Genomic DNA, 81,598 nt, shown 5'->3' on the forward strand with positions numbered 1-81,598 from the left:
GCCGAACAACTGGAACTGCTGCCGCTACTTGCACGTGCGGTGGGGTCGACGGTGCAAGACCGGCCTGGCTTCGGCTACGCACTTGCGGAACGACTCCGTGTTTACGGGGCGCACGACCTCGCACACGAGATCGAAGAACACGCGGCTCGGTCCGCGAAGGACAAGGAGTTGAGTCCATGACAACAACGGAACCCCTGCGGGCTGGTGACACCGTGCACGTGCTCGCCGCGGCGACTATCTGCTTCGAGGGTGGCCTGTTCGGTCGAAGCGAAGTAGTAGGCCGTGGCGCGACGCTGGTCTTGACGAGCACGATGCTCGAACAGAACGAAGATCGGCGGACCGGTCGGAGCGTCTTCGATCTGGCCACCGACCCTGAGGAGCAGGAGCGCCGCTGGGGCAAGGTCCTCTACGCTCCCGGTCCCTGGCCGGACAACGAACCGACCTGGCGCTACGGGGACCAGGCGTGGGCTGAAGGTCGCGCGAACGCGATCGCAGCGGCATGGGACCTTCGAGACGAGCAAGCACGGACCGATGCACTTGCGGCAGCCCGCGCTACGTTCGGTCCCGCACTGACAAGCAAGACCACGACGGTGCTCCGGACAGGCTGAACCCAGACTTCCGCGGCCCTTCCTTCTCCTTGGAAGCCGCGGAACGTGAGTACGCGGGATGCGCCCTCCTGGCGTCGTGCTCACAGCAGGCTGCCCCTGACGAACTGTGTTGTCAGGGGCAGCTCTGTGTCTGCGTGCTCCCGCTTCGTGCTAGATGATCTGCGCGAAGCGATCAATCAAGAACTCGAACTGAGTCTCGCCCGTCTCATCTCGGGTCTCCACGAGTCGTCGCAGGTCGGCATCGTCAAGCGGTAGAACGTATCCTCGACCGTCCAACGCCGTGTCCCGGCAGCGGCGGATCACGTTGTCCTTGTCGTCCGCGAAGCCTCTGTAGCAGAGCAGGCCGACTTTCCCACGTTCCTCCGAGAAGCGCCCAGTGAGTTGATCGAACTCGGGGTTCGACAGTGGCCCCGTGTAGTTCTTGCACTCAACAACCACAAAACTCGATGGGACATGCTTGATTTCTCGTACCCAGTGGAAGAAGCCCGACTGAGCCTGGTTGACGTATCGGATGTCGATGCGCTTCCGGCCCTCGTGGATCTCGGACTCTCGCCGAGGCGAGGTCAAGGCCGGGAAGAACAAGGCGTTGAGCAGGTTCTGGATGGCCCAGTGGTAGTCGTCCGCCCCCTCTCGCCCAGGAGGGACTTCTTCGACGGATCGAAGTAGGCCCGGCCAGTCCGGCAGCGGAGTGTTGGTTGCTCGGGCAAGGTCCTCGTGCGAAGGCGGCTCGGTCTTTTTCTGGGCAGCCTTCCGGTACGACGCAAGGACTTCGGGGCTCTGCGCCGTGACCTCGGTGTTCCAGGGCTTCGCTGAGTCATCTCCCCGACGCTTCTCGCGATCTTGCCGGATCGACTTCTTCGTGACGTACAGGTCTCCTGGCTTACCTCGCTTCGAGGCTCGCTGCCTGACCAACGGCGAGTTCGGAGTGTCCAACTCTCGCCGCTGGAGGTACGGCAGCACGAAGTGCTGCAGGTACTCACCCGGGTCGAAGGTGTTGGTCTTGCGGACAACGGCCTTGGGGATGAGCAGGAGCTTTCCACTAGGCATGGGGAGGTCGACATGATCCGCGCGCCACTCATGACTATGGCGATCCCACATCTGCCCTGAGTCCACCCCTGGGATGAGTTCGATCTCGTAGCGTTGGCACATCTCCTGCGTGAACTCGATGAGTGGCCGGCGGACGATGTTGATCGTCATGTCAGAGAGGCGGTCGTGGCCGATATTTTCGATGAACAGGACGGACTCCTCAAGCTCATCCGCCAGGCCGTCAGCGATCGCGGGACTACTCGTGAACGCGTCGATGAGAGTTCGCGCAAGCCCGTCGCTGACACCGCTCCCCCGTGATCGCCCTCGCGACAGCCCTAAGTGCGCTTCGTTCGGCTCAGACAAACTGGAGAGCAGATACATGGCGTGGCCGTGGTCACCCGTTCGCACGGCGCGCGCTACCTGACTGTAGAAGTCCTGCAGTAGTGCAGTCGCCTCACGCGCCCAGTCGGTTTCCACGAAGCGGAAGGCATACGGATCGACAAATACCTTGGTGTCTGTCGCGAGGTCAACGTCTAGGAAGTCCAGCACCGGCTGAGTCACCCCAAGCCCGTAGTGCTCCGAAACTCTCATCGCTCTGCGCCCCGTGCGTTCATGAGGAGAACTTACGTGCCAGCGAGAAGCTGTTTCAGTAGTGACACACCGTCATACGAGTCTCTCAAACGATCGTCTTCGGACAGACCAAGGAAGACCCCCAGTGCCCCCCTGATGGCCGTCCGAAACCCGTGTACGCAATCTATGTAAACATAGGACCGTTTGCGTTACACTCGGGACATGACGAACCAGCGTGTCGGCTACGGCCGGGTTAGCACGACCGACCAGAACCCTGACGCCCAGTCCGACGCGCTTCTGAAGGCTCGGGCAGATGCGCTCTTCATCGATCGCTTCACAGGCACGAAGTCCTCCCGTCCGGAGTGGGATCGGGCGAAGGCACATCTACGCGCAGGAGACACGCTCGTGGTCACGCGCCTCGACCGGCTCGGGAGGTCGACGAAGGATCTGCTAGAGATCTCGGACTGGCTGCGGGTCCAAGGTGTCGACCTCGTGGTCACAGAACAGCCGATCGACACGACGACAGCAGAAGGCCGGTTGTTCTTCAGCATCGTGGCCGCAGTTGCCGAGTTCGAGCACGAACTGATCGTCGCGCGAACACGGGACGGCCTTGCCGCCGCTCGCGCCCGTGGGCGTAAGGGCGGCCGCAAGAAGAAGGTGTCCGGAGCCAACGCCGGCCACATGTTGCGCCGGTACGAGGACGGCGAGACCGTTACGAGCATCGCCGCTTCGTTCAACGTGACGCGGCCGACTGTCTACCGCGCGTTGGAGGGGGCACGAACAAGCCGAACTTCCCTCGAAGATGCCTGACCTACAGTCATGCTGGTGATCGGCGCAGCACGAAGGTGCGGACCCGCCCTGGTGCGCCGTAGCTTCAGGGGCAGATACCCAGAGGTCGTTCGCGCATGAGGCGCAGCGCGGCTGCGACTGCCCCTTCCGCCTCTCGGATGTGCCCTTGGCTGAAACGAACTTGCTGCGTTCCGTCCAGATTTGACGGAAGGACCACGCCCTCCTCCAGGACGATGATCGCACTTCCCCATCCGAGAGCGCCTTGCACAAAGCCAAGCTCGTGGACGACGTTCTGCCTTCCGTGCCATGACCCATCAGCCATCTCGTCCGACCGGGTGAACACGAGCACCCCGGCTGAGGAGGCCGCGATCATCCCGCGAACAACCTCGCTGATCGTTTGACCAACACGAGGCGAGCGCTCGAACGCCTCCACGTCGAACCCGTGATGGTCTCGCAAGGAGTCCCGCAAGTCCTTCCACTGAGCATCCCCTCCATGGCCAAGGAAGACCCGGAACGGGAGCGGTTCGATCGGTTGGAGCGGTTGCTGCCACGGCTCCGCGCTCGTCTGGAGCGCTTCTTCTATCTCCTCGATGGAGAGGGAGCTGGGTAGACGGTCGTCCGAAAAACTGGGCTCCAGGGCGATTGAGGTCGCCCAAGGCGTGAACTCGACCTTCAGCGACTGAACGTCCGACTCCCAGGCAGAAAACTCAACCGTGACCGACTCCACATCCGCTTCGGCGAGGACGTCGAACACCCGACGCTCATGGGCGCTCGTGCTCCCGCCAGTTCGAGTTCGCCCGCTCCGCGTGATGGAGGCGAGTCCAGTATCAACAAGGTAGGAGTGATCAGTGCTTGATCTGAACCGTTCCCACTTCGCGTCGTAGCCGTCCCACCAAAGCCGGTCCGCCTTCGTCTTCGCTTGGCTGAGCAGGATCGAGCCCTGCTTGATCCGTTCACCCGCATGCCTCGCCAGCACGTTGACGACCGCTTGAACAGTCTCAGCAGTAGGCCGCAGCCCAGCCAGTTGCGATGATTCCAAGATCACTCCTCTTCATTGACCAACGTAGACAAGGCGACCCCGGGAGCGATACTCGACACCCCGACGCATCTACTTGACATTCTGGGCGAGGAAACGCCACCGCGTCGGTCGCGTCCCCGGAGCCGACTCGGCGAGCAACGCCCCCTGCCGCGCCACGTTGTGGAGCAGCTGCGCATTCCCCACCGGGTAGAGCTGGTCGATGCCACCGGCCAGGACGGCGACCGTGGGCGTCCCGGCGGCGACGGCGACACGGTGCGCCACCGCGTCGATGCCGTAGGCACCCCCACTCACGATGAGGCATCCCGCGTCCGCCGCCGTCGAGGTGATCTCCGCCGCGGCCTCGGCACCGGCCACCGTGTTCGCCCGGGACCCCACGACCCCCAACGCCGGCATCCCGTCGCCGAGGCGTGCACCCGTGCTGCGCGTCCAGAGGACCACCGGGGCGTGCGGCCCGAGGTCGTCCATCGCGGGCGGCCACCCGTCGCTCTCGGGGACCAGCAGTCCGGCTCCGACCGCGCCGGCCGCCGCGAGCACGTCGCCCACCTCGACGGCGGCCAATCGGGGCCGCCACCGTTCCACCGCGGTCTGCAGCACGCCGAGCAGCACCGCTGGGTCCTCGGCACCCGGCACCTCGGCGTCGACGCAGCATCCCAGCAACGAATCGAAGTCTCCGTCGGCGGCGAGCAGCACCGCACCGAGCGCGCGCTCGGGGCCGAGGCCGTTGAGGAGCTCTCCGGCGACTGAGTCCCCCGGTTCGACGATGGCCGACCACGCGACCCGCGCCGCGGCCTGCACCGGGTCCACCGCGGCACCGCTCGGCCCGAGCAGGCGCGCCACCGTGTCGAGGAGCTCCGTGCCCGCCGGCATCACAGCGCGCTCCGCAGGGCCAAGGCGCCGCGGACGTGCGCACCCGTGGGCCGCTCCACCGCGTCGAGGTCGGCGAGCGTCCACGCCAGTCGCATCACACGGTCCCACCCGCGCATCGTCAGGGTCCCGAGGTCGAGTGCTCGGTCGAGGTCAGCCGTCGACCCGGGTTCGATGCGCCCCTCGGCTCGGAGCCACGTCCCGGTGACCTCGGCATTGCGCGTCCATCCTGTGCCGTGCAGTCGCTCCGCCATGCGGGCTCGTGCTGCCGCGACCGCCGCACGCGCGACCGCCGTCGTCGGGGTGCTGCCGTCCGCGTCCCGCATCCGACCCGTCGTCACCCGGGGCACCAGCACCCGGATGTCCATCCGGTCGAGCAGCGGCCCGGACATGCGGCCGAGGTACCGGCGGACGGTGCTCGGCGAGCACTCGCACGGCTGCCCGTGCGCACCACCGGCGTTGCCGCACGGACAGGGGTTCGCCGCCAGGACGACCTGGCAGCGTGCGGGGAACTCGGCCGCTCCCGCCGCACGGTGGATCGTGATCCGCCCAGACTCGAGCGGTTGCCGGAGCGCGTCGAGCACGGCCCGCGGGAACTCCGGTGCCTCGTCGAGGAACAGGATGCCCCCGGTGGCGCGCGACACGGCTCCGGGGCGCAGGACCCCGGATCCGCCGCCGATGAGCGAGACCGCCGACGCCGAGTGGTGCGGGGCTTCCCACGGTGGCTTCGTGCTCCACGACGCGGGGCCCAGCCCGGCGACGGACCGGACGGCGGCGACCTCGAGCGCGGTCTCGTCGTCGAGGTCGGGCAGCAACCCGGGCAGCCTCTCGGCGAGCATGGTCTTGCCCGCGCCCGGTGGCCCGAGCAGCAGTGCGTGGTGTCCCCCGGCCGCCGCGGCGATGAGCGCTCGGACGCCGACCGGGTTCCCCACGACGTCCGACAGCTCGGCCACGGGACGCGGCACGGCCGTGACCGGGACCGGCAGCACCGGGTCGACCTCGACCGTCGGCAGGAGCGCCCCGGCGTCGATCGCCGCCGCCCGCAACGAGTCCACGCCCCGGATCCGGACCCCGCCGACCACACGGGCCTCGGTCAGGTTGCCGACGGGCAGCACGACGCGGTCCACACCGGCGTCGCGCGCGGCGATCAACATCGGGATCACGCCGGGGACCGGACGCACTCGCCCGTCGAGGCCGAGCTCGCCGATGTAGACGATGCGCTCCGAGACGTCAGGCGCGAGACCGGCACCGGCGAGCACGGCCATCGCGATGGCGAGGTCGAACCCCGAACCGCGTTTCGGGATCGCCGCCGGGGTCAGGTTCACGGTGATCCGGCGGGCGGGCAGCGGGCACCCCGCGTTCGCCGCCGCGGATCGCACACGTTCCCGTGCCTCACCCAGCGAGGTGTCGGGCAGACCGATGATGCTGAACGCCGGGAGCTGACTGGTCAGGTGCGCTTCGACCTCGATCCGCCGACCGGTGACCCCGAGCAGCGCGACCGCGGCAGCGCGCCCGATGCCCGTCACAGGACACCAGCCAGGTGCTCGACGACCGTGCGGGGCCCGTCGACGTGGACCGCGACGACGTCCACCCGGACCGCGCGCGCCGAGACCTCGGGATGCGCGTCGAACCACTCGGGCACGAGTCGCCGCATCCGGGTGAGCTTCGCCGCCGTGATCGCCTCGAACGGGTGACCGGTGGCGGCACCGGAACGGGTCTTCACCTCGATGAAGGCGAGCGTGCAGGAATCCCACGCGACGATGTCGATCTCACCGCGCGCACATCGCCAGTTCCGCTCGAGCACGCGGAATCCCCGGGCTTCGAGCCAGGCCACCGCTCGCTCTTCACCGAATCGTCCGAGTCGGCCGTTCCGGAGCGACCGCCCCGGTGCTCGTTGCACGTCTTGTTCCATGTCGTTGCCTCCACGACAACGATCTCCGGAACGCACACATCGATCGGCGGACTCGGAGAGTCTGTGGAATCAGTGCGGACGAATTGCCCCTGTGGAGGAAAGAAGAAGGACCCGGGCGATCGAGATCACCCGGGTCCTGCTGCGACGAGCGTCAGTGCGCTGCTGCGTAGGCTTCCTGCACCTGCGTCGAGATGCGCCCGCGGGAGGAGACCTCGTACCCGTTCTCCTTGGCCCACTCGCGGATCTTGCCGAGTTCTTCGGAGTTGCCGCGCTTCGGGGCGGACTTCGGCGCGGAACCGCCGCCGGTGCGACGACCGGAGACCTTGCGCGCTGCGGCGATGTAGTCGGAGATCGCCTCGCGGAACTTGTCGACGTTGTCGTTCGACAGGTCGATCTCGTACGACGAGCCGTCGAACGCGAATTCGACCGTCCGGCCTTCACCGGTGGTGATGGGGGAATCGTCGAGGTCGTCGACGAGCTGGACGGTGACCTTCTGTGCCATGGGGTGCTCCTGTTCGTGGGGCGGTTATTTCCCCATCAGAATAGCGCGCACAATTCCCCGGCGGTCCGGATCAGCGGCGATTCACCGAGAAAGAAGCAGGAGAAAGGAAATTGACGATCACTCGTCGAGTGCGAGTTCCTTCGGCAGTTCGAGTTCGCGCGTCGTGAGTTCCTCGACATTCACGTCCTTGAACGTGAGTACCCGGACACCCTTCACGAACCGGTCGGAACGGTAGACGTCCCAGACCCAGACGTCGTTCATCGTCAGTTCGAAGTAGAAGTCGTGCTCCGTGTCACGGCGCACGAGTTCGACCTCGTTCGCCAAGTAGAAACGGCGCTCCGTCTCGACCACGTAGCGGAACTGCGACACCACGTCGCGGTACTCGCGGTACAGGGCCAGCTCGACCTCGCGGTCGTAGTCGTCGAATTCGTCCTCATCCATTGCGCCCACAGTCTACGGCGACGGAGGCCCGTGCGGACGACGGGCTCAACCGGCGAGGGCGTCGAGTTCGTCGAACCCGTCCAGCGCGACGCTCGAGGCCTGGTGCAGCCACGACTTCCGGTGCAGCGCGTGCGCCCCGATCGCCCGGATCGCGTCGTAGTGCGCCGTCGACCCGTAGCCCTTGTTCGACACCCACCCGTAGTGCGGAGCCTCGTCGTGCGCGGAGATCATGAGCGCGTCACGAGCGACCTTGGCCACCACCGACGCCGCGGCCACCGAGGCGCAGTCGCGGTCGGCCTTGACCCGGACGACGACCTCGAGCGGATCAGCGGCCGGACGGAGCGACGTGGGCAGGGCGCGGCTCAACCAGTCGAACGAGCCGTCGAGCACCACCACCGCGCCGTCGAGGGACACCCCGTCGGCGACCAGGGAGCCGAGCGCCTGCGCACCGGCTGCACCGAGAGCGGGCACGATGCCCTGCTGGTCGACGAAGTCCGCCGAGGCCATGCCGACCGCCGTGCGCGCCCAGCGCTGCACGACGGGCACGAGGTCGGTCCGGCGCGCCTCCGACAGCAGCTTCGAGTCCGCGAGCCCCTGGGGCACACGACCGATGTCGAGCGTCACCGCGGCCACACCGACGCCGACCGGACCGGCGATGGCTCCACGGCCGACCTCGTCCATGCCGATGACCGTCACGCGGCCCTCGGCGAGCAGACGTTTCTCGACCCGGAGCGACGGACGGACGGCGGTCACTCGTCGCGCTCCTCCACGCCGGCGAACACCTCGGGGTGGTCGTCGAGCCACGTCCAGCGGCTCGCCGGCCACGAGATGACGAACGCGCGACCCGTGACGTCGGACATCGGGACGAAGCCCCTCGACGGGGTGTCGCCGTTGTACCGGGAGTCCTTCGAGTCGTTCCGGTTGTCGCCCATCACCCAGATGGTGCCCTTCGGCACGGTGACCGAGAAGTCGGTCGCCGAGGCCGGGGCGCCGGCGGGGAGCTTCAGGTACGGCTCCTTGATCGGCACACCGTTCACCGACATCTGCCCGAGGTCGTTGCAGCAGGACACCTTGTCACCGGGCAGACCGATGACGCGCTTGATCAGGTGGTCGTCGCTGTCACCGGTGCCGAGACCGACCTGGGTCAGTGCCCAGTCGATGGCCTTCGCGGGCTGGGTGTCCGGCGTGACGCTCGGCACCTCGGACCCGGTGAGCCAACCGCCCGGGTCCTTGAAGACGACGACGTCTCCCCGCTTCAGTGCCACGGCGCCGGGGACGAGCTCGTTCACGATGACGCGGTCGTTGATCTGGAGCGTGTTCTCCATCGACGCCGACGGGATGTAGAACGACCGGATCAGGAACGTCTTCACCAGGAACGACACGAGCAGTGCCGCGATGAAGATGATGACGAGGTCGCGGAGGAATGTGAGGACACCGTTCCGTTGCTTCTCGGCACGTGGCCTGCGCCCGGAATCCTCTGTCGTGTCCGTCATTTCCGCTCTCGTTCGAACCACTGACTCCCCGCAAATGGGAAGAGCCCCCCGTCGATGCACAACCGTACATGGACGAGGGGCTCGCAGCGGCGTCCGGCTCGCGGACGTTCACTGTGAAGGCGATCAGGCGTCGCGCTTCTCCTTGATCTTGCGGCGGGCCGCCTTGCCGCGGAGCTCGCGCAGGTAGTAGAGCTTCGCACGACGGACGTCACCCTTGGTGACGATCTCGATGTGGTCGATGATCGGCGAGTGCACCGGGAACCAGCGCTCGACGCCGACCTGGAAGCTCACCTTGCGGACCTTGAAGGTCTCGCCGATGCCGTGGCCCTGCCGGCCGATGACGACTCCCTGGAAGACCTGGATACGCGAGCGCGTGCCTTCGATGATGTTGACGTGCACCTTGATGGTGTCGCCGGGACGGAAGTCCGGGACGTCGGTACGCAGCGATGCTGCGTCGACGTTGTCGAGGAGCTGGCTCATGGTGGGTTTCACTCTCTGCGGACGCGCACGGGTCGCCGCGGATCGAAGGTTCGGAAAGTGGTGGTGCGTGCCCGGTGTCGGCGACTCCCCCGTGGCAGAGTCCAGCCAGGGCACAGCGTTCAATACTGCCACAGAGAGCGCGGGAGACAAAACGACGAGGATGGACCCATGATCGAACTCCGCACCCCCGCCGAGCTGGACGGACTCCGCGTCGCCGGCCGGTTCGTGGCCGACGTCCTCGACGAACTGCTCGAGACCGTCGACGTCGGCGTCAACCTGCTCGACCTCGACCGTGTCGCGGCCCGGATGATCGCCGAACGCGGGGCGGAGAGCTGCTACGTCGACTACCACCCGTCGTTCGGCATGTCGCCGTTCGGCAAGAACCTCTGCACCTCGGTCAACGACGCCGCCCTGCACGGCCTGCCGCACGACCACATCCTGCAGGACGGCGACCTGGTGAGCCTGGACTTCGCCGCGAGCGTGGACGGCTGGGTCGCGGACTCCGCCGTCAGCATCCAGGTCGGCACACCGCGCGACGAGGACCAGGCACTGATCGCCACGGTCGAACGAGCACTGGCCGCCGGCATCGCCCAGGCGGCTCCCGGCAACAAGCTCGGCGACGTCTCGCACGCCATCGGTCACGTGGCGCACCAGGCCGGTCACGACGTGAACCTGCAGTTCGGCGGGCACGGCGTCGGTCGCACGATGCACGGGGACCCGCACGTGCCGAACGACGGCCGCCCGGGTCGCGGCCTGAAGCTCCGGCCGGGTCTGGTCGTCGCGATCGAGCCGTGGCTCATGCAGACAACCGACGAGCTCTACCAGGACGACGACGGCTGGACGCTGCGCAGCGTCGACGGCTCGCGTGCCGCGCACGTCGAGCACACGGTCGCGGTCACCGAGGCCGGCCCCGAGGTCCTGACCCTGCGTCGCGCCCAGCGCGACCAGTAGCGAGCCTGGAGGCGCGGCACCAGCTGGCACCGCGCCTCCAGTCCGTCACGCGTCGTCCTCCACCCCACGGAAGCGACAGATCTCGCGGCCCGCGGACCGTCACAACAGCGAAAGCGACAGATCTCCGCGGATGTTCCGCGGAGATCTGTCGCTTTCGCGAGACGGGTGACGCTACGCGTCGGGCAGCAGGTCCGGACGGACGCGCCGCGTCCGCTCCAGCTGCTGCTCGTGCCGCCAGGCACCGACGCGGGCGTGGTGCCCGCTGAGCAGGACGTCGGGGACGTCGAGGCCGCGCCACGACGCGGGCTTGGTGTACGAGGGGTACTCGAGCAGGCCGTCCTCGTGGGACTCCTCGACCAGCGACTCGGGGTTGCCGACGACGCCGGGGACGAGTCGTCCGACGGCCTCGATCATCGCCATCGCAGCGACCTCGCCGCCGTTCAGCACGTAGTCGCCGAGCGAGAGCTCGACGACGGTGGCGCGCGACGACGCCCACTCGAAGACGCGGGCGTCGATGCCCTCGTACCGCCCGCAGGCGAACACGAGGTGCTCCGACGTCGACGCGAGCGACCGCGCGATCGACTGCGTGAAGGGCGTGCCGGCCGGCGTCGGGACCACCAGGGTCGACGAGCCGTCGGGCCGGAAGAGCGCTTCGAGCGCCTGTGCCCACGGCTCCGGCTTCATCACCATGCCGGCGCCACCGCCGTACGGGGTGTCGTCGACGGTGCGGTGCCGGTCGGTGGTCCACGACCGCAGGTCGTGCACGTGCAGGTCGAGGAGACCGCCGGAGCGGGCCTTGCCCAGCAGGGACACGTCGAGCACGGAGAAGAACTCCGGGAAGATCGTGACGATGTCGATCCGCACTGGGACTAGTCCGTGACCGTCTCGGGGCGCGAGGTGTCCTCGGGGTCCTCGAACAGGCCCTGCGGGGGCGTGACCGTGACGGTGCCGGCCGCGATGTCGACCGCCGGCACGATGGCCGAGACGAACGGCACGAGGACCTCGCCGCGGGACGGCGTGTCGATCGCGAGCAGGTCCTGTGCGGGCATGTGGTCCACACGGGCGACCGTGCCGACCTCGACGCCGTCACGCAGGACCTTGAGCCCGACGAGCTGGTGGTCGTACCAGGCGTCGTCCTCACCGGTCTCGGCGTCGGCGTCCTGCTCGACCCAGAGGATGATGCGCGCCAGGGACTCGGCCGCGGTGCGGTCGTCGATCCCGGCGAAGAACGCGACGGGGTGACCGTTGTACCAGCGGAGTTCATCCAGCTCGAGGGTCTTGCCCGACCACGGTGAGTCGTCGGGGACCTGGAGCGTGAAGGTGGCGCCCGGGGTGAACCGACGATCCGGGTCGTCGGTGTAGAGCTCGAGCTTGATGCCGCCCTTGAGCCCGTGCGCCTTCGTGATTCGACCCACCCGGAGCTGGGTCGTCTCCCTAGGAATCGGTGTCCACCACGTCGACCCGCACGCGCTTGCCGTCGGCCAGGGCCGTGACGAGCGTGCGGAGCGCCTTGGCGGTGCGCCCGGCGCGACCGATCACGCGGCCGAGGTCCTCGGGGTGCACGCGCACCTCGAGGACCTCGCCGCGTGGGGAGGTGGAGCTGGCGACGCGCACGTCGTCAGGGTGATCGACGATCCCCTTGACGAGGTGCGTCAGCGCGGATTCGAGCAAGGACTACGCCTCGGTCGTCTCGTCGGCGGTCTCGGCGTCGTCGGCCTTGGCGGCGGGAGCCGTCTTCTCCGACTTCGGCTTGAGCACGGCCTTCTTCGAGGAGTCGACCTGGAAGGCCGGCTTCGGCTCGGCGACCTTGACCTTGGACTCGGTGTCCTTCTCGCCCTTGAACTTGGCCCAGTCGCCGGTCAGCTTGAGGAGGGCCGCGACCTGCTCGGTCGGCTGCGCGCCGACGCCGAGCCAGTAGAGCGCACGCTCGGACTCGATCTTGATGACCGAGGGCTCCTCGGTCGGGTGGTACTGACCGATCTCCTCGAGGACACGACCATCGCGCTTGGTGCGCGAGTCGGCGACGACGATGCGGTAGTAGGGCGCACGGATCTTACCGAGACGCTTCAGACGGATCTTGACAGCCACAATTGCTCCTGTTTGCTTTCGTTGTGGTTGAACTGGAACCGCGGGCGTGGGGGCACACACGGCGAAAGCTCGAGAGAGATCGCTCACAGCTGGATAGAGGGTCGAGCTGCGGCGATTCGACCGTTCATTCTTGCAGATTCCCGGCCGTGATGCGAGCCGACTCGCTACGGCGCGAGGCGCCGCACTGCTTCGAGGGCCTCGGACGTCGCCCGGACCGCGTCCACGCTCCGTGCGTCACGCGCGCCGCCGACGACGGCGTACGGCACGCCTGCGGCCTGGAGGCCCGTCACGAGTCCGTCAGGCGCGTCGCCCTCGGCGTCGGTCGCGCGCTCCTGCCCGGCGCAGACCACGACGGTGTCCGCCGGGACGCCGACCTCGTCCCCGTGCTCGTCGCGGATCCAGAGCACCCCGGGTTCGATGCGCAGGTACTCCTGCACGCCGCCGACCATCCGCACCCCGGCATCCCGCAGCCGACCGATCGCGACCCAGCGCGAGGTGATGCCGATCCCCTGGCCGAACTTGCCCGAACGCCGGAGCACCGTCACCTGCGACCCCGCTCGGGTGGTGCGCCGTGCCGCGGGGAGGCGCTGCGGCACGTCGCCGACGAGCTCCTCGGACACGTCGAGGTCCCACCGGGCCGCGAACTCGGCGGCCCGGACGACCTCGTCGGGCGACTCGGTCAGGAACGCCGCGGTGTCCACGCCGATGCCGCCGCCGCCGATGATCGCGACGGTGCCCTCGGGTACGCCGTTCCGCAGGGCCTGCTCGTAGGACAGCACGTGCGGCAGGTCGCTGCCGGGGACGTCGATGCTCCGCGGGACCACCCCGGCCGCGAGCACGACGGCGTCACTGTCGACGAGGTCCGGAGCCGTGGCCGGGCGTCCGAGGTGGATCGTGGCGCCCCGCTCCGCGAGTTCGGCATGGGCGGACCGCACCGTGGCGGCGTAGTCCTCCTTGCCCGGGACGAGTGCGGCGAGACCGAACTGGCCGCCGAGGCGGTCGGACGCCTCCCAGACGGTGACGTCGTGGCCCCGGCGTGCGGCGTCCACCGCGGCGGCGAGCCCGGCCGGTCCGCCACCGACGACGTCGACGTGCTTCGGGTCGGTGGTCGGGCGGGCGGGGAAGGCCACCTCGCGGGCGGCACGGGGGTTCACCAGGCAGGACACCGGTGCGCCGATGATCGAACGGTCGAGGCACGCCTGGTTGCAGCCGATGCAGGTGTTCACCAGGGCGAACCCGCCCGCGAGCGAGCGCGACACGATGGCGGGGTCGGCGAGGAACGGCCGGGCGAGGGCGACGGCGTCGATGATCCCATCGGCGAGGACAACCTCGCCGTCGCGCAGGTCCGTCATCCGGTTCGAGGCGATCACGCGGACGTCCGGGTACGGGGACGCGCGCACCACCGCGGCGATTCGTGTCGCGTACGCCAGCCAGGCCCCGTGCGGAACCGAGGCCTGCACGGTCGGGGTCCGGGACTCGTGCCAGCCGATGCCGACCGAGATGCCGTCGAGTCCGAGCGGCAGCAGGTCGTGCACGAGCGCGTCGACCTCGTCCTCGGTCGACGAGCCGGGCATCAGGTCGGCGCCGGACAGCCGGATGGTCACGGCGAGCTCGGGCACCGCGGCGCGCACGGCCCGGACGACCTCGATCGCGAAGCGCCGACGCCGTTCCGCGTCACCGCCCCACTCGTCGTCGCGCAGGTTCGTCAGCGGTGACTGGAACTGGTTGATCAGGTACCCCTCGGACGCCATGATCTCGACGCCGTCGAACCCGATCGCGCGGGCGGTGCGGGCCGCGGCGGCGAAGTCCTCGATGGTCCGCTCGACCTCACCCGACGTCAGCGCGGTCGGCACCACACCGCGGGCGGCCGCCCACGGCAGGGCCGAGGGCGCCACGACGCGCTGCGGGTCACCGTGCCGGTCGACCATGCCCGACGCGAGCGCGTACCGCCCGGCGTGGAACAGCTGCGCGAGGATCGTCCCGCCCTCGTCGTGCACGGCGTCGACCGCCACCCGGAACCGCTCGTCGGCTCCCCCGACGTCGAACACCGCGAAGTCGGGACCGCCACGGGCCTCGTCGTTCACCGCGATGCCGCCGGTGATGATGCACGCCGCCCCGCCGGCCGCCCGTTCGCGGTAGAAGGTGGCCATGCCGGCTCCACCGTCGTCGTGCACCTCGAGCCCGGTGTGCATCGACCCCATCACCACGCGGTTCGCCAGGTGCAGGGGGCCGAGGGTCCAGGGTGACGCGACGGTCCGGAGGGACTCCGGCACGACGGGGGCGGAAGCGACGCTGCTCATGCGCCTATTCTGCGGTGTCCGCGGCCGGAGCGTCGGCCGGCAGCACCGCGTCGCGGAGGGGCGACGTCGTGTCCGACCAGTACGGCGGGGCGATGACCGTCAGCCCGCCGTCGACCGAGAGCACCTGCCCGGTGATGTACCCGGCCTTGTCCGACAGCAGGAAGTCGACGGCGTCGGCCATGTCGTCGGCCGTCCCAGGGCGCTGCAGCGGGAGCTTCTCGAGGACGGTGTCCATCGGCGCCTGCCCGGGGACCTTCGTGTAGAAGTACTCGAGCGAGTCGGTGTCGATGAGGCCGCCGTTCACCGCGTTGACCGTGATCTGACGCGGACCGAACTCCACCGCCATGTACTTCATGTACGCCTCGCTCATGGCCTTGGCGGCACCGAGTGCGGCATAGGTCGGGAATGCCCGGAGTGATCCGTACGAGGTCACGACGACGATGCGGCCACCCCGGTCCATGAGTTCCGCGGCGCGCTGGGCGCCGAGCACGAACGAGCGGGCGTTCGTGGCGTAGCTGCGGTCGAGGTGGTGCAGCTTGAGGTCGGCGACGGGCTTGAACGCGCTGGCGGCGGCGTTCGCCACGAACATGTCGAGGCGTCCGTAGGTGTCGCGCACCAGGTCGAACAGGGCGTCGATCGACTCCGGCTGCTCGATGTCGACCTGCGCCGTGATGCCGTCGCCGCCTGCCGCCCTGACGTCGGCCAGGGACTCCTCGGCCAGGTCGGCGTTGCCCTTGTACGTCACCACGACGGTGACGCCGCGCTGGCCGAGCTTCTGCGCGAGCAGGCGGCCGATGCCGCGCGAAGCGCCGGTGATCAGTGCGATGGGCGAGCTGAGCGCGATGGGTGCGTTGGTGCTGTCGGTCACTGCGGTCCTTTGCGTGCGTGGGGACGGACGGGAGGCGCGGGGCGGGCCCGCCACGGGCCTCCAGTCCGGTGGTTGGTCGCGGTCTAGAACCCGGCCTTGCCGGTCACGACGGCGCGGCCGACGACCAGCTTCTGGATCTCGTTGGTGCCCTCTTCGAAGCGCTGCGCGCGTGCGTCGCGGTAGACGCGCTCGATGGCGTTGCGCTTCCAGTAGCCCTGCCCGCCGTGCACCTGCAGGGCCTTGTCGGTGACGCGCGCGAGCATGTCGACGGCGACCATCTTCGAGGCGCTGGACAGGGTGCCGGCGTCGGGGCGGTCGTCCTCGTAGGCGCGGGCGGCCTCGAGCACCAGGGCGCGTGCTGCGGCGATGTCGGCGTAGTTCTCGGCCAGGTAGAACTGGATCGCCTGTCGGCTGGAGAGCTGCTTGCCGAAGGTCTCACGCTTGTTCGCGTACTCGACGGCGAGCTCGTTCGCCCGCTCGGCCAGGCCGACGGCGCTCATCGCGACGGACACGCGACTCGGCAGCAGGAAGCCGCCGAGCGCGACCTCGAGGCCCTGGCCCTCGGCGCCGAGCAGTGCGCTCGCCGGCACGGGCACGTCGGTGAAGCGCAGGATCGCGTGGTCGGTGCCGCGGATGCCCATGGTGTCGGAGTCGTCGATCACCTCGGCACCCGGCAGCCCGCTGTTCGGCATGAGGAACGCGACCGTGCCGTCCTGGCCGCTCGTCCCCTCGAGGCGGGCGGCGATGAGCCAGTAGTCGGCCTTGACGCCGAAGGTGATGAGGTGCTTCTCGCCGTTCATCACGTAGGTGTCGCCCTCGCGCCGGACGGTCGTGCGGATGTCCGCTCCGGTGCCCGCGGTGGCCTCGGTCAGGGTGAACGCGACGAGCTTGTCGCCGGCGACGCTCGGCTTGACGACCTGTTCGGTCTGCTCCGGCGTCGCGTAGGGGGCCATCGCGCGCCAGGTGCCGTTGATGACGTGCACGAGCATGCGGATGGAGGCGTGCGAGCGGGAGACGACCTCCATGATCTCGAGGTAGCGCGAGAACGGGATCGCCCGTCCGCCGAGCTCCGTCGGGGCGGCGAGGCTGAGCCACCCGTTCTCCTTGAGCTCCTGGAACAGCTCGGGAGCGACCCGGCCGGTGCGCTCGATCTCGTCCGCCCACGCCTCGCCGGGGCCGCGGACCCACTCGGTGACCTCGGCCTTGAGCTGCTGGAAGGCGGCTTCGTCGAAGCCCGTGCTCGTCTGCTCGACGATCGTCATCGTGTCTCGTTCTCCTTCGTCGCGACGAGCGCGGCCGCCTGCTCGCGCAGGATGTTCTTCTGGACCTTGCCGACCGCGTTGCGCGGCAGCTCGGTGGTGTACTCGAGTCGCTCCGGCCAGTAGTACTTGCTCACGCCGGCCGTGTCGAGGTACTGCTGCATCCCGGCGAAGTCGAGCGGCTCCTCCGCGCGGGCGTTCACGACCCAGGCGCAGGCACGCTCACCGAGCCGCTCGTCCGGCATCGCGACGATCGCGACGTCCGTGACCAGCGGGTGCTGGTACAGCAGGTTCTCGATCTCGACGACGGGGATCTTCTCGCCGCCGCGGTTGATGACGTCCTTCACGCGCCCGGTGATCGACAGGAAGCCCTTCTCGTCGACCTTCGCCAGGTCGCCGGTCCGGTACCAGCCGTCCGCGGTGAACACGTCGTCGGTCAGGTCCGGGCGGTCCAGGTAGCCCGCGAACATCGTCGGCGAGTGCAGCTCGAAGTTGCCCTCGGTCCCGGCGGGCAGCTCGATCCCCGCGTCGTCGACGATGCGGATCGCGATGCCCGGCAGCGCCCGGCCGTCGTGACCGTACGCGTCGGCGGGGTCGTCGCTCGGGCTGGACAGGGCCCCGAGACACGTCTCGCTCGTCCCGAAGGCGCCCAGGATGGCACTGCCGAGCACCGTGCTCGCCCGCTGAGCCAGTGCACGGGGCACCGCGGCGCCCGTCGGCACGAAGATCCGGAGCGACTCGGGCTGTGGAGCACCGGCCTCGACCAGGTCGACGAGGTCGGTCAGGAACGGTGTCGCGCACTGCACGAAGGACGCCCGGGCGACGCCGAACGCCTGCTCGAGTGCGACGCGGCCGTCCCACACCGGCTGGATGACCTGCGGGGCACCGAGCCGGAACGCCAGCAGCATGCCGTACAGGAACCCGGTCTGGTGCGCGAGCGGCGACGGGATGTAGATGCGGTCGGCGCTGGTCAGCCCGGACTGCGCCATGTGCATGGCGGTCGCCAGCCCGAGCGTGCGGTGCGGGTGCTGCACGCCCTTCGGCTCCCCCGTGGTGCCGGAGGTGAAGAGCAGCTGGCACACGTCGTCCGGGCCGGGAGCGTGCGACGCGATCTCGTCGACGTCGACGTGCACGGCGGCGAGGGCGTTCTCGAAGTAGCGCCAGTGCCAGTCGCTCGCCACGACCCGTTCCAGGGCGTCGGCGGGCAGCGGCGGCTGGTTCGTCGGGGTGTCCCCCTGCCCGCGGGCCTCGGCGCGGAGCACGATGACGTGCTCGAGCGACAGGCGGCGGTCCTGCGCGGCGGCCTCGTCGATGACGTCGAGGAGTTCGAGCGCGGGACGGCGCTTCCGGAACACGTTCGGCAGGAAGACCACGCGGGCCTTCGAACGCGCCAGCGTCATCGTGGTCTCCCGGGGGCCGAACACCGGCATGATCGGGGTCGCGACGGCGCCGATCTGGATCGCACCGAGGGCGATCGACACGAACTCGCGCCAGTTCGGCAGCTGCATCGCGACGGATTCACCCGTGCGCACGCCGAGTTCGAGCAGCAGGGCGGAGACCCGGTCGGCCTCGTCCTGCAGCTCCTTCCACGTGGTGTTCACGGGCGTCGCACCGCCGACCTCGATCACGGCGAGGCCGTCGGGGTCGGTCTGCGACAGGGCGCGGACCCGCTCGCTCAGGACGAGGGGGTCGGCGTCGACGCCGGCGAGCTCGGGCACGGCGACGGCGGGCTGCGGGGCGGTGGCCTGCGGAGCGGCGGGCTGCGCGGCGGGCTGCGGGGCGGTGGGCTGCGGAGCGGCGGGCTGCGCGGCGGGCTGCGGGGCGGTGGGCTGCGCGAGCGGCAGCTCTGTTGGCTCGGGCGCCGCAGACGTCTCGAGGGGCGTGCCCAGGTGCGTGCGGACCCCGTCGGCCTCGGCGGCGTCGATCCGGTCGTCCCGCGCGACCTGGGCTGCGAGCCGGTCGCCGACGGACATGTCGAGCCCGACGGAGTTCATCGCCTCGAGGAACGTCGGGTAGGAGATCCGGTAGGCACGCGGGTAGGTCAGGCCGGACACCCCGTCGGCACTCGACGCCGCGACCGCGAGGGACATCAGCACGCGGTGGTCGTTGAACGAGGACATCGGCGCACCGTGCAACCCGGCCGCACCGACACCGGTGACCCGCAGCTCGTCCGCACCCTGCTCGGCACGGCCGCCCATCCGGTTCAGCTGGAGCATCGCCGCGACCCGGTCGGACTCCTTCAGCCGGATGTGCGCCACGTTCCACAGTCGGCTCGTGCCCTCGGCGAAGGTCGCCATCGTCGACAGCACCGGCAGCAGGTCCGGGATCGGACGGCAGTCGACGTCGAGCGGCCGGAGCGGCGACCCGTCGTGCTCGATCCGGACGAAGCCGGTCTCCTCGTCGATCCGCATCGGGACACCCATCGCGGTCGCGAGGTCCAGGAACTCGCTCTCCGGGTGGTCGGTCTCGGCCGTCGTCGTGGCCGTCATGCCCCGCAGCAGCACGTTCGACTCGCGGGTGCCGGCCGCCGCGATGCCGAACGCTGCGGAGCCGATGTCGGGCGGGATGACGTAGTCGTGCGGGGTGGCCTGCTGGCCCGCCGGGATCCGGTACTCGAGCCAGTCGTCGGAGACCTCGACCGTCAGGCCGAACTGCCGCATCATCCGCACGGTGAGCTCGACGTAGGGCTGCTCGTTGAGCCGCCCGCCGGTGATGTGGATCCGGGTCTCGTGCTCGGCGAACGGCGCCACGAGCAGCAGCCCGGACACCCACTGCGACAGCGTGCCGGCGATCGTCACGTCACCGCCGCGCGGACGCTTCGGCTGCACGGTGACGGGCGGGCAGTCGTTCGTCGCCTCGAGCTCCACCCCCATCTGCGTCAGCGAGGTGAGCAGCGCCTTGATCGGCCGGCGCTGGAAGTACTTCATGCCCGACAGGGTCATCGGGCGGTCGGCCAGCGAGGCGAGCCCGGTCATGAAGTAGAGCGTGGTGCCCGAGGACCCCATGTTGAGCAGTCCGTCGGCACCGCGCGAGCCGTGGTCCACGACGTCGGTCGCCTGGTACCGGCCGCCCAGCCCGGTCACGTGGTACGCGTCCCCGCGACGCTTGACGTCGACGCCGAGGGCGCGGAGCGTGCCCACGGTCCACTCCACCTGTCGCGTCGCGCTCACCCCGGAGACGACACTCGTCCCCTTCGCGAGCGACGCGAGCACCAGCGCGCGGTGCGCGTGGTACTTCGAGACCGGGATGTCGAGTTCTCCGACGAGCGGGGCGTTCGTCCCGCGCACCACCAACTGCATGCGTACCTCTTCCCTGTAGGAACATTTCAACGGTACGCCCACAGTGGAACTAGTTGCAGGACGATCCGCACGATCGGGACAACGCTTCGTTGTGCGTGTCCGACAAGGACCCGGGCAGGATGGACGGCATGGACATCCGCTTCACCGAGTCCCGCCCGTCGACCATCGGCGTCGAGTGGGAACTCCCCCTGGTCGACCGGTCGACCGGCGACCTCGCTCCCCGCGCCCCCGCCGTCATCGCCGCCGTGCACGAGCGGCTCGGCGACCACGACCGCGTCACCGAGGAGCTGCTGACCAACACGGTCGAGGTCGTCTCGAGCGTCCACGACCGCGTGGGGGCTGCGACGAGCGAGCTGTCCGGCATCATCGGCGAGGTCATCGACGCCGCCGAACCGCTCGACGCCCAGGTGATGTGCTCGGGCACGCACCCGTTCGCGGTGTGGGACCAGCAGGAGATCACCCCGGACAGCGAGCACTACACGACCCTCATCGACCGCACCCGCTGGTGGGGACGCCAGATGCTCATCTGGGGCGTGCACGTGCACGTCGGCATCGACGACCGCGACAAGGCGGTCCCGATCATGAACGCGATGCTCGCCTACGTCCCGCACCTGCAGGCGTTCACCGCGTCGAGCCCGTTCTGGGGCGGCACCGACACCGGGTACGCCTCGAACCGCGCCCTCATGTTCCAGCAGCTCCCGACCGGCGGGCTCCCGCCGCAGCTCGGTGCCTGGGCGAACTTCGAAGAGGTCGTCGGCGACCTCACGCACACCGGCGTCATCGACGGCGTGAAGGACCTGCGCTGGGACATCCGCCCGTCGCCGGGTTGGGGCACCCTGGAGAACCGGGTCTCCGACGGCATCTCGACCCTGCACGAGGTCGGCGCCGTCACCGCACTCGTGCAGTGCCTGGTCACCGCCTGCTCGGACCGGCTCGACGCCGGTGAGACCCTGCCCACCATGCAGCCGTGGTTCATCCGCGAGAACAAGTGGCGCGCGGCCCGCTACGGCATGGAGGCCGAGATCATCACGAACGTCGCCGGCGACGAGCGGCTCGTGACCGACGAGGTGCACGACCTGGTGCAGCGGCTCGACCCGATCGCCGAACGGCTCGGCTGCCAGGACGAACTGCACCACCTCGACACGATGATCGAGCGCGGTGCCTCGTACCAGCGGCAGCTGCAGGTCGCGCAGGAGAACGGCGGCGACCTGCGCGAGGTCGTCCGCCACCTCGTGACGGAGTTCCGCGAAGCGCTCTAGCCGCGACCGAACCGAATCGGGCGTACCTGGTCGAATCGGGCGTACCTGGTCGAATCGGGCGTACCTGGTCGAATCGGGCGTACCTGGTCGAATCGGGCGTACCTGGTCGTTTCTCCCGACCAGGGACGCCCGATTCCACTTTCCATCGCGCGTGCGATGGGAAGGAACGTCGCGGCGCGACCACGAACGGACGGGAGGCCCGGTGCCAGCTGGCACCGGGCCTCCCGTCCTGGGGGCATCGGCAGTCCACGGCGAACGCTACAGTTCCCCTGTGGCGGGGGAGGCAGCACAGCGCGGACCGGCGACGGTGATCCGTGCCGGCGCGCTCGTCGACGCCGGTCGACCGGAACAGGCACTCGCCGAGGTCAGGGCGGCCGAACACGACGAAGGCGAATCGATCGCCGGACAGCGCGTGCGTGCCCTGGCGCTGCTCGCGCTCGACCAGCCGGACGCGGCGTGCGAAGCTGCTCGACGAGCGGTCGCTCTCGCGCCGGGTGACAGCACCTCCCTCCGTGTGCTGTCGACCGCCCTGCTCCGCTCTGGGGACCGGATCGGAGCCGTCGAGGCCGCCCGTCGTTCGGTCGCCGCGGACCCGGGATCGTGGCAGGCGCACGCTGCGCGAGTCGATGCCCTCTGGCTCGGCGAGCAGAACCGCTTGGAGGCGATGCGGGCGAGCTTCGAGGCCGTCCGCTTGGCTCCCACCGAACCGTTCGTGCACCGCCAGCACGGCGACCTCCTGCTCGCCGTCGGACGGCAACGGGAAGCGCAGGACGCGTACCGCCGGGGGCTCGCGCTCGCTCCGGAGGACCGAGGGGCACGGCACAACCTGGCGGTGGCACGGCTGCGGCACGGCCACGAGAGCGAGTCCGCGCTGGCCTTCGCGGGCATCCTGTCGACGAACCCGACGGACGCCACAGCACTGCGGAACCTCATGATCGGCGTCGTCAACCCACTCGCCCGCATCAGGGTGGCCCTCGGCGGCGCGGCAGTGATCACCGCCCTCGGCTTCCTGGCGACGATCGACAGCGGGGATCCGGGGATGGAGCGCTGGGCGACCACCTTCCCGCCGGTGACCGCCCTCGCCGTGATCGCCTTCATCGCCCTCCGGTTCACCTCCGAGGCACGGCCTCGCCTCGCCTTCCTCGTCTCGGTCGCTCGACGAGCGGTACCGGGTTGGGGACTCGTGACGCTGGTCCTCGGTGGAGCAACCGCGATCTCGGCGACCGGGCTGTTCCTCCCACCGGTCGCCGCGCTCGTCGCGCAGGGTCTCGTGTTCGTCGGGGTCGTCATCGCGTCCGTCCTGATGAAGCGCATCCTGCGCGCCTTCCCGAGGACCCGCCCAGCGGTGCACGAGGACGACGATGACGACGGGTGACGAGCTCGCCCTCGCGACCGAACTGCGCCTGGCCTGACGCCGCGTCGCGCGACACCACCGAACCGACCGCTCCGAGAGGACTCCCGATGAACGACGACCCGGTCCACGACGACCCGGTGATCGGCGCGCTCCGACGCGCGGTCGACAGCGCACCCCACGACGTCGCACTGCGTGTCCACCTCGGTCGTCTGCTCCTCGAAGCCGGACGTCCGGCTGAGGCGACCGCCGAAGCGGCAGCCGCACTCGCCATCGCGCCGACCGACGCCGCGGCGGGCGCGCTCATGCTGGCGGTGCTGCGCCCGGGTGCCGCCACGGCACTCCCCGCGGACGCGCCGACCGACGCTCCCGCCGCTGGTGCGCCGTCCGACTTCGACTGGCACGCCGCGGAACAGCAGGTCGAGCACATCGTCGAACCGTCCTTCGTCGAGGACTCGGCTCCCGACCCGGACCTGCCGTCGGCGTTCTCGGTCGAGCCGTCGGAGGTCCGGTTTGCGGACGTGGGCGGGATGGAGGCCGTCAAGCAGCGGCTCACCGTCGCGTTCCTCGCCCCGCTCGCGAACCCCGAGCTCCGGGCGTTGTACGGCAAGAGCCTCCGCGGCGGTCTGCTGCTGTACGGCCCTCCGGGGTGCGGGAAGACGTTCATCGCCCGGGCTGTCGCCGGCGAGCTCGGCGCACGCTTCATGAGCGTCTCCATCACCGACGTCCTCGACCCCTACCTCGGCGCGAGCGAGCAGAACATCAGGGCGGTCTTCGAGGCCGCACGCGCCGCGGCTCCATGCGTGGTGTTCTTCGACGAGGTCGACGCGCTCGGCCAGCGACGGAGCCAGACCCGCAGCTCGCACGTGCGCGGGATGGTGAACCAGCTGCTCACCGAACTCGACGGCGTCGACGGCGGGAACGAGGGCGTGTTCGTGCTGGCTGCGACGAACCAGCCGTGGGACGTCGACCCCGCGCTCCGTCGTCCGGGTCGGCTGGACCGGACGGTGCTCGTCCTGCCGCCGGACGTCCCGGCACGCGAAGCGATCTTCCGCGGGCACCTCCGCGACCGACCGGTCGAGGGCATCGACGCCGCAGCGCTCGCCAAGCGGACCGAGGGCTTCTCCGGTGCGGACATCGCCTACGTGTGCGAGGTCGCCGCCGAGCACGCACTCATGGACAGCATCACGACGGGCACTGCACGGCTCATCGGGATGCCGGATCTGCTCGCCGCCCTGGGTGAGGTCCGGCCCTCCACGAGCGCCTGGCTCGAGACGGCGCGGAGCGTCGTCCTGTTCGGCGAGGACGACGGGACGTACGCCGACCTGCGGGCGTACCTCAAGAAGTCCAAGCGCTGAGTGACGGACGGGAGGCCCGGTGCCAGCTGGCACCGGGCCTCCTGTCCGTCAGGTGGTCGGGATCGCGAGTCGCGACTAGCGACCCAGGAACTTCTGCAGCGACGCGAGCTCTTCCTCGGTCGGTGCCTTGCCGCCCTTGGCGCCGCCGAGGCCGAGGCCGGACCCCTGCGGGGCCTGCTGCGGCGCAGCCGCCGCGCCGGCAGCCAAGGCCGCGCGCTTGGCGGGGTTGCCCACCTTCGACTTCTTCTTGCCGCCCTGCTGCTGCTTCTTGCCGCCGTGCATGCCCGGGATCGGACCCATGCCCGGCATCTGCGGCACGCCACCGCGGGCGACGGTCTTCATCATCTTGGCGGCCTGCTCGAAGCGGTTGACCAGCGCGTTGACCTCGGTGACCGTCGATCCGGCACCGCGCGCGATGCGCAGACGGCGCGAACCGTTCAGGAGCTTCGGGAGCTCGCGCTCCTGGGGCGTCATCGACTGGATGATCGCCTCGGTGCGGACGATCTCGCGCTCGTCGAAGTTGTCGAGCGCCTCGCGCATGCCCTTGGCTCCGGGGAGCATGCCGAGCATGCCCTTGATGGAGCCGGCCTTGCGGAGCTGCTGCATCTGCTGCAGGAAGTCGTTCAGCGTGAAGTTGTCGGTTGCGATCTTGTCCGCGACCTTGCGCGCCTCTTCCTCGTCGAAGGCGCCCTGCGCCTGCTCGATGAGGGACAGGATGTCGCCGAGGTCGAGGATGCGGCTCGCCATGCGGTCCGGGTGGAACGGCTCGAAGTCGTCGAGCGACTCACCCGTCGACGCGAACATGATCGGGCGGCCGGTCACACTGGCCACCGACAGGGCGGCACCACCGCGTGCGTCACCGTCGAGCTTGGAGAGCACGACACCGGTGAAGTCGACGCCTTCCTGGAAGGCACGGGCCGTGTTGACGGCGTCCTGACCGATCATCGCGTCGATGACGAACAGGACCTCGTCCGGGTCGACGGCCTTGCGGATGTTCGCGGCCTGCTTCATCAGCTCGGCGTCGACACCGAGTCGACCGGCGGTGTCGACGATGACGGTGTCGTACTGCTGGTCGATCGCGGCCTTGATGGCGTTCTTGGCGACCTTGACCGGGTCGCCGACACCGTTGCCGGGCTCGGGCGCGAAGACGTGCACGCCGGCCTGCTCGCCGACGACCTGCAGCTGCTGCACGGCGTTCGGACGCTGGAGGTCCGCCGCGACGAGCATCGGGGTGTGGCCGTCCTTCTTGAGCCACTTGCCGAGCTTGCCCGCGAGGGTGGTCTTACCGGCACCCTGCAGACCCGCGAGCATGATGACCGTCGGCGGCTTCTTCGCGAACTCGAGCCGTCGCTGCTGCCCGCCCAGGATGCCGACGAGTTCCTCGTTGACGATCTGGACGACCTGCTGCGCCGGGTTGAGCGCGCGGTTGACCTCGTCGGAGAGGGCACGCTCGCGCACCGATGCGGTGAACGCCTTGACGACCTCGAGCGCGACGTCGGCGTCGAGGAGCGCCCGCCGGATCTCGCGGACGGTGCCGTCGACGTCGGACGGAGTCAGCCGACCCTTGCTCCGCAGATTGCGGAAGGTCTCGGTCAGCCGATCGGAGAGTGAACCGAATTGCGCCATGATCCGTCGATTCTACAAGGCTCCCGCCGACGACACCGGCCCGTTCACCGCAGGAGGACACCCTCGGTCAGCTCGAGCGGCGCCCCGAGCCCCACGTCGATGACCACCGGCGCACTCGACGGGCTCCGGTCACCGGTCGGGAACCAGCGCCGGTCGGGCGACACCAGGATCACGAGGCCGTCCACGTCGCCGACCGCCGCGAACGACTCCCCCGGCGGGTTGGCGTACGGCTCGAGACCGGCGCGTCGCAGGGCCTCGACGGCGCCGAGGACGTCGGGAACAGGGACGCCGACCTCGCTGACGGAGACGAGCGGGACGACGGCGCCGGTGCCGGTGCCGGAACCGTCGCCGGCGCGCCGGGCGCCCGACTCGAGGTCCCGCCGCTCGATGAGCTCGAGGAGCTGCTCGTCGGGCCCCTCGAAGTAGACCGACCGCGAGTTCCAGTTCGGCGGCCCCTCGAACTCGTCCTGGTCGTCCGTACCGAGCACCATCGTCAGCCCGGCGATCCAGGCCTTGCCCGCGTCGAACGTCCCCGTGGGGATCGTGATCGCCAGGTGCAGGGCTCCGGTCATCTCCGGCAGTTCGCGGAACACGAGGAGCGACGACCCCACCACGACGCGCACCGTGGCGTCGACGATCTCGACCGGACACCCCAGTCGTTCGTAGAAGCGGGCGGTGTCGGCGAGCGAGCGGGTGGCGAGCTGTACCTGTCGGATGTCCATGTCCTCATCGGACCATCTCAACCATTGTTGAGGTCAAGCACCTGGTTGTTGGACGCCGTCCAGAAACTGTCGTACGCTCGCCGCATGCCGGAACTCGAGATCGTCCGCCACCACGGCCTGCTCGACTACGCGGACGGCCTGGCCCTGCAGCGGGACCTGCACGCCGACGTCGTCGCCGGCCGCTCCCCCGGGGCCCTCGTCCTCTGCGAGCACCCGTCCGTGTACACCGCCGGACGCCGCACCGAACCGTCCGACCTGCCGACGAACGGCGCCCCGGTCATCGACACCGACCGTGGCGGACGCATCACCTGGCACGGGCCGGGGCAACTGGTCGCCTACCCGATCGTCGGGCTCGCCGAACCCCTCGACGTCGTCGCCTGGGTGCGCGACCTGGAGCAGGTCGTCATCGACGCCGCGGCCGCAGTCGGGGTGCACGCCGAACGGGTCGCGGGTCGCAGCGGCGCCTGGGTGCCGGGCACGGACGCGTCCCCCGCCGCCAAGGTCGGCGCGATCGGCCTGCACGTCGCCGAGGGCGTGACGAGCCACGGCATCGCGATCAACTGCGACAACGCCCTCGACGCCTACGCCGCGATCGTCCCGTGCGGCATCGCGGACGCCGGGGTCACGACGCTGAGCGCCGCGGCGGCGCACGTGGGGCTCGCTCCCGTGACCGTCGACGACCTCGCACCCCTGGTCGCGCACGGCGTCCAACAGGCCGTCGACGGCATGCACAGCGGCCACCGGATCAGCACGACGACCCCCAGCACCAGCACGAGCACCAGTACTGCGCCCGCCCGACAGGAGACCCTCGTATGACCCTCGCCCCCGAAGGCCGCCGCATGCTCCGGGTCGAGGCCCGGAACGCCGAGACCCCGATCGAGACGAAGCCCGCGTGGATCAAGACCCGTGCCACGCAGGGCCCGGAGTTCCGCGAGCTGTCGAGCCTGGTGCGCGACAAGCAGCTGCACACCGTCTGCCAGGAGGCCGGCTGCCCGAACATCTTCGAGTGCTGGGAAGACCGCGAGGCCACCTTCCTGATCGGCGGCTCGCAGTGCACCCGTCGCTGCGACTTCTGCCAGATCGACACCGGCAAGCCGGAACCGCTCGACCGCGACGAGCCCCGCCGGGTCGCGGACTCCGTGGCGGAGATGGGGCTGCGGTACGCGACCGTGACCGGCGTCGCCCGCGACGACCTGCCCGACGGCGGCTCCTGGCTCTACGCCGAGACCATCCGGGCGATCCACGAACACTCCCCCGGCACCGGCGTCGAGATCCTGGTGCCGGACTTCAACGGGCGACCGGACCAGCTCGGCCCGGTGTTCGACGCCCGTCCCGAGGTCTTCGCCCACAACGTCGAGACCGTCCCGCGGATCTTCAAGCGGATCCGGCCGGCGTTCACGTTCGAACGCTCCCTGGACGTCATCACCCAGGGCCGCGACGCCGGACTCGTCACGAAGTCGAACCTGATCCTCGGCATGGGCGAAGAGCGCATCGAGATCGAGGACGCCCTGCAGCGCCTGTTCGACGCGGGCACGGACATCATCACGCTGACGCAGTACCTCCGCCCGTCGCCCCGGCACCTGCCGGTCGCGCGCTGGGTCAAGCCGGAGGAGTTCGTCGAGCTCCGCCAGGTCGCCGAGCAGATGGGCTTCGCCGGAGTGCTCGCCGGACCGCTGGTCCGGTCGTCGTACCGGGCGGGCCGGCTCTGGGCGCGGGCGACGGTGGCCCGCGGCGGCTCGGTTCCCGAGCACCTGGCCCACCTGCTCGACGCGACCCCTGGTCGCCAGGCCGTCTGACGCTCCGGACGACACCCGGACAGACGGGAGGCGCGGTGCCAGCTGGCACCGCGCCTCCTGTCCGTCAGGTGGTGACGACTACTTCGCGTCGGCCTCGACCGACTCCTTCGGCTGGCCGGTCGGGGTGAGCCCGCGCTCCTGCCGGCGCTTCGAGACCACCAGCGACGCAGTGGTGGCGACGGCGATCGTCAGCGCGATGAAGCCCAGCGAGAACCAGATCGGGATCTCCGGCGCCCACTCGATGTGCTCGCCACCGTTGATGAAGGGCAGCTCGTTGACGTGCATGGCGTGGAAGACGAGCTTCACACCGATGAACGCCAGGATGACGGCCAGGCCCTGACCCAGGTAGATGAGGCGCTCGAGCAGGCCGGCGATCAGGAAGTACAGCTGCCGGAGGCCGAGCAGCGAGAACGCGTTCGCGGTGAACACGATGAAGGCGTCCTGCGTCAGCCCGAAGATCGCGGGGATCGAGTCGAGCGCGAAGAGCACGTCGGTCAGGCCGATGGCGACCATGACGAGCAGCATCGGGGTGAACAGCCGCTTGCCGTCGACGCGGGTGGTCAGGCGGTCGCCGTCGTAGTGGTCCGAGGTCGGGATGATGCGCTTGAGGATCCGGATGAGCCGGGATTCACCCTCGCTGCCGTGGTCGTTGCCGCTGCGGGCCTGCGACCAGGCGAGCCAGAACAGCAGCGCACCGAACAGGTAGAAGACCCACGAGAAGTTCTCGATGATCGTGACGCCGAGGGCGATGAAGACGCCGCGGGCGACGAGCGCGATCGCGACGCCGACCAGCAGGACCTTCTGCTGGAACTCCTTCGGCACGGCGAAGCTCGACATGATGATGAGGAAGACGAAGAGGTTGTCGACCGACAACGCCTTCTCGGTCAGCCAGCCGGCGAAGTACTCGCCACCGGCCTGTCCGCCGCCGAACACCAGGATCCCGATGCCGAACAGGATCGCCAGCCCGATGTAGAAGGCCGACCAGAACGCGGATTCGCGGATGTGGGGCACGTGCGGCGTGCGGACGTGCGAGTAGAAGTCGAACACCAGCAGCGCGAGGATGCCGGCGATCGTGATGAGCCAGACGAAGAGTGGGACGTCCACGGTTTCCTTCAGGTAGGGCGTGCCGCTGCTGTGCGGGTACGCCGAGGCCTGAAGGTCTCTTCCGTCGCTCGGCACCGGAACCGGTGTCGCACGACCGGCGCCCCGGGGCCGGATCGTTCCGGACCGTACTGACGGGGTCACCGAGAGGGAATACTCCCCTTCGTGATCCCGAGCATACCGGGCACAGCGGACATGTGCCGCGCTCTAAGCTGGGAGCATGGCGAGTTCTTGGTCACTGTCCACACGGCTGCGCGGCCTCTTCCAGCGCAAGACGATCGACGAGACCACGTGGGAGGACCTCGAGACCGCCCTCATCGGCGCCGACTTCGGGCCCGACATCTCCGAGGAGATCATCGAGGACCTGCACGCCCGCGTCGACCGGTACGGCACGACCGACCCCGCCGACCTGCAGCGCATGCTCCGCGAGGTCCTCGAGGAACGGCTCTCCAAGCTCGACACCACCCTGAAGCTCAGCGCGCGGCCCGCCGTGGTGCTCGTCGTCGGGGTGAACGGCGTCGGCAAGACCACGACGATCGGCAAGTTCGCCAAGTTCCTGAAGACGTACGACCGCACGGTCCTCGTCGGCGCGGCGGACACGTTCCGCGCCGCGGCGGTCGAGCAGGTCGCCACCTGGGCCCAGCGCGCCGGGGTCGACGTCGTCCGTCCGTCGCAGCCCGGGCAGGACCCGGCGTCGGTGGCGTACCAGACCGTTGAGAAGGCGATCCGCGACCAGACCGAGATCGTCGTCATCGACACCGCCGGGCGCCTGCACACCAAGGCCGGCCTGATGGACGAACTCACCAAGATCAAGCGCGTGGTCGAGAAGCAGACCGAGATCAGCGAGGTCCTGCTCGTCCTCGACGCGACGACGGGCCAGAACGGCCTCGCACAGGCCCAGGCCTTCATCGAGGGCGCCGGTGTGACCGGCCTCGTCATCACGAAGCTCGACGGCTCGGCCAAGGCCGGGTTCGTGCTGAGCGTGCAGGAGAAGACCGGCATCCCGATCAAGCTCATCGGGCAGGGCGAGGGCATCAACGACCTCACGGGCTTCACCCCGCACGTGTTCGTGCAGAACCTCGTCGGCTGAGCGAACGCGATCTCGTCGGCTGAGCGAACGCGTCGGCACGCCGAGGAGTAGCGTCCCTGACGGTCCGGGCATCTGCTCGGTCTCGTTCCAGGGATAGGAGACCCTCATGCCCGCACTGCTGATCATCGCGATCATCGTCGGCCTCGTCCTGCTCTTCAGCGGCATCTTCGTCGGTGCGCTGAAGTTCCTGCTCTGGGTGGGCATCGTGCTCATCCTGCTGGCGGTCATCGGCTGGCTGCTCCGGACGATCCGCGGTCGCGCGTAGCGACCCGGCGTCCTGTCCGGACGCACCTGACAGAACGGGAGGCGCGGTGCCAGCTGGCACCGCGCCTCCCGTCTGTCGTGGTCGCGACCAGGGCGCCTAGGCGACCGCGTCCGCCGGCTCGCGCTTCTGCACCCGCTGCCCGACGACCGCGGAGACGCCGTCCTGCCGCATCGACACCCCGTACAGGGCGTCGGCGATCTCCATCGTCCGCTTCTGGTGCGTGATGACGATGAGCTGGGACGACTCGCGGAGCCGCTCGAACACGGTCAGCAGGCGGCCGAGGTTGGCGTCGTCGAGTGCCGCCTCGACCTCGTCCATGATGTAGAACGGCGACGGCCGAGCGGTGAAGATCGCGACGAGGAGCGCCACCGCCGCCAGGGACCGCTCGCCGCCGGACAGCAGGGTCAGGCGGTCGATCTTCTTGCCGGCGGGCTTCACCTGCACGTCGATCCCGGTGCCGAGCAGGTCGGTCGGGTCGGTCAGGTTGATCGACCCCGAGCCGCCCGGGAACAGGATCGGGAAGATGACGTCGAACGCTTCCTTCGTGTCGTTGAACGCGGACTCGAAGATCGTCTGCATCTTCGTGTCGAGCTCGTCGATGATCGTCAGCAGGTCCGTCCGGGTCTTCTGCAGGTCCTCGAGCTGCTCGGCGAGGAACGCGTGCCGCTGCTCGAGCGCCTGGAACTCCTCGAGCGCGAGCGGGTTCACCTTGCCGAGCTGTCCGAGGTCGCGCTCGGCGGCCTTGAGTCGGCGCTCCTGCTCGGCACGGACGTAGGGCACGGTCTCGACGTCGGCCGGGTCGACCTCGTCGGACGTGTCGAACTCGGGCAGGGCCGGGCCGCCGGGCAGCGTGGACTCGGCGTTGACGAGGGCCAGGTCGTCGGTGCTCGTCTCGGCGTCTTCGTCTGCATGCGCGTCCGTGTCGGTGTCCGCGCGGTCCGGCTCGGTCACGCCCGCGGCTTCGGCCGCGGCAGCCGCCGCTGCGCGCTCCGCCTCGCGGTGCTTCCGCGCGCGCACCCGCGGGTCCACGAGCACGTCGACCGGCACGGGGACGTGCGGCCCGTACTCGGCCACCAGCACTGCTTCCGTCAGCCCGAGCTCGCTCTGCGCCCGGTCGAGGACGCCTGACACGTGCAGCTTCTTCTCGTAGATCTCCATCTCGAGCGAGTGCACGCCGTCGGTGATCGTCTGCAGGCGGTCGCGGAGTTCGCGCTCCTCGTTGCGGATCGTCTGCAGCTCGGTGTTGCGCTTCGACCGCTCGGCTTCCTCCGTCGCCAGCTGCACCCGCGCTTCGGCCAGCGAACGGTCGACCGCACCGAGCACCCCGGGCAGGTCGGCGAGCACGGCTTCCGCGGTCCGGATCTGGCCGCGTCGGATGACGGCGAGCCGGGCGGCCTCCTCGGCGGCGGCGCGCTCCGCCTCGAGCTGGCGTTCGAGCTGGTCGGCGCGGTTCCGTTCGGCGCGCACCCGCTCGCGCACGGTCTCGACCTGGATCCGCTGCTCGACCTCGGCCGCACGTGCGGCTTCGAGCGCGTCCTGCAGCGCGGGACGCTCAGACGCGTCGACCACGGGACGCTCCTGCTCGGTGAAGGCCCGGTGCGCCGACTCGGCCTCGGCCAGCACCGCCTCGGCGGTCTCGACGGCGCCGTCGGTCTCGGCCAGCGCGGCACGCAGCCGTTCGACCTCGGCCGCGGCGTTCTCCGCCTTCGCCCGCGTCGACGCACTCGTGCGGTCGTACTCGGCCTTCGCCCGCGTGTACGCGCGGGAAGCTGCGTCGGCCTCGTCCGCACTGCGGCGTGCGTCCTCGACGGCACTGCGTGCGGCCTGGAGGCCCGTGGCCGCGTCCTCGGCGTCGGTCGCGATCGCGTCGCGGCGCGTCACGGCGTCGTCGCGCTCCGCGACGAGCTCGATGCGCGAGGTCACGCGCTCCCCGCCGCCGGTCACGCGGACCGCACGGACGAGGTCGCCGGACCGCATGACCACCGTGGCGTGCGGGGCGGCCGTGAGCACCGCCTCCAGGTCGAGGTCGTCGGTCTCCGCGACCAGCGTGTCCCGCAGGATCGACGCGAGCGCCGGCGGTCCCTGCACCAGGTCCGTGGCACGGCGGACGCCGGTCGGCAGGGTCTCGGGCAGGGCGGTGGTGACGGCTGCGGCATCCGCGACGACGACGTCGATCCGGCCGAGGTCAGCAGCGCGGGCGTGGTCGACGGCGTCGAGCGCTGCACCGCGGTCGTCCGCGAGGACGGCGTCGGCGAGTCCCTCGAGCGCGGTGGCGATCGCGGCCTCGAACCCGGGCGAGACCGTCAGGCTGTCGGCCAGGCGACCGACGATGCCCGCGCGACCGGCGTCGATCACGGCCTGCGAACCGTCGCGGACCTCGATCGACATGCCGAGTGCGGCGACCCGGGCGTCGAGGGCGTCCCGCTCGCGTTCGAGGGTGTGGAGGCGGTCGCGCTGCTCGTCGCGCGTGGTCTGGGCCCGTTCGAGCTCGGCGCGCGCCTGCTCCAGGGTCTGCGCGAGCGCGGACTCGTCGACGCCCTCGGACGGGTCGACACCGAGTTCGGCGAGGGCCGCCGCGGCACGCTCGGCACGCTCCCCGGCCTCGGCCAGAGCCCGCTCCCGCCGCTCGCGGTCGGCGACGGCGGAACCGCGCTTCGACCGGGCGACGTCGACGGCGCTGGCGAGCCGCTGCGCCTCGAGGTCGTGCTGCGAGACCCGGGCTGACTGGGCGGCGATGCGTTCGTCGAGGGCGTCCAGCGCGGCGCGTGCGTCCTGCACCGCGCGGGCGGTCGTCGCCGAGCCGCCCTGCATCTCGTCGGCGCGGGCGGCGAGACGGTCGGCCTCGGCACGGACCCCGGCGACCTGCTCCTGGGTGACGGTGGGCCCCTGCTGCGGGGCGTCGGCCTGCTGCGCGAGGAACATCAGGCGCTGGTTCGCCAGGCTCGACAGGCCGCGGAGGCGCTCCTGCACGCTCTCGAGCCGGTGCACCACGGTGCGGGCGCGGTCGACGTCGTCGCCGACCATGCTCTGCTCGACGTGCTGCTGGCGCACCCGGGTCTGGTCGAGCCGCTCGGTCAGGACGATGCGCTCGGACTTGCGGCCCGCCTCGACCTCCTGGTGGTCGTGCAGCTCGCGGCGCAGGCGCACCACGTCGTCGGCCAGGATTCGGGCCTTGGCGTCGCGGAAGACCGCGGCGACCGACTGGGCCTTGCGCGCGACCTCGGCCTGGCGCCCGAGGGGCTTCAGCTGCCGCCGGATCTCACCGGCCAGGTCGGACAGGCGGGTCAGGTTCGTCTGCATCGCGTCGAGCTTGCGGAGGGTCTTCTCCTTGCGGCGACGGTGCTTCAGGATCCCCGCGGCCTCCTCGATGAAGCCGCGGCGGTCCTCCGGGGTGGCGTGCAGCACCTTGTCGAGCTGCCCCTGCCCGACGATGACGTGCATCTCACGGCCGAGGCCGGTGTCGCTCAGCAGCTCCTGCACGTCGAGCAGGCGGCAGTTCTCGCCGTTGATGGCGTACTCGCTGCCACCGTTGCGGAACAGCGTGCGCGCGATCGTCACCTCGGAGTACTCGATCGGCAGCAGGCCGTCGCTGTTGTCGATGGTCAGCAGCACCTGGGCCCGACCGAGCGGGCCGCGGGTCGAGGTGCCGGCGAAGATGACGTCCTCCATCTTGCCGCCGCGCAGGGTCTTCGCCCCCTGCTCCCCCATCACCCAGGCCAGGGCGTCCACCACGTTCGACTTGCCGGAGCCGTTCGGGCCGACGATGCACGTCACGCCCGGCTCGAACGCGAACGTCGTCGGCTGCGCGAAGGACTTGAACCCCTTGATGGTCAGGCTCTTCAAGTACATGCGGTCTCCGGATGCTCTGGTTGGCGTCAGGCTAACGCGTGCGGGCGCGGGGACGGGGTTGGCACACGGGGCAGATGTGGCTCGACCGGTTCATGAAGGCCTCGCGCACGATCGTCGTGCCGCAGCGTGGACACGGCTTCCCATGCTGCCCGTAGACGTTCAGGCGCTGCGAGAAGTACCCGGACTGCCCGTTGACGTTGACGTACTGGGCGTCGAAGCTCGTGCCGCCGTCCTCGAGCGCCCGGCGCAGGATGGCACGGACCTCGTCGAGCAGCCGACGCAGGTCGGCACGGGTGAGGCGGTCGGCGGCGCGGTCGTAGTGCAGCTTCGCGGCCCAGAGCGACTCGTCGGCGTAGATGTTGCCGATGCCGCTCACGACGCCCTGGTCGAGCAGCACCCGCTTGATGCCGCTCGAACGCTTCCGCGCCATCGCGGTGAACCGGTCGTCGTCGAACGCGGGGTCGAGCGGGTCACGGGCGATGTGCGACACCTGCCCGGGCACCCAGCGGCGCCACACGGCATCAGGGTCGATCGCGTCGACCTGCCCGCCGAACCCGGCGGGAGCACCGTCGATCGTCGGCACCATCGCGTCGATCGCCATCGAGCCGAACGTGCGCTGGTCGACGAACTCGAGTTCCACCGGGGGCTCCGCCGCACCCGAGCGGTCGGTGCCCGCGGGCTGCACGTCGATGAGGATGCGCCGGTGCTTGGCCGCCGGTCGACCACGGCCGAGCAGGATCTGCCCGCTCATGCCGAGGTGGGCGACGAGTGCCTCGGGGCGGTCCCCGTCGCGCTCGGGCTGCAGCGGCATCCAGAGGAACTTGCCCCGGCGGACGGCAGCGGCGATCGTGCGACCGGTCAGTCGGTCGGCGAAGTCCTCGGCGGGGCCGTCGTGCCGGGTGAGGGCACGGTCGTCGACCACGTCGACGTGCAGGACCCGCGCGCCGCTGACGGCGGGTTCGAGGCCGGCGCGGACGACCTCGACCTCGGGGAGTTCGGGCACGCGGTCAGGCCGCTCGGCCGGACAACCGGGTCCAGGCGTCGAGCGCAGCGGCCATCTCGGCGGCCTTCTTGCTCGACCCGGTGCCGGTGGCGATGTCCTCGCCCTGCAGGACGACCGTCGCCATGAAGGTCTTGTCGTGGTCCGGGCCGGTCTCGGTGACGCGGTACGCCGGGTTGCCGAGCGAGCGGCTCGAGGCGAGCTCCTGCAGGCTCGTCTTCGGGTCCATCGCGGCGCCGAAGCGGTCCGGGTCGATCATGAGCGGTTCGACCAGGCGGAGCACGAGCTCGGTCGCCGGGTCGGGACCGGCCGACAGGTACGTCGCGCCGATGACGGCTTCGACGGTGTCGGCCAGGATCGACGACTTGTCTCGGCCGCCGGTCTGTTCCTCGCCCTTGCCGAGGCGCAGGTAGCGGCCGAGCCCGATCATCCGGGCGATCTCGGCCAGCGCCACGGTCGACACCAGGCTCGCTCGACGCTTGGCGAGGTCACCCTCGTCGAGGTCGGGGAACGACCGGTAGAGCTTCACGGTCACGGCCTGGCCGAGGATCGAGTCCCCGAGGAACTCGAGGCGCTCGTTGTGCTTGATGCCCCCGTGCTCGTAGGCGTAGGAGCGGTGCGTCAGGGCGAGCTGGAGCAGCTCGAGGTCGATGTCGGCCCCGAGGATGCCCTGCAGACGAACGACGTCCGGCCCCGCGGGGCGAGACCCCGCAGCGCCGGACGTTGTCGTCATGCGTTCGGTCCGATCAGACGTCGGCGACCTTGCGGCCCTTGTACTCCATGTACAGGGGCGTGCCGGCCGAGTCCTCGACGACCTTCGCGCGGTGCGGGAGGCTGTAGGTGACCTGACCGTTCTCGATCGTCTTCACGAGCTGGATCGGCGTGGCCTTCCACTGCGAACGACGGGCGTGCGTGTTCGCACGGGACTGCTTGCGCTTGGGAACGGCCATGGTGAATCTCTTTCGGTTGGTCGGTGGTCGGTACGGGGGCTGGCGGTGTCGGGACCTACTCGGTCTCGGCCCGCTCCTCGCCCTCGGTGGTCTTCGGTGCGGTGGTGTCACCGTCGGTGCTGTCGTCGAGCTCGATCGCGCTGAGCGCTGCCCAGCGAGGATCCAGCACCTGACGAGCGGGCTGCTCGCCGAGGTCGGCCAGACGCTCGCCCGTCACCGGGTCGAGTCCTGGGCAGTCCGGTCGGCAGACCGGCTGGAACGGCAGCGACAGCACCACCGCATCTCGAACGACCTGTTCGGTGTCCACGTGGTCATCGCGAACGAAGAAGTCGAAATCCTCCGAGGCATCATACGCGAACAGCTCGGCGAAATCGACCTCGATCGGTTCGCTGATGTCGATGAGGCAGCGCGAGCACTCCCCCGTGGCGTCGGCCGAAGCGTGTCCGGACACGAGGACGCCCTCGTGCAGGCCCTCGAGTTTGACGTCGATGTGCAGTTCGGCACCCTGTCGGACGCCGATCAGACCGGCCCCCATCGCGTCGGGCACCTCGATGTCGAGCGAGTGCTCGCGCATCTCACCCGGCCGGTGCGCGAGGTCGCGCACGCGCAGGGCGTAGGGGCTGTTCACGGGGGAAGACACGATCGACAAGCCTAGCGCGATCGGGGCCGAGAGTCGAGGTGGCGACAGGCGTGTCCGGACGCGGTGGGCGCAGTGTGCGTGCTGGGCGGGCTGGCCGGACTGGGCGGGCGCGCTCAGCGGGCGTGCTCAGCGAGCGTGCTCAGCGGGAGGCGAGCGCGTCGGCGACCGTCTTCGGCACGTAGGGCGTGACGTCACCGCCGAGGGACGACACCTGGCGGATCAGCGAGCTCGACACGTGCGCCCGCGACGCCTCGGGCAGCAGGAACACCGTCTCGACGTCGGCCAGGTGGCGGTTCATGATGGCCATCGGAGTCTCGTACGCGACGTCCTCGCCGGACCGCACGCCCTTCACCAGGACCTTCGCCCCGACCTGCCGGCAGTAGTCGACCAGCAGCCCGGACGTCCACTCGCCGACCGTGACCGTCGCCGGCGCGCCGACCTCGACCAGCGAGTCCTTGATGAGCCGAACCCGGTCGACCGCCTCGAACATGGCCGGCTTCTTGTCGGGGTTGTGCACCACGAGGACGTGCACCTCGTCGAAGAGCCCGGCCGCGCGGCCGATGACGTCGAGGTGCCCGAGGGTGACGGGGTCGAAGGAACCGGGGACCACCGCGATCTGCGCCATGGCAGCGACGATACCGCGCGGGCCGTCGGGCTCCGGGTCAGTTCTTGCCGAGGAACGCCGCGTCGGACTCGTCGAGACGCCGGGCGAGGGCGTCACGGAGGGCCGGGGACCCCTCGAGCTCGGGATCGGGTTCGAGCACGCGCTCCGCTTCTCCGCGCGCGTCGACGATGAGGTCGGCGTGCTCGACCACCCGGAGCAGGTTGAGCGAGGACCGCCCACCGGACTGCCGTTCACCCAGGACGTCGCCCTCGCGCCGGAGCTCGAGGTCGACCCGGGCGAGCTCGAACCCGTCGTCCGAGGCGGCCACGGCGTCCACGCGCTCGCGCGAGGTCGTCTCGAGCTCGGCCGTGGTGACGAGCAGGCAGACACCGGCCCACTGCCCGCGGCCGATGCGACCGCGCAGCTGGTGGAGCTGCGAGACACCGAACCGGTCGGCGTCGAGGACCGCCATCATCGCCGCGTTCGGGACGTCGACGCCGACCTCGATCACGGTCGTGGCCACGACGACGTCGAGGTCACCGGCGGCGAAGGACGTCATCACGCGGTCCTTCTCGTCGGCGGTCATCCGGCCGTGCAGGACCGCGATCGAGCGCCCTTCGAGCACGGGCATGGTGCGCATCCGCTCGGCGGTGGCGAGCACGGTCGCCGGGGCACGCTTCGGGGCGTCGTCCTCGCCCTCGACCGGCTCCGGCTCGCCGTCGTCCTCGGTGTGGGCGTCGTCGATGGCCGGGCAGACGACGAACGCCTGGCGACCCTTGGCCAGTTCTTCGGCCATGCGGGACCAGATCCGGGGTTCCCACCCGGGGTGCTCCGCCAGCGGGACCGTGAAGGTCTCGACGCCGGCGCGCCCCGACGGCATGCCCGTGATGGTCGAGACGTCGAGGTCGCCGAACACCGTCATGGCGACGGTGCGTGGGATCGGCGTGGCCGTGAGCACGAGCACGTGCGGCGGGGTCGTGCCCTTGGTGCGGAGGGCCTCGCGCTGCTCGACGCCGAAGCGGTGCTGCTCGTCGACCACCACGAGCCCCAGCTCGGCGAAGTCCACCCGGTCGCCCAGGAGCGCGTGGGTGCCGACGACCAGCCGTGAGCTGCCCGACGCGGCGGCGAGCAGGGCACGGCGCCGTTCGTCGGTGGACTGCGACCCGGTCAGGATCACCGGTCGGAGCTCGGCGGCCAGGTCCGGCCCGAGGAACTTCACGATGGAGCGCAGGTGCTGGGCCGCCAGCACCTCGGTCGGGGCGATGAGCGCGGACTGGCCGCCGGACTCGGCCACCGTGAGCATCGCCCGGATCGCCACGAGGGTCTTGCCCGACCCGACCTCGCCCTGGATCAGCCGGTGCATTGGCCAGGTGCGGGCGAGGTCCTGGTCGATGTCGGCACCGACGGCCCGCTGGTCGTCCGTCAACGTGAAGGGCAGGGTGGCGTCGAAGCGCTCGAGGATGCCACCGGGGGTGGCCACGCGCGGGGTCGCCGCGGTGCGACGGGCCGCGATCCGACGCTGCACCAGGGCGGTCTGCAGCACGAACGCCTCGCGGTAGCGCAGGGCGTCCTGCGCGCGCTTGAAGTCCGCGACCTTCTCGGGGCGGTGCAGCAGCTCGAGGGCACGGCGGAACGGCGCGAGGTCGAGCCGGGACCGCGCGGACGCCGGCACCGGGTCGGGCAGGTCCGGCAGGGTGTCGAGGACGATCCCGATGGACTTCGCGATCTGCCACGAGGTGAGCGAGGCCGTCGCCGGGTAGATCGGGATCGGCTGGCGCGACCACCGGATCGCTTCGTCGGAGCCGGGCTCCGCCGTGGCGCGGGGGTCGTCGGGGTCGAACAGCTCGTAGTCGGGGTGGGCGAGCTGCCGGGCACCCCGGTAGTCGCTGACCTTGCCGGAGAAGATGCCCCGGGCGCCGGGGACGAGGTCCTTCGTGCGCCACCCCTGGTTGAAGAACGTGAGGGTGAGCAGGCCCTTGCCGTCGCCGATCTTCGCTTCGAGGATCGAGCCGCGGCGCGCGCGCATGGTGCGTTCACGGACGTCGACGACCTCGGCCACGATGGTGACGGGTTCGCCGATCGCGAGCGAGTCGAGGGCGGTCAGTGCCCCACGCTCGGCGTAGCGCCGGGGCGCGTGCTCGAGGAACTCCCCCACCGTGCGGTAGCCGAAGGCCTTCTCGATCGCGGTCGCCGTCCGACCGCCGAGCACGTTCGCGAGCCGCGCGTCGAGCGGCGCCGGACCGAGGTCGGGCGCGGCCGGCGCAGCGGGGGTTCCGGAGGTGACCACGCTCCAACGGTACCGGGCACGACCGACCCCACCCGTGCCTCCCGAGCGGCCTGTGGAGAACGCCGGACCGGACCCGTCGGGCCGATACTGTGGCTGCATGACCCGCATCATCGCCGGCGCCGCCGGCTCCCTGACGCTCCGGGTGCCGAAGTCCGGCACCCGCCCGACGAGCGACCGCGTGCGCGAGGCGCTGTTCTCGTCGCTCGAGGCACGGGGGCTCGTCGAGGCCACGTCGGTGGCCGACCTGTACGCGGGAACGGGCGCGCTCGGGCTCGAGGCGGCGTCCCGCGGTGCGGCCGAGGTCGTCCTGGTCGACCGGGCGTCCGCCGCCGCGCAGGCCTGCCGGGCGAACGCGAAGGCCGTGCAGCAGCGGGTGCCGGGCGTCCGGATCGACGTGCAGCCGCAACCGGTGCTCGGGTACCTGCGCGGGACCGTCCGCACCTTCGACCTGGTGTTCATCGACCCGCCCTACGACGTCACGGAGCACGAGCTCGCCGAGGTGCTCGAGGCCCTGGCGCCGAAGCTGACGCCGGATGCCGTCGTCGTGGTGGAGCGGAGCAAGCGCTCCCCCGAGCCCACCTGGCCGGCGGGGCTCGCGCCGTTCAGCAAGCGCAGCTACGGCGAGACCGTCGCGTGGGAGGCCGTCGCCGCCGGCTGAGGCGCTCTGCGCTTGTGCACGCGCTCCGCGACAGTGCACCTGTCGAACGACGCGTGTTGTGTCGCCACACGGTCGTGCCCCCGACCGGGTCGGGTCAGCCGGCGGCGCCGTCCCAGTCCGCGTAGGGGTCCCAGCCGGTCGTCGGCACCGCGGCACCGGCGCGCAGCACGTCCGCGTCGCCGCGCTCCCGCACGACACCGATGCGCCGGAAGCCCCCGGGCAGAGCCGTGCCTGCCGGGAACGTGGCGAGCAGTCCGTGGTCCTCGCCACCGTGCAGCGCAACCTCGTCGAGGTCGGCGGCGGCATCGAGTTCGAGCGTCACCCGGCTGGCACGGGCGAGCCGACCGGCGTCGATCGCCAGGCCGTCGGACAGGTCGAGCATCGCGGTGGCCCCGGCCCCGGCCGCGAGCGGCCCGTCGGCGATCGGGGGCAACGGGCGGCGCTGGCGGCCGACGTCGGGGTCGTCGTCCGCACCGCTCGCAACCGTCGCGGCGCGGTCCGGCTCGCCCCGGCCGTCGACGCCCTCGCGGAACAGCCGGGACAGCCCACGGGCGGCACGTCCGAGCTCGCCGGACACCGCGAGCACGTCACCGACGCTCGCGCCCGACCGGAGCACGGGCGCGCGGCCCAGCAGGTCACCGAAGGCGGTGACGGCCACCGTGAACGTCGCCGAGGTGGACAGGTCTCCCCCGACGACCCCGCACCCCGGCGCGAGTGCATCGACGGCGAGCCGGAAGCCGTCGGCGATGCCCTCGAGGACGGCCACGGGGGTGTCCTGCGGTGCGGCGAGGGCGATCACGAGGCCGCTCGGTACAGCACCCATCGCGGCGACGTCGGAGAGGTTCGTGGCGGCCGCCTTCCAGCCGATGTCCGTCGGCGACGACCACGCCCACCGGAAGTCCGGACCGTGCACCATCATGTCCGTCGTCACGACGAAGCGGCCGTCGGGGGCGGCCACGACCGCGCAGTCGTCACCGGGGCCGAGGATCGGCGTGCCCACGGGCAGACGGCTCGTGATCCGGCCGAGGACGACGAGTTCGCCGAGCTCCCCCACCGTCGGTCCGGCCCAGGCGTCGTCCGTCGCATCCACACGAGAACGGTAGCCTGGACGGCGATGGACACCGCGCGCCGCACCCCTCGGACCCTCGCGATCGTGGGGGCCGTGATCACCCTCGCCGCCGGGCTGACCGGGTGCACGAACGCCGTGTCGATGTCCGCCGCCCCGTCGGCGAACGCAGCGGCGTGCGCGGCCGTGCAGGTCCGACTGCCCGCGATCGTGGACTCGAAGTTCGACCTGCGGAACACGAACGCGCAGGCCACGGCGGCCTGGGGTGACCCCGAGGTGGCGATCTACCACTGCGGTGTCGCCGTCCCCACCGTGTCCGACCTGCCGTGCTTCTCGCAGGGCGGCGTCGACTGGATCCGCGACGACCGCGGCGACCAGGTCGTCTACACGACGTTCGGTCGGTCACCGGCCGTGCAGGTCGTGGTCGACTCGACGCAGACCACGTCATCGGTCGTGCAGGAGCTCTCCGACGCCGTGTCGTCACTGCCCAAGGACGGGCACAAGTGCCTCGACCCCGCCGACGTGCAGGGCTGACCGAACTGGTCAGCGGACGGCGGCTCGACCCAGCTCGATGAGCTCCGTGATCAGCTCGCCGTAGGACACGCCCGACGCCGCCCAGCAGCGCGGGTACATCGACAGCGGCGTGAAGCCCGGCATCGTGTTGACCTCGTTCACGACGAAGCCGTCGTCGGTCAGGAAGCAGTCGACACGGGCCAGCCCGGACCCACCGATGGCCTCGAACGCGCGGGCACCGATGGAGCGGATCTCGTCGGTCTCGTCGTCGGTCAGCGGTGCCGGGCAGAGCAGCGACTCGTCGCCGCCCAGGTACTTCGACGCGAAGTCGTAGAAGCCGTCCTCGGCCACCACGATCTCGCCCGGCAGGCTCGTGCGCGGCACACCGTCACGGCCCTCGAGCACGGCGACCTCGACCTCGCGGCCGATCACACGGGGCTCGACGATCACCTTGGAATCGTGCTCGAACGCCAGGTCCATGGCGGCACCCAGCTGCGAGGGCTCGTCGACGCGCGAGACGCCCATGCTCGACCCGGCGCGGGCCGGCTTGACGAACAGCGGCCAGCCGTGCGCGGCGATCGTCTCGGCGACGTCCACGGGGTCGGCCGCCCACTGCCGGCGGAGCACCGTGGTCCACGGTGCGACCCGCAGCCCAGCGTGCTCGAGCACGGCCTTCGCGACGTGCTTGTCCATCGCCAGTGCGCTCGCGAGCACGCCGTCGCCGACGTACGGCAGCCCGGCGATCTCGAGCAGGCCCTGGATCGTGCCGTCCTCGCCGAAGGGACCGTGCAGGATCGGGAACACCACGTCGACCGGGATCGCGGTGACGGTGCCGTCGGGGTGGGACACGACGAGTTCGTTGGTGGCCGGCGAGGTCGGGAACGCGATCCGCGTGCCGTTGTCGGGAACGGTCGGCAGCGCGCCGTCGCGGATGGTCCACTGCGCCGGGTCGTCCGACTGCAGCGTGAAGGCACCGTCCTGGGTGATCCCGATCGGCACGAGGTCGTACTCGGCCCGGTCGACGACGTCCATGATGCCGCCGGCGGTCACGCAGCTGATCTCGTGCTCGCTCGAGCGACCTCCGAAGAGCACGGCGACGGTGGTCCTGGGCATGGGGGTTCCCTCGGGGATCGTGGGCACGGGAGTCCCTTCGTGACTCGGTGCGGGACCGGTCACTCGCCCTGCGGCTCGTCGGTCTCGGTGAGGTGCGGCGCGATGTTGCGCGGATCGAGCCTACCGGCGAGGACCTCGCCGACCTGGCTGACGATGGGCATGTCGACGCCGTTCGCCGCGGCCAGCTCGAGGATCGGGGCGACCGAGGCCAGCCCCTCCGCCGTCTGGTTCATCTGGCGGACGACCTCGTCGAACCGGTAGCCCTGGCCGAGCAACCGCCCGGCGGTGTTGTTCCGCGACAGCGGTGACTGGCACGTGGCGATGAGGTCGCCGAGGCCCGCGAGCCCGGACAGCGTGGACGACTGCGCGCCGAGCGACACCGCGAAGTCGGTCATCTCGGCGAGGCCGCGCGTGATGATCGAGGCCTTGGTGTTCTCGCCGTAGCCGACCCCGTCGACAATGCCGATCGCGACGGCGATGAGGTTCTTCAGCACGCCGCCGAACTCGGTGCCGATGACGTCGGTGTTGATGAACGACCGGAAGTACGGGTTCGTCGCGACGGCGGCGACGTCGGTGGCGGTCTCCAGCGACGACGACGACACCACGGCGGCGGTCGGCTGCCGACGGGCGATCTCGAGCGCCAGGTTCGGGCCGCTGGCCACCGCGATGCGGTCCTGGTCGATGCCGAGGCCCTGCAGCAGGACCTCGCTCATCCGCAGTCCCGTGCTCTTCTCGACGCCCTTCATCAGGCTGACGACCGGCACGTCGGCCGGCAGCAGCTCGCGGATCGCGGCGAGGTTGGAGCGCAAGGTCTGCGAGGGCACCGAGACGTACACCTGCGAGGCGCCGTCGAGCACGCGCTCGAGCGACGTCGAGGCGGTCAGGGTGCGGGGCAGGTTGATGCCGGGCAGGTAGTCCGAGTTGCGCTTGGTCTCGGTGATCTCGCGGGCGACCTCGGGGCGTCGGGCCCACACCACGGTGGAGGCACCACCCTCGGCCAGCACCTTCGCGAACGTGGTGCCCCAGCTGCCGGCACCGATCACGGCCACCCGGGGCTTGTCGGTCGACTGCATGACCACCCGGATCGCGGCGGTGTCGAAGGCCCCCGGAGCCGCGGCGGCGGGGTCGGGTCGGTCGTCGTGGGGTCGGAGGTCACTCAAACCGGCCGGTCTCCTTCTGGTTGTTCGCCGCCGGGTCCCAGCGGGTCGCGGGTGCCCGTTCGCCACGAAGCACCTCGAGCAGCGCGGTGATCTCGCGCATGACGAGTTCGGTGGCCTCGCCGAGCATCTGCTGGTCGATCTGCCGACCGCGGTACGCCGACAGGTCGACCGGATCACCGATGATCACGTCGACGCGGGACGGCGGGAACAGCCGGAGCTTCTTGCCGTACCGCGCCATGATGTTCTGCGTGCCCCAGTGGGCCATCGGGATGAGCGGCACGTCGTTCTCGAGCGCGATCCGCACCGCGCCCGTCTTGCCGCGCATCGGCCACAGGTCGGGGTCGCGGGTGAGCGTGCCCTCGGGGTAGACGATGATCGCCCCGCCCTGCTCGACCAGGGACCGGCCCCCGCCGAGGGGGTCGCTCAGGCGCGTCCGGCCGGAGCGTTCGACCGGGATCTGCCCCATGCCGGACATGAGCTTGCCGACCACGGGGACCTTGAACAGCGACGCCTTCGCGAGGAACCGCGGCGCCCGCTTCGAGATGTACACGGCGGTGCCGACGACCAGGGGGTCGATGTTCGTGAAGTGGTTCGGTGCGAGCACGAAAGCGCCCTCCGCCGGCAGGCGGTTCGGGCCGTGCCAGTGGTAGCGCGCCGAGAACCGGAACGTCGGGATGACGATCGAGGCGACGATCCGGAACGCGGTGTTCAGCTCGCCTCGGCGCCACCGGCGCCCACGCACGGGGAGGCCGGTCGTGACCTGCGCGTCGGAGCCGCCACGGGCCTCCAGACCGTCGCCTTTTCCTTCTGCCGGCACTGTGCCTACCCAGCGAAGTCGAAGTCGGCGCCGAGCTTGCGCAGCTTCGGGATGAAGTGCTCGTAGCCGCGGCTGATGATGCCGACGTTGGTGATGTGCGACTCGCCGTCGGCGGTCAGCGCCGCGATGAGGTGGCTGAACCCGCCGCGCAGGTCGGGGACGCGGACGTTGGCGGCGTGCAGCTTCGTCGGACCGGTGATGACGGCGGCCTGCTCGAACGGGCGGCGGGCGACACGGCGGTCGTGGCCGGGCAGCCCCTCCTTGTGCACGACGATGTCGGCACCCATCTCGTTCAGCGCGTCGGTGAAGCCGAAGCGGTTCTCGTAGACGGTCTCGTGCACGATGCTCTGGCCGTCGGCCTGGGTCAGCGCGACGACGAGCGGCTGCTGCCAGTCCGTCATGAAGCCGGGGTGCACGTCGGTCTCGATGACGACGGGCTTGAGGGTGTCCAGCTCGCGGTAGAACCGGATGCCGTCCTCCTGGATGTCGAACCCGCCGCCGACCTTGCGGAAGACGTTGAGGAACGTCATGAGCTCCTGCTGGTTCGCGCCCTCGACGAAGATGTCGCCGTTGGTGGCGAGCGCGGCGGAGGCCCAGCTCGCGGCCTCGTTGCGGTCGTTGATCGCGCGGTGCGTGTAGCCGCGGAGCGACTCGACGCCCTCGATGAAGATGACGCGGTTCGGCTCGACCGAGACGATGGCGCCCATCTTCTGCAGGATCGCGATGAGGTCCATGATCTCGGGCTCGATCGCGGCGTTCCGCAGCTCCGTGACGCCCTTGGCGAGGGTCGCCGAGAGCAGGACCTGCTCTGTGGCGCCGACGCTCGGGTACGGCAGCTCGATCGAGGCGCCCTTCAGGCCGTCCGGGGCCGTCAGGTGGATGCCGTTGACCTGCTTGTCGACGACCGCACCCATGGCACGGAGGGCGTCGAGGTGGAAGTCGATCGGACGGTCGCCGATGCGGCAGCCGCCGAGGTCGGGGATGAACGCCTCGCCGAGCTTGTGCAGCAGCGGACCGCAGAACAGGATCGGGATGCGGCTCGACCCGGCGTGCGCGTCGATCTCGGCGAAGTGCGCCGACTCGACCCGCGACGGGTCGAGGATGAGTTCGCCTCGTGCAGGATCGGTGATGCGCACGCCGTGCACCTCGAGCAGCCCGCGGACCACCTTGACGTCGGAGATGTCCGGCACGTCACGGAGGATCGACGGGGTGTCACCGAGCAGCGACGCCACCATGGCCTTGGTCGCGAGGTTCTTCGCCCCACGGACCTCGATGCGCCCCACGAGCGGCTTGCCCCCGCGGATGACGATCTCGTCCGACTTGAGGCCCACGCGCGCCCCTGCGGCCGCTGCGTCCTGTACGAGAGAGTTCACTACTTCACCGGCAATGTCTTCGGCCGCCAACTGGAGCGGCGGGATTCGAACTCCGTGATCGAGGTCTCGTCACGGAGGGTGAGCCCGATGTCGTCGAGCCCTTCCATCAACCGCCAACGAGTGTAAGCGTCGATCTCGAAGGGGACGTCCACATCCCCCAGCGACACGCGCTGCGTCTCGAGGTCGACCGTCGCTTCGATGCCCGGGTTCGCCTCGATGACGGCCCACAGCCGCTCGACCTCCGGTTCGGTCACGATCGCGGTGACCAGGCCCTGCTTGCCGGCGTTGCCCCGGAAGATGTCCGCGAACCGGGGCGAGATCACGACCGAGAAGCCGAAGTCACGGAGCGCCCAGACGGCGTGCTCGCGGGACGACCCGGTGCCGAAGTCGGGGCCGGCGATCAGGACGCGGGCGCCCTGGTAGCGCTCCTGGTTCAGGACGAAGTCGGGGTCCTGACGCCATCCGGAGAACAGGGCGTCCTCGAAGCCGGTCTTCGTCACGCGCTTCAGGTAGACCGCGGGGATGATCTGGTCGGTGTCGACGTTGGACCGCTTGAGCGGCGCGGCGATGCCGGTGACGGTGGTGATCTTGTCCATCAGAAGGTCCCCTCGGTGGCGGTGGCGGACGTCGCCGCCGCGATCTCGTCGTCGGTCTCCAGGTCCCACGGGCTGGACAGCGTGCCGCGCACCGCGGTGGCCGCGGCGACGAGCGGCGACACCAGGTGTGTGCGGCCGCCCTTGCCCTGGCGGCCCTCGAAGTTGCGGTTCGAGGTGCTCGCGCAGCGCTCCCCCGGAGCCAGCTGGTCCGGGTTCATGCCGAGGCACATCGAGCAGCCGGCGAACCGCCACTCGGCGCCGAACTCCTTCATGACGACGTCGAGCCCCTCAGCCTCGGCCTCGAGCCGGACGCGCGCGGAGCCCGGAACCACCATGACCCGAACACCCGGCGCCTTCTGCCGGCCCTTGATGATCGACGCGAAGGCCCGCAGGTCCTCGATGCGCGAGTTCGTGCAGGACCCCATGAACACCGCGTCGACGGCGATGTCCTTCATCGGGGTGCCGGCGGTGATGTCCATGTACTCCAGGGCGCGGCGTGCGGCGGCCTGGTCGTTCGGGTCGCTGTAGGCGGCCGGGTCCGGCACGCTCTCGGACAGCGAGACGCCCTGGCCGGGGTTCGTGCCCCAGGTGACGAAGGGCTCGAGCTCGTCCGCGTCGATGAACACCTCGGCGTCGAACACGGCGTCGTCGTCGGTGGCGAGGGTCTCCCAGTAGGCGACGGCGTCGTCCCAGTCCTGACCGGTGGGCGCGTGGTCGCGGCCCTGCACGTAGTCGTAGGTGGTCTGGTCGGGGGCGACCATGCCGGCGCGGGCACCGGCCTCGATCGACATGTTGCAGATGGTCATGCGGCCCTCCATCGAGAGCGCACGGATGGCGGAGCCGCGGTACTCGAGCACGTAGCCCTGGCCTCCGCCGGTGCCGATCTTCGCGATGACGGCCAGGATGATGTCCTTCGCCGTCACCCCCGGGCGCAGCGTGCCCTCGACCGTGATCGCCATCGTCTTGAACGGCTTGAGCGGCAGGGTCTGCGTGGCGAGGACGTGCTCGACCTCGGACGTGCCGATGCCGAACGCCATCGCGCCGAAGGCCCCGTGGGTGCTGGTGTGCGAGTCACCGCAGACCACGGTGATGCCGGGCATGGTCAGGCCGAGCTGCGGACCGACCACGTGGACGATGCCCTGCTCCTTGTCGCCCAGGGAGTGCAGCCGGACGCCGAACTCCTCGCAGTTGCGACGGAGGGTCTCGATCTGGATCCGGCTCGTCGGGTCCGCGATGGGGCGGTCGATGGCGAGCGTCGGGGTGTTGTGGTCCTCGGTCGCGATCGTCAGGTCGAGGCGACGCACCGGTCGCCCGGCCTGCCGCAGGCCGTCGAACGCCTGCGGACTCGTCACCTCGTGCACGAGGTGGAGGTCGATGTAGAGGAGGTCGGGGTTGCCGTCCTCGCCCTTGACCACGACGTGGTCGTCCCACACCTTCTCGGCGAGCGTCTTTCCCATGAGCTCAGCCCTCCTCGTCCTCGTCGTTGCGCCGCGACCGCGGCGCGATCAGGCGACTCTACCATTGGTATACCAACGCGCGGCACCCCGCCCGCCGCGGGTCCGTCACCCCGCCGTCGCAGGCCCGTCACCCCGTGGCGACACGGCATGGAGGCCCGTGGCGACTCCCCGACACCTGTCGCGGTGGGAAGATGGTGACGACATGACGACACCTGCGCACTCGACCCGGACCATCAACCTCGAGGGCGCGGCACGCGCCGCGATCGCCGGTGGCGCACCGCTCGCGCTGCTCATCGCCCTCGGCATGCCGGGGTACGCCGCCTTCGCCATGTTCGCCGGGTTCACCGCCATCTTCGGCGCGACCGAGCCCTACCGGCAGCGTGCCGTCACCACCGGCGTCGCGGGTGCGCTGCAGGCACTCTGCATGTTCGCCGGCATCGGGGTCGGGCTCGTCGGGTCGCCGCTCTGGCTGCAGGCTGTGGGTCTCGTCGTCGTCCTGGTGGTCGCGGTCTGCACCCTCTCCACGCTCCGGGCGATCCCCGCGCAGCCGATCTTCCCGGTGTTCGCGTTCGTCGTGTCCGCACTCGTGCCGATGCGCCCGGCCGACGTCCCGCTCGTCACGACGATCATCGTCTGCTCGGTGGTCTGGGCCTGGCTCGTCGCGATGTCCGGAGCGGTGCTCCGCCGAGTGTTCCACCCGCACGCCCCGCACCGGTTCCGCCCGCTGGCCGACCGCAAGCACCGGTCGCTCGCGGTCCTCCGCACGCCGGCGCTGTGGGAGACCGTCGGGCTCAACGTCGTCGGGTCACTCGTCGCCGGGGCCGTCGCGGAGTCGATCCCCGGGCTCGGGCACCCGTACTGGGCGGTCATCGCGGTGGTCTCGACCCTGCCGGCGATCCGCCAGCGGCACACCGTGGTCCGCGCCGGGCAGCGTGTGGTGGGCACGATCGGCGGCACGGTCATCGCGGTCGGCATCCTGCTGCTCGAGCCATCGGCGTGGTGGATCGTCGTGCTGGCCGTCGTCGGGCAGTTCTTCGCCGAGATCTTCGTCGCCCGGAACTACGCCGTGTGCCTGCTGTTCCTCACCCCGCTCGCCCTGGCGGTGTCGTGGCTGAGCCTGCCCGAGGCGCCGCAGCTGCTGGCGCTCGACCGCATCGCGCAGACCGTGCTCGGTGCCGTGGTCAGCGTGGGGCTGCTGCTCGTCGGGCGCGCGATCGAGCGCCGGCGTGGCCGTGCCCTCGGTGCGACGAGCGCGATCCGGACCGTCTGACGCGCCCGGTCGAACCGGGCGTCCCTGGTCGAACCGGGCGTCCCTGGTCGAACCGGGCGTACCGGGTCGGATCGGGCGTACCTGGTCGAATCGGGCGTACCTGGTCGTTCCTTCCGACCAGGTGTGCCCGATTCCGCCTGCCATCGCGCGTGACAGGGGAAGCAACGGGCGCGGACGGCGGACGGGAGGCCCGTGGCGGCGCCGCCACGGGCCTCCCGTCCGCCGATGGTCGCGACCACTGCGTCCTGCGAAAGCGACAGATCGCTGCGGGACAACCGCGGGGATCTGTCGCTTTCGCGGACGGGACGGCACCGCGTGCCGGGGATCTGTCGCTTTCGCGAGCCCGCACGCCCCACCAGCGCGTCAGTCGCGCGGCTGGATGTTCCAGGCGTCGATGACGGGGCGGCCGTGTTCGTAGCCGAGGATGCTGACCGAGGCGGTGCCGAGCTTCAGCACGGCGCCGTCCTGCGGCGCGAGCCGGATCCACGCGGCACCGAGCGCGCGCAGCACGTGGCCGTGGGCGATGAACACCGCGTCGTGGCCCTCGGCGAGCACCGGTCGGGCACGGTTCAGGATGCGCTCGACGCGGACCCGGACCTCGGCGGCGTTCTCACCGGGGGTGTCGCCGGCGGGGACGCCGTCGGTCCAGAGGTCCCACGGCCCGTGGCGCAGCACCTTGATCTGCGGGGTGGTGAGGCCCTCGTACGCGCCGTAGTCCCACTCGTACAGGTCCTCGTCGAGCTCCGGCTCGACGCCGATCAGGTGCGCGGTGTCGCGGGCGCGCTGCAGCGGGCTCGACAGCGCCAGCGCGAACGACCGGTCCCCGAGGTACCGGCCTGCGCGCTTCGCCTGCTCGACACCGTTGTCGGTGAGCGGGATGTCGGTGCGGCCGGTGTGCTGCCCGCTCTTCGACCACTCCGTCTCTCCGTGACGGACGAGGACGAGTTCGCCGGGGCGTTCCGAGGTCATGAGTTCCTTCCGATCCAGAGGCCGAGCGCAGCTGCGCCGACCGAGACGACGAGCATCCCGAGGCCGTTCAGGACGGCGAGCCGGGTCTTGCCGGATCGGAGGAGCTGTACGGTCTCGACGCTCGCCGTCGAGAACGTCGTGTACCCACCCATCATGCCCGTCCCGAGCACAGCGACCGTCGAGGTCGGGATGGTGCCGGCCTGCCCGAGACCCGTCAGGACCCCGAGCACGAGCGATCCGGACGCGTTGATGAGCAGGGTCCCGACCGGGAACCCGGCGAACCGGGAACCGGCGACGCGGCCCTTGACGAGCCCGTCGAGCACGAAGCGCAGCGCGGCGCCGGCTCCCCCGCCGACGGCGACCAGGATCAGTTCGACCGGGCTCATCGGGCGTCCTCTCGGGGTTCGGGGCGGGTGCGGGGCCGGGTGGCCGCGGCCACCCACAGACCGAGGACGACCGCGGCGAGTCCGAGCACGACCGACAGCAGCGCGTACCCGGTGCCCGCCGTCCAGCGCCCGAGGTCGAGCAACTGCGCGGTGTCGTCCGCCAGCGTGCTGTAGGTCGTGAAACCGCCGAGGACGCCGGTGCCGACGAACAGCCGGACCGCACGACGACGACCGACGTCCGGGCCGCGGCGTGCGAGCGCGTCGAGCAGGAACCCGAGGCAGAACGCCCCGACGACGTTGATCCCCAGGATGGTCCAGCTGATCCCGTCGTGCGCGGGGAACGCCGCGGCGAGGAGTGCGCGGACGGCCGTCCCGATCGCGCCGCCGAGGGCGACCAGGGCGACGAGCCTCCAGCGCAGGTGCGGTGGGCGTTCGGCGTGCATCGTGCTCCCGTCGCGAGGCGATCGTTCCCCGGACGACGGGGACGATCCAGGCTAGCCGAGACGACGAAACCCCCGCCGAGCCGGAGCTGGACGGGGGTTTGCGTGCTGGTGACCCCAGCGGGATTCGAACCCGCGTTACCGCCGTGAGAGGGCAGCGTACTAGGCCGCTATACGATGGGGCCGCGGCTGTTGTCGGACTCGGAGCATGTCACCTGTGGTGACCCCAGCGGGATTCGAACCCGCGTTACCGCCGTGAGAGGGCAGCGTACTAGGCCGCTATACGATGGGGCCGTTCCGACAACTCGACAAGTATTGCACAAGGCTCGCACCCGCACCAAAACGGGGCGTGTCGCCCGGGTGTGCCGCCATGTCGGAGCAGGCATACGGTGGATCGATGACGGCCGACCACGACGCGATCGCCCGGGCCAGACACGTGAGCGGCTGCCCGTCGGCCACGGTCCGGATCGGTCTGTCCGGGTGGCAGTACGACGGCTGGCGCGGGGACTTCTACCCCGACGGCCTCGCGAAGCGGCGGTGGCTCGAGCACGTGGCGTCGCGGTTCCCGACGGTGGAGCTGAACGGATCCTTCTACTCGCTCCAGCGTCCGGCGCGCTACCGGGCGTGGCGTGCGGCCTCGGGCGGGCAGCCGTTCCGGTTCGCGGTCAAGGGCGGCCGGTACGTCACGCACATGCTGCGGCTCCGGAACGTCGAGACCGCGCTGGCGAACTTCTTCGCCTCGGGTCCGCTGGAGCTCGGGGACACCCTCGGGCCCGTGCTCTGGCAGCTGCCCGAGCGCCTGCTGCCGACGCCGGAGGTGCTCGACGCGTTCCTCGGGCTGCTCCCCCGGACACACGGTGCGGCCGCCGAACTCGCACGCCATCACGACGACAAGGTCCCCGGCGAACCGGACGGTCTCGTGGTGCCCGAGGAACCGGCGTGGTCGATCCACCACGCGCTCGAGTTCCGGGCCGCCGGCTTCGGCGACGAGCACCTCGACGTGCTGCGCCGACACCGCATCGCCCTGGTCGACTCGCACGCCGGCGACTTCCCCCGCTTCCGGGCGGACACCGGGGCACCACTCGCGTACCTCCGGTTGCACGGCGCACCCCGGACCTACCACGACGGGTACTCACCCCAGGCACTCGGCGGGTGGGCGACGACGGTCCTCGAGCACGCCGAGGCCGGCCGGGACGTCTACGTGTACTTCGACAACGACGCCGAGCGGCACGCTCCGTGGGACGCCCTGGCGCTCGACCGCCTGGTCGCGGCGCGACTGCGCCGGCGGGCGCCCGACCGGTGAGCAGCAGAAGCCGGGTGCGTGGACGCGACCCGTCGCGTTCTGCTCACTCGGTGACGGACAGGAGGCGCGTGGCGGCGCCGCCACGGGCCTCCAGGCCGCGCAGCGCAGCGCAGCACAGCGCAACGCAACGCAGCGCAGCGCAGCCCTAGAGCGTGAGCGACTCCCCCAGACGCAGCACGACGAGCGACCCGCCGGGCTCGACGGCCTCGCGGAGCCGGCCCGTGTGCATGCCGAGGCCGACCTCGGACAGGGTGGCCTCGTGGATCGGGTACGCCCGGGACGGCGCGATCGCGGCGACGTAGTCCATCATCTCGGCGACCTTGAGCCACGGCGCCCCGACGGGTGCCGCGAGGACCTCGACCGGGACGCCCGGGTCCGTGTAGGAGTCGCCCGGGTGGAACAGCCGGCCGTTCACGAGCACGCCGGTGTTGTCGACGATCGGCACCGAGGCGTGGATCAGCTGGTGCCGCGTGCCGTGGAAGGTGAGCGTGAAGGGGCCGACCGTCCGGTGGTCACCGTCCGTGACGACGTCCACCGTGACACCCGCCTCGGCGAGCGCCGCGCGGACGCCCTCCGGTCCGATGACGACCGCACGGGGGTTGGCGTCGAGGATGCGCCGGACCTGCTCGGCGGTGACGTGGTCCGGGTGCTCGTGCGTGACGACGACGGCGACGACCCCGGACGCGTCGACCGGTCGGGTGAAGTTCCCCGGGTCGAGGACCAGGCGGGCGTCCCCCTCGGTGATGACCTGGCAGGCGTGTTCGAGTTTGGTGACCTCCATGCGGGCGACCCTACGCGGGACCGTGCGGGCGGGGTCCCGTGGTCGCGCGGACGACCAGGTGCGCTGGTGCCGCCGCGATCGGGCCGGCGACACCGCCGTCGACCTCGGCGAGCACGGCCCGTGCAGCGGTGCGTCCCTGCGCCACCGGGTCCTGCGCGACGGTGGTGAGTCCGACGGTGGCGCCGTACTCGTGGCCGTCGATCCCCATCACGGACACGTCCTCCGGGACCGCGAGTCCGGCTCGGCGTGCGGCGAGCAGGACGCCGAGGGCCATCTCGTCCGACGCGCAGAGCACCGCCGTCGGTCGCTCCGACGCGGGCTCGGCGAACAGCACGGCCCCGGCGGCGGTCCCGCCGGCGAACGAGAACCGGCCGTCGAGGGACCACCGTTCCGGCACGGCCTGTCCCGACGACCGCACGGCGTCGAGGAACCCGTCCCGTCGCAGGTGCGGCACGGCGACGTTCATGCCGGCCTCGTCCTGCCCGCCGACGTAGGCGATGCGCCGGTGGCCGAGGCCGTGCAGGTGCTCGACCGCTATCCGGGTGACCTCGCGGTCGTCGACGCCCACGTTCCGCAGGCCCGGTGCCGGGCCGCCGATGACGACCATGGGGTGCCGACTGAGTTCGAGCTCGGCTCGTTCGGTGGCGTCGAGCACCAGGGAGAGCAGGACGAGGCCGTCGACGCGGTGGCGCAGCATCGAGCGCCGGAACGCCCGGTCACGGTCGCCGCCCGGGCCGCCGAGGTTGTAGAGGACCAGGTCGTACCCGGCCTGGCGGAGCTCCGCGTCGACACCGCCGAGCGCCTTCACGTAGAACCAGCGGTCGATGACGGGCACGACCACCCCGACGGCGCGCTGACGACCGGTGGCGAGGCCGGCCGCCGCCGAGCTCGGGACGTACCCGAGTTCGTCGGCGACCCGCTGCACCTGCTCGATCGTGGTGTCGGCCACGTTCGACATGCCGCGGAGCGCCCGCGACACCGTGGACTTCGACAGCCCCGTGACGGTCGCGATCTCCTGGATCCCCATCGGTGCGACCCGGGAGGCCCGTCAGCCGTCCGTGCCGTGTGTCACGTCCGCCGGCGCGTCGGGTCCACCCCGTCGGGCCGTCACCGCGGGCACGCCGCGGTCCGCCCGGCGTTGCGGCACCCGTGCGGGGCGCGCCGGCCGTCGTGCAGCCGGTGCGACCTCGTCCCAGCCGGCGTGCTGGTGCACCCGTCCGTCCGCGCCGGGTCGGGGTCGGCGACCGGTGGGGTCGGTGACCGACGTGTGCACCGGGGCGACCGCGGGCGCAGCACCGACGCCCCGGGGCACGGACGCACCCGTGCCGTCCTGCGGTGCGGTCCGGCGGAGGACCGCGACCCGCCACCGGTCGAGCGCGACGACGCCGAGCACGCACACGAGCAGGGTGAGCGCCCAGCCGAGCGCCGGTCGCCCGGTGAGCTCGCAGAACACCGTGACGCCGAGGAACAGGACGCCGAACATCCCGACGAAGCCGATGGCCTCCTCGATGTGGGCGGTGGGACGGGTGGGTCCGCGCTGGGCCATGGTCGTCAGCCCTTCACGCCGCCGGCGGTGAGCCCCGCCACGATGCGCCGCTGGAAGATCAGCACGAGGATGACCAACGGGATCGTGACGATCGTGCCGGCGGCCATCACCGCCGTATAGGGCTCCTGGTGCGGCTGCGACCCGGCGAACGAGGCGATCGCCACGGTCACCGGCTGGGTCGCGTCGCTCGACAGCTGCGACGAGATGAGGTACTCGTTCCAGCTCGAGATGAACGCCAGGATCGCCGTGGTGAACACCGCCGGCGCCGCGAGCGGCAGGATGATCCGCCGGAACGCCTGCACCCGGGTGCACCCGTCGATGCGGGCTGCCTCTTCGAGGTCCCACGGCATCTCGCGGAAGAACGACGCAAGCGTGTACACGGTCAGCGGCAGCACGAACGAGATGCTCGGCAGGATGAGCGCCTGGTACGACCCCATCCACCCGATGTCGGTGAACAGCTGGAACAGCGGCGAGATGAGGGCGACGCCGGGGAACATCGACGCGGCCAGGATCGCGCCGGCGATGAGCGACTTGCCGCGGAACTCGAGCCGGGCGAGGGCGTACGCCGCCGTGGTGCCGACGAGCAGGGCGATGATCGTCACGACCCCACCGATGAGCAGGCTGTTGGCGAGCGCCCGACCGAGGTGGTTGCCGAGCGACGTGGAGAACGCCGTCGCGTAGTTGTCGAGCGTGACGTGCGTCGGCCACGGGGTGGCGTCGAACGTGAACCCGACGTCGCGGAAGCTCGTCACCACCATCCAGTAGAACGGCAGGAGGCACCACACGGCGATGACGATCGCCTGCACGGCCGTGCGGATGCGCGGCCCGGTGTCGCGGCGGACGCGCACCTCGGTGCGGTCGACGGCGCGGTCGCGTGCTGCTGCGGAGGACCGCGGGCGGTCTGCTGCGAGGGTCACTTGAGTTCACCCTTCTGCTGGGCGGCCTGCGTCTGCACGACGTTGGCACCGAGGAACCGGACGAAGACGAACGCCACGATGAAGATCACCAGGAAGGTGATGGTCGACAGGGCCGACGCGGAGTTGAAGCCCTGCCGGATCTGTTCGACGACCAGGATCGACAGGGTCGTGGTGGCGTTGCCGGAACCACCGCCACCGCCGGTGAGGATCGCGGGCAGGTCGTACATGCGGAGCGCGTCGAGCACGCGGAACAGGATCGCGACCATCAGCGCGGGCTTGATCAGGGGCAGGGTGATGAGCACGAAGCGCTGGAACGTCGACGCGCCGTCCATCTTGCCGGCCTCGTAGACCTCCTCCGGGATCAGCTGCAGGCCCGCCAGGATGAGGAGCGCCATGAACGGCGTGGTCTTCCAGGTGTCGGCGATGATGACCGCCCACCGGGACGCCCACTCGCCGCTCGTCCACAGGATCTGCTGCCCGAGGACGTGGTTGAGCACGCCGTTCGCGTCGAAGATGAAGTACCAGAGCTTCGCGGTGACGGCGGTCGGGATCGCCCACGGCACCAGGATCGCGGCACGGACGAGCGCACGGCCCTTGAAGTTGCGGTTCATGATGATGGCCATCCACACGCCGATGACCGTCTCGGCGAGCACGGTGACGACGGTGAAGAAGAACGTGTTGCCCATCGACACCCAGAACTGGGAACCGAGGCTGCCGGGCGGGCACGTGACGTTGCCGCACTGCTGGCCGAGCCAGTGCGCGTAGTTCGTGATGCCGGCGAACCCGCCCTGCACGAACAGACCGGTCGCCTTGTCGAGGCCCTGGTCGAGCTGGAACGACTGGATGACCGCGCTGACCACGGGGTACCCGATGACGATCGCGAGGAGCACGATCGTCGGGCCGATGAGGTACACGGCCCACCGGCCGTGCTCGGCGTTGAGTCCGCCCTTGCGCCGTCGGCGCTTCGGGTCCGTGCCCGTCGGGTTGGGGATGGCTGCGGGGATCTCGGTTGCTGCTGACACGTGTCGGCCTCCTTGCCGGGGGTGTCGGAACGCAAGTAGGGGGCGGACGGGAGGCCCGTGGCGGACCCGCCACGGGCCTCCCGTCCATCAAGCGGCGTGCGCCGCTAGCTGCTGGTCGCCGACTTGAGGGCGTCCTGCATGTCCTTCATGGCTTCGTCGACCGACTTCGATCCCTTGAGCGCCGCGTAGGTGTTGTCCTGGATTGCCTTCGTGACGGCCGGGTAGAACGGCGTGACCGGGCGCGGCTCCGCCGACTCGATCGACTTGAGCAGCGTCGGCAGGTAGGGCAGCTGCTTCGTCAGCTCGGGGTCGGTGTACAGGTCACCGACGACCGGCGCGAGCGAGCCCTGGGTCGCGAAGAACTTCTGCGTCTCGTCCGAGGTCAGGAACTCGAGGAAGTCGTGCGCCGTGGCCTTGTGCTTCGAGTACACGCTGATCGCGGCGTTGTGTCCGCCGAGCGTGGAGGCACCGACGCCGTCGGCACCGGGTATCGGCGCGATGCCGAAGGTGTCCTTGACCTTCGACGAGCCGTCGGTCTTGGCGAGGCTGTAGACGTACGGCCAGTTGCGCAGGAACAGGAGCTTGCCGGCTTCGAACGCGGTGCGGCCCTGCTCCTCCTGGTAGGTGATCGCCTCGGCCGGGATGTTCCCGTCCTCGAACGCGTCCACCAGGTTCTGCAGGCCGGCCTTCGCCTTGTCGGTGTCGACGTCGGGCGCACCGTCGCTGCCGAGCACCGAACCGCCGGAGCCGTTGATCGCCTCGGAGGCGTTCACCGTCAGGCCCTCGTACTTCGCGAACTGCCCCGCGTAGCAACCGATGCCGGCGTCCTTCGCGATCTTGCAGTCGTCCATCATCTCCTTCCACGTGGTGGGAGGCGTCTTGACGAGGTCCTTGCGGTAGTAGAGCAGCGCGCCGTCCGAGGTCTGCGGGGCGGCGTAGAGGGTGTCGTTGTAGGTCGCGGTCTTCACCGTCGACGGCAGGAGCTTCGAGGTGTCGATCTCCATGTCGCCGGTCAGCGGCGTCAGCCAGCTCTTCGCGGCGAACTCGGCGGTCCAGACGACGTCCACGTCGACGACGTCGTAGTTCTCGTCCTTCGCCTGGAAGTGCTGCACGAGGTCGTCGTGCTGCTGGTCGGCCTGGTCGGACTGTTCCTTGAAGGTGACCTTCTCGTCCGGGTGGGCCTTGTTCCACTTCGCGATGAGCGGGCGGACGACGTTCGAGTTGTCCTTGCCCTGCACGTAGGTGATGGGGCCGCGGCTGTCCTGGCCGCTCTTGGCGTCATCCGATCCGGCGCCGGAGCTCCCGCTCGAGCAGCCGGTGAGCACGAGGCCGATGACGGCGACCCCGGCAACGGATGCGAACCGCACCCTGGAGCGTGTTGTCTTCACAGCGTTGTCTCCTCATTGAGATCACCAGGGGGCATCGATCGGGTTCGACGACGCTGCCCTGGAGCAGGCGCCGCTGCCTGCTGGTGGAGGAAGCTACGCCCGGTCCGGCGGGAGCGCAACCGGTTGCATCGGTTCCGTGACCTGAGCGTGACCCATGAGGTTCCCGTGGCTTCCTGGGTGAGCGCTCACCCTCGTCTGGGGCACACGCACCGCACTGCGGAACCCCGCACGAACCCCGCCACTGCTGGTCCGGTCCGTTGTCCGGACGCCGCGGGCGGTCGTAGCGTCCCGAGCATGACCCTGCACTCCTCCGTCACCGTGCCCGGCCCCCGTCGGGTCGTCAGCGTCGACCTCGACGCTCCGCTGCCGCGCCTCGTCGCCGACGAGTCGGGTTCCTCCGCGCTCGTCGTCGGCTACCGCGACGGCTTCCCCGTCACCACCCTCGACGTGCTGCTCACCGCGGACCCGGCCGACGCCGCCCGCGCGATGGCGCCCCTGGTCGACGGCCTCGCACGGACCTCCGGTGCGACGGAGACCCCGATCCCCGACCTCGAGCTCCCGCTCATCTCGATCGTCGTGTCGACCATCGTCACCCGGGTCGAGGACATCCGGAAGCTGCTCGACTTCCTCGAGCACCTCGACTACCCGCGGTACGAGGTCATCCTCGTCGACAACCGCGTGAAGCTGCCCGAGGTCGACGCCCTGCCCGGGCTGCTCGAGGGCCGCGACGTCCGGCTGGTCACCGAACGCCGTCCGGGCTGCTCCGCCGGCCGCAACGCCGGGGTCGCAGCGGCGCACGGCGAGATCATCGCGTTCACGGACGACGACGTCCGGGTGGACGCACAGTGGCTCCGGTCCATCGGCACGCGCTTCGTCCGCGAGCCCGAGGTCGCCGCGGTCACCGGGATGATCCTGCCCGTCGAGCTCGAGACCCCCGCGCAGATCTGGTACGAGGCGTACTACGGCGGCTTCAGCGGCGAGCGCACCTTCCAGCCGGTGACGATCGTGCCGGACGACGTCCCCGGGGTCATGCGGCACGCGCAGGCCCGGGCCGTCCGCCCCGACGGCTCGGTGCAGAAGCACTTCGCCGTGTACGGCATCGGCGGCTACGGCGCCGGCGCGAACTGGGCGGTCCGACGGTCGGCGTTCGACGCCGTCGGCGGGTTCGACCCCGTGCTCGGTGCCGGTGTGCCCGCCCGCGGCGGCGAGGACCTGGCGATCTTCATCGACATCCTGTGGAGCGGTGGCCGGATCGGCTTCGAACCCCGTGCGGTCGTCCACCACCGGCACCGGCAGGACCTCGCCGGGCTGCACGGGCAGCTCCACTCGAACGGCGTCGGGTTCACGGCGCTGATGTGCGAGCTCATCGCGAAGGACCGCCGGCACGCGCTCGTGCTCGCGCGGCTGATGCCCCGCGCCGGCAAGATCAAGCTGAAGCAGCTGGTGTCACGGCTGGCCGGCCGGCGTGACGCCGCGGCCGAGAGCATCACCGAGGCCTCCACGACCCGGATCCCGCGCTCGCTGGCGTACCACGAGTTCCGCGGCTTCCCGGCGGGTCCGGCGGCGTACTTCCGCAGCCGTCGGTTCTGGCGCGAGGTCGAGGAGGGCCGCTTCCGCCCGTAGGCGGCGTGCAGGAGACGTCCGCACCGGACGGACGGGAGGCCCGTGGCAGCGTCGCCACGGGCCTCCCGTCCGTCCGGTGCGTGCGTGCGGTGCACGCGGTGCCTGCCGTGCGCACCGCGCACGCGGAGCGCGGTCGCCCGCGCCGCGGTCACCCGCGCCGCGACCGCCCGACGACGTACCGCCACGGGCCACCGAGCGCCGCCACGAGCTCGACGCGTTTGAGACCGGCAGTCGCCTCGCGGAACGCGTCGTCGACCGGCCACCCACCCACGGCGTCCACCGCCGCGGACACCTGGTCGGCGTCGGCACCGGTGCCCTGTCCGAGCGCGCCGAGCTGCCGCAGCGCCCCGACCGCCCGACGCAGCACGGCCAGTGCGGTGCGCGGTCGCAGCATGAGCTTCGCGACCCACGCGCCGAGGCCGGTGCCGTAGCCGAGCGCCTGCGAGCGCAGCGCCGCCCGGTCCGGCCGGTGCTTGTGCCAGACGACGGCCGTGGGCTCCACGGCGAGCGCGCCGCCGGAGAACAGCACCCGGGTGAACAGGTCGGGGTCCTCGCCGGCGCGGGCCAGGGTGCCCGGGCCGAGTGCGACGTCGAACCCACCCAGGGCGAGCGCGGCCGAGCGGCGGAGCGACATGTTGGCACCGGTGCCGAACGCGCCGACGGAGAACGGGAACAGCGGCAGGTCGGCCGGCGGCGCCGACGTGCGGAACACCCGGCGGTCGGTGTTGCGCGCCCAGGTGACGCGCTCGTCGAAGTACCGCTGCGTGGGGGTCCGGAGTTCGCCGCTGGGCACGAGGCCGGTCACGCAGACGACGTCCGCGTCGCGGGCGTACGCGTCGGCGAGCGCTGCGAGCCAGTGCCGGTCGACGACCACGTCGTCGTCGACGAAGGCGACCACGGCCCCGGACGCGAGGGCGAGTCCGGCGTTCCGTGCGCGCGAGACGCCGGGTCGGGCCTCCAGGACGTACCGCAGGCGCGGGTCCGCGAGCGACGTGACCACGTCGCGGGTCGCGGTGGTGGTGGGCGCGTTGTCGACGACCAGGACCTCGAAGTCGTCGTGCTCGGACGCGAGCACCGAGCGAACGCAGCGGCGCAGGTCGTCCGGCCGGTCGCGGGTGCCGATGACGACGGAGATGCGCCCGACCGGCGTCCCCGCGGGGGCGTCCGGGAGGCCCGTGGTGCGCAGCGCGCGCAGGGCCGGTCCCAGCTCGGCCGGGTCCACGCCGCCGTCCGCGTCGACGCTGACGTCGACGAACCCGGCGATCTCGCGTCCGTCACGGACGAGCAGGCGGGCGCGGCGGAAGCCGGTGGCACCGGCGAGTTCGACGATGGACGCGGCGAGCGCCTCCTGTCGGTCGACGGCGCCGACCCAGGCCGCGCCGGCCCAGGCGGGCACGTCCAGGGACGGCATCGCGGGCGTGAGCGTGAGCATGCGGGTGGTGGTGGCCTGCTGGTCGGTCATGGTCCGATGCTCCGGTGGGGCTGCTGCGGGGTCAACGGCGGCCGCCCGCGGTTGCGGCGACGGACGTCCGACTTGCGGTTTGCCGCCAGTGCACCCCCCCGGACGGTAGGATCGTGAGGACGACTCGGCGGCAGCACGCCGGGCACGAGGAGGACGCATGTCGATGGGCCCCACCGACGAGCTCGGCGCCGTGCTCCTCTCGGAACAGAGCGTCTTCGTGGTCGACGCCGTGACGTGCGTCTGCGGCCACGTGCAGGACGCCCACGAGCACTACCGTCCGGGCACGGACTGCGCCCTCTGCGACTGCCAGAAGTTCCGCAAGAAGCGCTGATCCGGCCCTCCGAGCACTGACCGATCGGGGGCGGTGCGGGAAACCGCCGCTTCCCCGCAGACGGGCACGGGTCGCCTTGTCGGCCCCGGAACGCCGCGGTTAGCGTCGCGTCCATGGCCATCTCCCCCGCGGTCCCCGCGTGCATCGTCCTCGCCCACGAGGACCCGGCACACGTGCGCCGACTCGTCGAGGCGCTCGACCCGTTCCCGGTGTTCCTGCACTGCGACGCGCGCACCCCCGAGACGGTGTTCCGCGCCATGACCGACGGGCTGCCGGACCGCGTCCGGCTGCTCCCCCGCATCCGGACCGGCTGGGCCCGCTGGGAGAACGTCGCCGCCGAGGTGTCCGGCTACCGGGCCGCCCTGGCCGAGACCGACGCCTCGCACGTGGCCGTGCTGACCGGCAGCGACTACCCGCTCGCGAACCCCACCGAGATCACAGCCCTGCTCGAGGCCCACCGGGAGGAGTCGTTCATCTCGGTCAACCCGCTGCCGTTCGCACCGTGGGGCCGCGACGGCGGCATCTCCCGCATCCGGTTCCGGCACTGGGCGTGGCGGAAGCACATGCTCCGGCTGCCGGTCCCCCGCCGCGTGCCGGCGAACGTCTCCTTCGCCGGGGGCTCGCAGCTCAAGGTCCTCGCCCGCCGGCACGCCGCCGCCGTCGTGGACACCGTCGACCAGCGCCCCGACCTGGTCCGGTTCTGGCAGCGCACCTGGGTCGCCGACGAGACCTTCGTGCCGTCGGTGCTCAACTCGCCGTCGCTGACGCCGGGGTTCGCCGACGAGCACGTCTCCCAGCCGCTCTGGTGGATCGGGTGGGACGGCACCGCGCGGAAGAGCCCGCCGTGGTTGACCGTCACCGACGCGGGGCAGCTGCTCGAGCGTCGGACGGACGCGGACGTCGAGGTGCAGCACCTGTTCGCGCGGAAGTTCTCGACCGACCGGAGCGGTGACCTGCTCGACGTCGTGGACGCGGCCTTCGGGCTGCGCCAGGGTGCGGGCGCGGTGTCGGGGTCGGCGACGGCGACGGCGACGGCGACGGCGACGGCGTCGGCGTCGGCGCGTCAGGACGCGGCAGCGGTGGTCGCGCCGTGAGCTTCCCCCCGCAGACCCGCCGTGAGGCCCGCGCAGCGCGCGAGGCACCCGTCCCCGTCGCCGCCGTGCCCGAGTCGCTCGACACCGGGTCGGTCGCGGTGCGGAAGGGCGCCTCCGTCCTGTTCGGCCGCGGCCTGCTGTACGTCGTCGTCTGGTCGATGCAGCTCGTCGTCTCGTCGCTGATCTCCCCGGTGCTCGCGCACCTGATGCCGCCGGCCGAGTTCGGCGTCCTCGCCTCGGCCATCGCGCTGTACCAGGCGCTCGTCGTCCTGGCAGTCCTCGGCATCGACCAGGCGTCGGTGCTGCAGCGCGCCGAGGACGGCGACGACCGCCGGGCGCGCGGCCTGCTCGCCGTCGGCATGGTCACCGCGATCGTCGTCACCGTCGCCGCGCTCACCACGATCCCGGTCTGGGCCGACGCAGCCGGCTTCGTCGGCAACCACCCGCTGCTCCTCGTCGCGGTGCTCTGGACCGGCCCGGCCGCCATCGTGCAGATCTCCCTCGCGCTGCTCGTCGCCCAGGACCGCATCCGGGTCTTCGCGGTCACGAGCCTGCTGTCCTCGATCGGCGGCTCGGTCATCGGCCTCGGGCTCCTCACCTGGGTGCAGGCCGACGCGACCACCTACGCGTGGGGCGGCGTCGTCGCCCAGGGCGTGGCGATGGTCATCGGCATCGCGGCGACCCGCCCGCGTCTCGCCGGCCTGTTCGACCGCAGGACCACCGCCCGGGCGTTCCGCCTCGGCGTGCCGATCGCCCTCGGCAACCTGTCGTACTTCGTGCTGAACGCCGGCGACCGGATCGTCGTCCAGCGGCTGCTCGGCCCGGACGAGGTGGCCCGCTACCAGATCGCCTACGTCGTCGGCTCGGCGGTCATCTTGCTCCTGACCTTCACGAACCAGGCCTGGGCGCCGCACTTCGCCGCCCTCCGCGACCCGGTCGCCCGCCGGCAGCTCGCCATGCACTCCCGCGACGAGCTGTACAAGATGCTCGGACCGGTCCTGCTCGCCGTGACCCTGGTGTCACCGGTCGCGCTGCCGATCCTCGCCCCGGCGTCGTACCGCGTGCAGGAGCTCTCCGTCGTCGTCTTCGTCGTCGCGATCACCGCGTTCCCCGTGGTCGCCAGCGGCGCGACCGGACGTCTGCTCCTGGTCGAACGCCGCGGTGTCGCAGTCGGGGTGATCGCCGCGATCGCCGGCGCCGTGAACATCGGCGCGAACCTCGTGCTCGTGCCCGTGCTCGGCATCGCCGGCGCGGGCCTCGCCACCGTCGTCGCCTACGCGATCCTGGCCGCCATGCAGTTGCTGGCCATGCCCGACCGCCGCGAGTGGCGCGGACCGGGAGCCCGGATCGTCCTGACGACCCTCGCCGCGCTCGTCGTGGCCGCCGCGTCCCTGCTCCTGCCGCAGGACGTGCTCTGGAACTGGGCCCGCATCGCCGGGGTGGTCGCCTGCCTCCCCTGGTTCCTCCGCCGACTGAAGACCGCAAGGGGTGGTGTCTCGTGAGACCGCGACAGACTGCAACCGACGGCACCCGCCGACTCCGCGTCGGCGTGCTGGTGACCGGACTCGCCATCACCGGCGGACTCGAACGCTGCGTGCTCGAGGACACCCGCGAGCTCGTCGCCGCCGGCCACCAGGTCGAGGTCTGGCACCGGAACGGCCAGTCCCCGCGCGCCGCCGAGGGCCCGCCGCCCTACGAGGCGATGGGCGTGCGCCTGGTGGAGGCCACCGACTACCGGTTCGGCATCACCACCGCGCTCCGCGACGCCTGGCGCTTCGCCCGCGAGGGACTGCGGATCCGACGATCACACCTCGACGTCCTCTGGCTGAACCGCCCCGAGTACCTGCCGTTCGGCCGCGTCGCGTCGCTCGTCTCCGGCGTCCCGCTCGCGGTGCACCTGCACCACGCGCCGAACTACCGGCGGCTCGGACCGATCGCCGGCGGCCGCACCCGCTACTTCGCCGTCTCGCACGCGATGGCGCGCGCCTGGGCAGCGTCCGGCGTGCCGACGGACCGCATCACGATCGTGCCGAACGGCGTCGACACCGACGCGTTCCCGGCCGCCACCCCGGCGTCGGTGCACGACGCCCGCGCGGCACTCGGCATCGCCGAGGACACCCCGACGGTGCTCTACTACGGTCGGCTCACCCGGTCGAAGGGCGTGCTCGCCCTCCTGGAGGCGTGGGGTCGCGTCCGCACGACCGCCGCGGCACGCGTGCCGGTCACCACTCCCCCCGTGGCTGGTCACGCGGCGCCCGCGCCGCTCCTCGTGCTGGCCGGTGCCCTCTACCCTGAGGAAGCCGACGCCGTGCACGCCGCGATCGACGCGCTCCCCGCCGGTTCCGTGCTCGTGCTCCCCGAGCGGGACGACGTCGTCCCGCTCCTGCACGCCGCCGACGTCGTGGTGGCGCCGTCCATCGAGCCCGAGGGCTTCGGCCGGGTCGTGGTCGAGGCGATGTCCACCGGCCGTCCCGTCGTCGCGGCCGCATCGGGCGGCACCGGAGAGATCCTGTCGGGTGACTGGGCGCGGTACACCGTCGACCCGGCCGACCCCGACGCACTGGCGGAGAAGCTGCTCGACACCCTCGACGACGCCGAGCGCGACCCGTCCCTCGCCGCCCGGTGCCGCGCGTGGGTGCGTGACCGCTACGGGCGCGAGCCGCACGTGCGCGCGCTGCTGCAGGCGCTGCTGGCACACGCCCGGCGCTGACCGGGCCGGGCCCGGCGTCGTCTGCGTGCACCGGGCGGCGGCGTCGGTCTGCGCCGGGCTCGGCGCCGTCAGCCGGCGGTGGGTTCTGTGGACGGCAGCGTGGCCCGGGGGCTCTCGCCGTCCGCGGGCACGTCGATCGTCATCCAGTCGACCAGCAACGACCCGGCGGCGTCCCGGGGCGGCAGGCCCTCGAGCGATCCCGTCTGCACGACCAGGTGCATGCGCTCCACGGGGATGTCCTGGGTGGTGCTCCCGACGACCTCGTCGTCGACCAGGAACGACATCCGCGACGGCGTCCACTCGATCGTGTACGTGTGCCAGTCGGCCAGCGACGCGTCGGTCTCGTGGTGGATGCACTTCTCGGCCGGGTCGACCAGGCAGTGCACGTTGAGCCAGGCGGGCGCACCGAGCGCACCCTCGGGGAAGTCGATCTCGCCGTGCGCCCAGACGTTCTCGTCGCTCCAGAGCAGCACCGCCACCCCGTAGCCGTCGACCTCGTCGCTCTTCATCCGGATGCTGTACCGGCCGGAGGTCTGTCCGCCCCATCGTCCGTCGACGAGCGGCACGACCCCGCCGGCGAGCGGGGTGCCCGCCTTCGTCGTGCGGAGGTGCATGTCGAGCATCCCGTCGTGCGCGCTCAGCGTGGACGCCTGGTACCGACCGGTCCCCGCGGTGTCCGCGAAGCCGTGGTAGACGGTGAACCGGTCGTCGTAGGCCGCCTCGAACCCGCCGGACGGGGCAGACTCGTCGAAGTCCTCGGAGAACACCCGCTTCCAGCCGTCCCCGTCGCCGGTCGGCATCGCGACCCCACTGGGTCCGGGGCCGACGGACGTCGTGCCGGTGGTCGCCGCGGCGACGGCACCGACCGCGACCACCAGGGCGGCGGCCACGATCGCGACCCGTCGTCCCCGTGTCCGGAGCGGCGTGCGGTGACGGGAGGTGCCGAGGCCGTGCGCGGGTGGGGCGCCGTGCGCGGCGGCCGACTGCTCGGCGACGGGGCGTGGGCCGTCATCGTCCGGGGTCATGGAGCTGTCCATGCGCGGACCTCCGAGAGACCGACGTTGATCGTGCTGTTCGACACCCCGGTGGTGGTGAACCGCACCCAGGTGACGTTGCGGGCGGTGAAGTCGACCGTCCGGGCGCTGCCGTCGTTCGGGAGCTCGCCCACGGCGACCTGGCTGCCGTCCGAGAACGTGAGCGTGCCGCTCGTGATCTGGTCGTCGCTGTTCGGACGGTCGTGCAGGACGATGCGCTGGAGCGCGACCGGGGTGGCCCAGTCGAGCTGGATCCAGATGCCGGTCCGTCCCCAGGGCACGGCCCACTCGGCGGTGTGGTCGACCGGGTGGCCGGACACCACGCCGTCGACGGCCTTCGCGACGGTCTGGCCGTCGGCCGGGTTGTCGGCGATCGCCGTCGGGGTGGCCGAGCCGGTGACGTCCCGCAGGCCCGGAGTGGGGGTCGGGGTGGGAGTCGGCGTCGGCGTCGGCGTGGGGGTCGGCGTCGGCGTCGTACCGCCGCTGCTCGCCGGGGAGAATGCCCGGATCTCGGCGAGTCCCACGTTCTGCGTCCCGCCACTGACCGAGGTCACCGTGAACCGCACCCACCTCACACTGCGCGCCGCGAACGTGATCCGCTGCACCGCACCACCGTTGTGCAACGCCGGCACCGTCACACTCGAACCGTCCGAGAACGTCAACGTCCCACCCAGCACCTGGTCCACCGCGTTCGGCCGATCAGCGAGGTCGACCGCGTCCAACGCCGTCGCCCCCGCCCACCCGAGCTGGATCCAGGTCCCCGCACGACCGGAGGGCGCGACCCACTCCGCCGTCGGCGCGTCCGGGTACCCGCTCACCACACCGTCGACCGCCTTCACGGCCGTCTGGCCATCAGCGGGGTTCTCCGCACTCGCCGTCACCGACGCCGAACCCGTCACGTCCGTCCGGGTCGGGGTCGGCGGTGGCGTCGTCGTGTCGGCCGGGGCCAGCGCGCGGATCTCGGCGAGTCCGACGTTCTGCGTCCCGCCACTGACCGACGTCACCGTGAACCGCACCCACGTGACACTGCGCGCCGCGAACGTGATCCGCTGCACCGCACCACCGTTGTTCAAAGCCGGCACCGTCACACTCGAACCGTCCGAGAACGTCAACGTCCCACCCAGCACCTGGTCCACCGCGTTCGGCCGATCAGCGAGGTCGACCGCGTCCAACACCGTCGCCCCCGCCCACCCGAGCTGGATCCACGTCCCCGCACGACCAGACGGCGCAACCCACTCCGCCGTCGGCGCGTCCGGGTACCCGCTCACCACACCGTCGACCGCCTTCACGGCCGTCTGACCATCAGCCGGGTTCTCCGCACTCGCCGTCACCGACGCCGAACCCGTCACGTCCTTGTGTGCGGGGGTCGGGTCCGTGGGGTCGGTGGGGTCCGTCGGCGCGGGCGAGCCAGCGGTGTACTGCCGGCTGAGCCACGAGGTCTCGGGTCGAGCCGAGCAGGCTTCGTACGAGGCGCAGGTCTCACTGTCGTGCGCGGCGTAGGTGAAGAACGCGTCGGCCTTCGCCTGGGTCTCGGCCGTCGTCAGGTTCGCCGGACGGTCGGCGATCGGGTACCCCATGTACCCGGTGAAGCCGTGCGCGCCGGTGTACTGCTGCTGCACCTGGTCGGTCAGGTACGCGACCGTGTGGTGGTCGCTGTGGTCACCGTCGCCGTACTCGCCCTCGTGGTCGAGGGTGTGGATGTCCGTCGGTGCGAAGTCCTGCACGATCCCCTGCAGCGTCGCCCGGAGCTGCGCGAGCGTGTACGTGGCGGCGTGCGGGGCATCGGCGACGGTGTGCAGCGTGTCCATGTCGCCCGTGTACAGGCGCTGGAGGCTCTCGTAGCCGTTCGCCCAGAAGCCGTTGCCCTCGACGTTGCCGTCCGGCAGGTCCATGAAGACCAGGCTGATCCGCGGGTCAGCGGTCAGGGTCTCCGTGAGCAGGGTCCGTCCGGCGACCGTCGTGGAGCCGGTCGTCGACGCCGGGTCGACGCCGGCCATGCTCGCGTAGGCGGCCATCAGTCCCACCTGGCGTTCCTGCCAGTACCAGTCGGGCTTGCCGGCGTCACCGGCGGTGACGATCACCGAGCGGACGCAGCGCCCCGCGTCGATGTCCTTCCGCAGGTCCGTGCCCTGGAAGAGCAGGTCGTCGTCGGGGTGGGCGACGACGTTGAGCACCCGCCCGGCGCTGCAGTCGGCCGCCGCGGCCACGGCGGGCTGGACCACGAGGTTCGGCGCGACCAGCACGGCGAGCACCGTGGCGAGCACGCCCGCGACGGACGCGACGGTGGCCCGTCGCGTCCGTCGCGGTCTGTCGGAGGTCGGTTCAGTCGGTTGCATGGCGCAGGCCCTCCGTCGTCAGCTCGTACATCGCGGTCGTCCCCGACGACCAGACCCGCTTCCAGTAGGGCGAGGACGCCATGGCGGCGGCGAGCTCCTGGTAGTCGGCGTCGCTCTGGTAGCCGTACCGCTCGTCGTAGGCGCCGAAGGGCTCCGCGACCAGGGCGTAGTAGCCGGTGGCCGACCAGTTCACGACGAGTTCCCGCGTCACGTTCGACAGGTCCGCCTCGGCGTCGTAGCCGCCGGTCGCGTCCGGGTACGGGCCGAGGGCTTCGCGGGACAGGTAGCCCACGTCGAAGTACCGTGCTCCGGTGTTGCTCGGGACGGCGTTGGCCGACCCGGTGAGCAGCATCACGGAGCCCGCGGGTGCCGTGCGGTCGTAGTACTGCGTCGCCGCGGACTGGCTCCGGGTCATGACGCGGTTCCAGTCGAGCGAGGTCTGTCCGAACGCACCGATCGCGACGAGCGCCGCCACCGCTGCTCCGGCGACCGCGAACCGCACCGCGGACGGACGCATCCCCCGCTGCAGGACCGCCCCGACCGGGGCGAACCGACCGGCGGGCATCGGGAGCGCCGCCGCCAGGATCGCGATCCACGGCGTCGCGAAGAGCACGACGCGGAAGACGCCCTCCTGGCCGTAGTTCGTGGCGACGAGCAGCGAGATCGGGCTCGCGGCGGTGGCGAGGAGTGCCCAGTGCGTCCGGTCACGCCGCATCAGGACGGTCACCACGGCGATGAGTCCGAGCACCACGAGCGCGGCTGCCGGGATGTCGAACGCCAGACGCGTGACGAGCGGCTTCGGCAGGACCGTCATGTCGTGCGCGGGCGGCTGCACGTTGTCGAGCACGCGTCCGACCGCCGCGAGCGACAGGAACCGCCCGAGGATGTCGCCGTTCAGCGCGGCGAAGACCACCGCCGGCACGAGCACGACGACGGGGAGCCACCAGGGGCGGAGCATCCGGAACACGATGAGCGTGACGAGTGCGGCGACCGTCAGGTACGGCGAGATCTGGTGGGTCACGGCGAGCACGATGCCGATGAGGGTGATCGCGACGATCCGCGAGAGCCCCACGCGCCGTGCCCGCGGCTTGGCGGCGACGGAGCCGTCGGCGGTGGTGACGGCGGCATCGCGCAGCGGTCCGGTGGCGAGCACGAGGATCACGATCGACATCAGGATGCCGGTCGACTGCGGCGAGAAGTACGTGGTGTTGAGCGAACCGGTCATCGCGGTCAGCAGCGCTGCGATCCACGGTCGACGGGCGCCGGGCAACCAGTGCGCAGCCAGGACCCCGACCGCGATGGTCGTGCTGAAGGCGAGCAGGACCGGCACCCACGCGGCGATGAGGATCGTGTTGACGATGCCCCCGACGTCGGCCACCCAGGCCGCGCCGGCGAACAGGCCGGACCAGGTCTGGAAGATGTCGGCCGACGGGTTGGTCCCACCGAACTGGCGGATGTACTCGACGACACCGATGTGCCGCGCGGCGGCGGTCACGGTGGGCACGCCGTACGTGATCGCCTGGGCGAGCTGCACGACACCGCCGAGCACGACGACGGGCACGGCGAGCGCGCGGCCGCGGACCAGGGCGATCACCGCCGCGGCGACGACGAGCACGAGGCCGACGACCAGGCCGGGGCCGAGCGAGCCGAACAGGCCTGCGGGCACCGGGTCGCCCATGTGGGTGAGCGCGGCGACGACCACGACGACGAGCCCGCCGAGCGAGAGCGCCGTCACGGTGGCGGTCGTGCTCCACCGGGGCCGGGCGGTCTCGCGGCGCACGAGGCCGGCGCGACGGAGCTCCGCCACGTCACGGGGTACCGAGACGGCGAGCGCCGCCGCGGTGAGCACGACGACACCGACGAAGGGGACCGTCGGCGCCCAGATGTGGAAGGTCGCCATGGTGTAGCCGATGCCGATCGTGCCGACGAGCGCCCCGGTGACGGCGAGGACGGCGAACCGTGCGAGGGACATCGGACGGACGAGCAGCATCGGGGCGACCCCGAGCAGCGCGAACAGGAAGACCGCGACGGCGCTCGCCCGCAGCGTGGGCAGCTCGACGACGCTGCCGACGGCGGCCAGCACGAGCGTCAGCACGACGATCGCGGCGGCGCCGAGTCGGGCCACCGGGCCCATCGCGCCACCCGGGATCGGTCGTGCCGGACCCGCGGTGTCGAGGCCGCGCTGCAGCTCGTGGCGACCGTGCGCCGTCCGGTCGATCGTCCCCGCGCCGCCCATGCGTTCGCGGAGCGCCAGGACCGGTGCGGTGAGCACGGAGCGCCGCTCGACGCGACGCAACCGACGCTTCGTCGCCGCGAACTCCGCGTCGACGGCGTCGATGCTGTCCGCGTCACGCGCGGCGCCCGTCCCGTGGCCGTTCGCCGGAGCAGCGTCGGCAGCGTCGGCAGCGTCGGCAGCGTCGGCACCCTGCTCGAGGCCGAGGCGTGCGAAGGCGCTGATGGCCTCCGGCGCCGCGTCCACCGAAGCGGTCAGCGTGTCGCGGTCGAGTGCGTTCTTGGTCATCCAGGCTCCGAGTCCGTGGCCGTGCGCGGCAGCGGCGGCGCGGAGCGACGCGACGTCGTCCGCCGATCGCTGCCACGCGATCGCGGCCGGTTCGACGGCGATCGCGGATCCGGCGAACAGCAGTCGTGTGAAGAGGTCGAGGTCGTCGCCACCGCCGACGCGGGTGCCGGGACCGAAGGCGGTGTCGAACCCGCCGATCCGGAGCGCGGTCGCGCGGTGCACGGCGAGGTTCGCGCCGGTGCCGTAGGCCGAGGCGGCGAAGGGGTGCAGCGGGAGGTCGTCGACCGGGTCGTCGAGCCGGAAGACCCGCCGGCGGACGGTCCGCCCACCGGGGGTGCGGTCGTCGCGCCAGCGCTGCGCCGGCGTCCGGAGCTCGGCACTCGGCACGAGCCCGGTGACGCAGGCCACGTCGGGGTCGGTCGCGAAGGCACGGGCGATGGCGGCGATCCAGTCGCCGTCCACGACGGCGCCCTCGTCCACGAACGCGACGACGTCGCCGGTCGCGACGAGCAGGCCGGCGTTCCGCGCGGCGGCGAGGCCGCCCTCGGGCGCCGGGATGGTGGTGACGCGACGTCCGCTGATGTCGACCGTCGCCACGCCGCCGTCGTCGGCGCCGTGCGAGACGACGACGACGTCGAAGTCGGGGTGACCGTTCGCGAGCACCGACCGCATGGTCGTGCCGGCGGCGCCGTCCGTGCAGAGCACCACGGTGACGGACGGCAGCACCAGACCTGCTGCCGGCCGACGCTCGGGTGCCGGCATGGGCCGGATCGCGCGCTGGAGCGCACGGACGTCGATGGTGCCGCCGATGCGGCGGCGTTCGGTGATCTCGGCCTCGACGAAGCCGAGGGGCTCGCCGTGGTCGCGGACGAGCAGGCGGGCACGCCCGTACCCGCCGGATCCCTGCAGGGCGATGACGTCCCGGTGGCTCGACGCGTGCACGTCGGCACGATCGACCTCGCCGACCCAGAGCGCGCCGTCCCAGGTGGGGACGAGCGGCCCGGTCACGACCGGCGAGAGGACCATCGCCAGGGTCGCGCGGGTCACGGTGTACCCACCGGCTGCGGGAGCGGTGCGGGTGCGGGCGGGGTCCGCACGACGACGGTGCCGAGGACCCGGCCGACGGCGTAGCCCGCGACCGTCGAGACGACGGAGAGCGCGATGGCGTACGCCCGCAGGCCTCCGCCACGACCGACGTGGCGCAGTTCGCGCAGCACGGCGCCCGGGATCACCCGGGTCAGGTAGGTCGACTCGCTGGCGAGCGAGTCGCCGGTGCCGACCCGACGGCTCAGCACGGCCTTCGAGATGCCCTCGTAGTAGCTGCGGCGGCGCAGGTAGCGCATCGTCACGCGGTCCGGCGAGACCCGGTGCGAGACGTTCGAGCGCGGTTCGTGCCGGATCCGCGCGCCGGGACGGGCCTGGGCGATGCGGATGCAGAGTTCGGTCTCCTCGCAGCCGAGCGGCTGGTTGCCGACGCGGCCGATGCCGGAGCGGAAGCCGCCGGCGAGCAGGATCGCGTCGCGGCGGAACGCCATGCTCGACCCGATGACGTTGCGGACGTCGCCCGGGGTCTCGGGCAGCCCGCGGTACGAGCACCCGACGATCCAGAGCAGTTCGTCGGCGTACGGGCCGGGGCCGGTCGCGGTCGGCCAGGACGGCGTGGCACGACCGCCGACACCGACGACGTCGGGGTCCTCGAGCGCGGTGAGCATGTGCCCGAGCCAGTCGGGGTCCGCGGTGGCGTCGTCGTCCAGGAACGCGACGACGTCGGCGTCGGTCAGGGCGACACCGGTGTTCCGGGCCCCGGAGAGTCCGCGGTCCTCGGTGTTCGGGACGACCCGGAGTTCCGGCCAGCGCGCGGCGGCGCGGGCCAGGAGCTCGGGCTCGTGGTCGATGACGACCACGACCTCGGGGGCCTCGGGCTGGCGCTTGGCCGACTCGACGCTGTCCTGCAGGTCACCCCAGCGCTGCTGGGTGTAGGCGCAGATGACGACCGCGACGGTCGTCACGCGACGTCCTCCTCGAGGGCGACGACGGACGCGACGACGGCTGCCCCGGCAACGGACGCCCCGGCGACGGCGGACGCGGCGACGGGGGTCGCGACGGACGCAGCGACCGGCGCCGCAGCGACGGGAGCAGCAGCAACCGGCGCAGCAGCCGGCGCGGCGAGCTGCTCGGCCGGCGGCACGACGCTCATCGCCGCGCGACGGACCTCGGCACGGCCGATCGCGGCACGACGACGCTCGTGCATGATCGACTTCAGCACGCGGATGCCGTCGGTCACGGCGTTGAGGTTGCTCGAACCGTGCACGCGGAGCTTCTCGTGGCTCGGCACCTCGGTGATCGCGAGCTCGGCGGCCGACCAGCGGCAGGTCAGGACGGTCTCGATCTCGAACCCGTCGCCCCACAGCATCGAACCGTCGGCCGGCTTCGGCAGCTCGGACGACAGCAGACCGATCTCCGGCAGGACGTCCGCCCAGAAGGCGTTGTAGCCGTAGCAGAGGTCGCTGTAGCGGGTGCCGAGGATGATGTTGCAGAGCATGTTCAGGCCGCGGTTGCCCATGTTCCGGACGATCGTGATGTCGTCGCTGCCACCGCCGAGCGAGTACCGGGTGCCCTTCGCGACGTCGGCGCCGTCGACGAGTGCCTGCACGAACCGCGGGATCTCGTCGGGGTCCGCGGAGCAGTCGGCGTCGAACATGACGACGATGTCGCCGGTGACGGCCTCGAAGCCGCAGGCCAGGGCGTTGCCCTTGCCCTTGCGGGTCTGGTGCACGACGCGGATGTCGGGCATCACGCGCTGGGCGGCGGCGATGGTGTCGTCGACGGAGTTGCCGTCGACCAGGATCACCTCGTACACGGGCGGGAGCTTCGGGAGGATGATCTCGAGGTTGCGGGCCTCGTTCCGTGCCGGGATGACGACGGAGACCCTCGGGTCTGCAGGGCGAACGGTACGTGCGGGCATGGCGCGGTCCTGTCGGGTCAGGGTTGCTGTCGGGTGGTGGCTCGTCGAGACGAGCGGCGCGTCCTCGGATGACGCATCGACGACGGTGACCGTCGTCGGTCGAGCAGCGGGACGCGGGTACGACGCCGCCTGCTTGCCGCGGGTGAGTGGGTACTCTCCTCCGCGGTTCCAACCATCGCCGTGGCCAGCGGGAGGGTCAATGCGCGGTGCGGTCCCTTGCGGACACCCGGGTGCGGATACGGAAACCCGCAACGGTCGTGCAGGTTGGCGGTCCGGCGCGGCGGCCGGCGGGTGGCGGACGCAGGACGAGCGGACGGGAGGCGCGGTGCCAGCCGGCACCGCGCCTCCCGTCCGCTCGTGGGCCGGTCTCAGACCTGCGGCACGTCCGCCGTCTCGAAGGCGGCCCGCAGCGCGACCGCGAGCTCGGCGACGTGCGGTTCCCGCAGCAGCGACGTGTGCTCGCTCGCGATCCGCACCATCTCGGTGGGCCCGCGCAGCAGGGCGGACCACCCGGCGGCGTCGGGGTTGGCGTCGGCGAGGACGTAGGTGGCGCGCCCGTGGAACGGCGTCGGGTGGTGGCGCCTGGTGACGATCTCGGCCTGGTCGAAGAAGGCGTCGAAGTCCTTCTGCCCACCGTGCCGCAGCACGCCGGCGGTGTACGCCCGGAGCCGCTTGGCGAACAGCGCCCCGTACGGCACACCCGCGGGCAGGACCCGCCTGACGGCGCGGTCGAGCCCCCGCTGCACGGCGCGGACGGCGGAGTTCGGCTGGTCGCGCGGCTCCATCCGGCCGAAGTGCAGGCGGGCCTGTTCGGACTTCGTGCGGGGCAGGTAGGTGTCGAGCAGGACGACGTGCTCCACCTGCTCGCCGCTCTCGGTCAGGAGCCGGGCGATCTCGAGCGCGACGAGTCCGCCGAGCGAGTGCCCGACGAGCAGGTACGGGCCGCGGGGCTGCACGATGCGCATCAGGGCGAGGTAGCGGCGGGCGCTCCGCTCGATGTTCCAGTCCGGCATCCCACGGCGCTCGAGGGCGTGCTGCTGGAACGCGTACAGGTCGTGCGCGGGCAGGTGCCGCGAGAGCGGCAGGAACGTCAGCGCCAGGGCACCGCCACCGGCGAAGCAGAACACCGGCGGACGGCCGGACTCGCGCGCGCCGGACACCTTGACGACGTCGGGGTGGCTCGGCAGCGCCGTCGTGCCGCTCCGCACCCGACGGGCGAACGCCCGGAGCGTGGGGTGCTGCAGGACGTCCGACGAGCGCAGGTCGATGCCGAGACGGGTCTGCACGAGCGCGAGCATCTCCTCCGCCGACAACGAGTCGCCGCCGAGGGCCGAGAAGTCCTCGTCCAGGTGCACGCCCCGCAGGCCGAGCACCTCGGCCCAGATCTGCCCCACGACGAGCTCCCACTGGTCGTACTCGCCCTCGACCATCTCGGTCTCGACGCTCGGCGCCCCGGGGAGTTCGGCCCGGTCGACCTTGCCCCGCTCGTTCCGCGGCAGCTCGGTCATCGGCACGATCGACGCCGGCACCATGTACTCGGGCAGCCGCTCACGGAGCGCCCGTCGGAGCGCACCCGGGGCCGGGGTGCGGTGCCCCGGGCGACCGACCACGTAGGCGACGAGCCGGGTGACGGAACCGGGGTCGACCTGTGCCGTCACGACCGCGTCGTGCACCTCGGGGACCGCGCGGAGCGCCGCCTCGACCTCACTCGGCTCGACCAGGTAGCCACGGACCTTCACGGCGTCGTCAGATCGGCCGAGCAGCACGAGCCGCCCGTCGGGGTCGACGCGTGCCAGGTCGCCCTGCCGCCAGCTCGGGGTCCCGACGGGGATGCCGGCGGCGGCCTCGGCCTCGCCGGTGCGTCCGGCCCGTTCGGCGGTCTTCTCCGGCGCACCCCAGTAGCCCGCGGTCAGGGCATCGGAGACCACGACGAGCTCGCCGGTCTCCCCCGGGTCGGCAGGGCTGCCGTCCTCGCGGAGCACGAGGACCGTCTTGCCGGGCAACGGCCACCCGGCGGGCACGACGCCCTCGGGCACCGGCTCCCCCGGGGCCACCGGGCAGTACGCGACGCACGCGGTCTCGCTCGAGCCGAAGGCGTTCAGGAGCAGCGTGTCCGGGTCCAGGTGGGGTCGGGCCGCGGCGAGGTCGGCGCCGGTGACGGACTCGCCCGTGGTCATCAGGAAACGCAGCCCGCCGAGCACCGGCGCGGTCCCGGCGGCGGTCCCGTGCGACCCGGGGGCGTTCTGCGACCCGATGATCGACCGCAGCAGGTGCGGGGTGCAGACGAGCACGTTCACGTCGTCCTCCCGGAACCGCCCGAGCAGCCGCTCGACACCGAGCTCACGCGGCTCGAGCAGCACGATGGTGCCGCCGCAGAGCAACGTGTCGAACGAGAACAGGAGCCCGGCGGCGAACGACAGCGGCAGGACGACACCGAGCCGGTCACCCGGGCCGAGGCCGAGCGCGACCGCGTCCTGCTCGGCGTCGGCGATCTGCTGCCGGTGCGTCAGGACGACGCCCTTCGGCATGCCGGTCGAGCCGGAGGTGAAGACGATGGCGAAGGGGTCCCGCCCGCCGGGGCGCACGCCGACGGTGTCCGCCGACGGGGCCGCGCCCGGTTCGCCCGCGTCCAGCAGTTCGCCGAGTGCGTGCACCCGGCCGTCCCGTTCCGCGACCACGTCGGCGGCCAGCGCTGCACGCTCGGTGTCGGCGACGATCTCGTCGACGCCAGCGAGCCGGGCCACGTGTGCCAGCCGTGCTGCGGGCAGGTGGTCGTCGAGCACCACCACGGTCCGTCCGGCACGCACCAGCGCGAGGATGCCGATCACGGCCTCGGTCGACTGCCCCGCCATCAGCCCGACCGGCTTCGACGCCCCGCCCGGGGTGTCGCCGACACCGGCGCCGCTGCGGTCGTCGGGTCGGAGCGTCACGGCCAGGGCTGCGGCCAGCGCGCGCGAGGCCCGGTCCGCTTCGGCGTAGGTGTAGGGACGGCCGTCCCCCGCGAGCGCGGCGGCGTCGCCCCGGAGCGCCACCACGCGGGCCCAGCGGTCCAGTACGGAGTGGTCGGCCGCCGCGGGCACGGCTGCGGGGTGGTTCCAGGGATCGACGGTCGTCAGCGGGTCGACGGAGGTCACGATGACACCTCGGGTGCTCAGCAGCGGACCGCCACGACTCCCGCGACGGTCCTCCGACCGTAGGTCCGCGTTCCCCCGGCCCGCGAGCAGGCTCCGGCCCAGTGCGGGGAACCGCAACCGGCCTGGAGGCGCGGCCTGCGCCCGCCACGGACGGTACGACTCCGGAACGACCGGTCCACCGCCGTGGGCGCCGTCCGCACGGCGGCTCGCCCGGCTCGGGGATCGTGCGGTTCCGCGCAACCTCCGGATCAGCCGTGGCGCGACCGTGGATGCGCCGTGCATCGCCGATGAGGACGCTCGGAACGAGAAGGTCCCGGCAACGAGAACAGCCCCCGGGATGTCCCGGGGGCTGTTCATCGAGTGCTGGGGTACCTGGACTCGAACCAAGAACGACGGTACCAGAAACCGCTGTGTTGCCAATTACACCATACCCCAAAAGGCCTGTCGACCTTCTGGCCCGGTCACCCGGGGCACGATCAACTACTGTACAGCATCCCGGAGGTCCGCAAGACCACCCACCAGGTCTCGGTGCACGGCGGCGGCGGTCGCGGCTCCGTGTCCGGCGGCGACGATGAGCTGCTCCGGCCCGGGAGGCGTGACGTCTCCCACGGCGTAGAGCCCGGGGACGGACGTCCGGCCCACCCGGTCGACCACGAGGAGTCCCTGCGTGTCGCGCTGGAGCCCCTCGAGCGCTCCGGGCGTGTCGCCGTTCGCGGCCGTGTTCCCGCTCGTTGCGCTCGGACTCGTGGTGGCGCCGGTGCCCAGCCAGTCGAGGTCGGCGTGCCACACCGGTCGGACGAACCCACCGGTCCGTGGCTCGACGTGGCCGTCGGCGAGTCGGACGCCGGTCATCCCGGTGCGATCGCCCTCGAGGTCCTCGACGACCCGCTCGTCCACGACGACCCCCGCGGCCGACAGTCGAGCGCGGCCGGCGTCGTCGAGCGGTGCCACCCCGTTCGTGTAGACGATCAGGTCGTCGGTCCATGCGGCGATGAGCAGCGCCCGGTCGACCACGTCGTCGGTCTCGCAGATGAAGGCGAGCGGCTGCCCGGCCTTGTCGTACGCATCACACTCGACACAGCTGTGCACCGCGGTGCCGTAGAACGCGCGGAGCATCGGCAGCGCCGGGAACTCCTCACGCAACCCCGTCGCCACGACGACCGTCCGGGCGCGGGCCTCGAGCTCGGTGCCGCGCCACGAGCCGTGCACCCGCCAGGTGTCCGTGTCGGGGTCCGGGGCCACCAGGTCGACGACGGACTGGACGACCGTCGCTTCCGGGTACCCCTCGACCTCGGTCCGCCCGAGCTTGCGGAGTTCGAGCGGCGAGATGCCGTCCCGCGTCAGGAACCCGTGCGACCGCAGCGTCGCGGCGTTCCGGGGTCGGTTCGCGTCGACGAGCAGCACGGTGCGCTTCGCCCGGACCAGGTTGAGCGCAGCGCTCAGCCCGGCCGGCCCGGCGCCGATGACCGCGACGTCGTGCACCAGCTGGGCGGCGTGCTCCGTGCTGCTCACGGTCGGTCAGCGCGCCGCGAGGGCGCGGAGCCGGGTCAGGGTGGACTCCTTGCCCAGGATCTCCATCGACTCGAACAGCGGCGGGCTGATCCGGCGTCCGGACACTGCCACGCGCAGCGGGCCGAAGGCGACGCGGGGCTTCAGGCCGAGCTCGTCGATGAGGGCCGCACGGAGCGCACCCTCGATGGCCTCGGTGGTCCAGTCCTGGGCGCCCTCGAGCGCGGCGGTACTCGCGGTCAGGACCGTCGCCGTGTCGCCCTTGAGCGAGGCCAGGGCGTCGTCCTCGACCACGAGGTCGGCGTCGGACGTGAACAGGAAGCCGAGCATCGCCGGCGCCTCGCCGAGCAGCTGCATGCGCTCCTGCACGAGCGGAGCCGCCTTGGTCAGGACCTCGAGCTGCTCCGGGGTCGCCGGGTCGCTGATGAACTCCGACAGGTACGGCAGCAGACGCGACCGGAAGTCCTCGGGAGCGAGCAGACGGATGTGGTCCCCGTTGATCGCCTCGGCCTTCTTGTGGTCGAAGCGGGCCGGGTTCGGGTTCACGTCGGTGACGTCGAACGCCGCGACCATCTCGTCGATCGAGAACACGTCGCGGTCGGGCCCGATCGACCAGCCGAGGAGCGCCAGGTAGTTGACGAGCCCCTCCGGGATCATGCCGGCGGCGCGGTGGTGGAACAGGTTCGACTCGGGGTCACGCTTCGAGAGCTTCTTGTTGCCCTCCCCCATCACGTACGGCAGGTGTCCGAACACGGGGATGGAGGGCGCGAGGCCGATCTCGTACAGCGCCTCGTACAGAGCGATCTGGCGCGGGGTCGACGACAGCAGGTCCTCGCCCCGGAGCACGTGCGTGATGCCCATCAGGGCGTCGTCGACCGGGTTCGTGAACGTGTACAGCGGCTTGCCGTTCGGGCGGACCACCACGAAGTCGGGGAACGTGCCCTGCTTGAAGGTGATCTCCCCGCGCACCAGGTCGTCGAAGCTCAGGTCACGGTCGGGGACACGCAGGCGGAGCGCCGGCTCGCGGCCCTCGTCGCGGAACGCCTGGCGCTCGGCATCGGTCAGGTCGCGCTCGTGGTTGTCGTAGCCCTGCTTGGGGTCACGACCGGCCGCCCTGTTGCGGGCTTCCATCTCGTCCGGCGTGACGAAGGACTCGTAGATGTGACCCGACTCCTTGAGCTTCGCGATCACGTCGTCGTAGATCGCGGTGCGCTCGGACTGTCGGTACGGTCCGTGCTCGCCGCCGGCGTCCACGCCCTCGTCCCAGTCGAGCCGCAGCCAGCGGAGCGCGTCGAGGATCTGCGCGTACGACTCCTCACTGTCGCGGGCGGCGTCGGTGTCCTCGATACGGAACACGAGCTTGCCGCCGGTGTGGCGGGCGTAGGCCCAGTTGAAGAGGGCGGTGCGGATGAGCCCCACGTGCGGGGTCCCCGTCGGGCTCGGGCAGAAGCGGACGCGGATGTCGGAGCCGGAGGCAGTGGTGAATGGCGCAGTCATGACCCGACAACCCTACCGCGGCGTCTGTCCCTCCCACCTGCCCTGTGGAGGGGCTGCAGAACGCAGAAAACCCCTGACCACGAATGGTCAGGGGTTCCCTGGTTCTTCTACGTTAAGTCCGGCGGCGTCCTACTCTCCCACAAGGTCCCCCTTGCAGTACCATCGGCGCTGAGAGGCTTAGCTTCCGGGTTCGGAATGTGACCGGGCGTTTCCCTCTCGC

The 81,598-nt window shown here is 71.2% G+C and carries 73 protein-coding genes, 3 tRNA genes and 1 rRNA gene (1 of these 77 running past the window's edge); 20 read left to right on the top strand and 57 right to left on the bottom strand.

Annotated elements, in window-relative coordinates; genetic code table 11:
• Both DEJ04_RS18210 and DEJ04_RS18215 read left to right on the top strand, forming a co-directional pair.
• Positions 1–180, top strand: the final stretch of a protein-coding gene (locus DEJ04_RS18210) for a hypothetical protein (RefSeq protein ID WP_146248697.1). Its footprint begins 363 nt before the window's first position; only the last 180 of its 543 coding nucleotides appear in the window; its start codon lies beyond the left edge, outside the window; it ends in the stop codon at positions 178–180.
• On the top strand, positions 177–608 hold the full coding sequence (locus DEJ04_RS18215; protein ID WP_146248698.1) for a hypothetical protein: 432 nt from the start codon (positions 177–179) through the stop codon (positions 606–608). The genes DEJ04_RS18210 and DEJ04_RS18215 overlap by 4 nt, the downstream gene beginning before the upstream one ends.
• A 150-nt stretch (positions 609–758) precedes the next feature.
• On the opposite strand, the gene DEJ04_RS10875 is transcribed toward DEJ04_RS18215, so the two are convergent.
• The gene (locus DEJ04_RS10875; RefSeq protein WP_146248699.1) at positions 759–2,195 is read right to left on the bottom strand and encodes a hypothetical protein; all 1,437 of its coding nucleotides are present in this window, start codon (positions 2,193–2,195) and stop codon (positions 759–761) included.
• A gap of 231 nt (positions 2,196–2,426) precedes the next feature.
• Between DEJ04_RS10875 and DEJ04_RS10880 the strand changes: the two genes are divergently transcribed.
• Positions 2,427–3,014, top strand: coding sequence for a recombinase family protein (locus DEJ04_RS10880; RefSeq protein WP_111047080.1), 588 nt, complete (start codon positions 2,427–2,429; stop codon positions 3,012–3,014).
• A 64-nt stretch (positions 3,015–3,078) separates the two neighbouring features.
• Here the strand turns inward: DEJ04_RS10880 and DEJ04_RS10885 are convergent, their stop codons facing one another.
• The 9 genes from DEJ04_RS10885 to rplS all read right to left on the bottom strand — a co-directional run bounded on the left by DEJ04_RS10885 (position 3,079) and on the right by rplS (position 9,724).
• Positions 3,079–4,032 carry a TIR domain-containing protein gene (locus DEJ04_RS10885; RefSeq protein ID WP_181437793.1) on the bottom strand — a complete coding sequence of 318 codons (954 nt, stop codon included), beginning with the start codon at positions 4,030–4,032 and terminating at the stop codon, positions 3,079–3,081.
• Between the two features lie 69 nt (positions 4,033–4,101).
• A complete protein-coding gene (locus tag DEJ04_RS10890; RefSeq protein ID WP_111047082.1) occupies positions 4,102–4,899 on the bottom strand; it encodes a DNA-processing protein DprA in 798 nt (265 codons plus the stop codon).
• Positions 4,899–6,422, bottom strand: coding sequence for a YifB family Mg chelatase-like AAA ATPase (locus DEJ04_RS10895; protein WP_111047083.1), 1,524 nt, complete (start codon positions 6,420–6,422; stop codon positions 4,899–4,901). Before DEJ04_RS10895 ends, DEJ04_RS10890 begins: the two co-directional genes overlap by 1 nt.
• Entirely contained in the window at positions 6,419–6,796 is a 378-nt protein-coding gene (locus tag DEJ04_RS10900) for a YraN family protein (protein WP_244993148.1), read from the bottom strand. Before DEJ04_RS10900 ends, DEJ04_RS10895 begins: the two co-directional genes overlap by 4 nt.
• Before the next feature lie 163 nt (positions 6,797–6,959).
• The gene (locus DEJ04_RS10905) at positions 6,960–7,310 is read right to left on the bottom strand and encodes an Lsr2 family protein (protein ID WP_017888250.1); all 351 of its coding nucleotides are present in this window, start codon (positions 7,308–7,310) and stop codon (positions 6,960–6,962) included.
• Between the two features lie 117 nt (positions 7,311–7,427).
• Positions 7,428–7,751 (bottom strand): DUF2469 family protein, encoded by a 324-nt coding sequence (locus DEJ04_RS10910; RefSeq protein ID WP_017888251.1) that lies wholly within the window; start codon positions 7,749–7,751, stop codon positions 7,428–7,430.
• 45 nt (positions 7,752–7,796) lie between these two features.
• Positions 7,797–8,504 carry a ribonuclease HII gene (locus DEJ04_RS10915; RefSeq protein WP_111047084.1) on the bottom strand — a complete coding sequence of 236 codons (708 nt, stop codon included), beginning with the start codon at positions 8,502–8,504 and terminating at the stop codon, positions 7,797–7,799.
• On the bottom strand, positions 8,501–9,244 hold the full coding sequence (lepB, locus tag DEJ04_RS10920) for a signal peptidase I (protein WP_111047085.1): 744 nt from the start codon (positions 9,242–9,244) through the stop codon (positions 8,501–8,503). Before lepB ends, DEJ04_RS10915 begins: the two co-directional genes overlap by 4 nt.
• Before the next feature lie 123 nt (positions 9,245–9,367).
• Complete coding sequence (gene rplS, locus DEJ04_RS10925) at positions 9,368–9,724, bottom strand: 50S ribosomal protein L19 (protein WP_017888254.1); 357 nt, start codon at positions 9,722–9,724, stop codon at positions 9,368–9,370.
• Positions 9,725–9,892: 168 nt separating this feature from the next.
• On the opposite strand from rplS, the gene map reads away from it, so the two are divergent.
• Positions 9,893–10,675, top strand: a complete 783-nt coding sequence (gene map, locus DEJ04_RS10930; protein WP_111047086.1) for a type I methionyl aminopeptidase — start codon at positions 9,893–9,895, stop codon at positions 10,673–10,675.
• Positions 10,676–10,846: 171 nt separating this feature from the next.
• Here the strand turns inward: map and trmD are convergent, their stop codons facing one another.
• From trmD to aroA, 8 genes are all read right to left on the bottom strand, one after another.
• Entirely contained in the window at positions 10,847–11,539 is a 693-nt protein-coding gene (gene trmD, locus DEJ04_RS10935) for a tRNA (guanosine(37)-N1)-methyltransferase TrmD (protein WP_110863975.1), read from the bottom strand.
• A gap of 5 nt (positions 11,540–11,544) precedes the next feature.
• On the bottom strand, positions 11,545–12,090 hold the full coding sequence (gene rimM, locus DEJ04_RS10940; RefSeq protein WP_171907871.1) for a ribosome maturation factor RimM: 546 nt from the start codon (positions 12,088–12,090) through the stop codon (positions 11,545–11,547).
• 19 nt (positions 12,091–12,109) lie between these two features.
• Entirely contained in the window at positions 12,110–12,346 is a 237-nt protein-coding gene (locus tag DEJ04_RS10945) for an RNA-binding protein (protein WP_017888258.1), read from the bottom strand.
• Positions 12,347–12,349: 3 nt separating this feature from the next.
• Positions 12,350–12,763 (bottom strand): 30S ribosomal protein S16, encoded by a 414-nt coding sequence (gene rpsP, locus DEJ04_RS10950; protein WP_027465884.1) that lies wholly within the window; start codon positions 12,761–12,763, stop codon positions 12,350–12,352.
• A 164-nt stretch (positions 12,764–12,927) separates the two neighbouring features.
• A complete protein-coding gene (locus tag DEJ04_RS10955) occupies positions 12,928–15,063 on the bottom strand; it encodes an FAD-dependent oxidoreductase (RefSeq protein WP_111047087.1) in 2,136 nt (711 codons plus the stop codon).
• A gap of 4 nt (positions 15,064–15,067) precedes the next feature.
• Complete coding sequence (locus tag DEJ04_RS10960; RefSeq protein WP_111029153.1) at positions 15,068–15,931, bottom strand: SDR family oxidoreductase; 864 nt, start codon at positions 15,929–15,931, stop codon at positions 15,068–15,070.
• Between the two features lie 83 nt (positions 15,932–16,014).
• Positions 16,015–17,193: an acyl-CoA dehydrogenase family protein gene (locus tag DEJ04_RS10965; protein ID WP_111047088.1), complete on the bottom strand. Its 1,179-nt coding sequence runs from the start codon at positions 17,191–17,193 to the stop codon at positions 16,015–16,017.
• Positions 17,190–20,489 (bottom strand): 3-phosphoshikimate 1-carboxyvinyltransferase, encoded by a 3,300-nt coding sequence (gene aroA, locus DEJ04_RS10970; protein ID WP_111047089.1) that lies wholly within the window; start codon positions 20,487–20,489, stop codon positions 17,190–17,192. Before aroA ends, DEJ04_RS10965 begins: the two co-directional genes overlap by 4 nt.
• A 119-nt stretch (positions 20,490–20,608) precedes the next feature.
• On the opposite strand from aroA, the gene DEJ04_RS10975 reads away from it, so the two are divergent.
• The 3 genes from DEJ04_RS10975 to DEJ04_RS10985 all read left to right on the top strand — a co-directional run bounded on the left by DEJ04_RS10975 (position 20,609) and on the right by DEJ04_RS10985 (position 24,457).
• Complete coding sequence (locus DEJ04_RS10975; RefSeq protein ID WP_181433023.1) at positions 20,609–21,748, top strand: glutamate--cysteine ligase; 1,140 nt, start codon at positions 20,609–20,611, stop codon at positions 21,746–21,748.
• Between the two features lie 271 nt (positions 21,749–22,019).
• Positions 22,020–23,123 carry a tetratricopeptide repeat protein gene (locus tag DEJ04_RS10980; protein WP_146248502.1) on the top strand — a complete coding sequence of 368 codons (1,104 nt, stop codon included), beginning with the start codon at positions 22,020–22,022 and terminating at the stop codon, positions 23,121–23,123.
• A gap of 86 nt (positions 23,124–23,209) precedes the next feature.
• Positions 23,210–24,457, top strand: coding sequence for a 26S protease regulatory subunit (locus DEJ04_RS10985; protein WP_111029149.1), 1,248 nt, complete (start codon positions 23,210–23,212; stop codon positions 24,455–24,457).
• Between the two features lie 75 nt (positions 24,458–24,532).
• Here DEJ04_RS10985 and ffh read toward each other — a convergent pair whose 3' ends face one another.
• Together ffh and DEJ04_RS10995 are read right to left on the bottom strand one after the other, a co-directional pair.
• On the bottom strand, positions 24,533–26,083 hold the full coding sequence (gene ffh / locus DEJ04_RS10990; protein WP_027465889.1) for a signal recognition particle protein: 1,551 nt from the start codon (positions 26,081–26,083) through the stop codon (positions 24,533–24,535).
• A gap of 44 nt (positions 26,084–26,127) precedes the next feature.
• On the bottom strand, positions 26,128–26,805 hold the full coding sequence (locus DEJ04_RS10995) for a hypothetical protein (protein WP_111047091.1): 678 nt from the start codon (positions 26,803–26,805) through the stop codon (positions 26,128–26,130).
• Between the two features lie 84 nt (positions 26,806–26,889).
• Here DEJ04_RS10995 and lipB point away from each other — a divergent pair, with 84 nt between their 5' ends.
• Both lipB and lipA read left to right on the top strand, forming a co-directional pair.
• Complete coding sequence (lipB, locus tag DEJ04_RS11000; protein ID WP_111047092.1) at positions 26,890–27,621, top strand: lipoyl(octanoyl) transferase LipB; 732 nt, start codon at positions 26,890–26,892, stop codon at positions 27,619–27,621.
• On the top strand, positions 27,618–28,601 hold the full coding sequence (lipA, locus tag DEJ04_RS11005) for a lipoyl synthase (protein WP_111029146.1): 984 nt from the start codon (positions 27,618–27,620) through the stop codon (positions 28,599–28,601). Before lipB ends, lipA begins: the two co-directional genes overlap by 4 nt.
• 78 nt (positions 28,602–28,679) lie before the next feature.
• On the opposite strand, the gene DEJ04_RS11010 is transcribed toward lipA, so the two are convergent.
• Positions 28,680–29,705 carry a TerC family protein gene (locus DEJ04_RS11010; protein WP_110859106.1) on the bottom strand — a complete coding sequence of 342 codons (1,026 nt, stop codon included), beginning with the start codon at positions 29,703–29,705 and terminating at the stop codon, positions 28,680–28,682.
• Positions 29,706–29,922: 217 nt separating this feature from the next.
• Between DEJ04_RS11010 and ftsY the strand changes: the two genes are divergently transcribed.
• Both ftsY and DEJ04_RS18425 read left to right on the top strand, forming a co-directional pair.
• Positions 29,923–30,792: a signal recognition particle-docking protein FtsY gene (gene ftsY, locus DEJ04_RS11015; RefSeq protein WP_017888268.1), complete on the top strand. Its 870-nt coding sequence runs from the start codon at positions 29,923–29,925 to the stop codon at positions 30,790–30,792.
• A gap of 106 nt (positions 30,793–30,898) precedes the next feature.
• Positions 30,899–31,057, top strand: a complete 159-nt coding sequence (locus DEJ04_RS18425) for a hypothetical protein (RefSeq protein ID WP_171907827.1) — start codon at positions 30,899–30,901, stop codon at positions 31,055–31,057.
• A gap of 96 nt (positions 31,058–31,153) precedes the next feature.
• Here DEJ04_RS18425 and DEJ04_RS11020 read toward each other — a convergent pair whose 3' ends face one another.
• The 7 genes from DEJ04_RS11020 to DEJ04_RS11050 form a co-directional block, all read right to left on the bottom strand.
• Positions 31,154–34,906 carry an AAA family ATPase gene (locus DEJ04_RS11020; protein WP_111047093.1) on the bottom strand — a complete coding sequence of 1,251 codons (3,753 nt, stop codon included), beginning with the start codon at positions 34,904–34,906 and terminating at the stop codon, positions 31,154–31,156.
• A gap of 31 nt (positions 34,907–34,937) precedes the next feature.
• Positions 34,938–35,909: a bifunctional DNA-formamidopyrimidine glycosylase/DNA-(apurinic or apyrimidinic site) lyase gene (gene mutM, locus DEJ04_RS11025; RefSeq protein WP_111047094.1), complete on the bottom strand. Its 972-nt coding sequence runs from the start codon at positions 35,907–35,909 to the stop codon at positions 34,938–34,940.
• A gap of 4 nt (positions 35,910–35,913) precedes the next feature.
• Positions 35,914–36,639, bottom strand: a complete 726-nt coding sequence (gene rnc / locus DEJ04_RS11030; RefSeq protein ID WP_173034235.1) for a ribonuclease III — start codon at positions 36,637–36,639, stop codon at positions 35,914–35,916.
• Between the two features lie 13 nt (positions 36,640–36,652).
• The gene (gene rpmF, locus DEJ04_RS11035) at positions 36,653–36,856 is read right to left on the bottom strand and encodes a 50S ribosomal protein L32 (protein ID WP_017888273.1); all 204 of its coding nucleotides are present in this window, start codon (positions 36,854–36,856) and stop codon (positions 36,653–36,655) included.
• A gap of 55 nt (positions 36,857–36,911) precedes the next feature.
• Positions 36,912–37,484, bottom strand: coding sequence for a DUF177 domain-containing protein (locus DEJ04_RS11040; protein WP_071405664.1), 573 nt, complete (start codon positions 37,482–37,484; stop codon positions 36,912–36,914).
• A gap of 151 nt (positions 37,485–37,635) precedes the next feature.
• Entirely contained in the window at positions 37,636–38,121 is a 486-nt protein-coding gene (gene coaD, locus DEJ04_RS11045) for a pantetheine-phosphate adenylyltransferase (protein ID WP_111047095.1), read from the bottom strand.
• A 37-nt stretch (positions 38,122–38,158) separates the two neighbouring features.
• On the bottom strand, positions 38,159–40,387 hold the full coding sequence (locus tag DEJ04_RS11050) for an ATP-dependent DNA helicase RecG (RefSeq protein WP_258371359.1): 2,229 nt from the start codon (positions 40,385–40,387) through the stop codon (positions 38,159–38,161).
• Between the two features lie 97 nt (positions 40,388–40,484).
• Between DEJ04_RS11050 and DEJ04_RS11055 the strand changes: the two genes are divergently transcribed.
• On the top strand, positions 40,485–41,045 hold the full coding sequence (locus DEJ04_RS11055; RefSeq protein ID WP_027465899.1) for an RsmD family RNA methyltransferase: 561 nt from the start codon (positions 40,485–40,487) through the stop codon (positions 41,043–41,045).
• 94 nt (positions 41,046–41,139) lie between these two features.
• On the opposite strand, the gene thiL is transcribed toward DEJ04_RS11055, so the two are convergent.
• Entirely contained in the window at positions 41,140–42,135 is a 996-nt protein-coding gene (gene thiL / locus DEJ04_RS11060; RefSeq protein ID WP_111047096.1) for a thiamine-phosphate kinase, read from the bottom strand.
• Between the two features lie 24 nt (positions 42,136–42,159).
• Between thiL and DEJ04_RS11065 the strand changes: the two genes are divergently transcribed.
• Entirely contained in the window at positions 42,160–42,645 is a 486-nt protein-coding gene (locus tag DEJ04_RS11065) for a DUF3515 family protein (RefSeq protein WP_111047097.1), read from the top strand.
• Positions 42,646–42,654: 9 nt separating this feature from the next.
• On the opposite strand, the gene DEJ04_RS11070 is transcribed toward DEJ04_RS11065, so the two are convergent.
• From DEJ04_RS11070 to leuC, 6 genes are all read right to left on the bottom strand, one after another.
• Positions 42,655–43,737 carry a D-alanine--D-alanine ligase family protein gene (locus tag DEJ04_RS11070; RefSeq protein ID WP_111047098.1) on the bottom strand — a complete coding sequence of 361 codons (1,083 nt, stop codon included), beginning with the start codon at positions 43,735–43,737 and terminating at the stop codon, positions 42,655–42,657.
• 59 nt (positions 43,738–43,796) lie between these two features.
• Positions 43,797–44,810, bottom strand: coding sequence for an NAD(P)H-dependent glycerol-3-phosphate dehydrogenase (locus DEJ04_RS11075; protein ID WP_031259730.1), 1,014 nt, complete (start codon positions 44,808–44,810; stop codon positions 43,797–43,799).
• Positions 44,811–44,889: 79 nt separating this feature from the next.
• Positions 44,890–45,714, bottom strand: a complete 825-nt coding sequence (locus DEJ04_RS11080) for a 1-acyl-sn-glycerol-3-phosphate acyltransferase (protein ID WP_111047099.1) — start codon at positions 45,712–45,714, stop codon at positions 44,890–44,892.
• Positions 45,715–45,719: 5 nt separating this feature from the next.
• Positions 45,720–47,087 carry a UDP-N-acetylglucosamine 1-carboxyvinyltransferase gene (murA, locus tag DEJ04_RS11085; protein ID WP_071405672.1) on the bottom strand — a complete coding sequence of 456 codons (1,368 nt, stop codon included), beginning with the start codon at positions 47,085–47,087 and terminating at the stop codon, positions 45,720–45,722.
• Positions 47,087–47,683 carry a 3-isopropylmalate dehydratase small subunit gene (leuD, locus tag DEJ04_RS11090; protein ID WP_111038544.1) on the bottom strand — a complete coding sequence of 199 codons (597 nt, stop codon included), beginning with the start codon at positions 47,681–47,683 and terminating at the stop codon, positions 47,087–47,089. Before leuD ends, murA begins: the two co-directional genes overlap by 1 nt.
• On the bottom strand, positions 47,683–49,140 hold the full coding sequence (leuC, locus tag DEJ04_RS11095) for a 3-isopropylmalate dehydratase large subunit (RefSeq protein ID WP_111029137.1): 1,458 nt from the start codon (positions 49,138–49,140) through the stop codon (positions 47,683–47,685). The genes leuD and leuC overlap by 1 nt, the downstream gene beginning before the upstream one ends.
• A gap of 202 nt (positions 49,141–49,342) precedes the next feature.
• On the opposite strand from leuC, the gene DEJ04_RS11100 reads away from it, so the two are divergent.
• Positions 49,343–50,410, top strand: a complete 1,068-nt coding sequence (locus tag DEJ04_RS11100) for an FUSC family protein (protein WP_111087784.1) — start codon at positions 49,343–49,345, stop codon at positions 50,408–50,410.
• 363 nt (positions 50,411–50,773) lie between these two features.
• On the opposite strand, the gene DEJ04_RS11105 is transcribed toward DEJ04_RS11100, so the two are convergent.
• The 5 genes from DEJ04_RS11105 to DEJ04_RS11125 form a co-directional block, all read right to left on the bottom strand.
• Positions 50,774–51,379, bottom strand: coding sequence for a histidine phosphatase family protein (locus DEJ04_RS11105; RefSeq protein ID WP_027465908.1), 606 nt, complete (start codon positions 51,377–51,379; stop codon positions 50,774–50,776).
• Positions 51,376–51,765 carry a fluoride efflux transporter CrcB gene (gene crcB / locus DEJ04_RS11110; RefSeq protein WP_111047101.1) on the bottom strand — a complete coding sequence of 130 codons (390 nt, stop codon included), beginning with the start codon at positions 51,763–51,765 and terminating at the stop codon, positions 51,376–51,378. Before crcB ends, DEJ04_RS11105 begins: the two co-directional genes overlap by 4 nt.
• Positions 51,762–52,208: a CrcB family protein gene (locus DEJ04_RS11115; RefSeq protein WP_111047102.1), complete on the bottom strand. Its 447-nt coding sequence runs from the start codon at positions 52,206–52,208 to the stop codon at positions 51,762–51,764. The genes crcB and DEJ04_RS11115 overlap by 4 nt, the downstream gene beginning before the upstream one ends.
• 106 nt (positions 52,209–52,314) lie before the next feature.
• Positions 52,315–52,390 (bottom strand) — tRNA-Glu (locus DEJ04_RS11120).
• Between the two features lie 33 nt (positions 52,391–52,423).
• A tRNA-Glu gene (locus DEJ04_RS11125) sits at positions 52,424–52,499 on the bottom strand.
• 103 nt (positions 52,500–52,602) lie between these two features.
• Between DEJ04_RS11125 and DEJ04_RS11130 the strand changes: the two genes are divergently transcribed.
• On the top strand, positions 52,603–53,508 hold the full coding sequence (locus tag DEJ04_RS11130; protein WP_111047103.1) for a DUF72 domain-containing protein: 906 nt from the start codon (positions 52,603–52,605) through the stop codon (positions 53,506–53,508).
• Positions 53,509–53,653: 145 nt separating this feature from the next.
• Here the strand turns inward: DEJ04_RS11130 and DEJ04_RS11135 are convergent, their stop codons facing one another.
• The 6 genes from DEJ04_RS11135 to DEJ04_RS11160 all read right to left on the bottom strand — a co-directional run bounded on the left by DEJ04_RS11135 (position 53,654) and on the right by DEJ04_RS11160 (position 59,162).
• Entirely contained in the window at positions 53,654–54,289 is a 636-nt protein-coding gene (locus DEJ04_RS11135) for an MBL fold metallo-hydrolase (RefSeq protein ID WP_111047104.1), read from the bottom strand.
• A 10-nt stretch (positions 54,290–54,299) separates the two neighbouring features.
• Positions 54,300–55,316, bottom strand: coding sequence for a LacI family DNA-binding transcriptional regulator (locus tag DEJ04_RS11140; protein WP_111047105.1), 1,017 nt, complete (start codon positions 55,314–55,316; stop codon positions 54,300–54,302).
• 21 nt (positions 55,317–55,337) lie between these two features.
• Positions 55,338–55,835 carry a hypothetical protein gene (locus tag DEJ04_RS11145; protein ID WP_111047106.1) on the bottom strand — a complete coding sequence of 166 codons (498 nt, stop codon included), beginning with the start codon at positions 55,833–55,835 and terminating at the stop codon, positions 55,338–55,340.
• A gap of 5 nt (positions 55,836–55,840) precedes the next feature.
• Positions 55,841–56,683, bottom strand: a complete 843-nt coding sequence (locus tag DEJ04_RS11150) for a carbohydrate ABC transporter permease (RefSeq protein ID WP_241660376.1) — start codon at positions 56,681–56,683, stop codon at positions 55,841–55,843.
• A 65-nt stretch (positions 56,684–56,748) separates the two neighbouring features.
• Positions 56,749–57,774 carry a carbohydrate ABC transporter permease gene (locus DEJ04_RS11155; protein ID WP_111047107.1) on the bottom strand — a complete coding sequence of 342 codons (1,026 nt, stop codon included), beginning with the start codon at positions 57,772–57,774 and terminating at the stop codon, positions 56,749–56,751.
• A gap of 104 nt (positions 57,775–57,878) precedes the next feature.
• Positions 57,879–59,162: an ABC transporter substrate-binding protein gene (locus tag DEJ04_RS11160; RefSeq protein ID WP_111047108.1), complete on the bottom strand. Its 1,284-nt coding sequence runs from the start codon at positions 59,160–59,162 to the stop codon at positions 57,879–57,881.
• A 294-nt stretch (positions 59,163–59,456) separates the two neighbouring features.
• Here DEJ04_RS11160 and DEJ04_RS11165 point away from each other — a divergent pair, with 294 nt between their 5' ends.
• The gene (locus DEJ04_RS11165; RefSeq protein WP_071405684.1) at positions 59,457–60,785 is read left to right on the top strand and encodes a glycosyltransferase; all 1,329 of its coding nucleotides are present in this window, start codon (positions 59,457–59,459) and stop codon (positions 60,783–60,785) included.
• A gap of 148 nt (positions 60,786–60,933) precedes the next feature.
• Here DEJ04_RS11165 and DEJ04_RS11170 read toward each other — a convergent pair whose 3' ends face one another.
• On the bottom strand, positions 60,934–62,247 hold the full coding sequence (locus tag DEJ04_RS11170; RefSeq protein ID WP_181437794.1) for a glycosyltransferase family 2 protein: 1,314 nt from the start codon (positions 62,245–62,247) through the stop codon (positions 60,934–60,936).
• A gap of 157 nt (positions 62,248–62,404) precedes the next feature.
• Here DEJ04_RS11170 and DEJ04_RS18430 point away from each other — a divergent pair, with 157 nt between their 5' ends.
• The 4 genes from DEJ04_RS18430 (at position 62,405) to DEJ04_RS11185 (ending at position 66,382) form a co-directional block, all read left to right on the top strand.
• A complete protein-coding gene (locus tag DEJ04_RS18430) occupies positions 62,405–62,578 on the top strand; it encodes a hypothetical protein (RefSeq protein ID WP_181437795.1) in 174 nt (57 codons plus the stop codon).
• 113 nt (positions 62,579–62,691) lie between these two features.
• Complete coding sequence (locus DEJ04_RS11175; RefSeq protein WP_111047110.1) at positions 62,692–63,672, top strand: beta-1,6-N-acetylglucosaminyltransferase; 981 nt, start codon at positions 62,692–62,694, stop codon at positions 63,670–63,672.
• A complete protein-coding gene (locus DEJ04_RS11180) occupies positions 63,669–65,174 on the top strand; it encodes a lipopolysaccharide biosynthesis protein (RefSeq protein ID WP_111047111.1) in 1,506 nt (501 codons plus the stop codon). The genes DEJ04_RS11175 and DEJ04_RS11180 overlap by 4 nt, the downstream gene beginning before the upstream one ends.
• Positions 65,171–66,382 (top strand): glycosyltransferase family 4 protein, encoded by a 1,212-nt coding sequence (locus DEJ04_RS11185; RefSeq protein ID WP_181437796.1) that lies wholly within the window; start codon positions 65,171–65,173, stop codon positions 66,380–66,382. The genes DEJ04_RS11180 and DEJ04_RS11185 overlap by 4 nt, the downstream gene beginning before the upstream one ends.
• A 68-nt stretch (positions 66,383–66,450) precedes the next feature.
• Here the strand turns inward: DEJ04_RS11185 and DEJ04_RS11190 are convergent, their stop codons facing one another.
• The 10 genes from DEJ04_RS11190 to rrf form a co-directional block, all read right to left on the bottom strand.
• Positions 66,451–67,419, bottom strand: coding sequence for a glycoside hydrolase family 16 protein (locus DEJ04_RS11190; RefSeq protein WP_146248700.1), 969 nt, complete (start codon positions 67,417–67,419; stop codon positions 66,451–66,453).
• Positions 67,404–69,752, bottom strand: a complete 2,349-nt coding sequence (locus DEJ04_RS11195) for a PIG-L family deacetylase (RefSeq protein WP_111047114.1) — start codon at positions 69,750–69,752, stop codon at positions 67,404–67,406. The genes DEJ04_RS11190 and DEJ04_RS11195 overlap by 16 nt, the downstream gene beginning before the upstream one ends.
• Positions 69,739–73,320 (bottom strand): glycosyltransferase, encoded by a 3,582-nt coding sequence (locus tag DEJ04_RS11200; protein WP_111047115.1) that lies wholly within the window; start codon positions 73,318–73,320, stop codon positions 69,739–69,741. Before DEJ04_RS11200 ends, DEJ04_RS11195 begins: the two co-directional genes overlap by 14 nt.
• A complete protein-coding gene (locus DEJ04_RS11205; protein WP_071405691.1) occupies positions 73,317–74,282 on the bottom strand; it encodes a glycosyltransferase family 2 protein in 966 nt (321 codons plus the stop codon). The genes DEJ04_RS11200 and DEJ04_RS11205 overlap by 4 nt, the downstream gene beginning before the upstream one ends.
• Positions 74,279–75,238 carry a glycosyltransferase family 2 protein gene (locus tag DEJ04_RS11210; RefSeq protein WP_111047116.1) on the bottom strand — a complete coding sequence of 320 codons (960 nt, stop codon included), beginning with the start codon at positions 75,236–75,238 and terminating at the stop codon, positions 74,279–74,281. The genes DEJ04_RS11205 and DEJ04_RS11210 overlap by 4 nt, the downstream gene beginning before the upstream one ends.
• 368 nt (positions 75,239–75,606) lie before the next feature.
• Complete coding sequence (locus DEJ04_RS11215; protein ID WP_181437797.1) at positions 75,607–78,372, bottom strand: non-ribosomal peptide synthetase; 2,766 nt, start codon at positions 78,370–78,372, stop codon at positions 75,607–75,609.
• A 363-nt stretch (positions 78,373–78,735) separates the two neighbouring features.
• Positions 78,736–78,807 (bottom strand) — tRNA-Gln (locus tag DEJ04_RS11220).
• A gap of 45 nt (positions 78,808–78,852) precedes the next feature.
• Positions 78,853–79,884, bottom strand: a complete 1,032-nt coding sequence (locus tag DEJ04_RS11225) for an NAD(P)/FAD-dependent oxidoreductase (RefSeq protein ID WP_111047118.1) — start codon at positions 79,882–79,884, stop codon at positions 78,853–78,855.
• A gap of 6 nt (positions 79,885–79,890) precedes the next feature.
• On the bottom strand, positions 79,891–81,378 hold the full coding sequence (gene gltX, locus DEJ04_RS11230; RefSeq protein ID WP_111047119.1) for a glutamate--tRNA ligase: 1,488 nt from the start codon (positions 81,376–81,378) through the stop codon (positions 79,891–79,893).
• Between the two features lie 116 nt (positions 81,379–81,494).
• Positions 81,495–81,598 (bottom strand): 5S ribosomal RNA (rrf, locus tag DEJ04_RS11235); the annotation flags it as partial.

Origin of the sequence: Curtobacterium sp. MCLR17_044 (genome assembly GCF_003234435.1) — a bacterium.
Classification (GTDB): domain Bacteria; phylum Actinomycetota; class Actinomycetes; order Actinomycetales; family Microbacteriaceae; genus Curtobacterium; species Curtobacterium flaccumfaciens.

Excerpts from the sequence above, each read along its gene's own strand:
- ftsY (WP_017888268.1), top strand. The coding sequence starts at position 29,923 with ATGGCGAGTTCTTGGTCACTGTCCACACGGCTGCGCGGCCTCTTCCAG.
- lepB (WP_111047085.1), bottom strand. The coding sequence starts at position 9,244 with ATGACGGACACGACAGAGGATTCCGGGCGCAGGCCACGTGCCGAGAAG.
- DEJ04_RS11105 (WP_027465908.1), bottom strand. The coding sequence starts at position 51,379 with ATGACCTCGGAACGCCCCGGCGAACTCGTCCTCGTCCGTCACGGAGAG.
- DEJ04_RS11175 (WP_111047110.1), top strand. The coding sequence starts at position 62,692 with ATGGCCATCTCCCCCGCGGTCCCCGCGTGCATCGTCCTCGCCCACGAG.
- rplS (WP_017888254.1), bottom strand. The coding sequence starts at position 9,724 with ATGAGCCAGCTCCTCGACAACGTCGACGCAGCATCGCTGCGTACCGAC.
- DEJ04_RS18425 (WP_171907827.1), top strand. The coding sequence starts at position 30,899 with ATGCCCGCACTGCTGATCATCGCGATCATCGTCGGCCTCGTCCTGCTC.
- DEJ04_RS11210 (WP_111047116.1), bottom strand. The coding sequence starts at position 75,238 with ATGCCCGCACGTACCGTTCGCCCTGCAGACCCGAGGGTCTCCGTCGTC.
- DEJ04_RS10975 (WP_181433023.1), top strand. The coding sequence starts at position 20,609 with ATGGACGGCATGGACATCCGCTTCACCGAGTCCCGCCCGTCGACCATC.
- DEJ04_RS11190 (WP_146248700.1), bottom strand. The coding sequence starts at position 67,419 with ATGGACAGCTCCATGACCCCGGACGATGACGGCCCACGCCCCGTCGCC.
- map (WP_111047086.1), top strand. The coding sequence starts at position 9,893 with ATGATCGAACTCCGCACCCCCGCCGAGCTGGACGGACTCCGCGTCGCC.
- DEJ04_RS10890 (WP_111047082.1), bottom strand. The coding sequence starts at position 4,899 with ATGCCGGCGGGCACGGAGCTCCTCGACACGGTGGCGCGCCTGCTCGGG.
- DEJ04_RS10995 (WP_111047091.1), bottom strand. The coding sequence starts at position 26,805 with ATGGACATCCGACAGGTACAGCTCGCCACCCGCTCGCTCGCCGACACC.
- DEJ04_RS11130 (WP_111047103.1), top strand. The coding sequence starts at position 52,603 with ATGACGGCCGACCACGACGCGATCGCCCGGGCCAGACACGTGAGCGGC.
- DEJ04_RS11070 (WP_111047098.1), bottom strand. The coding sequence starts at position 43,737 with ATGCCCAGGACCACCGTCGCCGTGCTCTTCGGAGGTCGCTCGAGCGAG.
- lipB (WP_111047092.1), top strand. The coding sequence starts at position 26,890 with ATGCCGGAACTCGAGATCGTCCGCCACCACGGCCTGCTCGACTACGCG.
- DEJ04_RS11075 (WP_031259730.1), bottom strand. The coding sequence starts at position 44,810 with ATGCAGTCGACCGACAAGCCCCGGGTGGCCGTGATCGGTGCCGGCAGC.
- DEJ04_RS11055 (WP_027465899.1), top strand. The coding sequence starts at position 40,485 with ATGACCCGCATCATCGCCGGCGCCGCCGGCTCCCTGACGCTCCGGGTG.
- DEJ04_RS11135 (WP_111047104.1), bottom strand. The coding sequence starts at position 54,289 with ATGGAGGTCACCAAACTCGAACACGCCTGCCAGGTCATCACCGAGGGG.
- DEJ04_RS10965 (WP_111047088.1), bottom strand. The coding sequence starts at position 17,193 with ATGACGATCGTCGAGCAGACGAGCACGGGCTTCGACGAAGCCGCCTTC.
- DEJ04_RS11100 (WP_111087784.1), top strand. The coding sequence starts at position 49,343 with ATGACGACACCTGCGCACTCGACCCGGACCATCAACCTCGAGGGCGCG.
- DEJ04_RS11115 (WP_111047102.1), bottom strand. The coding sequence starts at position 52,208 with ATGCACGCCGAACGCCCACCGCACCTGCGCTGGAGGCTCGTCGCCCTG.
- DEJ04_RS18430 (WP_181437795.1), top strand. The coding sequence starts at position 62,405 with ATGTCGATGGGCCCCACCGACGAGCTCGGCGCCGTGCTCCTCTCGGAA.
- DEJ04_RS11140 (WP_111047105.1), bottom strand. The coding sequence starts at position 55,316 with ATGGGGATCCAGGAGATCGCGACCGTCACGGGGCTGTCGAAGTCCACG.
- lipA (WP_111029146.1), top strand. The coding sequence starts at position 27,618 with ATGACCCTCGCCCCCGAAGGCCGCCGCATGCTCCGGGTCGAGGCCCGG.
- coaD (WP_111047095.1), bottom strand. The coding sequence starts at position 38,121 with ATGGCGCAGATCGCGGTGGTCCCCGGTTCCTTCGACCCCGTCACCCTC.
- leuC (WP_111029137.1), bottom strand. The coding sequence starts at position 49,140 with ATGGGAAAGACGCTCGCCGAGAAGGTGTGGGACGACCACGTCGTGGTC.
- DEJ04_RS10985 (WP_111029149.1), top strand. The coding sequence starts at position 23,210 with ATGAACGACGACCCGGTCCACGACGACCCGGTGATCGGCGCGCTCCGA.
- DEJ04_RS11170 (WP_181437794.1), bottom strand. The coding sequence starts at position 62,247 with ATGACCGACCAGCAGGCCACCACCACCCGCATGCTCACGCTCACGCCC.
- DEJ04_RS10955 (WP_111047087.1), bottom strand. The coding sequence starts at position 15,063 with ATGAGCAGCGTCGCTTCCGCCCCCGTCGTGCCGGAGTCCCTCCGGACC.
- crcB (WP_111047101.1), bottom strand. The coding sequence starts at position 51,765 with ATGAGCCCGGTCGAACTGATCCTGGTCGCCGTCGGCGGGGGAGCCGGC.
- DEJ04_RS11020 (WP_111047093.1), bottom strand. The coding sequence starts at position 34,906 with ATGTACTTGAAGAGCCTGACCATCAAGGGGTTCAAGTCCTTCGCGCAG.
- DEJ04_RS10910 (WP_017888251.1), bottom strand. The coding sequence starts at position 7,751 with ATGGATGAGGACGAATTCGACGACTACGACCGCGAGGTCGAGCTGGCC.
- DEJ04_RS11195 (WP_111047114.1), bottom strand. The coding sequence starts at position 69,752 with ATGCAACCGACTGAACCGACCTCCGACAGACCGCGACGGACGCGACGG.
- DEJ04_RS11065 (WP_111047097.1), top strand. The coding sequence starts at position 42,160 with ATGGACACCGCGCGCCGCACCCCTCGGACCCTCGCGATCGTGGGGGCC.
- rpmF (WP_017888273.1), bottom strand. The coding sequence starts at position 36,856 with ATGGCCGTTCCCAAGCGCAAGCAGTCCCGTGCGAACACGCACGCCCGT.
- DEJ04_RS11165 (WP_071405684.1), top strand. The coding sequence starts at position 59,457 with ATGACCCTGCACTCCTCCGTCACCGTGCCCGGCCCCCGTCGGGTCGTC.
- gltX (WP_111047119.1), bottom strand. The coding sequence starts at position 81,378 with ATGACTGCGCCATTCACCACTGCCTCCGGCTCCGACATCCGCGTCCGC.
- ffh (WP_027465889.1), bottom strand. The coding sequence starts at position 26,083 with ATGGCGCAATTCGGTTCACTCTCCGATCGGCTGACCGAGACCTTCCGC.
- DEJ04_RS11145 (WP_111047106.1), bottom strand. The coding sequence starts at position 55,835 with ATGGCCCAGCGCGGACCCACCCGTCCCACCGCCCACATCGAGGAGGCC.
- DEJ04_RS10880 (WP_111047080.1), top strand. The coding sequence starts at position 2,427 with ATGACGAACCAGCGTGTCGGCTACGGCCGGGTTAGCACGACCGACCAG.
- leuD (WP_111038544.1), bottom strand. The coding sequence starts at position 47,683 with ATGGACAAGATCACCACCGTCACCGGCATCGCCGCGCCGCTCAAGCGG.
- DEJ04_RS10905 (WP_017888250.1), bottom strand. The coding sequence starts at position 7,310 with ATGGCACAGAAGGTCACCGTCCAGCTCGTCGACGACCTCGACGATTCC.
- rnc (WP_173034235.1), bottom strand. The coding sequence starts at position 36,639 with ATGACGACAACGTCCGGCGCTGCGGGGTCTCGCCCCGCGGGGCCGGAC.
- aroA (WP_111047089.1), bottom strand. The coding sequence starts at position 20,489 with ATGCAGTTGGTGGTGCGCGGGACGAACGCCCCGCTCGTCGGAGAACTC.
- DEJ04_RS18215 (WP_146248698.1), top strand. The coding sequence starts at position 177 with ATGACAACAACGGAACCCCTGCGGGCTGGTGACACCGTGCACGTGCTC.